The organism is Amycolatopsis sp. FBCC-B4732, assembly GCF_023008405.1.
In the GTDB taxonomy this organism is placed as follows: domain Bacteria; phylum Actinomycetota; class Actinomycetes; order Mycobacteriales; family Pseudonocardiaceae; genus Amycolatopsis; species Amycolatopsis pretoriensis_A.
Window position 1 is genome coordinate 9426548 of sequence record NZ_CP095376.1, and the last position, 112450, is coordinate 9538997.

A 112450-nucleotide genomic window follows, 5' to 3' on the forward strand; every position below is an offset into this window, starting at 1 on the left:
ACCTGGTGGTGCTCGGCTCTGCTGCCGCCCGCGGCATCCAGCCGCAGGTCGCCCGTCGGCTGACCGGACGCGTCCGCAATCTAGGCGCCGTCCTGCTGACCATCGGTACGTGGGCCGGAGCCGATGTGGAAACTGCGAGTCTCGAAGCGGCGGTGGCGCGGCGCTACGGACGACGGGTTCGGTCATCTGAAGTTCCGCGACGTCGTCGTGACGAGCCGTGGCCGCGGCGCCGCGGCACGGCACGGCCACAGACTCTCGCGCTGCAGCTGCCACCGCCTGGCGGCCCCGTTGCTGCCGGGCCGGCGCTTTCGGCGCGACGATTGACCGGCAGCTCGGGGACGTTGCGGTCGAGTCGGTCCGTGCCCGGGCCACCTCGGCCTGGCCGATGATCGGTGACCAGTCGGGCAGCAGCGTGCGGTCGGGCACCCGAGGCGAGTTCGGCAGGCTCATCCCGGTCCGGCCGGGTGCGGGCAAGCGAGCCATCTGCCTGCGTGGCCACCGGCTCGACCTCGACCTGTACGACAAGCTCGCGCCTACAGCCACCGTTACAAGCTGCACGGCACGCTGTGCGAAGTCTGCCGCGCGCAAGAAGGCCTCGAACCTTCTGAGCGTCGCCTCGCCGAATGGGCGCAGCTCGACGTCGCGACCCAGTACACCCCGGAGACAGCTCCCGGTGACAGGCTGGTCGTGGTTGTCTACCAGCCCGTCGCGGGGTCGCTCGGCGGTCGGGTCGAACTTCGGCTCGACGGGTGCGAGGTCGCCACCGCAGCCGTCTCGATCTGCGTTTCCTTCCGGACGGCGACCCTCTACTACGTTCATGTCGCTGCTGAGCACCGCCGCCTTGGCTATGGGCGCACGCTTGTGGCGGCCGCGGTTGCTCGCGCTCCGACCTACAGGTGGACGGCGCCACTGCCCAGCGGTCCAGCGGCTCAGTCGTTCCGCGCTCGCATCGCGATGCGCCGCACCGGGGCGCCGCGCGTCCACACCGGCGCCGCGGATCTCAGGCAGTGAGGGCCAGCGGAGCCGCCGGGAAGCGGCCGTCGAGCAGAACTAGCAGGAGGTCTGGCAGCTCGGCCGGCAGAAGCTTGTCGCGGCACTCCGAGACAACGGCGGCCGGCCACCAACGGCGCTCGATGAGACCTGCCCGCTCATTGGTCGAGTACCGGGTGGCGATCCGCGGTGCCGTGTCGTCGGTGCGGGCGAGGTAGACGTGATCGAGACGGTGGTGCTCGCGGCCGCGGTAGCTGAACCGGCTTTCGCGGGTCCAGAGCTTGCGACCGATCTTGTCGAGGACGAGCCCGGTCTCTTCGGCGATCTCGCGGCGGGCGGTGTCCTCGAGCTTCTCGCCGGGTTCCTGGCCGCCGCCAGGCAGCTCCCACCAGCGATGGGCTGGGGCGTCGGGGTCGCGGGCGTGAATGAGCAGGACTTCGTCGTCGCGGTTGAGCAGCAGGATGCGTGCGCCGACCCGCAGAGCCGGTTCGCTGGCGATGATCATCCTGTGGGTCCTCGTGCTCGGCGGCTCGGTGGCGGCCGGGCACGAGCAGCCAGGTTCAGAAGAGCGTTGCCTCGCGGTCCGCGGCCGGGTCGGACGTTATCAGCGGCGCGGTCGCGGTCAGCGTCAGCGCGACGGCGAGTCCCGAATGATCGGTGAGAGCCGGGTCGCCGGCGCGGGTGTCGTGGACGTACGAGCAGTCCTCCAGGTGCTCGACCAGCGGGGTCGAGGCGTGGGCGTGGTCGTAGCGGTAGCCGAGCTCGGCGCGGCGGGCCCAGCTGTGCTCGACCGCGGTCGGGTGCAGCGCGCGGAAAACGTCGGTGAGGCCGTGGCGCTGGGTCAGCTCGGTGTAGAACGCGGTCTCGAACGGCGCGAACTGCCCGCGATGCGGCGGCACGTGTCCAGGTTCGAGGACGTTGAGATCACCCAGAAGAAGGACAGGGGTGTCGTCGGCGGTGGCGTCGTAGGCGTGGTGGAAGGCGTCGATCCATTCTCGCTTGCGGGTGGTCTTCGCCTCGGTGGCGTCGCGGGAAGGGACGTAGGCGCCCAGGACGCGCACCGGGCCGCGATCGGTGTGCACGACGATGCCGGCCAGCCGGGCGGACAGGTAGGTCATCGCCGCGCCGATGGGGTCCACTGTGGACTCCGGTTTGGACAGCAGCATGACGCCGCGTTCCTTGTCGGCGTGTTCGGGGTAGGTGACCGACCAGCCGGCGTCGCGGTAGGACTCGGCGATGAGGTGGGTGCCGGGGCCGGAGCCGGTTTCGGTGAGTACGAAGACGTCCTCGGTGCGGTGGGCGAGCCAGTCGCGTTGGCGGCGGGCCCGTTCGAGGGCGGGGTTGCCGATGTTGAGGGTGAGGACGGTCAGGGGCATGCCGGGCTCTCCGTGAGGGTGCGGTGGATCAGATCGACGATCGTGCCAGCCGTTGTCTGCGGGTCGTCGGCGCAGTCGACAACCTGGACGGGCCAGCCCTGCTCGTGCAGGAACGTCGTGGCGGCCAGGTAGCCGTAGGTCTCCCGGAAGCTGCTGCCCGGTGCGCGCTCGAAACGGCTGTGCCCGCCGCGGGCCCGCAGGCGGCCTTCGATGTCGCCGGGGGCCGCGCTGAGGGCCACCACGAGGTCAGGTTGGTAGACGCCGTGGTTGAGCGCCCAGACGACGTCGAGTGGGATGTCGTCCATGCTTTGCAGGACCAGCGACGAGGCGACGTACCGGTCGCAGAGCACGATCTTGCCCTCGGCGAGGGCGGGGAGGATCTCGGTGGTCAGCTGGTGGTGGCGGTCGGCGGCGCAGAGGCAGGCCAGGGCCATGTCCTGGTAGGTGTCGGTGCCGTGGCGGGCCAGCTCACCCAGCGGCCCGCGCGATGGCTGGATGGCGGGGTGGACGTCGACGCCGTCGGCGGTGAGCAGGTCGGCGACCAGCGTGGCGATCGTGGTCTTCCCGACCCCGCCAGGGCCTTCGAAGGTCACCAGCTTGCCGGGCAGCCGCGCGCTCACGCGACGTCCAAAGGCAGGAGCCGGTGCTGGTCGTCGGCGGTGACGGGGCACTGCTCGGTGTCGATGTCGCCGATGCGTTTACCGTTGGCGACGACCGCGGCCGGGCAGCCCTTGCCGCAGGCGGGCTCGAGATCGCAATGGAAGCAGGTCGGGTTCGCACCGACCTTGAACCGGTCGTGGAAGCGGTAGGCGTCGAGGCGGGCGGCGAGGTCGCGGTCGGTGAAGATGTTGCCGACGATGAAGTCGGTGTCGGGGTGCCGCGAGATGGGGGTGCGTGCGGCGAAAACGAGGTAGGGGCAGACGGTGACCTCGCCCGGGGTGAAAACGTAGATGATCGTTCCGGCTTCGCACCCGGCGAGGGGTTTGCGGCCGGTGTTGGGGAAGCGGATGTGGGCGACGTCGAGGTCCGGGCCGTCGAACGGTGCGGTCAGCTCGAAGATCTCCTGCATGTGCATGGCCGTCTTGGCCAGCCTGCGTTGGGATGTCACGCCGCGGCCCATGCTGCCGAGCGGGTTGAGCAGGACGTAGCGGGCGCCGTTGTCGCGGGCGAACTCGCACAGCCGGACGTATTCGTCGTTGGCGGCTAGGGAGTTCGGGGTGCACAGCAGGCCCTGCAGCAGCCCGGCTGCCGCGAGCTTGCGGGTGTTGGCGACGGTGACGTCGAAGGAGCCGCGGTCGCCGCGGAAGCGGCCGTGGGACTCGGCGGCGAACCCGTCGAGCGAGACGTTGACGTGGACTCCGGCCGTGGCGAGCTGCCGGATGAGCGTGTCGTCGAGCTGGGTGGCGTTCGTGCAGATGCCGACGTCGATGCCGGCGTTGCGGAAGGCGTGCACGATGCCGAGGAAGTCCGGGTGGACGGTCGGCTCGCCGCCGGTCAGCGTCACTCGCCGGACGCGGGCGTCGGCCAGGCGGGGGACGACCTTCTTCGCGATCTCGGTCAGTGGCATGTCCTTGCCGTGCTTGGTCGCGGAGACGAAGCAGTGCGCGCAGCGCAGGTTGCACCGCTCGGTGATCTGGACGAGCGCCTTGCGGTAGGGGGTGTCGACGGTGGTGCGGAAGTAGCAGCTCGCGGCCTGCTCGTCGACGGCGATCGGGCGGACGGTCATCGTTTGGTCCTTTGGCGTTCGGTCGAGCGCAAGGTCTCGACGGCGGCAATCGATGTGTGGATCTGCTGGGCCTCCGGTCCGAACGCCCAGCACGGCACGGCGATGGCGGACATCACGCGATCTCCGTGGCGTTAGGCCTGAACCCGGCGGGGATTCGCCAGGCCGGATGCGGATCGACGAGGACGCGGTGCATCACCCGTCGGCCGGTGAACGCGGTCCGGCCGTGCAGCCACCGGCGGTTGTTGACCACGTAGCCGCAGCCGGTAGCGGCCGGGATGGTGATGGTGTGGCGGTCGATGACCTCGGCGAGTACGGCCAGCCGACGCCGGGTCTGCGGAGCGAATCGGGCAAGCTCGTCACGCCGGAGCCGCATGCCCACCAGCCCGCCGGCGCCGACCTCGAACACGTTCCCGACGACGCCTGCTGCGCCTCCGAAGTACGCGCCGCGCCGCGTTGAGAGGTCGGCCAGTGCGTCCGGTGCGGTCGCGGCGAGTTCGTCGTGGACGGCCTGACCGTCCACCAGGACGAAGTCGCCGCCGCGCCCGGCCGTGCGGGCGCAGCTCATGGTGACCACCAGGGGCGGGATCGGCCGATCGGAACAGTCGGTGTGCGGAGCCAGCGCGTGGCGGGTGAATCCGGCCAGGCCCGCACCCGGCCGGGGCGCTCCGCGGTCGGTCAGCACGGTGACGGCGGAGGCGTTGCTGTCCCGGTGCGGCATCAGCCGCCCAAGTCGAGCTGCCAGCTGCAGCAGGTGCGCCTCGTCGTGTATCCGGGTGAACAGCGCGACGCCGTGGTGCGCGAGCACCGCCGCCAGCTCGCCGACGCCGCCGGCTGCGCCGACGTCGACCTGACACTCCGACAAGGTGGTGGCGATCATCGCGGTGCCCTTTCGCGCCGATTGGTCCGTTCAGCAGATCGGTGCGGAGCCGGGCGCGTCCACTGACAGATCGTCAACCGCGGGCGGGGGCCGGGACGAGATCGCCCTGCTACGGTCAGTGACAGAGTTCGTGCGTGGGGAGGTCGGTCCAGGTGGCGGAACCCGGGTATCCGGTGTCGATCAAGGGCGTGCTCGTCCGTGCCGACCGGGTGCTGCTGGTGCACAACGAACGCGACGAATGGGAGCTGCCGGGCGGCCGCATCGAGCCAGGCGAAAAGCCGGAGGACTGCGTCGCCCGGGAGATCACCGAGGAAAGCGGGCTGCCCATCGAGACGGCCGAGATCATCGACGCGTGGGTCTACCACATCGAAGTGGCCCGCAAGGACGTGTTCATCGTGACCTACGGCTGCACCTCGACCTCGGATGCGGCGCCGGTACTCAGCCACGAACACAGCCGGATCGGCGAGTTCCGTGAGGACGAAGTCGCCGGCCTGCGGATGCCCGAGGGCTACAAGCGCTCGATCGCCTCCTGGTTCGAGCGGCTCCGCGCTCTCCACGCCACGCGGTAGACCGTCATGGCCGGCTGCGAGCGATGCGGTGCGAACCTCGGGCGCTTCGCCCACGACGCCGTGTGCCCGACCTGCCGCGCCGGCACCGCGCTGTCCCCACGCCCGGCGCGGCTGGCGCCCGCGGTCTGGATGTGGTCCGACCGCACCGCAGCTACCGCGCTCGCCTCGCGCGACCTGGCGACCATCCTGCGTGCCTACCGGGTCGCGAACGGCCTGAGCCAGGAGGCGCTGGCTGCGCTGCTCGCGTACGACAAGTCGTACGTCGCCATGATCGAGACACGCAAACGCACCCCCGGTGACGTCGCCGGGCGCCGGCACATCGCCCGCGCTCTGGGCCTGCCGTACCACTTTCTCGGTGTCACCGACCCTGACGACGCCGACTTCGCCACGCTGATCCAGTTCGGTGACAGCGTCGTCCGGCTGGCCGAGGTCGCTCGCCAGTCCGGCCGCGTCGTCGAGGCTGTCAACGAGCTGTGGCCACTCGTTGCCCGGCTTGAAGCGCGCGCCGCTGAAGGGCGTCTCGAGCGCGACACACTGCTGTTGCTCGCATCCGCACGTCTTTCGCTCGGCGTTTCCCTCGGAACCGTGCTGCCCGAAGAGCGGCTGACCGGCGCGGCCGCGTGGACCGGAAAAGCGCTCGTCCTGGCTCGCCACCTCGACGACGCGGAGTTTTTGGCCGGAACCCTGCGAATGCACGGCAACGAGCTGCGCAAAGCCGGTCGGCTGCAAGCCGCGGTGGCACGTCTGGAGAGCGCGGCAGCCGTCGCCGTCGACGACGGCGGGCGTGGAGCCGCCTTCGCGCTGCTGGCCCGCGCCGCAGGGGAGGCCGGCCTGCCCGACCGGTTCGCCACCGCGATCGACGAATGCCGCACCCGGATGGAAACCGCGTCGGGGCACGAGATACTTCTCAATCCCTTCACGCTGCGGGAAATTCACGCACGCGGGCTGCTTGCGCTCGGTCGCGTCAACGATGCGCTGGCGGTCCTCGATCGCACTGCCGGTGACCCGGCCGCGCCGCAGTGGCGCGTGATCGAACGCGTGACCACGGGCGAGATACTTGCCGCCGGTGGCGAACGCGTGGGTGCGGAGGAGGCGCTCATCGCGGCTATTGCGACCGCAGAGCGGCGTCGTCTTCCGCACCAGCTGCAACGGGCGATCCGAGCCGCCCGGAAAACCGGCTTGGAGTCGGCCCGGGCCAGCGGACGAGCTGCCTTGCAAAGGCTTCATTCCTTGCTTGCACCGGCAGCTTCGCGCGCTCAACATGCGTCGACCAACTCTCCGTAGTCAACGGTCCTTTTTTGTAGAGTCGCGAAGGTGGAACGATAGCGCCGCACTGTGTCCAAATCGGACAGGTAGACGGCTGCGTGCTCGTGTCGCAGGACGACAGTGAAGGTCTTGGCCGCGGTCTGGTAGACGACAAAGGGCGCGGTCGGTCCGGCCGGGCCCAGGTTTTCCCGGACCACGCCTGCCTTCACCAGGCCAAGGTCGGCGAGCGCGGTGATGTGCCGGAGCTGGGCGCGTTGTACCTCCGGCGGAACGAGTTCGTGATTCACCGCTGCCGCGCCCAGCAGGACGGTGTGCCGGTGTCGCGGATCTCGGTCGAGCTGCCGGACCTGCCGCGTCAGGATCTCCTGGTCGACGTCGTCCGCCGGAGCGACGCGTCCCAGGACCGCGTGGGCGTACTCGGCCGTCTGCAGAAGGTCCGGCACGACGTGCGGGGCCCATTGGAACGTGCGAAGCGCGTGCTGCTCGTACACTTCCTGCAGGCTGGGTGTGCCGGACGTCAGGCTCTCGATGTAACTTGTGCGCTCGGATTGCCGGTGAAGGTGCGTCAAGAGCTGGCGTTCGGCGGGCTCCACCTGCAGGTAGCCGAGAATCCAGCCGAGCTGCCCGGGTTCGATCGCCCGCTCTCCGGTTTCCCAGCCGGAGAGGGCGGACGGACTGAATCCCAGTTTGGCGGCCAACTGGCGGAGGCTCACGCCGCGGCTCGTGCGGCGCTCTCGAAGTGCGCTGCCCAGTACGTAGAAGCCGGGCCAATGTGAAGGTCCATCGGTCATGCTGAACGCCGTTCTGTGAAAAGGAACTGCCGCGGAGTCGGGATGACACCTGTTTTGACGTCGGTGGCGTGAGATTGGAGAAGGTCCAGCAGTTCTTCGACCTGGCCGGAGACTCGGTGCTCCTCGTCCGAAGTCGCGGTTCCGTCCTGCAGCTGAACGGCGAGAAGTCCGATCCGCCACTGTGTCGCCTTGATCGCGTCGATGAGCTTGGCGGTGTCGCGGGGCACAGAAGTGCCGGTCGAGGGACTGATTGTGTCTGAAAAGGACAGTCGGCGGAGTCCGTTCAGGACGCGGCAGAGGCGCACGTATTCGACATGCTCCGCGCATTGCAGGTATACGTCGGAAGGCCATCCGTTCTCTTCGCCCCGTTCAGTGCTGTCCATGTCCTACAGCGTGATCAACGGTTTGAGGGGAGGGAAGCGGGAAATGGGCCGGGGTGGGCCTGGGTGGGCACAACCGGGGCCCCTTCGAGGTCCCCCCGTTGCCTGCGGCGGACGAATCGTTCACACTGATCGATAGCCGTTGATGGGAGAATGGTGATGGAGAACTGGACAGCCCAGCGCGCGGCCGCATTATGCGCGGCCATGGGGTACACCCTCGCCGAGTTCGCGGAATACCTGGGGCTGTCCCGGTCTACAGTCGCCAAATGGAATCGTAAGACCAACCCGAGAAATCCGGGACGCGAGGCACAAGACTTGCTGGCGGTGGCGTTGACGAAAGCGTCGCCGGTCGTGCGAGCGCAGTTCCACCGGCGGCTGGGTGAAGTGCCGCAGACCAGGGCGGGTTCGTACGGGGAGACGGCGGGCGATCCGCGGATGCAGGTGGTCGATTCGGCTACGCAGGCCGAGCAGTTGGCCAACGATGTCGCCGCGCTGGGCTCGGATGCGGACTTGATCGACTATCAGCGTGCTGAGCTGGGTCGCCTGGCTGTCGAGTACGTTCATGCGCCGTTGCCCGGTGTATTCGCGGACTTGCGGCATGTTCAGAACACTTTGACGCAGGCGCTGCGGACGCCGCAGCGGCCCAGCCAGACACACGACTTGATGTTCCTCGCCGGGGTTACGTCGATTCTCCTTGCCCATGCGAGTCAGAACCTGGGCGACCACGGCGCTGCGCTGAAACATCTCCGAGCCGCAGCGACGTTGGCGACCGCGGTGGACAGTACCGCGCTGCGCGCATGGGCATGTGGTTCTTCAGCGCTGTTCCACGAATGGTCGCGGCAGCCGGGCGTTGCGGTGGCCGACGCTCTCAAGGGGCTGCAGTACAACGCCGGACCCCAGACGCGTCGCCGGCTGTTGGCGATCGCCGCGCGTTCTGCGGCACGCGCGCGGCGACCCGACGTGGCGCGTGAGCTGCTCGCCCGGCTCGACGAGCCCCCGGAGCGAGGATTCACCTCCGCGGACTCGGTGGAGGACTTCGGTGGGCTGCTGTCCTTCCCCATGAACAAAAAGGTCTACTACGTCGGCGGGACCTACGCACTGCTCGGTGATCACGACAACGCGGAGCGGTTCTCCGCGCAGGCGATCCGTTCCTACGAAGAGGGTCTGCCGGAGGAGCGCTCGTACGGAGACTTGGCCCTGGCGCGCCTGGACCACGCGCACGCGTGCCTTGGCCAGGACAACCTCGTGGGCGCGGCCGCGTCGGTCACGCAGATTCTCGGCCTGCCCTCGGCGGAGCGCATCAGCCAGCTCGACGAGGCGGTGACCTCGCTCCGTGATCGGGCAAGGAAGCTCGCCGGTCGGCAACACCGCGCCGCCGGCGAGCTGGCGGACAGCCTCACCGGCTATCTCGTCGGTAGCCCCCGCGCCCTACCATCGGGATGTGCCTGACCTCGTTCTCCAGAAAGTGCTCGACGTCGCCTGCGGTCGTGCGGGTCTTGACCTCGCCGGTGTGACGCCCCTGCGTAACCACGCCAATGACGTCTACCTGCTGCCGTCGGCCGGTGGCAACGGTGTCGTCGTCAAGGTCGCCCCGAAGGCGACGCGGGATCGCGCGGATCGAGCGGTTCAGCTGACCCTCTGGCTGATTGAGCACGGTTTTCCGTGCACGCGGCCGGCTGAGGTCGAGCAGCCTGTCGAGTTCGCCGACCACGTGGTCACGTTCTGGCGCTTCTACCCCCAGAGTGACCGTCGCGTTCCCGGCGCTGGGCACCTCGGCGGCCTGCTCCGTCGGCTGCATCACCTGCCCGCGCCGCCCATCGAACTGCCGCCCGCGGCGCCGCTGTCCTCGTTCTGGGACGTCGTCACGGCCGACACGACCCTGTCGGAAGACGACCGGCGGTGGCTCGTCGAGGAACGCGCCCGCCTGCTTGAGGACTTCGGTCGGCTGACCTTCCCGCTCGGAATCGGGCTGATCCACGGTGACGCCTACCCCGGAAACACCCTGTGGGATGGCGAGGACGTGGTGCTCGGTGACTGGGACGAGCCGGCTTGGGGTCCTCGCGAACTCGATCTCGCCAACACCGTCCAGGGCGGACTTCGATTCGGTCGCTCGACCGCTGAGCTGGATGCTTTCGCCGCGGCTTACGGCTACGACCTCCGTGGCTGGGACGGCATCGACACTTTGGTGGGAATCCGCGACCTGCACACGCTCGGCAGTTTCCTTCGACGCGCTGCACTCGGTGATGACGGCGCGGCGGCCGAGCTACAACGGCGCGTTGGATCCCTGCGGCAAGCAGACCGAGCGTCTTGGGTTGCAAGTTAGACCGGTGGTCGAACACATGTTCTAAGTCTCTGGTAGGTTCGCCACGTCGATGTCGGATCGTGAAGCCGGGAGGTGGTCGTTGTGGCGTGGTTGCTGAGGGAACGGGCGACTGGCCTCGAGTGGCGTTTCGGCCACAGCGACCTTGCGTGGGAGGCGGGCGGCTATGACTCCGCGCGCTTCGAACTCCACGTCCTCGACGAGGAGGTCAGCGGATCTCCCGACGGCTTGCCGGAGCTGTCTCGACTTGACTCATGAACGTGCCCGATATCTTGAGCGAGGCCGTTCGACAAGACGCGCGCCCGAGCACTGTTCGCGCGGTGAACCCCTTCCGTGGGGTGCGCGCGTTGTCGGGTATGGAGCACGGTTCGTTGAGGTCACGTTCTCGCGATCAACCTCGGCAGCTCGGCTAGAGAGTCGATGACCAGGGTCCGCGGCGGATCAGCGCGGTGCACAACCCGGCGATGTGGCCGGCGATGACGTCGTTGTCGCGATGGTCGCCGACGTACAGCAGTTCGCTCCGCGGCACGCCGGCCAGCTCGACGACACGCTGGAAGAATGCCGGATCCGGCTTCGCCACCTCCCAGTCGGCCGACGTCGCGACGGCGTCGACAGGGAGGTTTAGCCGGCGGATCTGGTCACCGGCTTTCGCGCTTTGGTTGCCGGCGAGACCGAGCCAGATTCCGCTCCTCTGAAGCTCGGCGAGCGCGGGGCGGGCGTCAGGGTAGAGGTCGGATTCGTCGATCTGCTCTCCGTGGCCGACTTCCTCACGAAGCAGGCGTTCAGCGGCGACGTCGAAGCCCGGTCTGAAGTACTGGAATGTTTCGGCGTTGTCCCGGCCCGTGGCGGTGACGGCGCCGAGCACAGTCGAGAAGGTGTGTCGGCTGACGCCGATCCAATCGGCCCAGGCGTGCCACTCACGCGTGTCGTCGAGCACGGTCTCTCCGATGTCGAGAACGACCGCCTTTACCGGCATGGTGTGCCTTTCCGTCGGAAGCAACCGCGCGAAGTCTTTCACCCGGTCGATGAGGCTCGAGTCAGTGTTCACGCAGGCCTTGCGAAAGCGCGAGGAGCTCCTTCAGGTCCGCGTCCATGCCAGGATCCGCCGGTCGGGCGACGATGTGTACGCCAGTCCGAGGCTCGCCTTCGTTGCTTCGGAGAAGGCCCTCATGTAGCCGTTCCGCGGACAACGTCGATGCGCCGTCACTGGCCTCGTCCGGTTCGAGATAGGGGCTCAGACAGACCAAGCCGTCCCTGCATTCGATCGCTCGCCGGTAGAAGTGCAACCGCATACGGCGCACGCGGAAAGCCTCGCGTGCTTGCGATGTCTTCGGCAGCAACGTGATGTCCGGAAAGGCCTGGGACAAGGCAGCCCACAACGGCCTGAGCTGGCGGTAGTGCTTGCGATCCACGACCCACAATCGAACCTTCACGATCCCTGCGCGAACACCGGGGTAGGCGACGCCGAAGAAGAAGATGGAGATGCCCAGAGCCAGGAAGGGAGAGGTCCAGATGTCAGTGCCTGGAACAACGTCCTGCCGAAGTACCAGTCGGCTGGCGGTCGAAGCGATCCGAGGTAGATGTGTTCCCAAGCAGCAGATGACAAGGCCCGCACTCGCGACGCGCAAACTGAGCCGTACTCGCGACTGGGCTTGGTCTCCGGCCCGCCAGGTCAGGGCAGCGCCGCGTGCCGTGGCGTAGGCCATGTAGGCGTTGCCGACCAGGTAGAAGAGCAGTTGCATCGTCGCCGAACCGGCCGCCTCGTAGCCGAAGCTGCCGGGGTTCTTGTCGGCGAGGACGAAAGTGGCTGCCAGTCCGCAGCTGGCGACCAATGCGATCGCCATCTCGATCAGGCCCCGCGACGCAACGTCACGAGAATCCACTATGGACTCCAGCAGGACGATCAGCAGGGAGAAGAAGAACGTCAGCACGACGTTCTGGAACAGCTTTGGCAGCTGGCCCGAGGATGCCGGCAGCGCGGAGCCGGGATCTGCCGCGAGCTGGGCGGTCAATGCGAGGAAGACCAGAAAGGTGCATGCGGTGATCACTTGAAGGCCGCGGTCGGCTGGAACGCGGACCAGCTGGGAGATCTTCCAGCTGGAAGCGCCCGCGGCCGCACCCCACATCGCGAGGTTGGGCAGGCTCATCACAGCCAGCCCTGGTGGTCGTCGAAGGCTCCGTGCAGTTGTCGGCCGGCCCTGCTCGTCTGGGCTGGCGAGAACTTCAGGGCCTCCAGCAAGGTCGCCCACTCCTTGATGACCGTGGCCACCATTTCGGCCTCGCGTTCCGCGACGAGGCTGTAGCCGTCGCGGCGCAGAGCGTCCCTGACGACTTCGGCCGGGATGTCGGGAAACAGGGCGGCGAGGTCGGTCGCGCCGCCCTCTGTGCTGTGACCACTGATCATGTGCCCGACCTCGTGCAGGATGATGTGGTCCTGGTGGGCGGTCGTGGTGTGCTGCTGGTACAGGATCCGGTCGGCGCCCGCGAAGGCGATCCATAGCCCGAACGCGCCTGGGGCCGGCAGCGGATACGGCACGAGCTCTATCGGCCGCCCGCGGTGGTCGGCGAGCTTCCGGCACAGGTCGCGGACGTCGAGCGGCGTGTCGACGTCCAGGTCGCGGAGAAGCTTCTTCACCCCTCGGCGCAGCTGCAGATCGTTGCGCCAAGCGCCCTCGCGAGGACTACGACGCGAGCGCAACTCGATCGAGGATTCTCGTGATCGCCGCCGCGGTCGCGGTCGGGTGGCTGACCAACCCGTTGTGGCCCCCGGGCAGCTCGGCGAACGGGACGCCCAGATCGCTTGCGAACTGCTCGGCGCAGCGGTACTCCCATTGGCCTCGTGAAAGATCGCCGCCGGTGAGAATGATGTTCGTCGACTTCGCCGAGTCGGCGAGGTCTTCGGCCACCAGGGCGGACCTCCGGACAGCGGGGAAGTCGCGTTCGAAGAAGTGCTGGAGGTTTGCCATCAGGTCACCCGCCGGTGGTGCGGGCCGAGCGCCGTCTTCCATCGAGTCGCGCGCGCCCGTCAGCGATCCCATCTGGCGGATCGCGGCTAGGACATCCTCTTGGGCCGTCGCCGCGACTTGGTCCAACGCGGCCTCTCGTACCGGATCGAGCACGACCGCGCTCATCGGCGGCTCGTGGGCCACCAGCGTCGCCACGCGATGTGGCTCCAAGGCGACCAGATGGAGCCCGATCAGCGCGCCAATGCTGGCGCCGACGACGTGCGTGGGCTCCGAGGTGGACGCCGCAAGTACCGCGCCGGCGTCGGCGGCGTGACGGGCCATCGTGACGGGATCCGATTCGGACGAGGTGGTACTCCGCGAAAGGCCTCGCCGGTCGTAGGAGATAACGCAGAAGCGGTCGGCCAAGGCGGTTGCGAGTTGCTCGGTTGCCCCGGCTTCGCTGATGCCGCCCTGGATGAGCAGGACGGGCGTGCCCTGTCCTCGGGATTCGACGTAGAGGAGTGCACCATCGCACTCGACTTCGAGTTGCTCTACCTGCATCGGCCATCCTCGATCTCGTCGGCGGGAGATTTTGCCATCCTGGCAGCGGTGGCCGCGCTGACGAGCGAAGCTGTCACGACGGTCCTCCCAGCCCGTTGGTGATCAACTGGCCCCGATGGTGGCAGATCGGCGCCGCGCGGCTTGACACCTCCAACGCATGTCACTCGGACGTGTGATCGTTGGCCGTCTCCCTGCTGGCCTGGAAGTCGATGAACGCGCGCACGTTGGAGAGGGCGTCGGGCGAAAGGGTGCTCGCCCGGAGTGCGACGTCGCGAACTCCGTGGGCCGACAGTTTGGCGAGGAGGGCGTACTGCTCCTGGAGCTCACGCGCCCGCCGGCTGTTGCCGAAGTACTCGAGGTCGACTCCGAAGTAGGCCGCAAGTTCCTGTACGAGTCGGAGCTTTGGTTCGTTCGCTCCGTTGATCAAGTTGTAGAGCTGGCTCTTGGAGATGCCGACGTCCTCGGCGACCTCGGCTACCGAGTAGGACCGGCCATTCGGGTGCTTCTTGACGTTGATCAGCCGTTCGAGCAGCTTGCCGAATGGCTCGGTCTCGGCCGGGTCCAGATCTTTGGCCTCGGACACCTCGCCCCCTTCGATCGAGATTCCAACTTATTGGAATTTTGATCTCGATGCGTCCGGAATATTTGACTACGCGTCCAGCTTTTCGTACTGTCCGTATTGATCATTCCAACATATCGGGCAGCATGGTCTTCGGGAACCGCTGGAGACTGCTGTCGCTCGATTGGGTCCCCGCCCAGGTAGACGCCCCAACCGGTGCGTCTGATGCGCGGGGAGGCGCCATGAGGAAGATCGACAGCTTCGCGGCAGCTGTGCATCGTCAGCGGCGGCAGTGCGGGCTTTCCCTCGGCGAGCTGGCTGCGAAAGCCGGGTATAGCGCGAGCTACCTCTCAAAGCTGCTTCATGGCCACCGCCCGCTGCTGCCGGCCGTCGTCCACGACCTCGACACGGCGCTGGCGGCCGATGGTGAGCTGGACAAGATCGCCGCCGAGCAGCGTGGTGACGCGCGTCCGGTCACGCGCCCGATCCTACTGCCGCCGGCCGCGGCCGAATTCGTCGGCCGCGACGAACAGTTGCAGGCGATGGACCACGCGTTGGTGACCCAGGGCCGCCCTGGTGCGACGGTCACGATCGTGATCGAAGGCGGGTTCTGGACCGGCAAGACCGCCCTCGCCGTGCATTGGGCGGCCCGCGTGCAGGCCCGCTTTCCAGGCGGATGCCTGTTCGCCGACCTTCGCGGCCTCGCACCCGGTGCCCCAGCCGATCCAGCGGAAGTCCTGGACGGATTTCTTCTGGCCCTCGGGGTGAACTCCGCTGAGCTCGGCACCACCACTTTGCAGGCCAGGATCGCGCGCTACCGATCCCTGCTCGCTGACCGGCCCGCGATCGTGATCCTCGACAACGTGGCCGATTACCGGCAGGCGGAATGGCTGCTCCCTGGCGCAGGCAGCGTCGTGCTGGCGACCAGCCGCGAACGCCAGGCCGGCCTGCTGGCGCGTACCGGCGGTACCGTCATCGACCTCTCGCCACTCGCTCCCGAGCAGGCACTCACCCTGCTCGGCCGCCGGGTCGGTGAGGCGCGCGTGCGAGCCGACGCGACGGCCGCCGAACTCGTGGTCGACCGCTGCGGCTGCTTGCCGATGACGGTCCTCATCGTCGCCGAGCACCTCCAGCGCCACCGTGACACGTCGCTCACCGGTCTGGCCGAGCGCCTCGACTCCGAAAAGACACGCCTCGACCTGTTCACGTCCAGCGACCCCGCGGTGAACATCCACGGCGTCGTCGATGTCTCGTACCTGACCTTGTCACCGATGGTGAGACGGGTGTTCCGCTACCTCGGCATCGGCCCGGCGAACAACGTCACGGTCGAGTCCGCGGCGGTGCTGGTCGATCTGGACGTCGGACGTACCGGTGATGCCCTTCGCCAGCTCGCTGAGGCGCATCTGCTGGAGCAACTGCCCGACTGCCGTTACCGGCTCAGCTCCCTGCTGCGGGCGTACGCCCACCAGCGTGCTTTGGTCGAAGAACCGCTTGCCGAGGTCGAGCGCGCTCACGACCGTGCACTGCGCTGGTACGCCGCGACGGCCTGGGAAGCGAACAACACGCTCATTCCGAGCTGGGCAGACAGCGTCATCGATCCGCAGAACGTCAACGGGATCGAACCGATGTCGTTTCGCGCCGGCGGCTTCGACGCGGCAATGGCTTGGTGCGAGCAAGAGGTCGCGACCGCGCTGCAGGTGGCGCGAAACTCCCGGACCTACGGAGCCAAGGACGTCTTGTGGCTGCTGCCCACCGCGTTTCTCCCGTACTTCGTGCTCACCCGCAGCTGGAACACCTGGCTGGTGGCCGCCCACGACGGGCTTGCCGCAGCACGGGCGGCCGGCAGCGACGCAGGCGTCGCCCGGAGCCTGGAAGCCCTCGGCTGGGTCGAACACGAACTGGGTCGTAGTGACGATGGCGTCGCACACCTCGAGGAGGCGCTTCACCGGCATGAACAGCTCGGTGACGATCGATCCCGAGCCTGGACCGCGTACGGCCTCGGACAGGCGCACTCGGCCTCCGGCCGGGTTGCCGAAGCGCGGCAACTGCACGAACTCGCGGACCGCCTGTTCGGAGCTTCGGGCGTCAAGATCGGGCTTGCGGTGAACCGGGCTGCGTTGGCCGAGATCTGTGACCTGGCAGGCGCGCCGGACAAGGCGATGGAGTACGCGCTCGACGCGCTGAATCGCGCGCAGATGTTCACGCCGAAAGCCGTTCTCGGCATCGCCCACCAACGGATCGGCACGCTGCTCGCTCGGCACGGCCACCATCGGATGGCGCTGAAGCACTTCGACGACGCGCTGGCCGTGCGCGGCCGGAGCTGGCAACGCTGGGGCTCCGCAGAGACGCTGATCTCGCGTGCCGATGTTCTCTGCGAACTCGGCGAGGTCGAGCAGGCGCGGGAGACGTTCGTCCGAAGTCTGAAAGTGCTCGAGGCCATCCGCGACGGGAGGGCATCGGAAGTACGAGCTCGGCTGGCTTCCATGGAGGCCGCGAGCGCAGGCTGGCTACGGGGGACGTCCGCCTCTGGCTGACACTCGCCCACAACCGCGGGATCGGCGTATTCTCGATCCTCGTGAGGCGTGCGAGGGTGGGAATTCTTGCGATGGCGTGCGTAGCGGGATTGGCCGCGTGCGCACCCGGAGATTCACAGACGGACAAGACCGCGCAGCGGGTCGCCGACGCGATCGATTCGCCACCGCAGACCTCGGCGGCGAACTACGCGCGGAAGGCGATCGAGGCCGCGCACGGCAGCTCGGACTTCGCCGTGGTCGAGATGCGCGACAGTCCCTCCGACGATCTGGACGCGGTGACAGCGCATCTCGTTTTCCGCGTGTACCACTCAGGAACGCAGGACGAACTCTTCCCTCAGGATCCGGTGACGGCCTGCTACAAGGTGGGCTTCAACTTCCGCGGCCTCGTCGAGTCGCCACGTCGAACGGACTGCCCTGCCAACGCGTCACCTCTGGATCCGCCGCCGATTCCGGTCTGGGAAGTGCCCGAAGGCTTCGATCGGGCGTTGCGGGCGGTCTTGACCGGTCTGCCGGCATCCGTGACCGACGAGCAGGCTTCGGGTGCTCTGGCGCGCTCAATGCCGCCTCTGCCGCTCGACCCGGAGACGCAAGCCCAGGGGCGTGCTCCCGTACAAGATGTTGCTGTGCACGGCAACGACGTTGGCGTCGCATACCGGGCGGGTGATCGGTCCACCGGTGGCATCGACTGCCTTTTGGGGTCGCGGATCGGCGGCTCGACGCTGGTTTGGCGTCCATCGTGGGCACAGGTTCAACCGGGCGAACTCACATGCACGGCGGAGACCGCGTTGGGCCGGCAAGGCGTCACCCCTCCGCATTGACGCATCCTTTGTTGGCAAAGATTGGCGTCTTGACTCGATCGGCACAAATTCGGCACTGAACGAGCACAACGCTGGGTTGATGGCGCAGTTCCATCGATGCGGCGCCGGGTCCACAGTGGATTCAACAGAGCCTCGCGAATCAGGCTGGCTCTCCTTGAATCCCTGGAGTAACTATGAGTTCTTGGGCCCTGCGCGCCAAAGCCGTTCGTGCCATCTGCGTCCCGTTCGCGGCGCTGACAGTGTGCGTCGTAGCCGCGAGTCCGGCCGGCGCAACGACCGAGAACCAGCTTCGCGAAGGCTGCGGCTACCTCGGCTGGGGCGACTACCGGCATTGTGACGGCGGTACCGGCTCGCGGGTCGACCTGGACGTCGAAGACGTCTGGGGCAACCTTTACCGCTACTGCGTCGGGCCTGGAACAACCAACCTCCAACCGGTGATCCGGTGGCGGATCACCGGCGCGTGGTGGAACGGTGGCGTCGGGTGCCATCCGGGCTTCGAAGGCCCGGCGTAGCTCGAGGACGGCTCCCGGTCCTCGGCCAGTCGACGCGGCGGGCGTTCGTGCCCTCCTTCGATAACGCCCGCCGCGTCGGCGAATCAGGAAGCGACTGCGAGCGTCACCGCCATCGCCACGAGGAGACACGGTCCGAACGGCACGGCACGGCTCGCCCTGAGGCGGGGGACGAGTAGGAGCGCCAGCGCGACGAGCGACGCCAGGACAACCGCGCCGGCCAGCTCGGCCCAGCCGACCCAGCCGGTCACCAGACCGACCACGGCCGCGAGGCCGACGTCTCCGGAACCAACACCGCCTTCGACGAGAACCGCAAGCAGCAGGTAGAAACTCGCTGCCGCGAGCATCGCCCACAGGGCACGGAGCCCGGGAGCCGGATCAGAACGCGCCACGCACAGGAGCGCGAGACCGAGTGCGGCGCCTACCAGCTGGGGCACGACGACGATTCGAGGTAACCGATGTTCGAGCCAGTCGATGATCGACAACGGAATTCCGAGCGTCAGCACGAAGGCGTAGACCGGCAACTCACCCCGCGCGCCGACGCGCCAGGCGAGGATCGTGAGCACCAGTGCGGTAGCGAACGCGCCAAACCACCACGACGACGCGATCCGCGACCGTCGGTCGGCGAGCTGTTTGGTGATCAGGCTTCCGGCGGCACCGAGACCGAACCCCGCGACCGCGCTGGTGATGGCCGGCCAGCCGTTCACAGCTTCACCGCCGGATTGTCACTGCTTGCTCTCCCCACAAGGCAATGCTGGCCAGCTCGTGGATCGATCGCACTGCTTGTCCTACCAACGAGTGAACTTCCACGGAGGTGGTCTCCGGCGCGGGACGGCCAGCTGATCATTCCAACGGGAGGGGAAGTCATGAATCTACGTCACGGTGCTGTCGGTGTCTCTCTGGTCCTGCTGCTCGGGGCTTGCAGTTCCGCCGAGCCCAGCGGACCGCCGGCGTCTTCGAGCACCGCGGCGACGAGGAGCGCGCTACCGCAGCCGGTCGACGAAGCGAAAGAGCGCGCGGTCGCGGCGTACCTCGGCATGTGGAGCGACATGGCCGACGCCGCTGTGACCTCGGACTGGCGATCGCCGAAGCTCGCGTCGAACGCCACGGCCGACGCCCTGTCGAGGATTTCCCGCGGCCTCTACGCCGACCACTACAACGGACTCGTCACCAAGGGGAGACCCGTCAACCATCCGACGGTCGAATCCGTCGAGCCCGCCGCCGCGCCGACGACGGTGAACGTCGCCGACTGCCGGGACGACAGCCAATGGCTCAAGTACCGCGCCGACACCGGCCAGCAGGCCGACGACGGACCGAGCGGGCGTCGGCACATCGAAGCAAAGGTCAAGAAGGCCGTGGACGGCTCCTGGAAGGTCGTCGACTTCGCGATCCAGGACGTGGGGACATGCTGACGCGCGCCCCGGCTGTCGGCGGAGTGATCGCCGCACTGCTACTGAGTTCGGCGGTTAGCGCGTCGGCGGGCGGCTGGGGATCCGTCGACTGTGCCCAAGAGTCGTCGCCCTACTGCGAACTCGGAGCCGGGAAGACCGGAAAGGCGCCCGGAGGCGGCGACCGAGTGCCCGACGCGCCGAGCCCGAAAGGGGGCGGTGGCAAGGCCACTCCGCCGCCCGGTGACCGGATCGTCGGCGGTAACTCGCCCGCGGCGAGCTGCTCGTACGTCCGGAGCAACTTCCAGCCTCCGGCGACCGGCGTCCAGACCGTGGTGTTCCGCGGTGCTGCGAGAGCTGTTCCGCCAGTCGTTCTCGCGTCCGTGCCGCTTTCGCGCGCACGCGGCCTCGGCGCGCAGCAGGGCGGGGCGTGGTACGTCTACCGGTGTACCAGCGCTGGTTTTCGCGATGGCCTGTACCGAGTTCCCATCTGGCTTCCCGATGGAGCAGCTCCTGCCGGAGCGCGCCTGCCATCTCCGCAGGAGCTGGCCGAGCAGGCTCGAACTCAGCTGCGCTTGCCCTCTCCCAGCATCGAGGCAAACCCGGCCGGCGACAAACTGGTGAGCCTGCCGACCTGGCTGTGGCTCGACCGCGGCAATTGGGGAACGCAGCAGGCGACGGCCGCCGTTCCCGGTGTCACGGTGACGGCGGTGGCGACGCCGAAGTCCGTCTCCTGGTTGACGGGCGACGGGGATACCGTGAACTGCTCCGGCCGCGGAACCCCGTTCACACCCGGCGGAGACGCCTCGGCAGCGTCCCCTGATTGCGGCCACACCTACCGCCGGTCGTCGGCGACCGCACCAGCACAGCTGTTTCCGGTCAGGGCAACGATCCACTGGACGATCACCTGGTCCGGCGCGGGACAGAGCGGCACGTTCCGCGATCTGACCACGTCGGCGTCAGCCGCATTCCGGGTCGCCGAAATCCAGGCGCTCGGTACTGGACACCGCTGATCGATCGAACAATCCCGCTTGAGCTGCGCACCAGCTGCCACGAGGTGCGCGGCGCTGTCGAACCATGCCTGGGAGGCACCTCGTGACCAGCATCCGTACCGGTGATCGCGACACGGGAACCGAGACCAGTTCCGTGTCGTGGCTGGGGAAGAATGGTCGGCTGGTCGCTGTACCGGCCGGTCGGCGGACGCGACGTCGCCTGCCGCACCTGCTCGTCGGCGTCTTGCTCGTCCTCGCGTGCGTCGGCGGTGCTCTGTGGTGGACCACCAGCGCGCAGAGCCGGGTTTCGGTGCTGGCAGTCGCCCGGCCGCTGAGCATCGGACACGTTCTCGAACGGACGGACGTCCGCGAGGTCGAGGTCTCGGTCGCTGACACGGTCGAAACCGTGCCGATGGAGCAGGCAACCGCCGTGCTCGGCCGGCCGATGGCGACGAGCCTCGGCCCGGGTGCCTTGCTCACCCCGGGCAGCGTCGGCCCAGCGTCGGTCCCCGGCGCCGGGCACGCCATCGTGGCCGTCGCGCTGAAGCCGGGGCAGTTCCCACTCGAGGTCGCGGCCGGGACGGCCACCCTCGTCGTGGTCACCGCGCCATCGTCGACCAGTTCGCCATCCCTACCGGAGACCGGGCAGACGTGGCCGGCCACCGTGACCGGGCTGGTCAAAGCGGAGTCCGACCAGACCACGGTGATCTCGCTGCAGCTCCTCGGCAACGCCGCGCTGGCGCTCGCCCGGGTGCCGGTCGGCCAGGTGTCGCTGGTCATGCTCGCGGGCGGTGAGCGTTGATGTTGATCGCTCTCGCCAGCGTGAAGGGCTCGCCGGGCGTCACCACCTTCGCCCTCGCTCTCGCCGCAAGCTGGCCTGCCGGCGTCCGTCGCGTCGTCGTCGAGTGCGATCCCGCCGGCGGTGACCTCGCGCAGCGATTCGGCCTGGCCGCGTCGCCCGGGCTGCTCAGCCTCGCGGCGGTGGCCCGCCAGCCGGTGGATCCCGACGTCGTCTGGAGCCATACGCAACCGCTCTCCGGCGGCCTGCAGGCCATGCCCGGCCCGCCCGGAGGCCAGCAGGCGCGGGCCGCGCTGAGCACCCTGGCCTCGCCTTCCTCACCGCTCTACGGCACCGCGCGCCAGCCGACGGTGGTGTTGTTCGCCGACTGCGGGCGCCTGGACCCGGGCTCGCCTGCCGAAGCGGTAATTCGTCACGCGGACGTCCTCCTGCTGCTCTCCGGCACCTACAGCGACGAGCTCGCGCACCTTGCCACCCGCGCCCACGAGCTGGGCCACACAGCCGCCCGGGCGTGCCTTGTGCTCGCCGGCCACGGCCATCCGACCCACACCGTGGAGCGTGAGCTGGGCATTCCGGTCATGGCGAGGATTCCGCACGACCCGAGCGCGGCCGCGCGCTACACCGGGCGAGCAGCCGCCGGCCGACGACGAACGGGTGGGCTCGTCCGGGTCGCGAGCGACGTCGCTCAAGCCCTGTTCGGTGATTTCCGCTGCGAACCGGCGCCGCCGATCCCGGACCTCGTCCAGCAAGTGCCTGGTGTACCTGCACAGCACACCGCGTCGTCGGGCGTTCGTGTTTTGTCACCAGACCTGCACAACGGCCGCCCCCAAAGCAGTTCTCCCGGAAAGGACGTCCGGTCATGACCGTGCTCGACGAGCATCGCCGGCCCGATCCGGCAACCGACTCCGGCCCCGCAGCACGTTTACGGGAGTTCCTCCGGCGCACGCTCGCCGACGAGCTGCCGAGCCGGGCCGGCGCTGCCACGCTGATGACTGCGGTGCGCCGTCGCGAGCTGGCTCGCGAGCTTCTTAGCGCCGCAGGCGCCGCGCACAGCGAGGCCGAGTTGCAGGCAGGCCGGGTCCTGCTGTCGCCGGATGCCGAGGCACTGGTCGTCGAGGCCGTCCTGGACGAGGTCTTCGGGCTGGGCGGCCTGCAGCCGCTGTTGGACGATCCCACGGTCGAGACGATCAACGTCAACAGCTACGACCGCGTGTTCGTGCAGTACGCCGACGGCACTCGCGCCGAGGTGGGTCCGGTGGCGGCCTCGAACGACGAGCTGACCGACCTGATCCGTACCCTCGCGGCGCGCGCCTCCTCGGAGGAACGCCGGTTCGACCGCGGCTCGCCCGCACTGAATCTCCAGCTCCCGGGAGGCGAGCGGCTGTTCGCCGTGCTCGGGCTCACCGTCGGCGGGGTCACGGCGTGCTCGATCCGCCGCCACGGCTACCTCACGACGACTCTCGCCCAGCTGCGCCGCCGCGGCACCCTCGACGCTGGTCTGGAGCGATTCCTGCGCGCGCTCGTGCGCGCTCGCAAGAACGTCCTGATCACCGGCGGTACCGGGATTGGCAAGACGACCCTGCTCCGCGCCATGGCGGCTGAGATGGATCCGCTCGAGCGCATCGTCACCATCGAAGACGCCTTCGAGCTCGGCCTCGGCATCGACCCCGGGCAGCACGCGGACGTCACGGCGTTGCAGGCACGCGAAGCCAACGTCGAGGGAGCCGGCGCGATCGGCCAGGCCGAGCTCGTCCGCTGGGGCTTGCGGATGTCTCCGGACCGCGTGATCGTCGGCGAGATCCGCGGGCCCGAGGTCATTCCGATGTGCAACGCGATGTCGCAGGGCAACGACGGCTCGATGGCGACCCTGCACGCGAGCAGCTCGAAGATCGCGTTCACCCGGCTGGCGTCCTACGCCGCGCAGGGCGCCGAACGGCTGTCGCTGGAGGCGACCGCCTTGCTCGTGGCGTCCAGCGTGCACTTCGTCGTCCACCTGGCCAAAGCCGGAGATCGCACGACGAGGGTGGTCTCCTCGATCCGCGAGGTCGTCGACGCCGACGGCGGCACCGTCGTGTCGAACGAGATCTACCGCCCCGGCTCCGATCTCCGCGCACGTCCGGTCGCCGGAGCGCTCCGCGCCGACACACTCGACGACCTTGTCGCGTCGGGGTTCGACCCTCAACTCCTCATCCAGCCGGACGGGTGGTGGCAGGCATGAACAGCACCGTGATCGGGTGCGTGATCGGGCTCGGGACCGCCGTCGGGCTGCTGCTCGTCCTCGTCGGCCTCCAGCTCGCGCGACCGGCGACCGGACGCTCGGCGGGCCGGGAGCTGCCATGGCGAGCCGATCGGCGCTGGGGTTTCCGCGTGGCGCTCGCGGCCGGCATCGGTCTGCTGGCCGCCGCGGCGACCGGCTGGCTCGTGGGCGGTGTTCTCGCCTTCGCCGCGGTCTGGTTCCTGCCGGCGCTGGTCGGCCCTGACCGCGTCCACGCTCGCCGGGTCGCTCGCATCGAGGCCGTGGCGTCGTGGACCGAGATGCTGCGCGACACGCTGTCGGCCGCGGCCGGTCTGGAGCAGGCGATCCTCGCCACGGCACCGCTGGCACCGGCAGCGATCCGTCGCGACGTCGCTGGCCTCGCCGCGCGGTTGCGGAGCGGACACCGGCTTGCACCGGCCTTGCGGCTGCTGGCGGACGAGATCGGCGACCCGATCGCGGACCTCGTCATCGCGTCCCTGGTTCTCGCCGCCGAGCACCAGGCCCGCCAGCTCGGAGAACTGCTCGGCTCCCTGGCCGAAACCGCGCGGGCGCAGGCGGCGATGCGGATGCGCGTCGAGACCGGCCGCGCTCGCACGCGCACCTCGGTCCGGGTCATCGTCGGCACCACCATCGCGTTCGCTGTCGGGGTCGTCGTACTGAATCGCGACTACCTCACGGCGTATGACAGCCCCCTGGGGCAGGCCGTCCTGCTCTGCATCGGTGCGCTGTTCGGCAGCGGATTCGCCTGGCTGGCCCGGATCGTGGCAGGCCGAACCGAGCCGCGCGCGCTCTCGATTCACCAGCACCCGGAGCCGGAACCGGTCACCGCGGCCGCGTGGGGAGGCGAGCGAGCATGATCGCCGTCATCGTGATGGGCATCGGAACCGGGCTCGGCTTGTGTTTGATCCTGACCTGGGCAATCCCTCCACAACAGACACTTCGAGAACGTCTTTCCGATCCAGGCGGGGGAGAGGCTTCGGTTGGCGAACCCGCCGAGGTGACGTGGGCTACCGCCTTGGCGCGTCCGCACCTGCCCGGTCTGCGTGCGCTCGGCTTGCCGGGGAGCGGCCTCGAACGCGACCTGCGCGTGCTCGGCCGGGGCGTCGACACCCACCTTGCCGTGAAGCTGGTACTGAGCTGTGCCGGACTCCTGATGCCGCTGCTACTGCAAGGCGTCCTGTCCCTCGGCGGCCTTCAGCTCGGTCTCGAGCTTCCGTTCGTCGTCGCGGTCATGCTGGCCGCTGCCGGGTTCCTCCTGCCCGACCTCGAGGTCCGGGCGAAGGCGGCACGTGCACGTGCAGAGTTCCGCGCTGCGTTATCGGCGTTCCTCGACCTCGTCTGGATCACCCTCGCCGGCGGCGCCGGAATCGAGTCCGCCTTACTCGCAGCCGCAGAGGTCGGCTGCGGCCCGGCCTTCACCCGGATCCGCCGCGCCCTCGCCGGCGCCCAGCTGACCCGCATCACGTCCTGGGTGACGTTGCGCCGGCTCGGCGAGGAGCTGGACATCACCGAGCTCGCCGAACTCGCCGCATCGATCTCCCTCGCCGGGACCGAGGGTGCCAAGGTCCGCGCCTCGCTCTCCGCCAAAGCCGGCGCTCTTCGAACACACCTCGTCGCCGACGCCGAGGCCGAGGCACAAGCTGCGACCGAACGCATGGCGCTGCCGGTCACCCTGCTGTTCCTCGGATTTCTCGGATTCATCGCCTTTCCAGCCGTCACGCAGGTCCTCAACGGCCTCTGACCGTCCACAGGAGACCCCATGCTGCTCTACGCTCGAATTCTCTGGAACCTAGTCACCGCTCGGATCCTGCGGGTCCTGGCCGATGACGACCGCGGCGAGATCACGACCACCGTCATCGTCACGGCGCTCATGGCGGTGCTGGCCATCGCCTTGATCGCGATCATCGCGGCGAAGCTGACCGCGAAGGCGAACAGCATCGACCTCGGCCTCGGAGTCTGACGTGCTCTCGCGCGTCCGGCGTGTGTTGGCTGGAGACCGGGGAGAAATGAGCGCCGAGCTGGTCATCGCGACGCCGCTGTTGCTGCTCGCGCTGCTGGCGATCGTCCAATTCGCACTGTGGTCGCACGCAGTCCACGTCGCTCAAGCAGCCGCTTCGCAGGCACTGTCCGCGGCTCGCACACAGGACGGTTCAGCTGCGGCCGGACGTGACGTGGGCAAGCGGTTGCTCGATGACCTGGTTCGCGGACCGCTGCGTTCGCCGCGCGTCGGGGTCGTTCGCACTCCGACCTCGGCATCGGTGAGCGTGGAAGGCGAGGTCGTCGCGGTCCTGCCCGGCGTGCACCTGCACGTGCACGCCGAAACTGCCGGCGCGGTCGAACGGTTCGTCCCGGACCTCTGAGCCAAGGAGAGAAGCCATGCCACTGCTGGAAAAACCGGGAGCGGTGACCGTCGGCGACTTCGCCGACGGATCGGACACCATGCTGTGGAATCCCGCTGTCACGGCGGAACGTTGGCACCGGCTGGTGAGTCGCGCCTTCCTCGAGCACCTCGTCTCGACTCGCTGTGCGGCAGGACTGCTGGTCCTGGCACTGGGTATCGCCGCTCCAGGAGCTCTTGCCGGAGCGATGACTGTCGGCGGCGGCATCGCGCTTCTGCTGAGCGGCGTCTGCAACGCGTTCGTCGCCGCGGCGTGCCTCGCGACCGATCACGAGCATCGGCAGGGACACCGATGTCGTCTGGAGCGCTCTCGCGGCGAGTTCTTCCTTCGAAGCGCCGACTTCACAGCGCTCGGCGAAGCGGCGACGTACCAGGCCGGGCTCCTGGTCGACCTCCTGAGTGAACTCCACGACTCCAGGGCACGCGACTGGCTCGACTCCGAGCTGTGCGACCGAGCCCACCAGGTCGTCTGGGCCGCGCTGGTCCGCCTGACTCGAACGGAGTCTGCTCGCCAGCACGCTGCGCGCCTTAAAGCGGCACCGGGCGAGACCGAGCTCGCGGCCACGACCGCGTCGGCGATCGCCGAGTTCGACACGCAGCTCGACGAGCTGATCTTCCACCTCCAGGGATGCGTCACGCTGGCCCGGGAATGGGAAGCCAAGCTGCGTCACGCCGAGATCGTCGAGCACACGGAGACCGTCCACGCCGGACTGCGAGCCGCGTCGATCCGTCCCTTCGTCGTGGTGGCCGAGGAGCTGCCGCAATCCGTCTTCGCCTACGTCACCGCGGCTCGGGACCTCACCGGAGCCGGGCGGTTTCCGTGGGAACCGCCGGCCACGGAGCCGATCCGGTGACCGGGGCGCGGCGCAGCCGGACGGCGGGGTGGTGGCGTGACCAACGTGGGTCGGTGACCGCCGAGGCGGTCCTGATCGCGCCGGTTCTGGTCATGCTGCTGGTATTCGTCGCCGTGGTCATTCATCGGGGCGTCGACGCGCGGCTGCGGCTCGATGACGCAGCTCACCAGGCCGCGCGCGCCGCGAGCCTGCAGCGTTCTCCGGCGGCCGCCAGCACCGCCGCGGACGCGACCGCGACCTCGGCACTGGCGCGCGCCGGTCTGGTCTGCCGCGACGCTGCGGTCACCACGACGACCTCGGCGAGCCCGGGTGGCAGCGCCGTCGTCAGCGTCCGTTGCACCGTCGACTTCGGTCAGGCTCTTGTCCTCGGCGTGCCCAGCAGCCGGACGCTCAGCGCCACAGCCTCCGAGGTCATCGACACCTACCGGTCCCAGCCCACCGCCGGAGGCACATGATGGACGCCCGCCGCGCAGCGTGGTGGCGAGCCGAAGAGGGTCGCGTCTCGGCCTTCGTCGTCGTGCTGACGGCCGGGCTGCTCGCCTTGGCCGGCCTCGGGCTGGACGGCGGCCTCGCGCTCGCCGCGAAGGTCCGAGCCACCGGCCAGGCCGAATCCGCCGCCCGGGCCGGCGCGCAAGCGATCGACCTCGCCGCCTACCGGGAGACCGGCGCGCTGCGGCTGATCCCCGCGGACGCCGACGCACTCGCCCGCACCTACCTCGCCGGTGTCGGCGCCACCGGCGAGGTGACCGCCACCGTCGACACCGTGAGCGTCACCGTCACGACCAGCCGGCGCACCCAGCTGCTGTCGCTCATCGGCATCCCGTCGATCGACGCCCACGGCAGCGGCGCCGCCCATCCTCAGCGCGGCGTCACCGCTCTCGAACCCTGAACACCGAAGAAGGAAGCCATGATCACGACCGACGAGATCGAACGACGCGTCGAGAAAGCCGACGCGGAGAAGAGCGCCCGGAGGATGGCCGCGGCACGCGAGGTCGGTGAGCTCGCACGCCGCCGAGCCGCGTTGGCCGAGGAGCTGGCGGAGGTCGAACGCACGCTCGGCACCGTGCTCGCCGCGGCGGCGGACGTCATCAGCGTCGACGAGCTGGCCGAATTCACAGACGTCACGGCCGCCGATCTCACCGGGTGGCTGACCGCCGGCAAGCCCCGCGCCCGGCGAGGCCGACCGCCCGGCAGCCGCCGGCCGAAACCGGACACCCCACTCACGACCGCGCCTGCACCACCGGAACTTCGGCCAAGCCCGACGACGCCGCAGCCGCCAGCCCTCCAGGGCCAGCGAAGCTGAGTCAGGGACGCTGTTGTGACTGCAGAACGGCTGATCGGAACCCAACCACGGCGAGCTCGCCGTGGGTTCGTGCGCGGTGCAGAGCGCCTGCTGCAGGCCGGCGCGGCGCTCGCGCTGCTCGCAGGGTTGGCTGCCGGGCTGCCGTGGGCGCTGGCCCGATTCATCGGCTGGCCCCTCCCAGACCACCTGCCCACCACGGCAGAGATCGGCACGGTGCTGGCGGCCCCGCTGTCGACAAGTCTGCTGCTCGACGCCCTTGCGTGCGGCGCCTGGCTGCTGTGGGGCGCATTCCTCGTCGAACTGGCCGGGTACGTGCGGGACCTCGTCCTCGCCGCCGGGCGACCGAACCTCAGCCAGCGAGGCGGGCCACTCCGCCGGGTCGCCGCAGTACTCATCACCGCCGTCGTGGTGTCGTTCATCAGCCGAACTGCCGTCGCTGCAACCGGCGGGAGCAGCCCGGTGGGCGCGCCGGTCGCGGCGACATCGGCCGCTGACGGCCGATCGGCAGACATCGAGCTGGCGCGCCCACCCCGCGACGGGATCCACGACTCGCTGTACCGGATCGCGCAGCGCCGCCTCGACGACGGCGACCGGTGGCCGGAGATCTGGCGCCTGAACGACGGGAGCGCCCAGCCCGGCGGTCGCACGCTGACCTCGCCCAGCCTGATTCACCCGGGTGATCGGATCCGCCTACCGCCGACGCCCCGGCCCGTCGATGCCAAACCGTCGCAGCAGCAGTCGCCGGCTGAACCCGCGGATGTTTCTCCGCCACCGAGCCCGGCATCACCCTCCGCCGTTGCGTCGAACCTCGGCTCGTCGTGGGAGCCCGGCGTGTACGTCGGCCTCGGGCTGGCGGGCGCCATCAGCACCGCGGTGCTGGTCGCCCGTCGACGGCACCGTGCCGGCTACCGGCCCGGCAGCGGCGAACGCGGCGACGACCTGCGCGTGGCACCGGTCGTCTACCAGCTGCGCCTGGCACACCAGCGCGCCGAAACCCAACCCGACGAGCTCGATGTCACCGACGCCGAAGCGGACGGCGACGTTCCCGAGCTGGGTGAATCCGCCGATGAGGCGGCCGTGGAACTGGCGTTGGACCTCGCTTCGACACACGGTCTCGGTCTCATCGGCCCCGGCAGCCACGCCGCCGCCCGCGCGCTCCTGCTCACGGCGATGACCTCCACCCGCGGCACACAGGTCGTCGCGCCGGCCGCGGACTTGCGTGGCTTGCTCGGCGTCCCGGAACACGGGGCTGAACTGCCGGCGTGCGTCCACGTTGTCGCCGACCTCGCAGACGCGCTCACTCGCCTTGAGAGCCGAGATCCGCTAAAGGGCATCCGCGAAATTCTGATGGCCCGCATGCCGACCGGCGACCCCGATCACGCTCGACTGCAACGCGTCTTGGCCGACGGCGGCCCGAGCACGACCGTGCTGCTGCTCGGCCAATGGCATCCCGGCGTCACCGCCTACGTGGACGCCACGGGCGTCATCACCGCAACCTCACCTGGTCCGGGGGAGACGCTGCGTGGCCGCCGAGCCTTCTCTCTCCCCGAATCGGCGACCCGCGAGCTGTTCGCCCTCTTCGACGCCGCGCGGGACGATCAGCCTCAACCGGCTCTCGAGCCGACCCACGGGCTGGAGATCGCAGCACCGCCGGTCCCCGAACACGCCGAAGCGGTACCCGAGCCGATTACCGTCGACAACCAGCACGCCGCGACTACACCGCTGGTGCTGTCGGTGTTCGGGCAGCCGACGTTGTCGTGGCGACCGGACCTCACCCACCCGGACCGGACGGTCGAAATCACCGGCAGCCTGTCGCGGCGGCTATGGGAACTGCTGCTCTACCTTGCCCTGCACCCGCACGGCGTTCCGCGGGCGGCGATCATCGACAGCGTCTGGGCCAGCCGTCCCGCGCAAGACCCGGCCGCGGTGCTGCGCACCGTCCTGTCCCGCCTCCGCAGCACCATCCACAAAGCCACCTCGCCCGGCATCGGCGACCTGGTGGTTGCCGAGCACGGCCGGTATCGCCTCGCGCCCACGGTCGTCGAGGTCGACTACTGGTCGTTCGCCGACGCAGTCGCTCGACGTCGCACCACGACCGATGACCGGCAACGCGTCGCCGCCAACACCGCGATCGTCGCCGGCTACGGAGGTGAGCTGGCGGCCGGCATCGAAACCGAATGGATCACCGCGCTGCGGGAAGGTGTTCGCCGCGACGCCCTCGACGCCGTCGCCGCCCTCGCTCGCGGCCAGGTCCAGAACGATCCTGAGTCCACACTGGAGTTGCTCGAATCGGCGCGAGACTTCGACCCGCACAACGAGCTGCTCTATCGCGACATCATGCGTCTCGAACACAACCTCGGCCGGCACGACGCGATACCCAGGACGCTCCGCCTGCTCGAAGCGCGCCTCGCAGAGATAGACGAAACACCGACACCGACAACAATCGAGCTCGCCGAGCACCTCGGAGAAATCTCGGTCAGCGCGGCTGAAATACCTCGACGCTGAAATAGCTGAGCGGGCCTGATGGATGTTAGTGTCGATGTGCTGAACGTCATTTCGCAGAGAATCCTCCCGGTGTACTCACTCAAAGTTGCTGTCGTTCGTTGCGTCGCCCTGCGCTGCTCTGCGGAGACGTTCACCGCGTTGCGCCGGCTTGCTGGACGACCCCTTGTCGCCGGGGCATCGAGCTGGGATACCGGTCCCTCGCCGTTTGACCGCCGCCAGGGGTTCCCTTGCACCCGCCGATCTCCCCGGCGCTCTGCGGACCGGCTAAGGCGGATCCTCCGTGGACGAGCGTATCCGCAGCTCAAGGCCCTTGTGTGGGGGTCCGCCGGTATCCCAGACTCGCTTGGCGGCAAGCAGGTAAGCACATCGGGCCCGGCAGGTCGGCCAGGCTGCTACATCCATGTCCCGGTTGTCCCGCTCTGGCGGTCGACTCACCTTGTCCCTGTGATCGCTATCTCTTCTTTTCTTGTATCGAAAGTAGCGCGAATTCGCCCAATTCTGCTGGAGCTGTTGCCGGCCACCTTGCGCTTGCTGGCCTGCGCAAACGTTGTCGCGGAGGTTTGTTGGTTCCTTTTCTGGTGGCGAAATTTGTCACCCTAACGGGGCGTGAATACCTATTGTGCACGGCCGGTTTATCGAGTTACTTTTGATGTGTCGCCAGGGGAAGCCGGAAATAAAACCCGGGGACTGTCCCGATATGGACACTATCAATGAAATGGGGAACACTATGTCGAACGACCCGGGAACTGATCCCATTGTCATCCGCAACCTTCGCGATATTTACGTAACGGCCTACCGGGTCACCGTCGACGACCGGAAAATCACCGTTCACGGCCCGGACGGTCCCCGGACCCGCACGTGCCGCCGCCGCAACGGCTACGCGCAGACCGCCATGCTGCGGGAAATGGGCTACGACGGTCTTTTCGCGCTGTGCCCCCACGGCACCGACGACTCGTTCTGCTACACGACCACGCTCCCGTTCTGACCGCCGCGACAGCTACCCGCACGACTGAAAGGGACACCCGCGATGACTACGCCCACTCCGCCCGCTGCGGGCCCGGCCACCCCGGCGGGTGCGACAGCGACCAGGCTCCGCAATGGTGAACTTCGTGCGATGGTAGCGAAAGTTCTCGCCGACGACCCCACGACCACCCACACCCCGGGCGGGATCGCGCACACCCTGAACCGCTCATCCGGCGCGGTCGGCAACGCCTGCAAAGTGCTGGCGGACAGGGGAGAAGCCGAACTCGCGAGGACCGCGCCACTGGGCTACCGGGCAACCGCGACGACAGCGGCCGCCGCCGCGTCCGTCATCACCCCCGCCCCGCCGTGTACACCCCGCACGCCACGGCGCAAGCCACTCGCCACGCCATCGACCACCTCCACCCCGTCCGGGTCCGGCAGTGCCGCCAGGCGACCGGCGCGCATGGTCACCGGCCCGGTGAAGCGTCCGAACGGGATGGACTACCACCCCCGGCTGCTGTCCGGGATGCCCGACGTCACCGCGCTGGAACGGCTGCGCGACGCCGGAGTCGCCGCCCTCCTGTACGGACCGCCCGGCACCGGAAAGACCTCGGTGGTGGAGGCGGCGTTCAACGACTGCCTCACCGTCCAAGGTGACGGCGACACCGTGGTCGCCGATCTGGTGGGCGACTACACCAAGACCCCCGGCGGCGACTTCGTGTTCGTCCACGGCCCGCTGGTCCGTGCGATGCGCGAGGGCGTCCCGCTGTTCATCGACGACGCAACGCTGATTCCGCCGACCGTGCTCGCCGTGGTGTACCCCGCGATGGACGGACGCCGCGAGATCGTGGTCAAGGCCAACGCCAGCGAAGTCGTCAAGGCTGCTCCAGGGTTCTACGTCGTTGCCGGACACAACCCCGGCGTGCACGGCGCCATCCTCACCGACGCGCTGTCGTCCCGGTTTTCCGTGCACATCCAGGTCTCCAGCGACTACGCCCTCGCCGAACAGCTCGGGGTCGACAAGAAAGCCGTGCGCGTGGCGCGCAACCTCGCCACCCGGCAGGAAAAGGGCGAAATCGGGTGGGCACCCCAATTGCGCGAGCTGCTGGCCTTCAAGAAGCTCGCCGACGCGTGGGACCTCGACGCCGCCGCCGGGAACCTGGTCGGCATCGCGCCCGAAGAGGACCGCGTCACCGTCGCCGCCGTGGTGCGCGACGTCTTCGGCAAGACCGTCACCCCGCTCGCCCTCGGAGCCCGCGTCACCACCAAACCCTGATCGTTCAACGGAATCCGCGAACCGTCGCGAAAGGACCCGCGTCATGAGCGCCCACTTCACCGCCACCGGTGCCGCCGTGTTTCCGGCCGGTCCGGAGTGGCTGACCCTGTCCGCCGCGTTCGCCGACGAAGTTCCCGTGATCGCCGACCGCGACGACCTCGTGGTCAGCGTCGCCCCCGGCGCTGGTGGCAATGCCCCCGCGTGCTTCTACCCGCACCGCGCACTGATCGAGATCGACGGCGACCACCTCGGCGTGGACCCCGCCACCGTGGACCCCGCCAACCTGTCCGACCGCGACCGCTACGCCCCGGCGTGGGGTGCCCTGACTCACGAGTGCGGACACGCCAAGCACTCCGCGTGGGATCCGCCGGACGACGCCCCGTCCGCCGTGGTCGCCGCCGCGATGCTGCTGGAAGAGCCGCGCATGGAAGCGGCGCACCTCCGCCGCCGCCCGGACGACCGGCACTGGCTGCGCGCGTGCGTCAAGGGCATCGTCGCCACCGACTTGCACCTCTACGCAGACCCCGCCACCGCTCCGAAGATGACCCGCGCAGACGCTGCCCGGTCAGCCGCGCTGCTGCTGGGAAGGGTCGATGCCGGGGTGCTCAGTCCGCCCGAAGTCGACCCCGTCGCCCGGGTGGTCGAGGACGTGCTCGGCGCCGACGTCCTCGGGAAGCTGCGGGCGGTGTGGCGGCAAGCGCTGCGGACCGCCGACGACGCGGGCGAGGAGATGCTCGAGCTCGGGCGGCAGTGGTGCGAGATCCTCGGCACCGACCCCGACAGCGCCGACTCGACCTCGTCGCCGGCCTCGCCCGGCACCTTGGACCCGACGGGCGGTTCGCCTGGACCCGGTGCTCCTACCGTCCCGTCTCCGCTCGCGGAGGCCATTGCTGCGGTGCTGGGCGGTGTGGCGGCGAGGGTCCGCGCTGAGCGGGCACCCGAAGACCCGGCCGCCGTCGCGGCCGCCGTGAAGGAAAGCGAAGCGGCCGCCGAGAAGAAGGCGGGCACAACGGCGCGGCGGGTGTTCAGCACCGGCGGCCCCCGCGGCGGCAAAACCGGGATGACGGGCACCCGCCCGCCTACACCCCAGGAATGCACGGCTGCGCGGGTGCTGGCGCGGGCACTGGACACCGCCGGAACCCGAGAGCGTGTCGTCGTGCGCTCCACTTCGGAGGTGCCGCCGGGACGGTTGCGGATGCGCGGTGTGCGCGCCGCCGAGGCCCAGCGTGCCGCCGGGGCCGTGGTGACCGCCGAGCCGTTCATGCGCACCACTCGCACGCCGGTCACGGTGCCGCCGCTTCGGGTCGGAATCGCGTGCGACGTGTCCGGCTCGATGGGCTGGGCGCGCGATCACGTGGCCTCGGCCGCCTGGATCCTGGCCAACGCCGCCCGCCACACTCGCGTGCCTGCCGACAGCGCGAGCGTCATCTTCGGGCACCACGTGCGCCCGCTGACCCACCCGGGTAAACCGCCCGCCGAGGTCACCGAGTTCGAGTGTGACGACAACTACGAGGACATCCCCCGCGCGCTCGACGCCCTAGACGGCGCCCTCGGCCTGTCCCGCCCCGGCGCGGCCCGGCTGGTGGTCATCGTGTCCGACGGCAACTTCCGCGCCGACCCCCGCCGCGACGGCCAGAAGAAGCTCGACCGGCTGCGTGCGTCCGGCTGCGCGGTGCTGTGGCTGACCACCAGCCCGGCCGACACCCCGCTCGACGGCGCCACGGTCCACGTGCTCAACGACCCCTCCACCGCCGCCCGCGCGATCGGCCACGCGGCCACCGCAGCACTCCGTGCCACCCGCCGCTAGACCCAACCCGAAAAGTCACCAACACCACCCCAGGAGAAACGATGACTGAAACAGCAGCTGCCGAAACCACTGCCATGGTGATGACCACCATCGCCGCTCAACGGATCATCGAACGCGCCGGAGAGCTCACCTTCGACCAGGTGAAGGCCGCCTTCACCGCCGCCGTTTCAATGCTGGACGGCGAAGCCGCCGAAGAAGTCGGCTCCGGCGGCTACTTCGACGGCCCCGCACTGTCCACCCTGAACGCGATGGCTGAAGCGGCCGGGCTCGCCCGCTTCAACCCCGAGGACTTCGCGAGCGAAGAAGACTTCTTCTTCGAGCCGCTATGAAATAGCCCGGCTGACGCCATACGGCCGGGTGGAAGCCCTGCCAGAAGCGGAACGACGGAATCTCATCAGGGAGGAATCCGTGCTCATCGAAGACAGCTGGAAGCCGGGCGTGTGGATCGACGGTGACCCATCTTCCAACGCGTCCAACGGCGACGCCATCGGTACGTACGCTCACCTCGTTCACGACGACCTGCTCGCCGCGCGTGCTACCGGACGTGTCGCCGCACACGTCGAGACCACGATCAGCGCCTCCATCATCAGGCCGCTGTGGGGAGACGAACTTCCCGTCTGGTTGGTGCACATCCGATTCACCGGACTCGCCGATTCCCTGAGCGCTCCCGCCCGCGCCGAGGTTACGACCGAAGCTCTCGCTAGCCTGGACAAGCATGGCTGTGAGCAGGTGCCGCTTGACATGGTCGACCGCTACGCCGGTCGGCTGTTCTTCGTTGACGGAAGCGGAAATCCGCAATATAGCCGCACACACCATCTCCGCGCGACGTGACCACCGGCGCCCGCTGCACCCACCATCAACCCGGTGCTCAAGTCCGGGACGCCGTCGAACGCTCACTCTGACCGACCACAAAGGACCAGTTCAGGGCCGCACTCGTCGCTGGGCTTGAGGGGACTCGATGACGAGGCGGTCGATCAGGTGTACTCCGGCCCTTGTGGGGTTGGCAACGAACTCGGTCCGGTCGCTGGGATGGCGACCGGACCGAGTTCGTCTGGGGCTGTAAGTCAGTTGATGGTAAAGCGTTTCGGTGCCTCGCACGTTTTCGTCGCCAGGCCGTTGGTGACGAGCTTCTCCAAGGCGTTGTTCACCGCACCGCTGGACCGGACCAGTTCCACGCCGATCTTGGCGGGGCCGAACTCCTCGCCGGGATGCGCCTGCAGGAATCCCAGTACCATGTCGTACAGCCCACCCTTCGGCAGTCGGTCCTTTTTCGGCGTGACTCCCGGCGTTGCTGGGTCGCAGGCGGCGACGTCGGGGTCGGGCACGGGTGAAGGGCCGGGTTCCTGTGCGTCAGGTTCAGCGGCCGGAACGTTCACGTGCTGATCTGCCGCGTCTTCGGTCGTCGCCACTTCGGCGGTGTCGTCGTTTTGTTCGTCGCGCAACGTCCACGTGACGGGCACCGACTGGTCCTTGCCTGCCGTCCGGGTCACCAGTCCTTCGGCTGCCAAGCGCGAGAGGACCTTGGTGGCTGCGGAGCGGCCGATTCCGGCCGCGCTGGCCAGTTTTGCCGCAGTCGCGCCTGGGGCTGCTGCCTCTAGGGCTCGGCGCACCTTGGTTTCTGCGGTTTCGGGCTTGGCGTCGTTCGTCGCGGTGTCCAGAGTTGAGGGCATGACGGGCTCCGTTCGGTGAAGAAGGTGGATGGTCATGCCCCGGCCGGGGCGTTCGCCCGCCGGTGCGCATCCGGTGGTCGGGCTACATGTCTATGGACGCTCCATCAACCGGTTCGTGTCAAGCCATCGTCCAAACAAGACATACGTATCGCCCAGAAGTGATTGTCCGACAGCGTCAGCGGGCTGCGGTCGGCCTGGTCGCACCGAGATAGTCGTCGCCGGGGTAGCGGTACGGCTCCACCTTCACAGCTCGCCCGAAATCCGGTGCATCGATCATGTTGCCGCTGCCGATGTACAAACCGACGTGGTGGACACGTCCGGCGATCGCGTAGAAGACGAGGTCGCCGGGTAAGAGTGCTGCGCCGGCCGGCACGTGCGGTCCGGCGGCGTACTGCTCGCGCGAGGTCCGCGGCAACGGGATGCCGGCGGCGCCGTAGGAGGCTCGGGTCAAGCCGCTGCAGTCGAATCCGGCGTCGCCGTCGTCCGGGCCGTTGCCGCCCCAGACGTAGGGCAGCCCGCGTTGCCCGCAGGCGTAGTTGATGGCGGTGAGCGCAGCGGGCGTCGGCGCGGTGATGCTCGCGCAATCTCCGCCGCCAGTGTGCTCGCAGGTCACTCCGGCGACCGCGGCGACGATGACCTCGGCGTCCGCCTGGTGCCGTCCGTAGGCGTTCGGTGTGCCGGACCGCTGGACGGCCTGGGCTGCGTCGTTGAGGCTCATCTGCTGCCACCCGGACACGGCCCGGAGGTGCCGGTAGAACTGCGTTGCCGCGTAGGTCGGGTCCATGACCTGCTCGGGCGTGCCCCAGCCTTGGGAAGGGCGTTGCTGGAAGAGGCCGAGGCTGTCGCGGTCGCCGTGGTCGAGGTTGCGCAGGGTGGATTCCTGGATGGCGACGGCGACCGCGATGACCCACCCGGGCTCGGGAACCTGCAGCTGGCGGCCGACCGAGGTGACGATCGCCGCGTTGGCCAGCTGTTCAGGTCCGTAGCCGGGCACCTCGCCGGCAGTTCTCCCGGCGGGCGTGCAGGTCGTGCTCCCGCTGCCGGTGAGCGACGTGACGACGGCCTGGGGCACGGCGCCGAGCAGCACGGGAAGCATCGCGAGCGCGACGGCGACACCGACCGCGATCTTCGAACCCATGACGCACTCCTCGCGTGATCAGCACCCGGGGCGGCGAGTTCGGCCGGGGGTGGCGTCCGGCGGGGTGGGAGAAGGCGGTGGCAACCGGAAGGCTGCGGGTTGGCCGGAATTCACGTCGTCGAGGTCGGAAGTCGCCGCGGGCGCGAGGGCCGGCCAGGCGCGGGCCAGTTCGCCGAGCGCGTGCCGCGGCGAAGCCTGTTGTGTGAGCCGAGTGCCGAGGGGGCGCCAGACCTCGTCGGCCGGACCGTAGGAAGGTGCGTCCGCGCCGAGGAGGTCGGCGGCTGCGGTGGCGACAGGGACGTCGGCAGTCCGGTCGAGGGCGGCGTGGATTCGTGCTAGCGCGGAACGCGCGCTGGCCTCGCGGCGGCTGGTCGGGAGCCAGAAGAGCACCGGGGTGGCGATGCCGGTGGAGTCCGCGAGGCGGGCGTAGGCGAGCAGCTTACGGGCGAGTTTGGTCAGTGACTCGCTGCCGGTGTCGTACTCAAGGAAGAACTCGAGCTCGCCGGTGGCACTTCGCCAGCGGCCGTAGGCGTCCGGGATGACGAGGTCGCCGAAGTGACGGGCGCATCGGGTCTCCGACCACCAGGCCGTAACCTCCTCACCGTTTCGAACAGGGTCACGGCGGCCGCGTGCGATGAGGGCGGTGAAGAAGTCGCCGACGCCGACGGTGTGGGCGAGGCGCTGGTTGTGGGCGATGGCCATCGCTCGGTCATGCCGGTAGCCGAGGTCCTTGACCTCCAAGCCGTGTTCGGCGGCCAGCACGGCGGCACCGGCGGGCCCGAGGACGTAGTGCATCGGTGCCGAGCCGAGCTGGCGGAACGGCTGGAACCGGCTGACGGCGCGCCAGAGATACAGCTCGCGCAGCCGCTGGCGAGTGGAGCGGTCGGAGGGGAACGCGGCGTCCTGGATCTGAGTGGAGGTCAGGACGCGGTGTTCGTAGAGCAGCGCCAGCAGCCACTTGTCCCGGGCGGTCAGGCGCGCAGCAAGTGCGGCTTGATGCTCGACCGAGCCGGCCGCGCGGGCTGTCGTCCGGCCGGGAAGGTGCTGGCGCAGCTGATGTTGGCGGGTGGTCGTGATGATCACGGCGTACCTCCGGGCGAAGCGTTGCGGCGTGAACGGCGGGGATCGATCTTGCGCCCGTGCGGCACCGATCGTGCGGGTGCCTGTGGAGAAGGAGTGCGACCGGCGGGCGCGGAGCTGGCGCTGCGGATGGCCGCGCGGATCTCCTTGGCGCGGCCGGGAACGGCTGGGCGCATCGGGGTAGTGGTCATCGTGAACGGTTCGGTCTCGGCGCCGTTGACGACGAGCCGGGCGCCAACGTGGTAGACGCCGAGGTGCGCGAGGTCGTGTTCGGACAGCCGCGGTGTGGTGTGGCGGGCGAGTTCGCGGGCGTCCTCAGGGGAGGCGTTGAAGAAGATCTTCGACCGGGCGTTGGTCGAGATGCCTTCCTTGAGCTCGCGGGGAAGCTGCCCGAGGTGCTGGTGGGCGAGCGTCATCGCCAGCCGGAAGCCGCGGGCTTCGGCGAGCATGTCCTCGATCGGGTAGGGCAGGTTCAGGAAGTTGTGGCACTCGTCGATGACCAGCGACGCGTCCGGACGTTCGCGCTGCGGAACTCGGGCGCGGCCAGTGGCGGCCTGCCAGGTCCGGGCGACGACCAGCGACCCGACGAGCCGGGTCGTGTCGTCCCCGAGCGAGCCTTTGGGGATCCGGACCAGGCAGATCCCGCCCTGGTCGAGGACGTGGTTCATGTCGACGGTGGAGCGGCCGCCGGCGATAGCGTCTTTGACGAACGGGCGCAGCAGGAAGGCGCGGAGCTTGTTCATCAGCGGGGAGATGACCTGGCTGCGGCTGGAGTCGGTGAGTTCGTCGTACCACTGCCAGAACCCGGCTAGCACCGGGTCGGTCAGCCCGCCGGTGATCCGCGCGCGGAAGGCCTCGCTAGTAAGCAGTTTGGGCAGATCGGCGAGGGTGGGCACGCCGTCCTGAGCGCGGAGGGTGAGGCAGGCGGCGCGCATGAGGTCGTCGGTCCGCGGGCCCCAGAACGCGGAGTATACGCGGCGGAAGACGGAGACGAGGTTGTCGACCTCCCGGTCGGTTTCCCCGCCTTCGAGCGGGTTGAGGCACGGCGGGCGTTGCCGGGAGTCGGCGTCGAAGAGCACGACCCGGTCCGCGGCTTCCCGCGGTAGGCGGGAGAGGACGTCGGTGACGAGGTCGCCCTTGGGGTCGATGAGCACGATGCCGCGGCCGGCGTCCGCGTCGTCGAGGATCAGGTTCCCGAGCAGCGTCGACTTCCCGGACCCGGTGGCGCCGAGGACGTGCAGGTGGTGGCGGGCGTCCGGCACGCGTAGCCCGATTGGACGGGCATGGCCGGAGTCGGCGACCCCGAGCGGCTTGACCTCGGGCCCGGGCATCGCGACGCCCGGCGGTGGCGCGACGGCCTTGGCGCCAGCGCGCTCGATGCCCGGGATCTCGGCGTCGACCGGCAGGTGGGCGAGCGCGGCCAGCTCCGGCACAGACAGCAGATCCCCGCCGTTAAGGCGCCGAGTATCGAGCGCGCGAGCCGGGTGATGAAGCCGGATGCGGCGGAAGTGGTTGTGCTCGGTGTAGGCGGCGAAGCTTGCGGCGAGGGCGTGTGCGCGTCCGCGGGCGGTGTCGCGGGTCCGCCGGATGTCAGCTTCGGCGGACCCATCGGCGAGGTGGGTGGAGACGGCGTAGCGGACGACAACCTCGTACTGGGAGCCGCGCTGCTTGCTGACGATCGCGCGGTTCTGCGCGGAGTACTCCAGCGACAGCTGCGGATCTCGGCTGATTCGCCGGGCATCGCGGACACGTCCGGAGCGCGTTGCCGTGGTGCCCGGCGTGACGAGGTCGAGCAGCCGGCCACCAGGCCGGCCGGACGCACCGGCGTGCACTCGCCGGGCCGCGCGTCGAGCTCGGCCGACCCGCCGGCCGGTGACCGGCCGGGCGAGGATCTGAACGCCGGCGTACTCGTCGCGGCCGAGCCCGACGGGCGCGCCGAGCAATGCACGGATCGGGTCGGCGTCGAAGGCCGAGCGGATCGGCAGCGCTTCGGGCCGTGCGAGTCGCAGCTGACCGCCGACGGTGACGGCGCGCAGTCCGGTCTTCGGCTCGGGCAGCGGCGGGTCGGCCACGACGGTGCGGGTGTGGGCGCCGGGCCAGGCAGCCTCGATCGCCCGCTCGGCCAAGCCCGGCGGGATCACGCCCGGAACCCACAGCCGCAGGGTGACGCCGTGCTCGGAGAACCGGTATTCCCACGCGAGGTGCGGCTGGCCGGTGAACCACCGCCGCCAGCTCGGCCGCAGCAGGCCGACGAGGTTGGACCAGAGCAGGACCCCGCCGGCGGGATCGACGGTGGGCGGCGCGAGCACGGTGACGCACCGCGCGTCAGCCAGCAGCGCGGTGTGGCAGCGGCCTCGCCACCAGCGTCGGCCGACGTCCAGGCCCGAAATGAGGATGGCGAGTGCCGGAACGGCGATCTGGCCCCAGCTCGTCGCCACGTCGATGATGCCAGCGAGCAGCTGGTGGACCGCGTTCCACGGATCGGTCAGGTAGCCGCCAACCCATCCCTCGTGGCGGGTCACGAGCCGACTTCTGCGTCTACGGGGCCGAGATCGACGACGCCGTCGACTGCAGGGTCGCCGAAGTCTTGGGCGATCTCGGCGAGCTCGGCTGGGTCGGTGGTGACCAGGACGTTCTCCGTCGGCGAGGCGAGCGCTTGGAAGGCGACCCATTCGGTGCCGGAGCCGAGCAGCCCTTGGCCCCGGTCGGCGGTGAGCAGGAACTGGCGCTGGCCCTCGGAGAGGTTGAAGGTCGCCGCGATCTGGTCGATGGCCTGCGGGGACTGGCGCAGCAGCACGGACGTGGCGGCGTTCGCCACGATCGCGCGGCCGAGCTCGCTGCACAGGAAGTCTTCGATGTCCTGGCTGGCAACGGTGAGCCCGGCCCAGTGCTTGCGGAACGTCTTCGCCATCCGGTGCAGGAACTTCGCACCTTCCGGGGACTGCATCAGCAGCCACGCCTCGTCGACGACCACCAGCCGCCGGCGCCGGTCGGCCGGATTGGACACCCGCCGCCAGACCGCGTCGAGGGTCAGCAGGGTGCCGATCGCCTTCAGCTCGTCGGGCAGGTCCCGCAGGGAAAATACGACGAGATGGCCGTCCGGTGTAGTGGTTGTGGGGCCGGAGAACAGGTCGGCGAAGGCGCCGTCGACGAACGGGTGCAGCCGGGCGGCGAGGTCCGCGCCGTCTTCGGCAGCCGCCAGGGTGTCGCGGAGGTCGCGCATCAACGGGGCCGGCCGTGTCCAGGTGCGTGGGTCGGTGGTGATGCCGGCGTTCGCGTAGGTCGCGATCAGCGCGGTGTCTAGGACGGCACGCTCGCCGGCGGTCAGCTCGGTGCCCAGGCAGACGGCGAGCACGGTGTGTAGGAATAGGGCGCGCCGATTCAGCGCGTCCTGCGGAGCCGTTCGGCGTCCGGCAGCAGTGGTGTGGATGGGCAGGTCGAAGGGGTTGAGCCGGACCCCGTCCGCGCCCAGGTGGACGTAGGCGCCGCCGACCTGCTCGGCGAGCCGGGCGTACTCGTCTTCGGGGTCGATGACGAACGCCTGGATGTCCCGGTACAAGCTGCGCAAGGTCTCGAGCTTGACCAGGTAGGACTTGCCCGAGCCGGAGCGGCCGAGGACGACGGAGTTGTGGTTGTCGCAGGCGAAGCGGTCCCAGTGCACCAGGCCTTGGGAGCCGACGTTGTAGCCGTAGAGCACGCCGCTGGGCGAGGTCGACGTCGGATCCGTCGCGGGCAGGTCCGGTGATGTGAAAGGAAACGCGGCGGACGCGGCGGCAGTGTCGAACGTCCTTTTCAGACCGAGGGAGTCCAGCCCGAGCGGCAGGGTGGTGACCCAGCCCTGCAGCGACCGGTAGGTGGCGGGTTTGGCGTCCAGCAGCAGCGACGCGCACAGCGACCGCAGCGCCGACACCTCCTCGGCCAGCGCCTGCTCGTCGGGTGCGTGGATGGTCAGATAGAGGCCGAACTTGAACAGCCGGCCTTCACCGCGCGCGATCCGGCGGGAGAGGTCGGCGGCGTCGTCGGCTGCGGCGTCGAGGTCGGGGTCGTCGAGCTGGTCGTGGCGGGCGTGGTGGCGGCGGGAGGACTCGAGCCGGGCCCGTTGCTTCTTCAGGCCGCTGGCCGCGGTGACGGGGTCGATCGCCTGGACGTGGACGGAGACGTCGAGCCGGGCGGGGTAGGTCAGCAGCGGGGCGAGCCAGCCGGGGTAGACCTCCTGCGGGTAGCCGGTGACGCCGAAGGAGGCGACCCATTCGTTGCCGACCTCGAGATGCCGCGCGCCGACCGAGAGCGAGTCCGGCGTGAACGCTTCCGCCGAGCGGGGTTGCTGGGTGCGGGACATCTCGGTCACCTGCCGTCGAAGTCGTCGTAGAGCTCGGCGGCGGTCACGACGTCGCCGGCACCGGCCAGTGCGGCCGAGGGCGGGAGGAAGGTGTCGGGGTTGCACGCCGCGGCGAGCATGCCGGTCGCGGTCGTGGCGTCCATCGCGGTGACGACGATTCCGGCCGCGGTGAGCAGTTCGACCGCCTCGTTGAGGCGCCGGGCGAGCCGTTGCTCGGCGGCCTGGCGCGCCGCCCCATCGACCGAGGGAGCTTGAGGTCGTCGTCGCATGCACCCCAGGGTCGAGCTGACGTTGTCGACGACGGCGGGACGTGTCGGTTCGCGCAGCACGAGCAGGACCTGGCGGCGCAGCAGGTCGGCGTGCTGGCTGAGCTGGGCGAGGTAGTCCGCGTGATCGAGCGCGGCGGCTTCGAGAGCGGGGTGGGGGAGGCCGCCGGCGCGGTCGCGCAGCTCGGTGATCTGCGGGGCGAGGTCGAGCCGCTCGGCGCGGACCAGGAACTGCACGGGCGCGGTCAGCGAATGCAGGTACCGCGCGAACGAGCTGACGAGCGCTTCCTGCTCGGCGGGCGTGCGCAGCGAGAAGTTGACCGTTGAGCACGCGGCGATCACCGCGAGCCCGTCGTCGCCGAGGTCGACGACGCCGGCGGTCGTCCCGTTGTCGACGCCGCGCGCGGGCAGTTCCAGCGGCGTCGGCGCCACGTCATCGCGCTCGCTAGCGAGCCAGGCCGGAACCGGTCGGACACCTTCCGGCGCCGAGACCTGGTGGCGCGGGGTGCGGCGCTGGCGAAGCGCGGCCAGCAGCAGCCGGTCGAGAGCGACGCCGTCGCGGCGGCCGAGCGCGACCACCGTGACCGCGAGCCCGAGCGGGACCGCGACGAGCAGGAACAGCGGTAGCGGCAGGACGCTGCGGGTGGCGCCGTAGAGGGCGTAGAGCAGGAGCCCGGTGATGCCGAGGATTGCCAGCTGCCGCGAGGTGAGGGGACCGAGCACGCGGTCGGGGCGGTCGACGTCGGCGGGAATGCGCACGGGACGGGACATGACTTCGCTACCTCACTTCGACTTGGGGCGGCGTCGCTGCGGCAGATCCAGCGGCAGCGGCAACTGCGTCTCGACGCGCTTGCGCGCCGGTGCGGGCGTCGGCGGCGGCTCGGGTTTCGGCTGGCGGCGGAGGCCGAGGGGGAGCGGGTACTGCCCGGACGCGAGCGGCCGGTTGCCGCTGAAGGCATCGGGCGCGGGACGGCGGTGAGCACGGGCCACGCGGTTGATCTGGCCTGAGGGCGTGATCAGGCCGGGGCCGGTCTGCGGCGCGCGGGTGGTCCGGCCGGGGTCGCCGAGCTCGTCGGCGAGGCTGCGGCGAGCGGGCCGCGGAGTTTGCGAGGGCAGGTGGACCGGCAGCATGCCGTCGCTCGGCGCGATCAGCGCGTTCGGCAGCTTTGCGGGCGGTCGTGCGTTGCGGTTGATCCGTCCGTCCGGGGTCAGGAGGCCGGGTTGCCGCGGCGGCCGAGCGGGTGGCGTCGGCGCGGCGAGGTCGTCGGCGAGCGTGCGACGCGGAGTGCGGTCGGGATCGCGTCGCACGGTCATTGGCAACCCGAGCTGGTCGGCGGGCAGCGCGTTCGCCAGATCCTTCGGCGGCAGCGCGCGCGGGTTGGCCCGGACCGTCGAGTCACCGGTACGCGTGAACAACGACAGCTGGCCCGGTCCGCGGGTTCCGGCGAACGCACCGTCTCGGGACAGCTCGTCCCAGCCTCGGCGCGCGGTCCGTGCCTGGCTGGTGCTGCGGCGCAGTTTCATCGGCAGCATGAACTGCCCGGACCGCGTCGCCGGTGGATCCGGCGGCACGCTCGGCGTGCCGGTTCGAGCTCGGGCAGTGCCGTGGCCGGCGGCTGCGCCGGCGAGCAGGCCCATCGTCTTGTAGGCGATGACGCCGCGCGCGATCCGCCCGAGCATCGAGGGTCGCCCGGAGCGCAGCGGGGCCAGGAACCAGAACGGGATTTTGATCAGCACGTACATCAGCGCGATGCACAGCAGCAGGTTCATCAGGGCCGAGATGGTCGGGCCGAAGAGCGTGAACCCGCCGGGAGCGAAGAAAACCTTCACGGTGACTACGAGCGTGAGTGACTGTCCGATCTGGATGGCCAGCACGCCGCCGCATCCTTTCCACCAGAGGTAGGCGATGCCTTCGGTGTGGGGGAGCGCGTGGAACATCAGCGCGATCGGCGCGGCGGCGATCAGCAGGATCGTCACCATGACCCGGACGACGAAGACGACGAGCAGGACCAGCAGCATCGCGACCAGGCCGAGTCCGAGGATGCCGAGGAAGATCCCGCCGCCGTGCAGCGAGCCCTGCACCATCGTGATCAAGCTGCGGGTCATCTGGGCGGGATCGGTGCCTTCGCCGAGCACGGCGGCCGAGAGCGCGTTGGCGACCTGGATGCCCTTGGTCACCAGGAAGAGCGAGAGCGTGCCGGCGAGGAACCCGATCGTGAGCCGGGGTGCGAGTTCCTTGACGGTGTAGCGGGCCTGCAGGGTCTGGTAGCTCATGATGATCAGCCCGGCCAGCAGCACGAGGATCACGTAGGCGGTGAGCAGGATGTGCCACGAGCCGGTCCACACCGCGCCGAGGCCGGGCAGCTGATCCGGCTCCGGCGTCGTCAGCAGCGTCTTACCGAGCAGGTCCAGCAGCGGGTTCAGCCCGGCAGCGACGACCGCGGCGAACATCGCGCTCGCGGCGACGACCATGCAGCCGGTGAGGTCGGTCAGCCCGCATTCCGCGGCGTCGCCGCCGGAGCCGTCTGGCACCTGGGCTGGTGGCGGGGTGCTCGGCACGAGCGTGGAGGGCTGCGGGATGCAGTTCGGTCCCCGACACGGCGTGCTGGTGGCGGGCGCGCAGCCGAGATCCAACGAGCCGGGGAAGCACGACGGCGGAGCGGGCAGCGCGGTGATCGGCGGCAGAGGCGTCGCCGGAATCGGCGGCGCCGCACTCGCGCTCGGAAGGTGGCATGCCGGTTCCGCAGAACCTGGCTCGCACCCCGGGTTGGAGGGCAGCGGCAACGGCGGCTGAGCCGGAGCAGGCTGGACAGCACTTGCCAGTCGCGGGCCGGTGGCAGCTGCGCTGGACGCGACGCCGCCGAGCACCGCCGCAAGCAACACCACCAGACCGGCGAGCCACATCGAGCGACGTCGCCGCGACGGCCGGACTGAACTCCCGGAGGTGACCATGCGGCGTGAAGCGCGGGCGGGCATCGCCTACACCCCGCCGACGATCGTCTTGAGAATTTCGACGACGAGCGGCGCGAGAGCGGCGAGACCGAACCCGATACCGGCGGCCTTGAACGCGCCCTTCGCCTTCTCGATTTCGCCGGGGTCGTTGGACGCCATCAGGTAGCGGAGCCCGCCGATGGTCAGAAACACGAGCGCGACGCCGGCGAGGATGCCCATGATCCACGAGCGGATGTTCGACAGGACCTGATCGACCGAGTGGGCGAGCGCGACGTACTGCACCGTCTCCCCGTGCGCCGCGGACCCACCGAGCAACAGCGCTGCAGCGGCCAGCGTGCAGCTGAGCACCATGACCGAGCGCCGACACGATCGTGCTCGGGAGGTCGGAGCTTTCGACACAGAACCGGGTCGACGGCAGCGCGTTGCGCGAGCCGCAATTCGAGCCGTCGCGCGGTGTTCGCGCCGGCTCGGCGGCCGGCGAACGAGTGTGCGGTGACCGGGGCAGTGCGAGATCAGTCGCATGAGGACGCCTCCTGAACGGCGCCCGGTTCCGAAGTGGACCGGGATGGGCGAGGACGCGCGGGCAGTCGCGTCCCGCGGTCACCAACTCCGGATTTCGGCGAACGGGGAGACACCGGGCGGCGCGTCTTCTCCGGCTCGCGGGCGACATTGCGCCGGGTCTTCCGGTGCGTCCCCAGGTCGCCGTCGCTGAGGTATTCGGTCAGCCTGCGCTCAGCGCGGTGTCGGGCTTGCTGCGTCGCCTTGTATGTCTGGCCGCGGGCCTGCGCCGCCTCGGCCAGCGACAGCTCGCCGAACCTCGTGTCGCCGATCAGCGCGGCTTCGGCGGCGGTCAGGACACCGCCCTCAACGGCGGCGAGCAGAACGAAATCGGGGTGGCCGCCGACGTACTCCGGCCCGGCCGCGCGAGCGCCGAGGTCGGCGACCGGGGCCGCGGCGTCGAGCGCCTCACGTAGAGCGCGGTGGCCGGCGCGGTAAGCGGCCCAGCGGAGCCGGACGAGGATGGCTGGCCGGGTGAGGTCGACGTCGGTGAGCGCTTCGAGGAAGCCGGTCAGCACCGCGGCGTGGACGTCGTGGACTTCGCCGCGGAACCGGTTGGTCAGCTTGGCCGCGACCGGCAGCAGCACCGGCAGCGCCAGCCCAACGCACACAACCGTCCACGTGCCGCGCTCAGCCCGTGACCGCGTCACGAGCGCCGTCCACACCGCGTCCCGTGTCTGCTGTGGACATCCTTTCGCGACGGTCAGCTGGCCGACTTCGTCCAGCGGTACGAGCCGCGGTGGCAGTCCGCGGACTCGGCGGCCGTCTAGCGCGACCGGGTGCGGTCCGGTGACCAGCCAGGCGAACGCGGTGCGAGCGGTATCGAAGACGCCGGGCTCGCCACGCGGACGTGCTGTCGGGCCGGCTGCGGGATGTTTCGGTGACGAGGGCTGGTCCATGGCGGCGCTCCTGAGCGAGCGGGAAGGTGACCTCGTCAGGAAGCCCTCTGGGGCGCCTCAAAACCGCTTCAAGCCCAGGTCAGAGGCGTGACGAAGCCGCTTCGAAGCCGTTTCACGCCTGCACGTCAGCCTCGAATCGCAGGGCGATCCGGTAGCCGACCTGTTCGGACTTCGCCACGGAGGTTCGGCCGCCGGACGGAAAACACGGATCCGACGTGACGGTGTCTCTTGCCGACCTCGTTCCCGGAGTTAGCCGGCGACCACGCAGAAGCCGCCAACTCGAACAGTCGATGGCCCCGCCCCGGAGGTTCCGCTCGTGACTCGACGCCCACCGTCTTCGGCCAACCGGCCCTCCAATCGAGACGACTCGACCCGGCCGCAGCCCGCTCGGCCTGCCAACGGCATCCCGTACCCGGGAGCTCCCGTTCCCGCCGACCTGAGCGCTCGCATTCGCCGCTCCCCGAAACGACCGGCCACTGGCCGCGAGCTCGCACCGATTCCGCCGACGGTGTGGACGGCCGGGCCCGATCCGATCGACCCGGCGGCCGCCTGGCCGGTGCCCATTATCGAGACCATCGTGACCAGCTTCTCGACCTCCGGCGCTCGGGTCCTGCTCGCGCCATGGCCGACTACTGAAGATGCTGCGAGCCGCACAGCGAGCGCCGTCGAACTGGACGCCGCGCTCGACGCCGTGCACGCGCTCGGTCGCCACCCCGCGATCACCAAGCTCGAACCGACCGCGGACGAGGTGCCCATGAGCGGCGAGGCACCGTCGGACTCGGTGGTGAGCGGTGAGGGAGTCGACTTGGTGATCACGTCACTACCGCCCGCACGTGGAGCCGACGGCTCGGTCGAGGCGGTGGCGATCGCGGCGGCGCGGACACTCGCGTTCGGTGGAATTCTCGCGGTCTACACCCACCGCGACTGGTCGAGCGGCCGGCTGACCGACCCGTCAGGCCCGATGATCGCGGCCGCGCAAAACGCCGACCTGCTCTACCTCCAGCACATCGTCACCCTCCACACCCCCATCCGGAACGGCCGCCTGCAGCCGCTCACCGTGACGGACCGACCCGAGGGGGCTCGCGATAGCCGAGAACTCGGCGCGCCGACGACGCACGCGCGGGCGCACGGCGACGTCCTCGTCTTCGCTCAGGCCCACGCCGACACCGCGCCCCCGGAAGACCTCCGATGACCAGCCGACCGAAAGGCCCAGGCACCGCCATGACCACCACACCGCCGAACACCCCGCCGTCCTCTTCGGCCGACGAGCCGACCATGCCGCTGTCGCGGGCGTTCATCAGCGCCCTCGACACCACCCCGCCCGCCGACGCGTCGACGGACTTCGGTGAGCTGCCGGTGTCGGTGTGGGCGACCGCGCAGACCTCGCCGGCCGCGCAGCGCAAGGGCCGGTACGTGCCGGAGTCGACCGCCCACCCGGCCAAGATGCTGCCCGCCGTCGCCGCGCACGCCATCGAGCACTACACGAAACCGGGCGAGGTGGTGCTGGACCCGATGTGCGGGATCGGCACCACTCTCGTCGAGGCGATCGACCTCGGCCGCCGAGCGGTCGGCGTCGAGTACGAGCCGCACTGGGCCGACATCGCCCGCGCCAACCTCCGCTTCGCCCACAAGCGCGGCCACGACCACGACGCCCAGGTCGTCCGCGGCGACGCCCGCCAGCTCCAGACCCTGCTGCCCGGCGAGTACGCCGGCCAGGTCGCGCTGGTCGTCACCTCGCCGCCGTACGGCCCGTCGGTGCACGGCCTCGTCAACACGAACCGGGAGGCCGGCGTCGACAAAGTCAGCAAACGCCACTACCGCTACGGCAGCGCGCTCGACCGCGGCAACCTCGCCAACATCGGCCACCACCGTCTGCTGGCCGGCTTCACCCGCATCCTCACCGCGTGCGCCAGCGTCCTGCGCCCGGGCGGCCACGTGGCGATCACGGTCCGGCCGTGGCGCGAGCACACCGAGCTGATCGACCTGCCCTCTCAGGTCGTCGCCTGCGGCATCGCGGCCGGGCTGGAGCCGGTGGAGCGGTGCGTCGCCCTGCTCGCCCGCGTGGCTGACACCGAGCTGGTCGCGCGCGGCAGCTTCTTCCAGCGCGACTTCATCCGCAAACAGCGCAAGGCAGGGCTGCCACTACACCTGATCGCTCATGAGGACGTCATTGTCTTGCGGGCGCTCGGCGGCCAGGAGAATGCACACTCCGTGATGCGTCCGGCCGCGATCCACGAGTATGGCGCGATCGGTCCTAGGCACTGGGCTGCGTGACCATGGGGGACGCCGGACCTCAAGACCGGTTCGAACGGAGCAGCGCCAGCGCCGCCGGTGCAACCAGATACGTCCAACACGCCGATTGGTTGAAGATAGCGCATTGAATCCTGGTTTCAAGGTACTCTCATCGTCGTGAGTGAACAGCAGGATGTTATCTCCGAACTCGGCGACGCTGGCGTGCTGGGGGCCGTGCGCTGGGCGTACCGCTCGGCCACGGCGCGGTCTCTGGAGAGCTACTCCGAGAGCGACGGTCACGACGCAGCTTGGCTCGGCAACACGAGGTTCACCCTGTTTCGGAATCGTCTGGACAGGGTGTTCCACTGCGAGCGTTACGCGATCAGCTCCGGTGACGGCGACGCTGACCTCGACCTGCTGTACGCCGAATTGTCTAAAACAGACATCCAGACCATGCCGAAGCTCGAGCCAGGTCTGGTCGTGCGTTCGAACCTCAACGGGAGTCCCGGCTGGGCGCTGGGCGAACGGCGGCTGCTGTTGGCGGCGTGTGCCTTCGGCAAGCTCGACAAGCTTCCGTGGCCTCAGAGGAGCCCGACGAAGCAGCGGGTTGCCCAGCAGCGCAACCCGGAACCACCGCAACCTTCGTTGTTCGAGATTTTCGCCGACGACGAAGTCGGCGGGTTGGAAGAGGCGCTGGCCGCCGACCGTGCGCTGGACATGACGACCTTCGTGGTCGCACACACATTGGACCCGCTCAGCCAGCAGATGGAACTCGTCCTCGGTCGAGCGCGGCTGAACACTGGCGGTGGCCCAGCGTGGCACTGGCGCCAGGACATCCTGGGCATCCCGCCCGCCGAGGGTGGCCGCCGCATTGACGGGACCCCGCAGCCCACCGGGCCCGACACTGTGCCTGACGCACCGGTTCGCTTGCGTCGCCCGGTTACGGAGGAGCGCCGCGAGCGTGCTAATGGTGAGCAGTGAGCCCTCGAACACCCACGACGATTCGCCCGGCGGACGTCGCCGCCACTTTTGATCCAGCCCGCCTGACGCTGGCTCGCCAGCTTGCAGGCTTGCGCAAGAGCGACTTGGCGACTTTGGTCGGCAAGAGTCCGACCGCGGTGACCGGTTGGGAGTCGGGTGCCAAGCGGCCATCACCAGCCACCGTGGCGCAGCTGGCCTTGAGCCTGTCGGTCGAGCCGGGATTCTTCGCGATCCGACAAGACGACGTCGCCGCGCTGAGCGCAACTCCACATTTCCGTTCGCTACGCTCGACCACTCAACTCGCTCGTGATCAAGCCTTCGCTTACGGACAGCTCGCGGTGGACATCGCTGCCAGTCTGGAGAAACACGTCGAGTTTCCCGACCCTGACGTACCGAGTTTTCCGGTATCTGTCGATGACCGCGCGGGCGATAGTCCCGAGCAAGCTGCTCGGCTGGTCCGCGAGCGGTGGGGCATCGAGGACGGCCCGGTCGGGCACCTCGTCCGATTGCTCGAGAACCACGGTGTCCTCGTCGTATTCAGCCCCGATCAAGCCGCCTCTGTGGACGCCTACTCCTTTGACAGCCATATCCGGCCTGTAGTGATCCTCAATCCGATTAAGCATGACTACTATCGGCAGCGCTTCGATGTCGCCCACGAACTCGGGCATCTGATCATGCACGCCGACGCGGAACCCGGCGGCCGGATAGTCGAAGACCAAGCCCACCGATTCGCTGCCGAACTACTTATGCCGGCCGCTCAGATCCGCGACATGCTGCCCTCCACCATGGGTGGCAGCGTTTGGCGTAACTTGGCCCGCTTGAAAGAACAATGGGGAGTCAGCATCCAGGCCCTGCTGTACCGAGCTCGCTGGTTGGGCAGGCTCAGCGACGTGTCCTACCGCAACGCAATGACAACCATCTCGACTCGTGGATGGCGTCGGCATGAACCTGGCCTAGTTGTCGCTATCGAGCAACCGTCACTGCTTGCGCGAGCTGTAGAGCTGCTCGCCGGGGAAGGGATTGCAGACGAACAGCTGATCGCACAGTGCCGGGTCCCCGCTGACCTGTTCCGGATCGTCACGTCACGGGTCCCCTCCGGTGACCGTCATTCGACCGCGTCGAACTCTTCAGAGGCGGAGCCTCCCAATATCGGAGTGGTATCGCTGTTCGAGCGCCGCAGACCGAGTGTGTAAGACCGAGTTCGGGGCGGGTCGGTAAAATCGAGCAGTACCTCGTGGCGCTTAGGGAGCGGATTTCGTGTATCTCAGCCGTCTGTCCGTTGAGGCTTTGCGCGCAAGCGCGAGTGAACGGCTCGAGATTACCTTGCCTGGGCGATTTGCTGTCCTGGTGGTGCGAACGGTGCACGCAAGACCACCGTCTCCGATGCGATCTACCTCGGTCACCGCGAGCATTTCCCTCAGCTGCCGCAGCCTTCCGCTGCCGCGCTCGGCAATGGTACGCGCACGCTGGAGGTCGAGTACTCATTCGAACGCGACGCCGCCGACGAAGGCCTGCTCGGACGTCAGCTTCAAGCCCAATCCAGCCGGAACTCACCGGGAACGGTCGCTACATCATGGACGAAGACACTCACTCGCCGGATGGGCCGGGTCGGTACCGAGAACCTCATCCGCAGTGACTATGAAAGCTTGATCCGCCTCGTTCACCTGCCCGCGTGGCGGAATCCGCTCGACGAACTTGCACGACGCGAAACTCGCATCCTCGTTGAGCTCTTACGAGCACAGCAGCAAAATCTCGGACGCGGGCGAAACCTTGCCGGACTGCGAGCCCGGGCCTCAAACCTGCTGGATGCGCTGGCAACCGACGACCTGCTCGTAGCGCTTGAGGAGCGGGTGGGCAGGCACCTTCATGCCCTCTCTGCGGGGGTTTCGCGACGCTGGCCGTACGTTGGTGGGCAAGTCGTTGACGACCGGTACCTCGCCCGAGTCCTTGAGCTGATGCTTGCAATCATCGAAGGCCGGTCAAATGCGCAACCCCTCGAAGTCTCCGGTCTAGGCTACGCGAACCTGCTGCATATCGCCGTCACACTCGCTGCCATCCCGGACCTTCGAGCACAGGCAGCCGCTAGCACAAGCGCAGGCGCGGACACCGACCGTCACGGTGGCCGCCACCGGCTACGCAAGGACGGGGCGATCGACACCCGGCGGTATCGATCCGTGCAAGCACGGCGGAAGCACTCGGAACCCGTCCAGGCGAAATAACTCGGCTCAGCGCGTGCTGGCACGTAGGCTCTGCGAACTTGGCACGCGAGCAGGAGCACCATGGAGAGGCGAAGCAAAAGTCGACGGCAGCATGTCCCAGCAGGCGCGAATCCCGTGTCGGCCCTCGTCGCACCGTTCGAGGCGCGATCGCTGCTGGCGGTATTGGAGGCCGCCAGCGCGTCCCCGACCGCGGCTCACCGGAACTTGTCGCTCGGACTTCTCGCAGATGCGGTCGTGGACCGCCGGAAGACGGATCGGCGAGGCGGCCGTCCCCCAGGCCGTGCTGCCTGCGCCGCTGACCTGACCATGTTGGTCAACGAAGTCGGCCGGCTCTTGCCCGAAATAGCCGACTTCGAGGATTTCACGCCGTTCGACAATCGCCCCGAGGTGCTGGTCCGGTGGGGTGCCGACCTGTTCCGTTTGATGGCGGGGGCGTTGGAGAGGCCCGTGGCAGTCGTCAACGGCCTGTCGTTGCTGGCCAGGGTGATCGACAGGGTCTTGGTTCCCGAACTCGGCTTCGGATTGGTTGATGCCGGCGAGCTGGTCCTTCGGCGCGTCGACCAGGTCGCGAACGCTTTGGCTGAGGTGTGGCCGGACGGGCCGGTAGCAGGCGTTCGGGATGATGCGCAGGTCACGCAGGCTGAGGTCGACGCTGTGGCAGCGTTGGGTCCGTTCACTGATCTGCCAGCGCTGTGCTCTTCCCCTGACCGCGCCCTCGCTGCTGCCAATCACTACATAGTCAACGCTCGAGACCTGGTGTGCGACCCCTTCGAGTCGACTTCGATCTTCGGTCAAGTGATCGCTGCCCGCGTCCGGGGTAAGACATTCGCGTTGCCTGCTGTCACCCAGCTCGAGGCCTTGCAGACGATCGGTGCGGACCTCGCTGGTGTCGCCGCGAGGACGAACCGACGTAGCGAACTCGCTTATGCGGAGGTGATCAACCGTCGAGTGACCGGCTTGCTTCGAGGGTCCGGGCACGCGATCGTCGGCCAGGTCCGCTTTGGCTCCGGTGAACAGCTGCACTCGGTCATCATTTACCAGGAACGGTTGGTCCTGGCGTTGAACGTTGTCGGCGGGCTTACTCCCGAGTCCATCCGTGCCTCGCTCGCCCGCGGCGACGCCGCGCTGTCGAAGCTACGGCCGGGCGCCGAGCTTCAGACGCCCACGGGCACGCTCCGTCTGCGAAGCGACGCCAAGATCGCCCGCGCCAGCGTGGTCGCCGGTCCGCTGAGCGGTGTACCGCTGGCGTGCCAGCACCCAATTCTGCCGCTTATGGACCTCGAGTGGATCCAGTCCGCAGTCCGAAAGACGCGCGAGGATCTGTGGTACTTCGTGCGAGACATCGACAAGCCGGCGGGCATAGGAGAGACGTTCGCCTCGGACCTCATCGACAAGTTCCAGGTGTGGCGTTCTCGGAAGAGCTTCTACCGGGGCGGGGTGCCCATCAGCTTCATGCACTTCACGCCGCACGAGTCGATCGCGGAGTGGGAGGAAGCCGCAAGTAACGCCGCTGCCGAACAGGCTCTATACTCCGTCGGGCTTCCGCCGTTGCGTGACTGGCCACTGCTAGAACCAGAACATCGCGGCGGGTTTGAAGTCGGGGACCTCGGGCTCGATCGGGTCTACCAGGTTGTGCCCTCGGCAGTGCCGGTCGCGGTCTCGCTGATCGACCATTCGGGCCACACGGGGGAAACGAAGCTGCTGTGGAACGTTGGGACCGACCTGGCGTGGAAGATCGGTCATACCGAGGCCACCTTCGTCGACGCGGCGCAGGCCAGCGCCAGGGCCTCTCTGCGGGTGTACTTCCACCACGACGCCGGTCTCGGTGACGTGCCGCTCGCCTTCCGCTCCCTCGACGGCGACGTCTTGTCGATCAACTGGGGGCCAGGACTGCAGGACGCATTGGCAGCCGACTCCTTCGCGGTGGAGCGGCTGCTCGGCGAAATCGTGTCCCGCAGCCTCGACGAGCAGACTCGCCCGGGCTTCATCGAAGCGTGGGCTGCTGCGCCGCCAGGTATTCGACTCGACGGCCAATACCTGCCGCAACGCGCGCAGTGGCTGCCGGACCCCCTCGAACCGCACGAGGCAGTACGCAGTACCTTTCTGCGCCGCCTCGGCGAGTACCTGGCGGTCGAAGGGGTCGAGCCGGGTACGCGTGAGAGCGATGACGCCCGCGAGTTCGAGAGTCGAACAGTCTTTCCTTGGCTCCTGCGGGCCTTCCACGAAACTATCGCACCCCTTTCCGGCCAGGACCTGCTCTCCTTCGCGCTTGCCCAGCTCGAACAAGCCACCCGCGCCCGCCAGACGCTCGAACAGCAGGTCCGCTGGCAACAGGGCTTCCCCGTGCGCGAGGAAGGACGAGTTGACGACAACTTGCAAGCCAGGTCCCGGATGATCCGCGTGCTGGCGTTCGTCGTCGAGGAGGTGTTGGCCCATCCTCCGACCGGACAGGATGCCACCGATGTTCTGTCCTGGGTGGAAGCTGTTACAGCTGCGGAATTGTGTCTGGACTCTTGCCTGCGCAGCGCCGCCCTGCACCACCAGCTCACCCGCACCACCCTGACAATCAGCGACACCTACGAAGTCGACACCGACGACTCCGGCGAGCCCACCGACGTCGACAACGTCGCCTACCAGCAGGTACGCGCACGCCTGACAAGGCCCGAAGGCATCCCGATCGACCCAGGCAACGCCCTCCCGCCTACCGACGACGCAGCACCACGAGCGTTCCTGGAGTCGATACCGGAACTCACCCCGGTAGACACAGCCATGCGCACAACCCTCGGCTTTGGTGTCGACGCCATGGTCGGCGTGCTCAACGTCGCTACCCAGTGGGAAGCCAGCAGCACCCAGCCTGCCCCTGCCGCCACGGCCGAGGAGGTCGTCGCCGAATGCGTGTCTCTTGTGGCAGGCGCCGAGTCGCACGAGTTCGCAGCGGCGATCGACTGGCTCACTCTGCGCGCAGAAGATCTCCAAAGCGACGTCATTCCCCACTGGGAGACCGAACGGCGTAGCAAGCGCATCGCCACCAGCCCCCTCGTCGCCACTGCCGAGGGGCTACGGGTCCTGCCCTGGTCATCCGGGTACACCTTGCGCATCCTCGCTGCCTACCTGTCCGACGGCCGGCTCCCGTGGCCGCAGAAGGCGCTTCCCTTTCCAGTCAACAAGGCGCTCGACGAATACCGGCAAAAGCAGAACCGTCAGGCGGAGAAGGACTGCGCGGTCAAGCTGACGGTCCCTGAGCTTATTGTGCGTCCCTCTCTGAAGCCGAATAAGGCAGCCAAGATCGGTATCGTCGCGCTTAAGGGTGAAATCGATGTGCTGTGCGTCGACCCGGGCCGGTCCCGAATCTGGGTCGTCGAAGTCAAGGACTCGTACACGCCCTACTCGCCTTACCAGGTTCGCAGGCTGATTGACACCTTCAATCAGAAGTACGTCGAAAAGCTTCTCGCCAACGTATCCACGGTCTCAGCTTGTGCCACTGCGCTCGCGGCAGCTCTGCAGATCGACTCTCCTGACAGGCCATGGAAAGTGCATGGTTTAATGGCCATTCAGCATCCCGAACCAGCCGCCTATGTCGTCGAAGCGCGGGTGCCGTTCTGCCTGGTGGACGATGTCCTGGTGATGGTGACCAGCGATGGAGACCCTGCGCCTGGCCCGCACTTCTCCCTGGTTTCGTCGATTCAGGAGCTATAACCGAAAACTGTGAATGAGTTTGACTAGATGTTCGGCGGTGGCGGCGCGGTCGGGTCTGCGCTTCGCGCGCAAGCGCGGTCACGACCACGATGGCTAGGTCGTCCGCGGCGACGCCCACCAGCTCCAGCTCTGCTGCCGACCGAGTACGTCGGCCAGGTCGCGTTGGTCGTCACCTCCTCGCCGTACGGGCCGTCGGTGCATGGCCTGGTCAGCACGGACCGGGAGGCCGGCGTCGACAAAGTCAGCAAGCGCAACTATCGCTACGGCAGCGCAGTCGACCGCGGCAACCTCGCCAACATCGGCCACCACCGCCTCCTGGCCGGCTTCACCCGCATCCTCACCGCTTGCGCTCGCGTCCTGCGTCTAGTACTGCAACGGCAGTTAGGTGAGTGGGTAGCCTCGTCGTTTGTAGTGGCTGAGGCGAGCTTGGTGTTGTCGTCGACGGCGGAAGCGGGACCAGGCCCAGATGTGGTCGGCGGCGTCGGCGACACGCAGCACCAGCTTGATAAGCAGACGCCTGATCTCCGGTAGCGTGAATCCGATCATGCCCGGCTCGGCGACGCCGGTTCCCCTTTTGCGACAAGGGATCGGGAGACCGCAAGCCAGGCGTGAGCGAGCATGGCCAGGGTGATGTGGGCATACCAAGCCCGCCAGGACCGGACCTGGTAGTGGTCGAGTCCGGCTTCGTTCTTGGCTTGCTGGAAACACTCCTCGATCCGCCAGCGAGTCCCGGCGATCCAGGCCAGGTTCAGCAGGCTCGAACGGCGAGGTCCGTAGCAGACGTAGTAGGCGATCTCGGTCGGGTCTGAGAGTGAGCGGCGGGCGAGCAGCCAGTGTCCACGTCCCGGCTGCCAGCCGATCCGGATCGGCACCCGCGCCCAGTCGTACTCGCGGGGCCCGTGCGCCCCGGCACCGACCGACAGCCGCCGCCACGACCGAGCGGGCAACTGCGCGATCAGTTCGTCGGCGCGGGCTTCGCGACCGCCGGTGGAGACCAGGGTGTCGTTGACCTTGGTGGCCAGCACGTGCGCGGCGTCGTGGGCTTCCAGCCACAACCGCAGGTACTTGACCTGCCCATAGGCCTCATCGGCGGTGATCCAGGTGAACGGCACCTTCGCGGCGAATGCCCGTGCCAGCATCGCCATGGCTTGGCGGGGTTTGGTCTCGAACTCGGTCCCGGCCGGAATCCCTGCTCGCCGGCACCGATCCTGGTCGGCAATCCACGGCTCGGGCAGATAGAGCTCCCGGTCGATCAGTGCATGTCCGCCGGCACCGGCATAGGCCAGGAAGGTGCCGATCTGGCAGTTCTCGATCCGTCCGGCGGTGCCGGAGTACTGCCGCTGCACGCCGGCCGACCGGGTGCCTTTCTTCAGGAACCCGGTGTCGTCGACGATCAGCACGCCACCGGGTTCGCCGAGATGCTCGATCACGTAGTCCCGAACGTCGTCGCGGACACCGTCGATGTCCCAGTCCGCCCAGCGCAGCAGCCGCTGCATCCCGTCCGGCGAGACCTCACCGGCCTGCTCGGCCAGCGTCCACCCGTTCTTCCGCTCCAGACCCGCGACCAGCCCAGACACATACTCCCGCGCCCGACCTCGAGGTTCCGACCGCGCGAACCGGCCCGCAATCCGCTCATGCACCCGGTCCAGCTGATCCATCACCACATCGACCACCACCAGGATGATCTACCACAACACCACTAACTGCCGTTGCAGTACTAGGGCGTGTCTGACAATGCCTTGGTCCAGGTGATCACGGCGTGGAGGACGACCGCAGATCGGTAGACGATAGCCAGCTTGTCGTAGCGAGTTGCCAGGCCACGCCACTGTTTGAGCAGGTTGAACCGTCGTTCGACAACGTTGCGGCCGCGGTAATCGACCGCGTCGAAGGCGGGTGGACGACCGCCGCGGGAACCGCGGCGTTTGCGGTGCCCGGCCTGGTCAGCAGGTTCTGGGATCACTGCGGTGATGCCGCGGTCGCGCAGATGCCCGCGGATCGCTCGTGAGGAGTAGGCCTTGTCGCCTCGGACGCGGACGGGCCGGGTGCGAGCCCGGCCGCGTCCGGCTCGGCGGATTCGCAGGTGTCGCATGAGATGCGGGAACATCGGTGCGTCCCCGGCCTGGCCGGGTCCGACCAGCGTGACCAGCGGGCGGCCGTTGCCGTCGACGAGGTGGTGCACTTTGGTGCTCCAGCCGCCGCGGGAGCGGCCGATCGCATGGTCAGGCGGCTCGGTGCGCAGATCCGTGTAGTTCGACCCAGCCCCCTGTGGGACGGGTGATGTTGGTGGCGTGCTGATGCGCTCGGGCGATCGTGGAATCCACCGACACCGACCAATCCACCAAGCCCGCTGCATCCGCTTCAGCGAGCAAGCGCTGCAGGACGGTGTCCCAGGTGCCGTCGCTGGCCATCCGGCGATGCCAGGTCCAGATCGTCTGCCACGGACCGAACACCGCCGGAACATCCCGCCAGGCAATCCCGCACCGATAGCGGTAGATGATCCCTTCGACCATCGCTCGCGCGTCGGAGAACGGGCGGCCCCGCTTGCCGGTGCGGACCGGCAGCAGGTCCTCGATCAAGGTCCATTGATCGTCGGAAAGCAACTGAAACCGCGACACGACCGACAGCATCCCAGCGACCCGCCGAAACTTTTGTCAGACACGCCCTAGTACTGCAACGGCAGTTAGGTGAGTGGGTAGCCTCGTCGTTTGTAGTGGCTGAGGCGAGCTTGGTGTTGTCGTCGACGGCGGAAGCGGGACCAGGCCCAGATGTGGTCGGCGGCGTCGGCGACACGCAGCACCAGCTTGATAAGCAGACGCCTGATCTCCGGTAGCGTGAATCCGATCATGCCCGGCTCGGCGACGCCGGTTCCCCTTTTGCGACAAGGGATCGGGAGACCGCAAGCCAGGCGTGAGCGAGCATGGCCAGGGTGATGTGGGCATACCAAGCCCGCCAGGACCGGACCTGGTAGTGGTCGAGTCCGGCTTCGTTCTTGGCTTGCTGGAAACACTCCTCGATCCGCCAGCGAGTCCCGGCGATCCAGGCCAGGTTCAGCAGGCTCGAACGGCGAGGTCCGTAGCAGACGTAGTAGGCGATCTCGGTCGGGTCTGAGAGTGAGCGGCGGGCGAGCAGCCAGTGTCCACGTCCCGGCTGCCAGCCGATCCGGATCGGCACCCGCGCCCAGTCGTACTCGCGGGGCCCGTGCGCCCCGGCACCGACCGACAGCCGCCGCCACGACCGAGCGGGCAACTGCGCGATCAGTTCGTCGGCGCGGGCTTCGCGACCGCCGGTGGAGACCAGGGTGTCGTTGACCTTGGTGGCCAGCACGTGCGCGGCGTCGTGGGCTTCCAGCCACAACCGCAGGTACTTGACCTGCCCATAGGCCTCATCGGCGGTGATCCAGGTGAACGGCACCTTCGCGGCGAATGCCCGTGCCAGCATCGCCATGGCTTGGCGGGGTTTGGTCTCGAACTCGGTCCCGGCCGGAATCCCTGCTCGCCGGCACCGATCCTGGTCGGCAATCCACGGCTCGGGCAGATAGAGCTCCCGGTCGATCAGTGCATGTCCGCCGGCACCGGCATAGGCCAGGAAGGTGCCGATCTGGCAGTTCTCGATCCGTCCGGCGGTGCCGGAGTACTGCCGCTGCACGCCGGCCGACCGGGTGCCTTTCTTCAGGAACCCGGTGTCGTCGACGATCAGCACGCCACCGGGTTCGCCGAGATGCTCGATCACGTAGTCCCGAACGTCGTCGCGGACACCGTCGATGTCCCAGTCCGCCCAGCGCAGCAGCCGCTGCATCCCGTCCGGCGAGACCTCACCGGCCTGCTCGGCCAGCGTCCACCCGTTCTTCCGCTCCAGACCCGCGACCAGCCCAGACACATACTCCCGCGCCCGACCTCGAGGTTCCGACCGCGCGAACCGGCCCGCAATCCGCTCATGCACCCGGTCCAGCTGATCCATCACCACATCGACCACCACCAGGATGATCTACCACAACACCACTAACTGCCGTTGCAGTACTAGGCGGCCATGGCGCGATCACGGTCCGGCCGTGGCGCGAGCACGCCGAGCTGATCGACCTCCCATCCCAGGTCATCGCCTGCGGTGCTGCGGCGGGGCTGGTGCCGGTCGAGCGTTGCGTCGCGCTGCTGGCTCGCGTCGCGGATGACGAGCTGGTCGTGCGCGGCAGCTTTTTCCAGCGCGACTTCATCCGCAAACAGCGCAACGCCGGTCTTCCTCTGCACCTGATCGCACACGAGGACGTCATCGTGTTCCGCAAAGCCGACCGACCCGTGGCCAACGACGCGTCCTCCAGTCCGGTTGAGATGCAGCACGCTGCACCGTTGAGCAGGCGAACGGCATGACGATGTCAGTCCCGATTGAACACCCCGGCGAGCCGCGGGGCGCACCACGCCGAGGCCGGCCAGCAGTCGCGCTCGGCCACGCCGGAGTCATCCTCGCGACGAATCTCGAAGCCACGTCGGGCGCGACGTTCAACCTGGAAGTACTCGCCGTTCCGCTCGGAGCCGGGTTCGCGGGCGCGGCACTCGGGTAGCGAGCACCTGCACGATGCTTCGGTCCGCGTGGAGTCGCCGCGGCGATCGGCTGCGGGACCGGTCTGTCGTGGCTGCTTGGGTTCCCCGGCGGTGGCGGCGGCCAGCGCGCTTGCCTTCGTTGTCTCGGAAACGATCGATGCGTTCATTTACGCGTGGCTGATGCGTCGGCGAAGCCGGGCACTGGCGATGATCGGCTCGAACGTCGCCGGTCTTGCGGTGGACAGCGTCGTGTTCGTGGCGGGGACGTTGAGCGCCGGCCTCGGCCTGATCCTCGTGGTGGCGGTGATGACCGCGGGGTAATTGCTCGTGACCGCGTTCGTGGCGCTCCGGCACACCGAGCCGGACGTCAAGGACTCCGACGAGATCACGACGATCGAAGGGCTGCCCGCCACCGTCGGCAAGGACCTGTACCCGATGCAGGAGGCGTGGCTGCAGCTGGACGTCGCCCGGTGCGGGTACTGCCAGCCGGGGCAGATCATGGCCGCGGTCGCGAAGGTCCGGCAGGTGCGGGCCGCGGGCCGGGAGATTTCCGACGCCGACCTCGACGAGATCCGCAACATCTGCCGCTGCGGCACGTACGCGCGGATCCGGGAGGCGATCAAGGCCGGGGCGGAGAACATGTGACCGGGTGCGGTCCCCGGGATCGCGCTTACCCAGCCGGCCGGGCTTCGACAGTCCGGGCGAGGATGCCGAGCGTGGCTCGCAGCGCCGCTTCGGGGATCACCGGGAAGATGTCCTTGTCGCGGTATCGCTGTTCGATCTGGCTCCAGTCGTAGTACGACGTCAGCAACGTTCCCGCGTCGTCGGGTTCGAGCCGGTAACCGTAGAGATGCCTGATCGGCGGCTGAATGGTTCCGGAGATCGTCCATTCGATCGCGGCGTCCGGCTCGAAGCGGGTGATGATCACCGTGACGTCGTACTTGCCCATCGGGTAGTCGTTGAGCGCTTCGCGGTCCATGTGGACGACGAAACGTTCGCCGACCGCGCGGACCGGATCCCCGTCGGCGGACTGGAGCATTCCCGAGCTGTCGATCGCCACGTGTCCCCGGGGATCGCACAGCAGGGCGAAGATCGTGGACGGCGGCGCGGCGATCCGGCGGTGCACTTCGAACCGTTCGGTTGTCATGATCTCCAGCTTGCCATCCCGAAGCCTCGCCGGGGTGTTCGGCGGTCGCCGGCACGCTCGTCAGCGGCTTCCTGCGGCCGGCGATGTCGCCCTGCTCGCGGTGTCCGGATCCCCGCCGGGGGCGCGTGACCGGGGCGCCGCACGAGCGGGCGGGGCACCGGTTTCCCAGTGCCCCGCCCGGTGTTGGCCGCGCCCGTCAGACGGTGTGCGGGGCGTGCGCGACGGTGTTCCAGCCGGTGGCGATGACGCCGGCGTCGCCGCCGTTGCCCGCCCAGCCGGAGTTGCCGCCGGTGGTGCTGCTGGTGTTGCCCGCGTCGCCGGTCGAGCCGGTGGCGCCGGTGTCACCCGAGTTGCCCGACGTCACCGTGGTGGCCGACTTCGTGCCTTCGTGCTTCCAGCCACCGTGGTGACGGCCCTGCTGCTCGTGCCCGCGGGTCGAGGTGACGGCGGTGTTGCCGCCGGTCGAGCCCGAGGTGCCCGAGTTGCCGGACGTGCCGCTCACGGCGTTGTTGTGGCTGGTGGCGTTCCCGGCGTCGCCGGAGTTGCCTCCGTTGCCGCCGGTGGCGGTGCCGGTGACCGAGCCCAGGACGCCCGTCTTGCCGCCCTGGTCGTGCCGGTTCCAGCCCCAGCTGTGCCCACCGTTGTTCATCGCGGAGTTCTGACCGGTGCTGACCACGGTGGCGTCGCCGCCGTTGCCCGCCCAGCCGGAGTTCCCGCCGGTGGTGGTGCTCCAGTTGCCCGCGTCGCCGGTCGAGCCGGTGGCGCCGGTGTCACCCGAGTTGCCCGAAGTCACCGTGGTGGCCGACTTCGTGCCTTCGTGCTTCCAGCTGCCGTGGTGGTTCCAGGTGCTGCCGTGGTTGCCACCGCAGTACTGGTGCCCACCGTGGCCGCGGCCCTTGTCCTGGCCGCCGAGCGTCCACACGATGGCGGAGTTGCCGCCGGTGGAACCGGAGTTGCCCGAGTCGCCGGAGTTCCCGGTCACCGCGTTGTTGTGGCTGGTGGCGTTTCCGGCGTCGCCGGAGTTGCCGCCGTTGCCACCCGTCGCGGAGCCGGTGACCCGGCCCAGGACGCCGGTCTGGCCGCCCTGGTCGTGCCGGTTCCAGCCCCAGCTGTGCCCACCGTTGTTCGTGGCGGAGTTGTGGCCTTCGCTGACGACGGTGGCGTCGCCGCCGTGGCTCGCGTTGCCGGAGTTGCCGCCGGTGGTGGTGCTGGTGTTGCTCGCGTCGCCGGTCGAGCCGGTGGCGCCGGTGTTCCCGGAGTCACCCGAGGTCACCGTGGTGGAGCACTGCGCCAGCAGGCAGAGGCCGTAGGCGCTGTTGCCGCCGGTCGACCCGGAGTTCCCGGAGTTGCCCGAGTTTCCCGACACCGCCGAGTTGGAGCTGGTGGCGTTTCCGGCGTCGCCGGAGTCGCCACCGTTGCCGCCCTTGGCCGTACCGGCCACGGAGTCCACGGCACCGAGGATCCCGCCACGCGAGGAGTGCCCACCGGCGGTGTTCTTGCCGGAGGACGCCGTGGTCCCGGAGCCGCCGTTGCCGGCGTTACCCGAGTTGCCACCCGTGGTGGTGCTGGTGTTCGAGGCGTTGCCGGTGGAGCCGGTCGCGCCCGTGTTCCCGGAGTTGCCCGAGGACACCGAGGTGCTGCACTTGGCCAGGACACAGACGCCGTAAGCGCTGTTGTGCCCGGTGGAGCCGGAGTTGCCCGAGTTGCCGGAGTTCCCGCTGACAGCGTTGTTGCTGCTGCTCGCGTTCCCGCCGGAGCCCGAGTCGCCGCCGTTGCCGCCGGAGGCGGTGCCGGAGACGACCGAGTGCAGCGTGGTGCCGAGCCCGCCGAGCGGGCCCGAGTTCCCGGTGTCCGCACTGGCCACCGCTGATCCCAGCAGGACGAACCCGCCGGAGATGAACGCGGCGGTCAGGCCGCGTCGCACGTACTTGTGCATGACTTCCCTTTCCTTACCATCTGTCCTTTATGGATTCGAGGGTGGAAAGGGTGCGTCAGCTCGGGTGGTCGTTGCCGTAGTACTCCAGCCAGTGCAACGACCACGCGCCCGCGGGCGGCGCTCGCCACGTGCGATCCGTACCCGGCATGACCGAACGGGACGCGGTCACGGCATATTCGCCACCGTGCTGCGCACCGGATCCGGCCGACATCGCCCCGCTCACGCCGGAGACGTCGACGGGCAGCCCGCCGCCACCGGATCCCGACATCGGAACGGCAACACCGATCCGCGAACCGGAATGTTCGGAAGCCGACCGGACAGCAGCGTGCACGACATGCGAACGCTGCGGGTCGGTCGGAGTGACCGAGACCGGAGCAGGCGCAGTCACGCTCGGCGAAGACACGATGTCTTCACGCGGCGCGGGCTTCGCCTGCCGGTCGCCGTCCTGGCGCCCGGTGACCACCGGGACCACGTCCCCGGCCCCGACCGCCCGCGCCACCGGTGCGGTCAGCGGTGCCGTGGCGCGCAGCACCGGCGAGGTCACCGGGGACACCGCGTGCAGCACGGGCTCGGTGACCTGACGCAGGGCCGACAGAGCAGGCTCCGCCGCGCGCAGCACCGGACGCGTGACCGGCGCGAGCACGGGCTCGAGCCCGTTCGTCACCGGCTTCGCGACCTGAGCCACTTGCGACGTCACCGCGTGCACCGGCTCGGTGACCGGCGTGAGCACCGGTTCGACCGGTTTGAGCACACCGTGAGCAGTGCTCCCGATGTGGTCGAGCAACCCGGGCCGATCCGGGGGCGGCCCCTCGGAAGCGTGCGCGGTCCCCGACACGGCCATGGCCAGCAGGGTGAAGCCGAACAACGCGCCGGCGACCACGAGCATCCGCAGCAAGAGCGGCTGCCCCGTCGGTGCGTCATCTGTCAGGGAAGTATCCATCCATCTCACCCCCCTTCGAGTGTGGACTTCACTGTCAGTCGTATTTCGGGGCGATGACCTTCACCGGATTGGGGATAGATCGAAGTTTTTTCTTTCACTCCAATAGGGTTTGCTACCGCTGAGTAGCGGGTAAACCCGCTGATTTTCTTGCCGTGAAGTGCGGAAACCGCTCCGCCGGTGACCCGTGACCACCCGGCTGGACACTCTCGGTCGCCGGCCCGGTTCGCCGCCTGCCACCCGCTTGGGGAATCAACCCATCCGCCCCGCGGACAGCCTCGAACGTGAACTGTCCACGAAGGATCCATCCCCCAGCGCCGGGAGGCTCGGCGGTGGGTGACGCCCGCCGCTCGCGCGCGGGCGGGGAGGAGTTCGTCCGTGTTTGGCAAGCGTTATGCCGCTTCGATGATCAACCGGAGCGCGGAGAACGACCAGGACCGGCGCCGTTTCCTGAAAGCGGCCGGCATGACCGGGCTCGGCGTCGTCGGCGCGGGTGCGCTCGGCGGCCTCGCCACCGGGACCGCGTCCGCCGCGACCGCCCGGCCCACCGCGGCGGCAGCCGCCGCGTCCGCCGAGGTCAGCGACGGCGCCGTCCTCAACTTCGCGCTCAACCTGGAGTACCTGGAAGCCGAGTTCTACCTGCACGCCGTCACCGGCAAGGGCCTCGCCGACTCGATGACGACCGGGACCGGCACCCGCGGCGGCGTCACCGGCGGCCGCGCGGTGAAGTTCAAGACGAAGGCCGCGCGCCAGTACGCCCAGGAGATCGCGGGCGACGAGAAGGCGCACGTCCAGTTCCTGCGCTCGGCGCTGGGCTCGGCCGCGGTCAGCCGGCCGGCGATCGACCTGCAGTCCAGCTTCACCGCCGCCGCCCAGGCCGCCGGTCTCGTGAAGCCCGGCCGCAGCTTCGACGCGTTCGCCTGCGAGGAGAACTTCCTGCTCGCCGCGTTCCTGTTCGAAGACGTCGGCGTGACCGCCTACAAGGGGGCCGCGCCGCTGATCAGCAACAAGACCTACCTCGAAGCCGCCGCCGGTATCCTCGCCGTCGAGGCGTACCACGCGGGCAACATCCGCAGCGCGCTCTACCAGCACACCGACGGCATCCTCGGCCTGGGTCTGCTCGGCCGTGACCTGCGGGAGGCCAGCGTGAAGCTGTCCAACGCCCGTGACAGCCTCGACGGTCCCACCGACGACGACCAGGGCGTGATCGACAGCCACGGCAACGCCAACATCGTGCCCACGGACGCCAACGGCATCGCCTACAGCCGCTCGCCGGGCCAGGTCCTCAACATCGTGTACCTGACGAACAAGGCCGCCAAGTCCGGCGGGTTCTTCCCCAAGGGCGTCAACGGCGAAGTGAACACCAGCGCCGCCAACTGACCCGACGGGGGTGCGGGACCGCCGTCGGGGCGGTCCCGCACCCCGTCACCGGAGGCACGATGCTCGGACTCAGCCCGGAACACCTGCTCGTCCTGCTGGTCGCGGCCCTGTTCATCCTCGGACCGGAACGCCTGCCCGGCGCGATCGCGACCGTGCGCAAGACAGCGCAGCAGGCCAAGGACGCACTCGCGAACGCCCACGAGCAGATCAGCAGCGAAATCGGCCCGGAGTTCGAACAGCTCCGCAAGCCGCTGGGCGAGCTCAACCGGCTCCGCGGCCTGGATCCCCACACCGCCTTGACGCGGTTCGTGCTCGACTCGCCGCCTGCCGAGCCGACGCCCACCCCACGGCCGGAGCCGTCCCCGCGAGTGGCCGGTGTGGACATGGAAGCCACCTGACGCACCACCGAAAGGACCTGCCCATGACCGTCGACCGAGGACTTCTCGCGACTCTCAAAGCCAAGCCCGGCAAGGGCGACGAACTCGCCGCGTTCCTCGAGCAGGGCCGCGAACTCGCGCTCGCCGAGACCGGGACCGTCACCTGGTACGCGTTCAAGATCGACGACACCACCTACGGCATCTTCGACACCTTCGAGACCGAAGAAGGCCGGCAAGCCCACCTGGGCGGGCAGATCCCGGTCGCGCTCGGCCAGGTCGCCGCGGACCTGCTTGCTGCCGACCCGGACATCCGCCCCGTGGACGTCATCGCGGTGACGTGACCTTCGCCTGCTTTTCGAGGTGATCGCCGCGATCAATAGGCATCTCCACCGGCTCGTGGAATCGGACACCGCGCGGCACAGCCGAAGGGACGACGATGAGCCAGCACCCAGAGGCTGCTTCGGTCGCGCATCGGGTGCTGCGGACGCGGGCACGACGACGGCGGCGGACTTCGACGGGAGTCGCGGTGGCCGTGGTCGTCTTGGCCGGCGGCGGCGCCGTGCTTGCGACGGTCCCGGGCGGCGAGGAGGCCCCGGCCCAGCCCGTGGCGGTGACCCAGTGGCCGGCTCGTGGCCCGCTGGCCGGGGACACCGCGCTGGTCGGCCGGGCGAAGCTGGCTTGGGCGAACGCCGGCCCGGCCGGGGCGCCTGGATCGGAAGCCGCAGTGCTCTACGCCGGTCCGCTCGGCGGGCAGAACGCGACGCTGGTCGTCCTGCGCCGCGACGACGCCGCCGGAAAGACGTCGCTGGGCTTCATGACCACGCCGTCGACCACCGGCACGCCGGACACCACGACGCTGATGGTGCGGGCCCAGGTGACCGTTTCCACGAGTGCGCCCGCCCCGGCGGCTTACGGCTTCGTCGTCTCCAGGCCGGCACCCGGGGACCAGGCCCGCGGCAGCTGGGCGGTCGCCCTCGTCGCGCCGGGCATGCCCGCCGCCCGGTTCAGCACGAGCGCCGTGGAGCACGAGATCGCCGACGCCGCTGGCTCGCCCCTCGACGGGGTGCTCACCGTGGACCTGCCGCCGCAGGCAGCCGCGTGGAACACCGAGCTCGCGTTCGGCGACCGCGGGCAACGGGGCATCGCCTCCTTGGCCGCGGCGGCAGACGATCCGGCCACTCGTACCGTCACCGCGACCCCGCGCCTCGACGGCACCTTCGCCGTCACCGGTGCGGCAGACGCGCAACCGGGCGACCTGCTCACGCTCCACGAGGGGCTGATCGGCGTCGTCACCGGCGGCGGCCCCACCGCTTCCGCCGGCACAGCCCTGACGTCGCTGCGGACATCCGGCTTGAACGCCCGGACCGCGACCACCGCTCGGCCGGTCGGCCTGGCCGGCGGCCCCGGTGAGCAGACCACGGTCACCGCCGGTCCCGGCGTGCTGCGTGAGGGCAACCGCATCGTCGCCGGCGGATTCCCGGGCACCGCCGCAGTCATCAACCTCGGCACCGTCCACGCGACCTCGGACGGCACCTGGATCCTGCGGCGGGACGCGTGGTTCCCGGTGACGCCCACGCAGGCCACCCTGATCCGGCACCCGTGAACCGGGGCCGATCGGGTGGACGCCCTCACCCACCAGCATGGCGATGCCGATCTCCGCACCTCGTCGACGCGAACGTCTTATGACAGCGCCGACGAGCAGTGGAGGTCGCAGTGCACACGTTTCGCGCCACAACCATGGTCGTCCACGACCTCCTGGCCGGATTGGCGGTACGGCACGGGCTGACTCTGCTGCGGATCAGCATGGGACTGGTGTTCCTGGGCTTCGGCGTGCTCAAGTTCTTTCCCGGCGTCAGTCCCGCCGAGAACCTGGTCGAGGCCACCATCCACGAGCTGACCGCGGGAGCGGTACCGACGCTGGTTCCCTATCCCGCCGCGCTCGCCGGGACGGCGGCGCTTGAATGCGTGATCGGGCTGTCGCTGGTGACCGGCCGGTGGTTCCACCGGGCCCGGTATCTGCTGGCGCTGGAGCTGGCCGGGATCCTCTCCCCGCTCGTGCTGCTGCCCGGCCGGCTGTTCAGCGGTCCCGGGCACGCACCGACCCTCGAGGGCCAGTACGTGCTCAAGGACATCGTCCTGCTCGCCGCGGCGATCGTGCTCGCCGCACGAGCGTCCACAGCAGACAGCTCCACCGTTCCCGCCGTTCCCGCGCAACGAGATCACCGGGCAGCCGCGGCGCCCGGACGGGCGACCGATCCGGTGGCGGCCGGGTTCCGAACCACCCGGAAACGGTAGAGGAGGAGCGTCATCCCCGGACTCACGATCACGATCGTCACCGGCGGGACCGCCGGGGTGGCGATGGGCTATGTGCTGCAACGAGCGCAGCTGTGCTTTCACGCGACCTTCGCGGGCGCCCTCACCGGACGTTTCCGGCTCGCCCGCAGCTGGCTGCTGGGCGTGGCGATCGCTGCGGCCGGTCTCTCGGTGCTGTTCCTGACTCCCCTTGCCGGTGGCCTGGACGAGGGGCTGCCGTTCACGCCGGTCGCCGATGTCGTCGGCGGGCTCGTGATCGGTGTGGGCATGGCGGTGGCAAGCACGTGTGTTTCCGGCCTGTTCTTCAAACTCGGCTCGGGCATGCTCGGCTGCTTGGCCGGCCTCGGCGGCTGGGCCGTCGGCGAGCTGTCCGCCCGAGAAGTCGTGCTCCCCGGGCCGACTCTGCTGCCACCGGGGCCCGCCGCGACCGTTCCCGCTCTGCTCGGAATCCCGCGGGTGGCGTTCGCCTTCGCGTTCCTCGCTGCCGTCGTCGCGGCACTGGGGTTGTGGCGCCACGCGGATCACCCACGGCGCGGGCAGTGGAACTGGCCGGTCGCCGGGGTGGCGCTCGGAGTGGTAACGATCGTGGGCTGGGTGCTGGCCGGTGCCGGCGGCGCGAGCTTCGGCCCCAGCACGGTCGGCGCGGTGACCGGGCTCGCCACCGGCGAGCCGAACTGGTGGCTGACGGCGTTCCTGCCGGGCATCGTCCTGGGTGGTGCGATCGCCGCCCGCGTGACCGGCGGTCTGCGCGTCCGCAGCGAGCGGCGGGTCCGCTACGTCCGGCTGGTCGTCGGTGGGTTCCTGCTCGGCGCGGGTGGCTGGCTGGCGGGCGGCTGCACCCTCGGGCACGGTCTCTCGGGTGTCGCTCAGCTCAACGTCTCGTCGTGGGTCGTCGTGGCCGCTGTCATCGGTGGGATTGCGCTCGCGCGGGGTGCACGCATCGTCTTGGCCGGGACGCCCGAACACCGGTAATCGTGCGGTAAGGATCATCGGGCGCGAATCGTGTGAGACTGGGGTGATCCGACGAGGAGGTCACCATGACCCGCAGTCACCCGTATCCGGCGTCGACCGGCGGTGCGACCTGGAACCGGTGGAGCCGCGCGGGAATCACGGTTGTCTTCGCGCTGATCGTGGCCGGTGGCGCGAAAGTCGCGTTCGACCTCAGCAGCACCATGATGACGCACCTCGCGGCGGTGGGTGCCTGGATGATCCTCGCGCTGGGCTTGGCTTACGCGGGCGTCCGGATCCGGCCCGGTCTCGGCGGCGCGCTCCTGACGGGCTTCGGAATCGGGGCCCTGCTGGTGGTTTTCTTCGGCGGTATGCAGATGCTCGCCTGACCGCCATCTCTGCCGCAGACCCGGCTCGGAGCCGGTGCTACTTGGCTGTGCCGGGAGTCAGCACCTTGTCGATCACGAAGACCGTGGCGTTCTTCGTGGGGATGTTGCCGCAGAGGATCTTCGCGCCGTTGACGGTCATGTTCTCGCCCGAGCCCTCGATCTTGAGCGGGCCGCCGGCGGTGTTCAGCGTGGCGGCCGAGCCGGCTGTGGCGAGGCCCTTGGCGTCGTAGCGCTTGCCGACGACGTGGTACTGCAGGATCGGCGCGAGTTCGGCGGGATTGCCGGCCAGCTCGGCGAACTTGGCGTCGCCCAGCGCGGCGAAAGCCGGGTCGGCGGGCGCGAACACCGTGATCGCGTCCTGACTGTCGAGGGTGTCGACCAGGTTGGTGGCCCGCACCGCGGCGACGAGCTTGGTCAGCAGCGGGTTCGTCGACGCCGCCGAGGCGACCGGCTGCGGACCCATGGAGTCGAGCGAGCCGGGCGCGGAAGCCTGCGGCAGCCGGCTGCACGCGGGGCCGAACACGTCGGCGTTGGTCGTCACGCCGTCCGGGGATCCCGTCATGCCCGCGGCGCTCGCCGTCATCGACGTCAACGGGGCCATCGAACTGCTGGCGCTCGAGGCGGAGCTGCCGCTGCCGCACGCGGTCAGGGACAGCGCGGCGGCCGCGGTCAGACCGATTCCGGCGGTACGAAGCTTGTTCACGAAAGATCACTCCGAATCAAGCGACCACCGCTGTCCACCGTGGACTCACGATGTCGCCGCCTGGTGTTGGTCGTTCGGCGTCGACGCCGAACCGGGCTCGGGGGCTTCACGGATGCGTTCGCTGCCGTCGCGGGTACGGATGGCCGAGTGTTCCTCGGTTGGCCCGATCGAGTGAGGACGGCCAACTCGAGGCAACACCGAACCGGTCGCCGGCTTTCCGGCCGGGCCATGCCTGGACCACCGGGGCGTCACCCACAGGGTTGGTCCGAGGACCTTGGCCCTGTCCGCCGCACCCGGTCGCCTCGAATGGTCCGTGATCCCGCCGGGATCGGGTCCGATGTTCGGTCGAGGAGAAGGAGATCCACCGTGAGCACACTCCGCCGTCGCATTCTGGCGACCGCCGCGCTGCCCGCCGCGGCACTCGGCTTCCTGCTGGCCGCCCCCGCCGCGGCTTCGGCCGCCACCACGGCTCCGCAGGCAACCGCCTCGGTCGCCGACCACGAACCTGGCCACCACCACTCCTACGGCCTGCACCTGAGCATCCTGCTCGGCCTGCACATCACCGGCGGCCACCACGACGACGAGGGCGACTGCTACGACGGCCTCCTCGGCGGTGGCTTGCTCGATCTCGGCTGACCGCCCCCGCGGCTGCAGCAGACGCACCACGGCATCGCACTCCCGAAGCCCGAAGATCTGCCGGACACCCGGCCGACCGACCAGCGCACCACCCGCGAGACCTACCTCAGCTACGGCGAACTCCCCAAGACCTGCGCGCCGGGTGGCACCCCGCTGACGCTGGACCAGCAGGCGACCTACCGGTTCCCGGTCACCGTCCCCGACGGCAAGTTGGCCTTCGAGGGGAGTGGACCGTCGATTACGAGAAGGCGACCGCGGGCCCGGGCGCGCAGGTGCGGCTCGGGTACACGGCCAAGAGCACGAACCTGGTCCTGGCCGGAACCGGCACGGTCACCGTCTCGACCGACGACGGGCGGCCCCCTCGAACGATCACCGTCAGCGGCACGCCGAACCTCTACCGCCTCAGCCAGACGCCGGACCTGCACACCGGGCAGCTCACCTTGACGATCACCCCTGGCGTCCAAGCCTACCCCTTCACGTTCGACTGAACCGGTGAATCCGGATCCCGGCACCAATCCGGATGGCGAACCGGCCCGAACACCGAACCGGGACAGGCGTCGAGGGAAAGCCGGGTTTCAGCAATGGATTTCGACCAGGAGTTGGCGCGACTCACCGATCGGCTCGCCGCGGCGGCCGAAACGACAGTCGCGCTCAGCGATCGGCCGGATCTCCGCCGGGTCCGGTCCGTGGTCGCCGAGGCCCTCACCTTCGGGGCGTGCCCGGACGATCGGTACGGCGGCGTCCTGCTCGTGATCGACGAACTGGTCGGCAACGCCTACCAGCACACCACCGCGGTCCACGAGCTGCGGGTCACCCGCACCGCCGAGAACCTGCTGGTCGAAGTGAGCGACGCGGACCCGGACGTCACGCCGGTGCACGCCTGCGGGCCTGGATCCGGCCGATTCGGGCTGCGGCTCGTGGGCCAGCTGACCCTGGACTGGGGCGTGCGCGCCGACAGCGTGGGCAAGGTGGTGTGGGCGCTGGTACCGCTCAAGGTCTTTCCCGCTGTTCCCTGATCGGGTGAATCAGGTCGGTCGAGATCACACTGCCGGCCGGGTCAGCCGTGTCTGCTGCGTCGTCAAGAACGACAGCCGGACTGTCCGCCGGGCGGCCGGTGAAGGGCAGGCAGGAAAGGGGATTTCGATGAGCGTGCGTACATCTCTGGTGGCCGTGGCCGTCATGATCGGCGGCGGGCTGGCGGTCACCACGGGGGTTGCCGCGGCGGGCACCACATCCGATTGCACGTACAACACCAGCGCGAGCGGGGTGAACTTCCACGTGAAGTGCTCCCGGCTTCCCGCCGGGTACGGCCAGTACCGCGCGTACGCGCAGTGCGAGAACGGCGCGATCAGCTACGGAATCTGGACGACCGTGGCGGACAGCAAGTACATCGGCTCGGTGGCCGACTGCAGCGGCCGGGGAAACGTTGCCGGTGGCGGTATTCAGCTGCGCTGAGCGCAAAGAAGTCACACCCGGCCCGGGTAGGGCCGGCCGCCGTCAGCGCCCTGGAGTGACCCAGCGGTGACGACGACCGGCAGGACGCCGCCGCTTCGGCGTCCCCCGGCGGCGGATCTCCTGCAATCCGCCGCCAGACCAGAAGGACGGCCGCCCCGGCTCCAGGAGGTAGTGGAGCCGAGACGGCCGTACGGTGTCGGGTCACCCGTCGGCGACCGGACATCTGTGTTTACTTGTTGGTGCCCGGGGTCATGACCTTGTCGATCACGAAGACGGTGGCGTTCTTGGTGGGGATGTTGCCGCACAGGATCTTCGCGCCGTTGACGGTCATGTTCTCGCCCGTGCCCTCGATCTTCAGCGGCCCGCCGGCGGCGTTCAGCGTGTCGAGCGTGCCCGCGCCTTCGAGGCCCTTGGCGTTGTAGCGCTTGCCGACGACGTGGTACTGCAGGATCGGCGCCAGCTCGGCCGGCTTGCCCGCCAGCTCGTTGAACTTCGCGTCGCCCAGCGCGGCGAACGCCGGGTCGGCCGGGGCGAACACCGTGATGGCCGGGGCGCTGTTGAGGGTGTCGACCAGGTTGGTGGCCTTGACCGCGGCGACGAGCTTGGTCAGCAGCGGGTTGGTCGAGGCTGCGGAGGCGACCGGCTGCGGGCCCATCGAGTCCAGCGAACCGGGCGCGGAGCCCTGCGGCAGCTGGGAGCAGGCGGGGCCGAAGACGTCGGCGTTGGTGGTCATGCCGTCGCCGGCACCTGCGTCGGCGCTGGAGGACGGGGCGGCCGCGGACGAGGAGGGCGCGGGCGCACTGCTGGACGAGGAGGAAGCGGAGTCGCTGCCGCTGCACGCGGTGAGGGTGAGCGCGGCGGCCGCGGTCAGACCAATACCGGCGATACGAAGATTACGCACGGGAATTCACTCCAATTGATTACGCGGCTGAGGCTGCCTAGTCGGCGAGAACCTCTTGTTGCTGGTGATTCGGCGCCCGACGGGAGCCGGATTGGTCGATCGGGAAGAAATTCTCAGGCTGCGGTGAACGTGACGTTGTGCCACCCTGTAGCGCCGTTCGGGACAGTTCCCGCCCGCTGATCGGTCTGGGTGTAGCCGGACTTGTCGGTGGCCCGGCAAAACACCTGGTGCACGCCCGCGGGGATGTCGAGCTCGGTCCACCACATCCGCCACGTGTTGAGGTTGACCTCCTGCGACAGTGTGGTTTCCTGCCACGGCCCCTGGTCGATGCGGACTTCGACCTTCTCGATCCCGGTGTGCTGCGCCCAGGCGACCCCGGCGACACGTACCTTTCCCGTGGAGACGTTGGCGAACCCGCGGTGCGAGTCGATGCGGGATTCGGTCTTGATCGGTGCTTCCTGGCTCCAGCTTCGTTTGAGCCAGTAGGCCTGGCGGGCTGCCCAGGTGGTGACCTCGATGTCGACGACCCATTTCGTCGCCGAGACGTACCCGTACAGGCCGGGCGTGACGAGCCGCGCGGGGAATCCGTGTTCCAGCGGCAACGGCTCGCCGTTCATCCCGATCGCGAGCATCGCGCCCCGGCCGCGGTCCTGCGCCGCCGCCACCGGCGTCCCCGACGTCCAGCCGTCGACACTGGTGCAGAACAGCTGCTCGGCCCCGGGCTTCACGCCGGCTTCGGCGAGCAGGTCGGCCAGGTCGACGCCGATGAAGTTCGATGTCGACACGTAGTCCCCGCCCACCTCGTTGGACACGCACGTCATCGTGACCGTCCGCTCCACCAATGGCCGGTTCCGGATGTCGTTGTAGCTGAAGCGAACCTCCCGGTCGACCATGCCGTGCAGCCGCAGGCTCCAGTCTTCGGCGCGCAGCTGCGGCACCGACAACGCGGTGTCGACGCGGTAGAACTTGTTGTTCGGGGTGAGGAACGGCGGCGTGCCCAGCTTGGCGAAGTCGGCGTCGGCCGGGATCATCGGCGCGGTTCGCGCGGGCACCAGCTTGCCGATCGCCTCCCTCGACGCCGTCGCGTCCCGCGTCGAGCTGATCAGCTGACCGCCGAGCCCGGCCGCGCCGGCCCCGACCACGACCCCGGCCCCGCCGAGCAGGAACGATCGCCGCGACGTCCCGGTCTTCTCCTCCGAACCGGTTTCCCGCCACACCCGGGGCGCGATCCGGTGCAGGAGAACGAAAACGACGACACCTACGGCGAGGCTGGCGATCGGTGCCAGCAGCGCGATCAGGGTGAGGTCCGGACGCTGCGACACCGCGAACGCGCCGACGAGCCCGAACACGGCGATGAGCGCGATTCCCGGCACCGGCGACCGTCGCGACAGGACACCCGCCAGCGCGGCGACCCCCACCATGACCACGGCCATGCTGCCCAGCAGCACCAGCTTGTCGTAGGTGCCGAACGTGCGGACGGCGAAGTCCTTCAACTCCACCGGCGTCAGGTCGATCGCGCCGTTGCCCACTGCGAGGTAGGGGGAGGCGTTGATGCTGATGAACCCGGCCACCAGGTGCCCGGCCGCGAGCGCGGCGGCCAGCGCCAGGATGCCGGTGAACGCGGCGGCGAAGAATCGCAGCCGCGCACGCGACGGTGCTGACGGAGCTTCCGGGGTATCGAGCTCGGTGGCGGTCATGCCGGTAATTCGAGACGGCGCGGTCGCGGTATTGGTCCGCGGTGTTTTCGTCTCACTGGATCGGGTGAAAGCTCCGAGTTCACGGGCAGCTGATGACCTGCCCGGCGTAAGTCAGCCCGGCGCCGAACCCGAACAGCAGCACCGGTGCGCCGGCCGCGATTTCCCTGCGCTCGATGAGCTTCGACAGCGCCAGCGGGATGCTGGCGGCCGAGGTGTTGCCGGATTCCGTCACGTCCGTCGCGATTACCGCGCCGGTCGCCCCGATCTTGCGGGCCAGCGCTTCGATGATGCGGACGTTGGCCTGGTGGGTCACGACACCGCCGAGATCGGCCGGGTCGACGCCGGCGCGGCGGCACGCTTCCCGGGCGATCGGGGCGAGTGCAGTGGTGGCCCAGCGGAACACCGCCTGCCCTTCCTGCCGGAACACCGCGGGCAGCGCGCCGGGCCCGGCGGCCTCGAGCGTGATGCAGTGCCCCTTCGCCGGGTCCGAACCCCACACCACCGGCCCGATCCCGGCCGGGGCGCGCTCGACGACGGCCGCCCCCGCGGCGTCGCCGAAGATCACGCACGTCGACCGGTCCGTCCAGTCGAGGAAGTCGCTCATCTTGTCGACGCCGACCACGATGGCCCGGGTGGCCGCGTCCGCGCGGATGGCGTGGTCGGCCGCGGCGAGCGCGTAGGAGAAGCCCGAGCACGCGGCGTTGAGGTCGAACGCGCCGGGCGCGGCGATTCCCAGCCGTTCGGCGACGCGGCAGGCGACGCCGGGCATCCGGTCGAACGCGGTGCACGTGGCGACGATCACGAGGTCGACGTCGCCGGCGTTGTACCCGGATCGCCGCAACGCGGCTTCCGCGGCGGCCGTTGCCATGTCGGCGACCGACTCGCTGGGGGCCGCGACCCGGCGGCTGCGCACGCCCACCCGTTCACGGATCCACGCGTCCGACGTTCCCAGCCGGTCCGCCAGTTCGTCGTTCGTGACCGTCCGGCCCGGCTGGTAGTGCCCGAACGAGACCACTGTCGAGCCTGGCATCGCATTCTCCTCATCGAGTTCACCTCCCGTTCGGACCGGCCGGCGCCGCGGCTTGCCTGATCCACTGTGGACAGCTCCGGCTCACTCCTCCGTGTGGGTGACCGGCTGGGTTTCTCGTCACAGCACCAATCCGGACGAGTCGGCCGGGACGAACCCCTCGTGACACGCCGCCGACCGCGGCGAGTGACTCGGCGCCCGCCGGGAAGGACAGGTGCCATGACCGCCCGCGCAGTCGCGCTCCGCTCCGCGCCCGGCGCGGGGCCGGAGCCGGAGAACACGCCGGAACAGCTGCTCGCCCGAACCGCGCTCGGGGACGAGCATGCCTTCGCCGCGCTCTACGATCAGCTGGCCGGGCCGATCTTCGGCACCGTGCTCCAGGTACTGCGATCCCGCGCCCACGCCGAAGAGGTCACGCAGGAGGTCCTGCTTGAGATCTGGCGAAAAGCGGCGACGTTCGACGCCGGGCGCGGGCGCGTGCAGACCTGGGCGCTGACCATCGCCCACCGGCGCGCGATCGACCGCGTCCGGTCCGAGCAGGCGGGCGTCAACCGGGAGGAACGAGCCGACCGGCTGGACCTGCGCCGCCCGTACGACGACGTCACCGAGACCATGCTCGATCGGCACGACCGGGCGCAGGTTCGTGCGGCGTTGACGGTTCTGACCGATCTCCAGCGGGAGTCGATCCTGCTCGCCTACTTTCAGGGTTACACCTGCCGGGAGGTTTCCGAAAAGCTCGGTGTCGCGGTCGGCACCGTCAAGACCCGCATGCGGGACGGGCTGGTCCGCTTGCGCGACGCTCTGGGAGTGCACCGATGACCACCGCCGACGTCCACATCCTCGCCGGCGCGTACACCCTCGACGCGGTCGGCGACCTCGAACGCGCGGCCTTCACCCGGCACATGGGCGAGTGCCCGGTCTGCGCCGAGGAGGTCGCCGGGTTCCGGGAGACCGCCGCCCTGCTGGGCACCGCCGCTGCTTTTGCCCCGGGCGGGAGCTTCCGCCGGCGCGTGTTGGCCGAGATCTCCCAGACCCGGCAGCTGCCACCCTGCGTCCCGGCCGAGCCCGCCGTTCCGGCGCGGCGGCGCCCGTGGCGCAAGCGCGCGCTGATCGGGATCGCGTCCGTCGCAGCGGCGGCGGCGGTCCTCGTTGGCGGGATCAGCATCGGGTTGGACCAGTCGGTTCCCGGCAGCCCGGTGCCGGTGGCCGATGGCGGTGCGGTGACGTCCGCGTCCGACGCGACCACCGTGCGCGCGGCCGTGGCGGGCGGCGGCTCGGTCTCGGCGACGGTCTCGCGGCAGCTGGGCAAGGTCCTGGTCGCCGCGCGGGCCCTGCCGTCGCTGGACGCCGGCCATGCCTACGAGGTGTGGCTGACCGGGCCGGGTGCGCCGCGGTCGGCGGGACTGGTCGGGCCCGGTGGCTCTGTCGAGGCCGCTCTGCCCGCTGGCGTCGACGGTGTTTCGGTGACCGTCGAGCCCGCGACCGGATCGCTGCAGCCGACCACACCGTCGGTTGCGGACCTTGCGGTCAGCTGACCTGCTGGTCAACTGAAGTGACGGGGTGCACAAATATTCACGTTTGACCTTCACGTCACAGGGGTAACGGTTGAGGGTTAGCCGGGCGAAGGGATGTGTGGGTGACCGCAGAAGGTCAGGTCTTCCCGCAGGATCTGCTGCGCGTGACCTCGCACCGTCCCGACGACGGCTCTTCGGCGTGCGTTCTGGAAGTCACCGGAGAGCTCGATCTGCTCACCGCGCCACTGCTGGAGGAGGCGGTCGCGACGGCGTTCGTGAGCACTGTGGACCTGCTCGTGATCGACCTGGCCGGGGTGTCCTTCATGGCGTCCGTGGGCATGACGATCTTGCTCAGAGCACAGCACACCGCCGACCCGGTCGCGAAGGTCCGCGTTGTCGCTCCTGACGGCAGCGTCGTGGCGCGCACCTTGCAGCTGACCGGCCTGCTCGAAGCATTGGCCGTCGTTCCCACCGTCTCCGCCGCGCTCTCCCGGTGATCTTCCGCAGTGCCCGAGCCCGCTCCCGACCGCTGCCTACCCGCAGATGACGCCACGATCGAGGATCTGCGGTGCGTCGCCGTGCCTGCGGTGCCCGGCCGGCTCGTTCAGCTGCGGGAACAGCTTGACCGGTGGGCCATCCGCGCGGGGTTGGATCTGGAGGCACGGCAGGCGGTGCTGCTGGCGGCCTACGAAGCGATGGCCAACGTCGTCGTACACGCTTACCGAGGCGGCGACGGCGTCCTCGACCTGCACGCGTCGAGCCGCGGCGATGTCGTGGTCGTCACCGTCGCCGACCACGGCCGGTGGCAATCGGAAGCCCGGCCTGGTCCGCTGCACGGCCGCGGGCTCCCGCTGATCCGCTCCCTTTCCGCGGCCGCGGTCGTCGACAAGACCGCCGCCGGCACCACGGTGACCATGACCTTCGCTCGCTGACCGCGCGAGGGCACATCAGCGCGCCGAACGGCGTCAGCACTGGAAGACTCGTCGGTATGGGCGATGCGGGTAGGCAGCCGGACTGGATGATCACCATTCCGTCCGCGAGAACCGATTCCGGCGTGGTGGAAGTGCGGGTGTCCGGAGCTCTCGGCCCGGTGGCGTATCCCCAGCTGCGCGAGAGCTTGCGCGCTGCGCGCGCGTACGCCGCAGCGAGTTCAGCCCGCGCGCTCACCATCGCGCTGTCCGCGGTGACTTACTGCGACGAGGGCCTGCCGCAGGAACTTCGCGAACTCGCCCTCACTTGCACCCGCGATAAGATCCAGCTGCGCATCGACATCCCGCCGGCTCTCCTGCCATAGCTCAGGGAACTCCTGCCCTACCTGCACCTCACGGATGCCACGACCGCGCGCACGTCCCCGGTCACGGTCGTCCCGACGTGGGTCGACCAGGCAACGCTGGTGATCGCCGTGACTGGCGAACTGGACATGGTGAGCACCCCGCACATGCGCGACGATCTCGCGATCATCTTGGCGGGCCGGCCGCAGCGGCTCGTACTCGACCTGGCCGAGGTCAGCTTCCTGGCTTCGACGGGCGCCAACGAGATCGTCCGTCTCGCTCACGCCACGGCCGACGACGCGGTGGCGCTGCACATCGCGGCCGGAGTGCACAACCGGCAGACCTTCGAACTGCTGGGTCTGGCAGGCACCCTGCTGAGCGTGTTCGACACCCGCGCCGACGCCCTCGCCGCCTTCACCAGCTGAACGACGTCAGGCGGCCGCCGGGGGCGCCTTGTGTCGCAAGGGTTTTCAAGCCGGCGCGCAGCAGGGTGTGCACCTGACCGCGAGTCCATCCCGTCTGCGCGGCGATGTCGGTGACCGACCAGTGCCCGGTCACGGCCGAGCGCACCACGAACCGCTGCCGAGGGGGCAGTGACAGCATCGCGTCGAGCAGCAGCGCTTCGTCGACCGCCGCGTCGAACCTGACCGATCGCCCTTTGCGACCCAGCCTGAGGCGCAGAGCCGCGAAGTCTTCCGGCCGGATCCGCCGGCCAGCAGGGCGGTCTTCGGCGGACAAGCCGGGCAACGCCTTTCGGCAGGTCCGGCGGCAAGCTCGCGCGCGCAGCCCGGAGCGGCGGAGCACGAGGTAGGTCGTGGCCAGCAGGCGGTCGGCGATCGGTATGGAGATCGGTCTTACCCATTCGGGTGACGGTGTCGAGGCCGCGGCGCTCACCGTGCATCTGCCGGAAGCTCGGCGTGCGCGATTCCGGCGCTGGTCAGCGCGAACGCGACCTCAGGTTCGTTGACCAGCACCCTGACCCGGCAGCGAGTCCGCTCTGCTCGTAGTGCGGCGTCGCCGATCAGCGCGACGAGCAGTTCGCCGTCGACGGCGCACCGCGTCACGTCGACGAGGACCGTCCCGCAGCACAGCCCGCAGGCTTCGGCGAGTTCGTCGACGACAGATGTGACGTCGTTGTCCGTGCGTATATCGCCGGCGATGCGGAGTGAAATCGCGCCGTCGGCGACTTGGACGTGGCATACCGCCGACGAAGCCGGGCGTAGCGGCTGAACATGCACTGCAGTCATCGGCCCGCCCCGTTCGCTTCACTCGCCCTTGACATCTTCACTTACCCCCGCTCGGCGTGTTCAAACGCCGGTCATCACCTGTTCGTGGCCGTACGTCGGCAAAGTGCCGGTAGTGGCCCTGCCGCACCGCGCACACCCGGAAACCGATAGCCTCCGCCAGTTCTCGCAACGCGTGCAGGTCGAGGACGGCCCAGGGGAACCAGCCACCGGTACCGCCGCGCCGATCGCGTAGCCGCGCCTCGCCGCGCCAGAGCCCAGCGGCGTCCGGGGCGGTCTCGACCAACAGCCGCCCGTCCGGGTGCAGCAGCTCGCGAACCCGGTGCAGCAGCCGCAGTGGGTCACCGCCGATGCCGATGTTCCCGTCGGCCAGCACCGTCGTGCGCCAGGTTCCTTCGCCGGGCAGCGCCTGGAAGACATCGCCCTGGACAGCGGGAATCCCGCGTTCCCGGCACCGGCCGATCGCGGTCGCCGAGCTGTCGGCGCCCAGCGCGGGAATCCCGCGGGCGACGAGGTGCGCGACCAATCGGCCGGGTCCGCATCCGAGGTCGAGGGTGCTGCCCTCGCAGCGGTCGAGCAGCCAGCGGTCGCCGCGCCCCGCCGGCCGCCGCCACCGCCGTGTCCGCAGCGGAAGCACGCGATCGTCGTCCAACTGCAACGTCCTCGCGGTGCCGCGCAACGCGGGATCGAATTCCTGACCGGGCAGCTGCCGGTCGAGCGGCGTGGTCACTGGACCACCTCCACCGCCGCCGCGAATCGCGAACCAGGCAGGGCGCCGACCGCAAGCAGGCAGGTGCGGACCTCGGCCCCGCAGCCGCGACGACGCTCGCTCACCACCCGGGCGCCGCCGCACGCCCGGGCGATGCCGGTGGTGTCGTCAGCCAGCATCGCGGACGACGCGTCAGCTTCGTCCAGACAGAGCAGAATCACCTCGCACTCCATGCGCAGTATTCGAGTCCGTGCGGGGGCGCGGATGGGCGTGAAAGTACGATTTCCTCTTCGAAGACGGCGAGCTGTTCGAGGCTTATTTCTGCTCGAATCGGGAAAGGGACGGACTTTCTTACTGATCGCTTACAGGTCGGCCTGGGACGGATTTCAGGGATTACCGTGTGTGGCGACCTGATCGGGGGCTTCATGCGACGAATCCGAGTCCTGCTCGGCAGCACCCTCCTGGTGACCGCCTGCAGTACACCGGCACCGCCGCAGCTTCCACCGGCCGCCGAACCAGCCGTCTCCCCGCCGGTCGGCCGCGCTCCGGCGGGGCGCACGGTGCGTGTCGGCGACCTGCCCGAGGGCATCGTCGCCGACGGGGTGACTCACCGCGTCGTCGTAGGCGTGCGCAATCCGGATCGGCTGGTGCTCCTCGACGCCGGGACCGGCGCGGTCGTGGCGTCGACGACGTTGCCGGGACACCTGCGGCACCTGCAGCTGGCCGCGCCCGGCGGGCCGGTACTCGTGCCGGACGAGACGTCCGATCGGCTGCTCACCGTCTCCCTTCCAGAAGGGACGGTCACCGGCAACACCCCGGCCGGCTCCTCGCCGCACGACGCGACGCGGGCCGCCGACGGCCGGATCTTCGCGGCCAACGAAAACGGCCGCAGCGTCGTCGTCGTGGAGAACTGCCGTGTCATCCACACCTTCACCGACGTCACCCAGCCCGCGGTACTGGCACCCGTGGGCAACCTCGTCTCACTCGTCGACGTGCGGCAGAACGACCTGAGCGTCTACGACGCCACGACGCTGACCCGGGTCGCGCGGCTGCCCGCCGGAGCCGGACCCACCCACGTCGTCGCCGACCGCCACGGCCACCTCGCGGTCATCGACACCCGCGGTGACGCCGTCCTGACCTACGACCCGGCTACACCGGCCCACACCCTGAGCTGGCTCGCGTTGCCGGGCACGCCCTACGGCGTCACCTACGACCCGACCCGCGACCGGCTGTGGGTGACGCTGACCGCCCGCAACGAGGTCGTCGGGGTGGACCTGTCCGGCACTTCGCCACGGGAGATCGTCCGGCTGCCGACCGTGCGGCAGCCGAACACGGTCGCCGTGGAACCCGGAACCGGCACGTTGTTCGTCACCGGGACGACCGGAGGCGTCGTCGAAATCATCCCGGCTCCCTGAGCGCACTATCGCTCTTGACCGAGCAGCACGGCCGACTTCTCCGCCTCCCTTGCCCGTTCGATAACGGCTGGGCGTTCAATGCGAGGCCAGCCCGCCAGAGCACCGGCGGCCAGGGCGCTAAGCGGCCGGATCGAACTTCGCCTCGACGGTCGCGAGGTCGCCACGACGACCGCCTCCATCTGCGTCCCTTGCCGCACGGCGACCCTCGACTACATTTGCGTCTCCGCCGAGCATCGCGCTTTTGGGGAAGTTCGGCCCGCTAAGTCTGTTTCCGGGCAGGCCGACGGTAACCGTTCTCGACACATGCAGATGATCAGATGGACCGCTCACGGCGGGCGACGGAGAGAGCTACTGTGGTGGATATCCGCAGGTCGGCGGGGGCGTCCCGACGTGCGGATGTTGTCCGAGCCGGGTCGGGGGCACCACGCAGACCATCATCACCCTGATCGGCCTCGGCTGACCGGCACGCTGGTCATCGAGGGCACGTACGACCTCCCGTCGATGCGCGGGAGGTCGTGATGGGCTCCTCGGACGGCGTGACCAGGTTCGTGACCACGATGATGGGCATCGTCATCGGGCTGACCTTCCTCTTCGGTTTCGGCAACGTCCTGGCCCTGGCGCTGCGGATCGGTGTTCCGGCGTACGTCGCTCCGCTCGTGGCCCCGGCGCTGGATCTGACCGTGCTCGGCCTGCTCGTAGGTACTAGGCATCTGGCGATGCACGGCGCTCCGGAAACGGTGCTGCGGCCAGCCCGGCGCCTCCTGCTGGCAGCCAGCACCGCGACGCTGGCTTGAACGTTGCCGACCCCATCTGTGCAGGTCAGTGGGGCAAGGCTGGCTTTGATGCAGTTGGGCCGCTGCTGCTGATTGGCTGGGCCGAGGTCGGTCCCGCATTGCTCCGAAGCCTGCAGATCGTCGACATCGCGCAAGATCAGCGAGAGGATCACGACGGCTCAGCGTCCGACCCGGTGGCGGAGCCGGAGCGCGCAGTCCTGGTCGTCCAGGGGCCGACGATCGAGACGACAGCTGCAGATACCGAAGCGAAGTCGGAACGTGCGAGGAGTCTCAACCGCGAGCATTTGGATCGCTACCAACGTCCCATTTCAGCGGAAAATCTGCGACGCGAGCTCGGGGTCGGAGCTGCGACTTCGAGGAAGCTGTGCGCGGTCGTGCGATCCGAAATGCAGACGGCGATGGCTGCTGCTCCTCCAGGCTGACCCGAGGTGCCGCGAAGCGAATTCATCCGACCCGTCCCCGGTTCCCCGGCGGCATGATGCCGCGGGTCCGAGCGGTGTAGACCCACTTGTGGACGGTCCGCGGTGAAACGGCCGCCAGCTCGGCGATCGTCGGCGCGGGCGGCAAGCCCCGTCTCAGGCAAAGCGCGTAAGCGCTGCGGACCCGGACCAGAAAGTCGTCGGTGATCCGGCTGCCCTGTGGCGGGTCGAGCACCGGGAAGTCGTCGGCCTCGGCAGCGGGAGGCTCAAATGCTTGAGGCATGGAAGCCTGGCGCACGCCTGACTCTGCGAATTGCGCGAACCAGCTTTCCGCGACCCAATTGCTCAAAGATTTTTCGGGGCCGTCGTGCGCTCTGCCCCGGACCGGACCACCGCACCTGCTGCAGTGCCGGCCGCTGTACGTGCCTGATCCCCAGGTCGTTGCGTAATGCGCCGCCAGTCGGTGAAGGTCTGGCCCGGCAACCGCCCGCGCGACTCGGTCCACCGTGAAGTCCGGAACGCAGGTCGGCAGCGCCCACTCGATCGGGCTACCCGGTGCGCCCGTACTTACCCCGCACAGCCGGGTGCTCCGGCAGCCAGCTCGCCGTCCCGAGCCGCCGTTGTGCGTTGTGCCGGCGACCCATCGATGGGGTGAAGGTCGCGTCGGCGAGGGTGAAGTAGGAGACGTCCGAGTGGCATCATGGACGCGCTCAGCGTCGAGTGCACTGTTCCGAATGGACATCCCGAGAGGCTTCCGCCGAGTGATCAAGATTTGCCAAGGCCGTGACGGAAACGGCGCGAAGCGCCTCGTCTTCAACTTGCCCACCGACGAGCCTCCCGGTCGCGTCAGCGTCGTGGGATCGTTCAACGGCTGGACTCCCGGCCGGCACCACTTGCAACCCCACACCACCGGCCGCCGCACCGCCACCGTCGAAGTCGCCCCCGACGCCGCCGTCCAGTTCCGCTACCTCGGGGAGAACGGCTATTGGTTCGACGACCCCGACAATCCGGACGCCCTCGATCGGGTCGACAACACATCGGCGTAGGAAGGGCAAGCTACAGCCACAACAGCGCAAATTCTCGGACTGGGAGCCTGTCCGACGTCGCTCGCGGTTGGCGAGAGTCCGCCGCGTCGGCGCGCTGTTCACTGCCGCCGCGGCCAGCGCGACGGCAACCGTTCTCGACACATGAAGATGATCAAATGGGCCGCTCACGGCGCAGGTCGGCAAGTGCGTCCCGACGTGCAGATGGTGGCCGAGCCGGGTCAGGGCCACCATTCACGCTGGTCAGGGCTCTGGTTTGGGGCGTTGGTCGACCAATCGCCGCGCTTGCACTACCCCGCGGTCGACCGGTGTTCCGCCCTCCCGATCCCCAAGATGGTCAGTCGAGTGTGAAACATTCAGCCCGCCTCAGCGATATTGAACAGCACTGAGATCGCTGAGGTCGGAGGCACATCGATGGGGCGGCGCCGAGGGTTCTTCGCCGAAATGCAGTACCAGGCTGCCAAGGCGCAGAAGGAGCGAGCGCGTCAAGCCGCTACTGCCGAGCGCGAGCGTGTGCGCCTGGAGAGGGAGATGCACCGCACTGCCGCGGCTGCGGCAGCTGCGCGAGAGCGGATGACGCGCGCTGACGCGCAGGCGGCCGTCCAGGCGGAACGGGAGGCCAAGCGGCTCCACGTCGAGGCCCAGCAGATGCGAGTCGAGTCGCTCAACGCGGATTTGCGGGAAGAGCTGGCGGCCATCGACGGTGTCCTCGAGTCGACCTTGGCCGTCGACGACTACGTCGACCTGGAAAAACTTCGCCGTGTCGCTCAGCACCCGCCGTTCCAGTCGGCGTACCTGGTGCCAGTGCCCCCGCCGGTGCCGGTCGTGGCTCCTCCCGAGCCGGTCTTCCGGCCTCCGGTGCCGCCTACCGGCATTTCGGCGGTCTTCGCCAAGAAGAAACACGCGGCGACCACGGCGGTTGCCCAGGGGCAATTCGAGCAGGCGCACGCGATGTGGCGGGCGTTCGTAGCGCAGATTCCCCAGCAGCAACGGGCCGCAGCCGAACAACACCAGGCTGCGGAGGGCGAGCGGTTGCGGAGGCTGGCCGGTGACCGAAAGCGGTACGACGCCGAGTGCGCTGAACGCCAGCGGGTGGTCGACGAGGAGAACCGGCGCCTCGACGACCTGATCGGCAGGCTTGCGGCGGGTGAAGCCGAGGCAGTGGAGGAGTACGTCGGCATCGTCTTCGGCAACTCGATCTACCCGGACGTCATCGCCGCCCACAGCGACATCGACTTCTCGTTCAGCCCGGAATTCCGCGAACTGTCGATCACACTCGTGTTCCCGCCGCCCGAAAAGATCCCGACCACCAAGTCCTTCCGATACGTGCGCGCGAGCGACGAGATCGCGGAGACCAAGCTGGCACAGCGGGATTCCACGATCAGGTACACCGACTTGATCAACAACATGACGTTGCGCACCGTCCACGAGGTCTGGGAATCGGACCGCAGCGGCAAGATCGACAGCATTTCGCTGGTCGGCGGCGTCAACCACGTCGATCCGGCTGTCGGCAAGGACGTGTTCGTCCGGCTGATCGCCTTGGCGGTCGACCGCGCGGACTTCCTGGAGATCGACCTGGCGCGGATCACGCCATCCGAGACTTTGAAACACCTTCGTGCCGTGGTGTCCAAGGCGCCCCACCGCTTGACGCCGATCGACGACAAGAAGGGCGTTCGTGGATGACGTCCTTCGACACGGGGAAGGTCCGGTGAACGGGCTCCGATTCGCTCCGCCGCCGGGGTGGCCGCCGCCGGAGCCGGGCTGGGTGCCGCCGCCGGGCTGGCAGCCGCACCCGTCTTGGCCGCCCGCACCGCCGGGCTGGCAGTACTGGGTTGCCGAAGTGCAGCAGGAAGAACCAACGGCTTCGGGTTCTGCTTGGGAAGAACTGGCACCCGCGACGGGAACGCTTGCGCCCGATGTCCCCGACGCAACGCCCGGCGGCGATGAGTCAGACGAACTCCGGTTCGTGGCCGAGCGGGAATTGCAGGCCCTTCGCGAGCAAATCGACCAGGCGAGGAGTGAGCTGGTCGAGCTCGACGATGCGGCTTTGTTGCAGCAGGTCGGCATCTACGAGTACCACCACCCACTCGAGAACGCCGTGCAGTACAAGGAGGCGCTGACCGCGATCCGTCAGCAGGTGAAGGACTTCGTCAAGAACGGCAGCGCCATCCTCGCCGCTGAACGGTTCGCCTACAACAACTCGCTGGCGCAAGGGCGGAAGATGACCGCCGACTTCTCGAAGTTGATGCTCCGGGCGTACAACGCCGAGGCCGACAACTGCGTGCGGTCGGTGCGCGCCGGTACGGTGGCTTCGGCGAAACAGCGACTCGAGAGGTCGGTCGAATCGATCGCGAAGCTCGGCAAAATGATGGAGATGCGAGTCTCGCCGGAGTACCACGAGCTTCGCCTGCGTGAGATAGAGCTGACGGGGGACTACCAGTTCAAGCTGCAGGAGGAACGCGAAGCGGCTCGGGCCGAACGCGAACTTCTGCGTGAGGAGAAGCGCGCTGAAGCCGAGTTGCAGGCTGAACGTGAGCGCTTGGAGAAAGAACGCGACCACTACAGCAACGCACTCGCGAGACTCGCGGAGCAAGGCAAGCACGACGAGGCCGGCGAGCTGCGTGAACGGCTGTCCGCCATCGAGTCGGCTATCACGCAGAACGACTACCGCATCGCCAACATCCGGGCCGGCTATGTGTACGTCATCAGCAACATCGGTGCTTTCGGCGAGAACGTGGTGAAGATCGGGATGACCCGACGTCGCGAGCCGAACGACCGCATCCACGAACTGGGTGACGCGTCGGTTCCCTTTCCCTTCGACACCCACCTGTTGTACTTCTCGAAGGATGCCGTCGCGCTCGAGAACGAACTGCACACCATGTTCGCCGACCGGCGGCTGAACCGGGTCAACCTGCGCCGCGAGTTCTTCTTCATCACACCGCAGGAAGTTCGTGCCGCGCTGGCGGAGAAGCTGGGGAACGTCCTCGAGTTCAACGACAACCCGGAGGCCTCGCAGTACTTCCAAAGCCGCTCAGGGTGGCCTGAAGCCAGCCAGCGCCGGCGCGACACCGAAGGGATCAGCCGGCGTTCACCGTCACCGGGAACTTCGCCGGCCCCCGCAGGTTGATCCGTCCGTTCCACTCCAGCTGCCCCGCGAACCCCAGGTCCGGGAACCGCTGCACCAGGCGGCTGATCGCCACCTGACCTTCCAGCCGGGCCAAAGCCGCACCCAGGCAGTGGTGGGGCCCGGCGCCGAACGAAACCTGGTGGCGGGCCTCCGGGCGGTCCAACCGCAACTCGTCCGCGTCCGGCCCGAAGAACCGCTCGTCCCGGTTAGCCGAGGCCAAGCAAGCCAGCACGAAAGTCCCCGCCGGGATTTCCTTTCCCGCCACCGAATACGGCGAAGTCGTGATCCGCCGCGTCTGCTGCACCGGCGAGTCGTACCGCAGGAACTCCTCCACCGCGTTCGACGCCAACTCCGGCCGAGAGCGCAGCAAAGCCAGCTGATCCGGGTTCCGCAGCAACGCGTTCACCCCGTTGGCGATCAGGTTGACCGTCGTCTCGTGGCCGGCCACGTACAGCAGCACCACCTGGGCCACCAGCTCGTCGCCGTCCAGGACCTGGCCGTCGTGTTCCGCTGCGATCAACGCCGTCAGCAGGTCGTCCGCCGGGTGGTTGCGCTTCCACTCGATCACCGAACGGGTGATCGCCGACAGCTCGGCGTCCGCCGACGCGATCGCCCGGGCTGTTTCCTCGTCCGCCACGATCTCCAGCGAGCGCACCAGGGTTCCGCTCAGCTCGCGGATGCGCGCGTGGTCCGTCGGCGGCATGCCGAGCATCGTCGAGATCACCGCGAACGGCAGCGGGAACGCCAGCTCCTCGACCAGGTCCGACGTGCCCTTCTCGGCCATCCGGTCCAACGAGGCGTCGACGAGCGAGACGATCTGCGGTTCCAACGCCGCCACGGCCCGGCGGGTGAACACCTTCGTCACCAGGGACCGGAGGCGGGTGTGGTCGGGCGGGTCGCGGTCGAGCATCGACAGGTTCAGCGCGCCGGGGTTCGCGTCCGGGGTCAGTGCGGCCTGCTGGTCGAGGAACGGGCCCGCGGCCAGGTTCTCGATCTCCACCGACAGTCCGGCGCGCAGCAGCGCCGAGACGTCTTCGTAGCGCGAGACGAACCAGAAGCCCAGCGGGTGGCTCTGCACCGGGTCCTCGTCGCGCAGCAGCCGGTACTGCGCGTACGGGTCTTCGAAGAACCCCGGTGCGAACGGGTTGAACAGCAGCTCGTCGGTGTTCGTCATCAGCAAACCCCCAGAGAGACCTACGCCGTGTCGGTGACATACGCAGTGTATGTCGTATGCTCTGCGCATGTCGACCGTCAAGAGCCGGCGGGAGCAGTACTCCGAGGCCACCCGGGCCGCCCTGCTGGTGGCGGCCACCCGCCGGTTCGGCGAGCACGGCTTCAGCGGCACCGCGCTGGAGGACATCGCCGCCGACATCCAGGCGACGCGCGGCGCGATCTACCACCACTTCGCGAACAAGACGGCGCTCTTCGAGGCCGTGTTCGAGCGGCTGGAAACCGAGGCGATGGAACTGTCCGCGAGCGCAGCCGCCCGCGCTGCGGACCCGTGGGCGGCGGCCTTCGCGGCGCTCGACGCGTTCCTCGACCGCTGCTGCGACCCGGTGTACGGCCGGCTCGTCTGGCAGGAAGCGCCGATCGCCCTCGGCTGGGTGCGCTGGCAGGCGGCCGAAGCGCAGTTCGCCTACGGCCTCGTCGAGCAGCTGATCAAGGCGCTGGTGGACGGCGGCGACTTCGACGAGCAGCCGCTGGAGACGACGACCCGGCTGGTGTTCGGCATGCTCGGCACAGCCGGGATGGCGCTGGCCGAGGCGTCCGATGTGGACAAACCACAGCTGAAGGCGGAGTACACGTCCGTCATCGGGAGGATGGCTTCCGGGTTGCGCAGACCGGCTTGACAGCGCCCCGGCGATGATTCGCCGGGGGCGACGCCGCCTCGTCCGGAAAGAACAGTGCCGTGCGCCTTTTTCAAGAGGATTTCTGCGGCTGTTCGGACACATTCGTGTTTAAGGGGGCACCCTGCGTAGCACTTGTGGTGTCTGTGTAAGCTCCGGATTCGCTTGACCGGGTGATCACTCACCCGAATCGGTGGCCGCCGCGATCGACGCTGCTCATCTGCGCGGTCCCCACGTCGTGGTTCGGGCTCGGATAGGAGATTTATGCAGGTCAGGTCCACTCTCGTGCGTGGCGGGATCGCGGTTCTCGCCGCGGCCGCCGCGGTCATGGTCGGCGCCCCGTCGGCCCTCGCGGACGACGGCGCGGCGCGCGGCCGGGTCAGCGAAAACGCCGGCACCGTCGGCTACCGCCTGAACCTCGACGGCGGTGGTGACTACATCACCAAGCTGTTCTCGCTGAAGCTGACCGACGGCAGCACGCTGAAGCTCTACTGCGTGCAGATCACCGTCGGCATGCGCACCGACGTCGACATGGTCGAGCGCCCGTGGAACAAGTACCCCGCCGCGAACTCGCCCTTCGAGAAGAACAGCGCGAAGATCAACTGGGTGCTGCACCACGGCTACCCGGGTGTCGCGCTCGACGCGCTGGGCAGCGCGCTGGCGAAGTCCGGCGTCAAGGTCAACGACGGCATCTCCGAGCGCGAGGCCATCGCCGCGACGCAGGCCGCCGTGTGGCACTTCAGCGACGGCGTGAACCTGAACCTCACGAAGCCGCTGGCCGAGAACAACCCGGCCGAGGCCAACGCCGACGTCGCGTCGCTGTACAGCTACCTGACCGGTGACGAGAACAAGGGCATCGGCGAGCAGCCGAAGCCGGCGCTGAACATCGCGTCGCCGAAGACCGAGGGCAAGGCGGGCACCAAGATCGGCCCGTTCGAGGTCGCCACGTCCGGTGACATCACGTCGCTCACCACCGAGCTGCCCGAGGGCGTCAAGGTCACCGACGCCGACGGCAAGGAGCTGAAGACCGCGGACGTCAAGGACGGCAGCAAGCTGTTCGTCGACGTCCCGGCCGACGCGAAGCCGGGCAACGGCTCGTTCTCGCTCAAGGTCACCGGCGAGCTGGACACCGGCCGCCTGTTCGTCGCCGACAACTACGCCAAGAAGCCGGCGCAGTCGCTGATCGTCGCCGACTCGGAGAAGACCCAGGTGACCGCGAAGGCGGCCGCGACCTGGACCGAGGCGGGCGCCCCGGCCACCAGCACCGCGCCGACCACCACCCCGGGTGGCGCGCAGTCCGGTGGCGGCGACCTGGCCAACACCGGTGTCGACGCCGCGGTTCCGTTCGGCGTGGGCGGCCTGCTGCTGGGCGGCGGCGCGCTGATGCTGCTGGTGAACCGGCGTCGCAGCCGCGCGTAAGCAAGACCCGTGAACGGGGCCGGTCCACTGTGGACCGGCCCCGTTTTCGTGTCCGGACTACGACGTTCGGATTGCGATCATCGGGGCACAACCGGACGAAACGCCCGGTAATTGGTCTAGACTTTTCCGCCATGCGCGGTACCACCGTTCCGCCGGGGACGCCCTGCCCGCCGCCGCGGGCCGGCGAACTGCCGATGCACCGGCTGGAGGTGCCGGCCCCGAACGCGCCGCCGATCGCCGTCGGCACGTTCGATTCGATCGGGCCGCTGGCGCGTGCGGATTTCCCGCACCGGCACACCTTCCACGAGCTCGTCCACGTCACCGGCGGCACCGGGACGCACGTCGTCGAGCTGGCGCGCTGGCCGCTGCGGCCGCCGCACCTCGGCTTCATCGCCCCGGGGCAGGTGCACCAGTGGGCGGACGTCCGCGGCCTGACCGGCCACGTCGTCGTGTTCACCGACGACTTCCTCCTCGACTACCCGGCCGACCGCGAGCTGCTGCGACGCCTCAGCGCACGGCCGTGGCTGGGGCTGGACGCCCGCGCGAACGCCGGCGTCACGCGGCTCATCGCCGATCTGGAGGACGAATACCGCCGCGGTGGCGACGACGCCGAGTCGGTGCTGCGGGCGCTGCTGCACGTCCTCGTCGTGCGCGCGGGACGGCTGCCGGGGACGCCGGAAGCGCCGCCCGCGCCCGCCGGGGCGGTGGCCGCGGAGTTCGCCCGGCTCGCCGCCCGCACCGAGCTCGGGCTGTGGTCGGTGACCGCGCACGCCGAACGCATCGGCGTCACCCCCGGTCACCTCACCGAAGCGGTGAAGGCGGCGACCGGCCGCACCGCCGCGCAGCTGCTGCGCGAGGCCCGGACGCGGGAGGCCCAGCGGTTCCTGCTCCGGACGGACCTGACCGTCCGGCAGGTCGCGAGCCGCGTCGGGTTCGCCGACCCGGCCTACTTCTGCCGGTTCTTCCGCCGCGAGACCGGGCTCAGCCCCGGCGACTTCCGCCGCGTCGGGGAGATTCACCACGACTGACCGGTCCAGTCCATCGTCGCCCACCCGGTGCGCTGCCTACGTTCGAGGGGATCCCCCGACGCCCCCACGAGGAGCAAGGCATGGACGAAGAGAACAAGCTCAGCCGCAAGACGGTGCTCAAGGCCGCGCTCGCGGCGGGTGTCGCCGCGCCGGTCGCGCTGATCGGCGGCCCCGCGCTCGCCCGCACCACCGTTGCCACCGGCACCGCCCCGGCGCTGACCCCCGAGTGCCACGACGGCGACGAGCCGACGATCGAGCAGACCGAAGGTCCCTACTTCAAGCCGAACTCACCCGAGCGGACCAACCTCGTCACGCCCGGCACCCAGGGCACCCGGCTCACCGTCACCGGGTACGTCTTCGGCCTCGCGTGCCAGCCGGTGAACCGCGCGCTGCTGGACTTCTGGCAGGCCGACGTCAACGGCGCCTACGACAACACCGGCTACACGTTCCGCGGCCACCAGTACACCAACGCCCAGGGCGCGTTCACGCTGTCCACGATCGTGCCCGGCCTCTACCCGGGCCGGACGCGGCACATCCACGTCAAGGTGCAGGCCCCCGGCCGGCCGATCCTGACCACGCAGCTCTACTTCCCCAACGAGCCGCGCAACAACACCGACACGATCTTCGACGCGCGGCTGCTGATGACCGTGCGCGACAACGGCTCCGCGAAGGAGGCCGCGTTCGACTTCGTGCTGAACGTGCCGCAGACCGGCACCCCGACCCGGCCGACGTCCACGACGACGCCGACGAGCGGGCCGACCACCTCCACGCCGCCCGGGGGCACCTCCTGGGCGGTGGGCACCACCTACGCGGCGGGTGCCCGGGTCACCTACGGCGGCGGGGGATACGTGTGCCTGCAGGGGCACACGGCCCAGCCAGGCTGGGAACCCCCGAACGTCCCCGCCCTGTGGCGGGCCGGGTGACATCCCCGCCGAGGCGCTCCTGAGGAGGGAGGGAAGAACCGGCGGGTCCCGGTCCGCACACCGGGGCCCGCCGACCCCAGAATCCGCCCGTTAGGGGTCGACGCGGGGCGGGGCGCCTGCCAGATTGGCGAGCATGAGCATTTCCCTCGAGGCCGCGGAGTGGATCCGGCGCTTCCACCCGGCGCCGACCGCGCCGGCGCGGCTGGTGTGCTTCCCGCACGCCGGGGGCTCGGCGAGCTACTTCCACCCCGTGTCGGCCGCGCTGGCGCCGTCGGTGGAGGTGCTGGCCGTGCAGTACCCCGGCCGCCAGGACCGCTACGCCGAACCGCCGGTGGACGACCTGTTCGTGCTCGCCGACCAGCTGGTGGACGTGCTCGCCCCGGAGCTCACCGGGCCGGTCGCGTTCTTCGGCCACAGCATGGGCGCGAGCCTGGCGTTCGAGGTGGCGCGGCGGCTCGAGGAGCGCGGCACGCGGCTGCTCGCGCTGTTCGTCTCCGGGCGGCGCGCGCCTTCGGCGTTCCGCGACGAGCGCGTGCACGAGAAGGCCGACGACGAACTGCTGGCCGAGGTCAAACGGCTCAGCGGCACCGATTCGCGGGTGCTGGAGGACGACGAGATCCTCCGCATGGTGCTGCCCGCGCTGCGCAGCGACTACAAGGCCGCGGAGCTCTACCGCTACCGCCCGGGCCCGGACGTGGGCTGCCCGGTCGTCGCCCTGATCGGCGACCGCGACCCGAAGGTCACCGAGGCCGAGGCGCGGCAGTGGGCGGAGCGCACGTCCGGCGGGTTCGAGCTGCACTCGTACCCGGGCGGGCACTTCTACCTCAACGACCACGCCGCGGCGGTCATCCGGCTGATCGGCGAACGGCTCGCCCGCTGAGCGAGCGAGCCGTCCGCGTCCCGGATCAGCAGTAGAGGTTCGCGCCGGGGTCGACGCCGAGGACCGAAGCGATCTGGCGGTACTTCGAGACCCGGCTCTCGACCTGGGCGGGGTTGCCGCCGTTGCACTCGATCGAGCCGTTGATGCTGCGGATGGTCTCGCCGAAGCCGCGGCCGTTGACCATCGCGTTGTGCGGGGTCATCGTGCCGGGGCCGCTCTGGGTGTTCCAGTACCAGAGGCCGGTCTTCCAGGCGACGGCCGAGTTCTGCTCGACCTGCCAGGGGTTGCCGAGCAGGTCGATGCCGAGCGCGTCACCCGCGGCCTTGTAGTTGAAGTTCCAGCTCAGCTGGATCGGGCCGCGCCCGTAGTACGCCGCCTGGCCCGCGGGGCAGCCGTAGGGCTGGCTCGCGTCGCAGTAGTGCGGGTAGTTGGCGGTGTTCTGCTCGACGATGTAGACGAGGCCGCCGGTCTCGTGGTTGACGTTCGCGAGGAACGCGGCCGCTTCCTGCTTCTTCACGGTGTCGCTGCCCGTGTTCGCGAAGCCGGGGTAGGCCGACAGGGCCGCGGTCAGGCCGCTGTAGCTGTAGAAGCTGTTGCGGCCGGGGAAGATCTGGTTGAACTGGGCCTCGCTGACGACGAACGAGCCGGGGTTGCCGGGGTTCGTGCCGCCACCGCAGTCGTACGGTTCCCAGTACCAGGTGCTGATGACGGGGTCGTAGCCCGGGTTGGCGTTCTTGGCGCGGTAGTAGCCGCCGTTGGTGTACTTGACGACCGCGCCGACGTCGTACCACTGGCCGGCGACCCAGTTGGGCGCGGTGCAGGTCGTGCCGCCGCCCCCGCCGTCACAGCTGTAGGGCTCCCAGTACCAGGTGCTGATGATCGGGTCGTAGCCCGGATTCGCGTTCTTGGCGCGGTAGTAGCTGCCGTTGGTGTACTTGACGACCGCGCCCACGTCGTACCACTGGCCCGCGACCCAGTTGGGCCCGCTGCAGGCGGCGGCCGCGGCCCGCGGGGCCTGGCCGGTGGCGGCGGGCACGCCGAGCACGAGTGCGGCGGCGGCGGCGAATGCTGACAGGACCGCGACAAGACGTCTTCTCAAGACTGGCTCACTCCTTCGGCCACGACGGAGTCCGGACGCGGGGGCGCCCGGTGTCGGAGGGGGTTGTGCTCATCCGGCCGAGACGAGGGTGACACCGGTCACTAGAGCAGATTGGTCTAGTCCAGTCAAGAAACCCGGCGATCCGGGCAACGGGTCTGCGCGAACGTCCGCCGGGACGCGGCCCTGGATCCGGTCGGCGAGGCGGTACTTCACCGCGGGATCACGCGGTTTCGAGGTCGTGGCCGTGCGTGGGTTCGAGCGCGGGAGTGGCCGGGACGGTGCCCGGCCGTCCCTCGTCACCGCGCTTGCGGGATCCGCACCCGTGCGGCCGGCGCGAACTGCAGGATGCGCTGCAGCCGGGCGCGGCCCAGCCGGTGGAGCATCTCCCCGAGCTCCTCCGGCGCGATGCTCCCTTCGAGGTCGACCCGCGTCACCTTGACGACGCGGTCGATCTCCGAGGCGGGGAGCCGCCCCGCGAACTCCCCGGCCAGCCACACCCCGACCTCGTCCACGACGTCGTCCGCCCGGTGGCTCCGTACGGTCATCGCTCTCCTCGTTTCGGATCGCCCTGCTTCTCCAGGTCGAAGCCGGAAAATCCCGGTCCGACGCAGGTCGGACGACGCAGCCGGGGACCCATGACGCGGAATCGCCGAAGTTCCGCGCACAAATGCTTTCCGTGTCGTGACCGGTGGGTACCGTGACCGCTTTTGTCACTCACACGGACCGTCCGCCGCCGGTAGTTGTCCGCCGATCGGGTGGAAAACGAGGGAACCTCGCCGATGGCGCGTCCCGGCCAGGACCCTGGAGACGTCCGGTAGTGCGGGTGTTCCTTCGCGGGACGCGGAAACGGAGACGCGATCGATGGGCCGGTACGACCGGACCGACCTCGGGGCCTACAGCCTGGGGTTGCTCGAGACCGCCGAGGCGGCGCGCGTGGAGCGGCACCTGGCGGCGTGCCAGGACTGCCGCCAGGAGGTCCGCGAGTTCGAGGCCGTCCGCAGCATGCTCGACCACCTCGCCGAGGTGAAGTCCACTTAGGACGGTCGCCGGAAACTGTCGGTGCCCGCCGGTACGGTCCGCGGCGTGACCGACGACCAGTTCCTCGACCCCACCCGGGCCACGTACGCGATCGTGGCCGAGAGTTACGACAGCTTCGTGCCCCCGCTCGCCGAAGACGTCCAGGACCGCGCGCTGTTCACGGCGTTCGCCGACCTCGTCCGCGGCGGCCCGGTCGCCGATCTCGGCTGCGGCACCGGCCGCGTGACGGCGTTCCTGGCCGAAGCCGGCCTGGACGTCGCCGGTGTCGACTTGTCGCCGGAGATGCTCGCCGTCGCCCGTCGTGAACACCCTGACCTGCGGTTTTCCGAGGGATCGCTGCTCGCGCTGGACCTGCCGGACGGCGGTCTCGCCGGCGCGGTGGCGTGGTATTCGATCATCCACACCCCGCCGTCGCGGCTGCCTGCGGTGTACGCCGAGCTGTTCCGGGTGCTGCGCCCGGGCGGCTACCTGCAGCTGGGCTTCCACGTCGGCGACCGGCGGCACCACCGCAGCGACGGCTACGGCCACGACGGGTTTTCGCTCGACATCTACTGGCTGCCGGTGGAGCGGGTCTGCGGGCTGGTGACCGACGCCGGGTTCGAGGTCGTCACGCAGGTGCTGCGCGATCCGGCGGCGCGGGTGCCGCAGGGGAGGGTGCTGGCGCGGAAACCGGAGTGAACTTCAGCGGGACGCGGCGGCCTTGATCGTCCGCAGCACGGGCGCGGTCTCCAGCGTCCGGATCGCGTCGAGCGCGCCCAGCCGGTGGGTCAGGTAGTGGTGCAACGCGGCCGCGTCCGGGCAGAGGGCGAGCGCGACCAGGTCGGCCGGGCCGGTCGTCGCGGCGACGAGGGCGAGTTCCGGGTGCGTCGCCAGCGTCTTCGCGACGTCGTCGAGGTGTGCCGGCGCGACGCCCATCCAGAGCAGCGCCTGCGTCGTCGCGCCCAGCAGGGCGGGGTCGAACTCGAGGTCGAAGAACACGGTGCCGCCGGCCCGGAGATCGGCCAGCCGCCGGGCGACGGTCGCCGCCGACCAGCCGGTGGCCGTGGCCAGTTCGGCGAGGCTCGCGCGCCCGTCGCGCTGGAGCGCGGCCAGCAACGCGGCGTCGTCGCCGGTCAGCGGCTTGCCTTCGCCCGGCGACGGCGGTGTCAGCGCCACGACCTGCGCCGCGTCGAGCGCGATCGCCCGGCCGAGCCACGCGGTCGGGCCGCCGAAGTAGCGGTGCAGGAGCTGGTGCGCCGACACAGCCGTGACGCTCGCCGTGCGCGGGATGTCCCGCAGCAGCAGCGAATGGTCGCTCGCGGCGGGCGTCTGGACGTTCACGCAGATTTCGGTGCCGCCGGACATGAGCTTGATCCACGCGGTATCGGCGCGGCGCGCGAGCGCGCGGGCGAGGTCCTGCGCGGCGTGCGGTGTCGCGGTCAGCCGGACCATCCACTCGGCTTGCCCGGCGCGTTGCGGATCCGGCAAGCCGACGACGCGAAGTCCCGCTTCGGCCCGAAGCCGCCGGTAGCGCCGCGCGACGGTCTGCGTGGAGACACCGAGGACGTCACCGACCTTCGTGAACGGCGCCCGGCCGTCGACGTGCAGCGCGCGGTCGAGCACGGCGGCGTTCGATCCAGAGTGGCGGCCGACGAAAGGGGGTACCTCGTGCCGACCACCACGCGTCACCGCTGGGCCGCGAACCTGCTCGACGCCACGATCGTCCAGTTCGCGGGCCCGGGATCCACACGGCGCTCCCGGGCCCGGCCGCCGACATCCCGTGGTTCAGCGCGGCGTACACGCTGCCGTTCGCGGCGTTCCTGATCACGGGCGGCCGCCTCGGCGACGTCCTGGGGCGCGCCAAGGTGTTCAAGATCGGCGCGGCGGGCTTCGTGCTCGCGTCGCTGGCGTGCGCGATCGCCCCGGACGCGGGCGTGCTGATCGGCGCACGGGCAGTGCAGGGCGCGGCAGCGGCGCTGGTGATCCCGCAGACGATCGGCTTGATCCGCGCCCTTTTCGAGGGCCACGAGCTGGCGAAGGCACTGGGCACGATCGGCCCGGTGATGGGCCTGTCGGCGGTGACCGGGCCGCTGCTGGGCGGACTCCTCACACAGGCGGCGTCGTGGCGGGCGGTGTTCTTGGTGAACGTCCCGCTCGGCCTCGCGGTGTTCCTGGCCGCCCGGCTGCTGCGCGAGGATCGGGCCACCACCCGCCCGCTCAACCCAGTCGGCGCCGCGCTCGCCGACACGGAGTCGCAGGCAGATCGACCCGCCACCGGATCGCGGCTTGATCTGGTCGGCACCGCAGGTCTGGGTGAAGATCGGGCGGCCGCCCGCCCGCGGCTCAACCCACCCGGCGCGGGGCTGCGTGAGGAACAGCCCATTACCCGCCCACAGCTCGACCCGGCCGACGTGGCGAGGCCGCGCAAAGACCGAGCCACCCCGCGGCTCGACTTGGTCGGCACCGCGCTCGTCGCCGCCGGCGTAGGACTGCTCGTGTTCCCGCTGATCGACCCCACCGGGCCTGACTGGCGCCTGCTCGTCGCCGGTGCGGGGTTGCTCGTCGGGTTCGGGTTCCACCAGCGCCGGTCGGCCGCCCCACTGGTCGAGCCGAGCCTCTTCGCCCACCGCGGGTTTCCGGCCGCGCTCGTCGGCTCGCTGCTGTTCTTCGCGGCGATGACCGGGCTGATGCAGGTCGTGCCGATGCAGCTCCAGCTCGGCCTCGGCGCCGACGTCCGCACCGCGGGTCTCACGCTGCTGCCGCTCTCGGCCGGGCTCGCCGTGTCGTCGTGGTTCGCCGGGGCGAAGCTGGTACCTCGGTTCGGCGCGCGCGTGATGTTCGGCGGGCTGGCGCTGCTACTGATTGGGATCCTCGCCGCGATCGCCGTCGACGCCTCGGTGCGCGGCTACCCGTGGCCGCTGCCGGTCGCGCTCGCGCTGTGCGGGCTCGGGATGGGCACGTTCACGGTGCCGTTCTTCACCGCGGCGCTGGCCCGCGTCCGACCGCACGAGACGGGCTCGGCGGCCGGGGTACTCAACGCCGTGCAGCAGCTGGGCGGCACCCTCGGCGTCGCCCTCCTCGGCGGGCTCTACCTGGGCAGCGGCACGGCGGCGGCACCGCTCGGCCTCGGGGCCGGGCTGGTGGCCGCCGCCGCTGCCGCCGTCGTTCCGCTCAGTAGTCGTCGCGGCCGGTGAACTGCTGCTCCAGCAGCTCCGCCGCGCCGGCGACGAGCTCGAGGGGGTCGGTGAACTCGTTGATGTCGAGGTTGATCAGCGGGAGCGAGTGGCGCAGCACGAGGTGGTCGCCCATCACGGCGATCCCGCCCACCACGATCGCCTCGCCGACCTCGGTCAGCACGGCGAGGAGGTCGACCTCGTCGTGCCGGGCGAACGGCGTCGCGATCTGCACCCAGTCCTCGCGCTGGTCGAGGATCTCGCGGGCGATCACGACGATCTGGGCGCGCTGTTCGGTGTCGGGATCGTCGCCGAAGATCAGGCGGATGCGGATCTCGTCGGGCTCGTCGCGCACCACCCGGTACGACTCCCTGATGTAAGCGACCAGATCGTCCCACTGCGCCACGCTTTTCTCCGTTCTCGTGCCGGTGTGCGCGCTCAGCGTAGCGATCAGGGGGCGCCGATCCGGTCGAGATCGGCGAGAACGTCGGCGGGCAGTTCGAGCTCGGCGGCGGCGAGGTTCTCCCGCAGGTGCTCCGGCGACGACGTCCCCGGGATCAGCAGCATCGACGGCGACCGCTGCAGCAGCCAGGCGAGCGCGACCTGCATCGGCGTGGCCCCGACCCGCGCGGCGCAGTCGTCGAGTGCGCCGGACTGCAGCGGGCTGAACCCGCCGAGCGGGAAGTACGGCACGAAGGCGATCCCCTCGGCGGCGCACTTGTCGACGAGGTCGTCGTTCTCGCGGTGCGCGAGGTTGTACTGGTTCTGCACGCACACGACGGGCGCGATGGCCTTGGCCTCGTCGAGCTGCTCGGCGGTGACGTGGCTGACGCCGAGGTGCCGGATCAGCCCCTGCCGCCGCAGGTCCGCGAGCACCCCGAACGGCTCGGCGAGCGACATCGGCACGGGGTAGTCCCCGGCGGCGTTGCTCAGCCTGAGGTTGACGACGTCGAGCGCGTCGACCCCGAGGTTCCGCAGGTTGTCGTGCACGGCCTGGGTGAGCTCATCGGCCGACAGCGCGGCCGGCCAAGCCTTGTCCTCGCTGCGCTTCGCGCCGACTTTCGTGACGATGCACAGGTTTTCGGGGTACGGGTGGAGCGCTTCCTTGATGACCGCGTTCACGGTGTGCGGCCCGTAGTAGTCACTGGTGTCGAGGTGGGTGACCCCGGCCCCGACGGCTTCCTTCAGCACGGCGACGGCGGTGTCGTGATCCCGCGGCGGCCCCCACACGCCGGGGCCGGCCAGCTGCATGGCGCCGTATCCCATGCGGGTGACCGGGATTTCGCCGCCGAGGGGGTAGGTGCCGCCCAGGTTCGCCATGCCGCTCCTTTGCTTCGAGTGCGTCTCGTGAGGAGTCTAGGCGAGGTCCTCACGCGACCGATTTTGTCGGTGGTGCGCGGTAGGATTGAACTGGGGGCTGCTCACGACGATTTCCGTTGTGGGGCAAGGGAAATCATTGGTCGGGTTTCACCCGATCCAGCGATGATCTTTCGCACGCTTGTTCGGTAGCGTTGGTGGTGTGGCCGGGAGAGTCGACCTGCGAAAGGAGATCGTCATGAAGGCCTGAGACAGCTCGACCTAGGAGGAATGGCATTGCGAAGAACCACCCTGGTTCCGGTCCGGGACAATCTTCCGGTGGATGCGAAGACGTACGTCGACAACACCATCGATGCGGGCCGGGACATCGGAACGGTCGTGCAGGCAGGCACCATCGGAACTGTCAACCTGGCCGCCTCTCCGGCCGGCACCGCCGTGGCCGTGGTGCTGCCGGTGCGAAGTGACGTCGGAGCGTACGCCGAGGTCTTTGTGGGCCGCGAGGACGAAGTCGAGCGCCTGTCGTCGCAGCTGCAGCCCGGTTCCGGGGCTTCGGTCTCGTACGTCGCCGGGATGGGCGGTGTGGGCAAGACGGCGTTGGCGTTGCACTGCGCGCGGGCTGTGGGCGAAGCCGGTTGGTTCCCCGGTGGCGTCTTCTCAGCGGACATGCAGGGTTACCGAACTGACGGCGGCGTTCCCGCACGAGCGATGCTGCGACCGTTGATGCGGCTCCTGGGGGCCGACCCCCACGAGATCCCCGTGGACGTGGGCGAGCAACTGGCCGCCTACCAGCAGGTGCTCGACCAGTTGGACCGGTCGGGTAATGCGGTCCTGCTGGTTCTCGACAACGTCTCCAGCGCGGAACAGATCCAGGGGTTGCTTCCCGCCGGCGGTGTTCACCGGGTGGTGGTCACGACCCGCGAGACCCTGAGTCTTCCCGGGGCTCGCGGTTTCTCCCTCGATGTGCTGACGAACGAGAACGCGAGCGTTCTGCTCGACAGGGCCATCTGCGATCTGACTCCGGACGAGCGGCGGCTGTCCGCGGATCCGATCGGGACGCGGGAATTGATCCGTACCTGCGGGCGGCTCCCGCTGGCTCTGCGGATCGTCGCGGCCCTGCTCGTGGACGAACCTGCGTTGACACCTGCCCGGCTGGCCGCCGAACTGACCGAGGCCGGGATCGTGGGCTTCGCGCACGGTGAGCGAGCGTTGGCGGCGGTGCTCGACCTTTCCTGGCACCGCTTGCTCCGCCGCAACCGGGCCGCGGCCCGGCTGTTGCGGCTGCTCTGCCTGACCGTGGGGCCGGATTGCCCCACGGAAGTCGCCGCCGTCCTCAACGGCTCGTCCGACGCTCGCACTGTGCCACTGCTCCGCACGCTGCGTCAGGCACATCTGCTCGCCCATGCCGACCAGCGCTGGCGGATGCACGACCTCGTTCGTGCCCATGCGGAAACCTGCGACGCCGGTCTCAGCGCGTCCGATCTTCAGGCGGCTGACACGCGCCTGGTCGACCACTACGTCTTCACCGCACAAGACGCCGTGTTTCGCATTTCCGACCTTGCGAAAAGACCGGGTCACCACCGTTTCGACCGCACCGAAGATGCCGACCGCTGGCTGGTCACCGAATACCCCACGCTGCTCGCGGTCGCGCACAAGACCGCTGAAGCAGGGAACCACCGCTACGCCATGGTGCTGTGCAGTCACTTGTTCGCGTACCAGAACAGGCACGGCTACCTGACCGATCTGCTCATGACCTCCCGACTCGGTTATGCCGGCGCGTGCCTTTCCGGCGAGATCGCGGCCCGCGCGGACGCGGCGAGCAACCTCGGCATCGCGCTGAACAAAGTCGGACTGATCGCCGAGGCGATCGACTTGTTCCGGGTCGCCATCGACCTGCACACCGAGAACGGCAGCACCCACGATGCCGCCAAGGCCTGGAACAACCTGGGAAACACGCTCGGCGCGGCGGGGCGGCGCGACGAGGCGGTGCACGCTTGCCGCACCGCCGTCGACGCTTACCGGAGAGCCGGCAACGTTCGAAAAGAGGCGGCCGCGTGGATCAACCTGGGTAGCGCACTGGCAGCTGATGAGCAGCCGGAGAACGCGGTCCTCGCCTTTGAGAAAGCCGCCGAGATGTGCCGGGAGACCGGCGACGTGGGGACCGAGGTGACGGCCTGGTCCAGTGCGGCGGGCGCGCTGCTGGACGCGGGCCAGTCCGAGGACGCCGTCCGGGCGGGCAACACCGCCGTCGCGGTCGGCCAGGCGAACCGGAACGTCGGGGCCGAGGCTGCCGCGTGGGCGAGTCTCGGCTTCCTCTACCAGCGCCTCGGCCGCTCCCGGGAAGCCGATGACGCTTGCCGGCGGAGCATCGCGATGGAGGGCCGGGAAGAGCCGACGGGGACGGTCGCGTTGCGGTGGACCCAGTTGGGCCACGCGAGATCCGAAGAAGGGGACCACACCGGAGCCGCAGCGGCGCACCGGGAAGCTGTTCGCGCTTATCGCCGCATCGGCGACTGGCACGGCGAGGCGATGACATCGAACAACCTCGGGCACGTTCTGGCGGAGTCGGGCGATCTCCGAGGAGCGGCGGCCGCGCACCAGACCGCGCTGGGTCTCACCCGGGCCCACGACGACCTTTTCGGGCAGGCCATGACGCTGGCGAACATCGGTGCCCTGAACAACAGGACGGGGGAGGCAGCCGCGGCCGGTGCGGCCTTCAGCGAAGCGACTGCCCTGTTCCGCCGCATCGGAGATGCCAAACGAGAAGCCGACGCGTGGCTTCACCTCGGTATCTGCCTGCACGACCACACTCGGGCGGAAGCGATCGCCGCCTACAAAAACGCGTTGTCCATCTATACGGAGGCGAACAACAAAGAGGGCATCTCGTCGGCAACCCGATGGCTGGTGAGTTTGCTGGTCCCCCGATGACGAACGAATCCGGGAGCGAATGACCGCTACCCGAGCTGGTCGCGGCGACGGCTCAACGACGCCGTTTCCGCGGTGTTCCCCGCCAGCTCGATGGCCCGGTCGTACGCCTCCCGTGACTCCGCGCTCCGGCCCAGCCGGCGCAGCAGGTCGGCGCGGACGGCATGGAACGAGTGGTACGCGGCCAACTTCGGCTCGAGCCGGTCGACCGCCGCCAGTGCCACCTCCGGGCCGTCGAGTTCGGCGACCGCGATGGCCCGGTTGAGGGCGACGATCGGTGACGGGTCGACGCGGACGAGCTGGTTGTACAGGGCCAGGACCTGCGACCAGTCCGTGTCGCGCATGTCGCGGGCGGACGTGTGCACGGCGTTGATCGCCGCGAGGATCTGGTAGCGGCCCGGCGCCACTCCGGCGGCGAGGCGTTCGCGGACCAGCTGGTGGCCCTCGGCGATCAGGGACGTGTCCCAGGCTCCGCGATCCTGCTCGTCGAGGGCGACCAGTTCGCCGCCGGCGGAGAGGCGGGCGGGGCGGCGGGCCTCGGTGAGGAGCATCAGGGCCAGCAGGCCCGTCACCTCGCCGTCGGACGGGAGGAGGGCGCGGATCAGGCGGGTGAGGCGGATCGCCTCGGCGGTCAGGTCCTGGCGGACGGGGTCGGTGTCCGGACCCGTCGCGAGGTAGCCCTCGTTGAAGACCAGGAAAAGCACAGCCAGCACACCGGACACGCGAGAAGGGAGGTCCTCGGCGGAGGGCACACGATACGGAATGCGCGCGGCTTTGATCTTGGCCTTCGCGCGGGTGATCCGCTGGCCCATCGTGGTCTCGGCGACCAGGAAGGCGCGGGCGATCTCGGGCACCGTCAGGCCACCGACCATGCGCAACGTCAGCGCCAGGCGGGCGTCCGTCGCCAGCGCCGGGTGGCAGCAGGTGAAGATCAGCCTGAGCCGGTCGTCGTCGATGGCGCCGAGGGGCTCGGGTGGGTCGTCGTCGTACACCATCAGAGCCTCCTTCTGCTTGTCGTCGCGCTTGCTCTCGCGGCGGATGCGGTCGATCGCCTTGCGGTTGGCGGTCGTGGTCAGCCACGCGCCGGGGTTGGGCGGGACGCCGTCGGACGGCCAGCGCTCGACGGCCGTCGCGAACGCCTCGGCCGCCGACTCCTCGGCGATGTCGAGGTCACCGAAGCGTCTGGTCAGCGCGGCCACCACCCGGGCCCACTCCTCGCGGTGGGCCCGGGTCACCGCCTCCTCGACGTCGCTCACTGGAACGGCCGGACCTCGATCTTGCGGTCGCAGACCCGGGACGCCTCGGTGGCGAGCTTGAGCGCGACGTCCAGATCGGGGGCCTCCCATACCCAGATCCCGGCGAGGTACTCCTTGGACTCGAGAAAGGGCCCGTCGGTGAGCACCGCCTGCTCGCCGCGGCTGTCGACGACCGTGGCCGCGTCGGTGTCCGCGAGGCCGCCCGCGAAAACCCAGTAGCCCTCCTCGATCAGGCGGTCGTTGAACGCGCTGATGGCGGGCTGCCGGTCCGTGCTGCCGGGGTTGTCCTTGTCGTCGATGACGGAAACCAGGTAGCGCATCGGGAAATCAACTCCTGTCGTTCGAGGGATGAGGACTTCACGCCGCCGGCGCGTACCGCGGGCGACCGGCCGGCCGGAAGACCTGGGTCGTGACGCCCTTCGAGTCAACCCGCGACTCGACGAGGTCGAGCGCGAGATCGGGGCCGCTGGCCGGGAACAGTCGCGTGCCCTGGCCGACAACGACCGGGATCACCAGCAGGATCATCTCGTCGACCAGGTCGTTCGCCAGCAGCCACCGGGTCAGCGTGCCACTGCCGTGCACCTGCAGCTCGCCGCCCGGCTTGGCCTTCAGCTCGCGGACGGCCGCCGCGAGGTCGCCGGGCAGCACCGTCGTGCCCGGCCACCGCGGGTCGGTGAGCGTGGCCGAGGCGACGTACTTCGGGGTCTCGGCCAGTGCCACGCCGATGGGGCTGGTGCGCAGCTGCTCGATCGTTCCCCAGGAGCCGGCGAACAGGTCGTAGGTGCGCCGGCCGAACAGGAACGCGTCCGCGCGCTGGTAGGTCCGCGCGATGAACGCCCGGGTCTCGTCGTCGCCCTTGCCGAGGGCCCAGCCGCCGCGGTCGAACCCGTTGCGGCGGTCCTCGGCGGACGCGCCGCCGTTGCCCTGCACGACTCCGTCGACGGTCAGCTGGGTCACGGTCGTCAGCTTCATGATCGGGGCTCCTCGGCCTCGGTGCCGCCCCCGCGGGCGGCCTCACCCCTGCTACGAACACCCCCGCGCCGATCCGACACCGTCGCCGGAATTATTTTCGGAGACCCGCGGCGGACGCCACGAGGGCCATCGGCCAGCGCGCCGACGGCGGCCACGGCCCGGCCACGGCGGCCAGCTGTTCGGCGGGGAGCCGGCCGCCGGTGGCGAGGCAGCAGCGGACGAGGGCGCGGACCTCGTCGACCGCTGGGCCCGGCTCGAGGTCCGGCGCCGGGCCGGTGGCGGCCGGGCCGGCCAGGATCGGCGCGTCCTGCCCGCCTGGCCCGAGGTCGACCGCTGGGCCCGGCTCGACGTCTCGTGCCGGGCTCGGCCCGAGGTCTCGTGCCGTGCCCAGCTCGAGGTCTCGTGCCGGGCCTGGCTCGAGGTCCCACAGCTTCAGCGCGTGCACGGCCGCTCGTCGTGACAACTCCGGCGTCGACGCGTGCCAGTGACCGCTCATCCGGCTCCGCGGCGGATCACCGGGTGCCGGCGGCCGCCGGCCGAGCCGCTTCTCGTGCACGCGCGACGCCACGTACGTCGTGACCTCCGCGCGCCACACCGCGCGGCTGGCCTCCAGCGCCTCCAACGCGCGCAGCAAAGCTCGCTCGTGCCGCTGGTACGGCCCGGTCAGCTCGGCGAGGAAGCTCAGCGTCGCCCGGTGCCCGATCGGGTGGTAGAGACCCACGCACGAACACAAGGCCGCGACCCGCCGGTCGTGCGCCATGCGACCGTCCCGCACCCGGCGTGCCCGCTCTCCGAACCCCATCGGGCGACACTACCGATCTCTCGGCGGCGCATCGAGCGGGAAAACTCAGGCGCAGAGGCCCTTGCCCCGCAGCACGCGCGTCACCGACTCCTGCACCCGCGCCGCCGGCAGCTCGCCGGACTGGACCGCCTTCACGAGCCGGTCCAGCACCTCGTCGACGCGGCCGCCGGAGGACCACAACGCCTGGTCCGCGCCGGCCTGCAAGGCCTTCAGCACCGCTTCCGGCAGCGAATACTGCGCCGTGATCGCCTTCATCGCGCCGAGGTCGTCGGTGAGCACCGGGCCGGTGAAGCCGAACTCGCCGCGCAGCAGCTGGTAGGCGGGCGGGGAAAGGGACGCCGGGACCCCGCCGGTCAGGTCGGGGACGTCGAGGTGGCCGACCATCACCGCGACCGGGCCGTAGTCGGCGAGGTCGCGGTAGGGGACCAGGTCGACCGCGCGCAGCTGCGCGAGCGGGGGCGTCACCACCGTGCCCTTGTGGGAGTCGCCCGAGCCGTGGCCGTGGCCGGGGAAGTGCTTCAGCACCGGCTGGATGCCCGCGTCGCGCAGGCCCTCCGCGAACGCCTTCGCGTACGTCTTCACGCGCGCCGGGTCCGGGCTGAAGGACCGGTCGCCGATCACGTCGTCGTCCTCGGCGCCGGTGACGTCGGTGTCCGGGGCGAAGTCGACCGTCACGCCGCGGGCGCGCAACTGGCGGCCGCGGTCGGCGGCCAGGGCGCGGACCTGCGCCGGGGACTTCGTCGCGGCCATCGTCCGGGCCGACGGGATGTCGCCGTCGAGGTCGTCGATGCGCTGGACGCGCCCGCCCTCCTCGTCGACCGACACCGCGACCGGGACCTTGGCCACCGCCTGGACCGCGGCCAGGGCGCGGTCTTTCAACAACGCTGTTGCGTTACCCCCGATGAAGATGCCGCCGACCTGGTGTTCGCGCACCAGGGAGACCGTGGCCGCGGGATTGTCGCCGGTGACCCCGACGACGACCAGCTGCGCGACCTGGGCTCGGACGCCGAGGAGGCCGGCCTGCGACGCGCAGTCGCCCGGACGGGCCAGGCGTGACGTCGGCGCGGGCGCCGCGGGCGGAACAGCCGCGCTGAAGGAAGAAGGAGCGGGGGAGGCCAGGGGCAGCGCCAGCCCGGACACGGTCCGCGGTTGCAGGCCCACGACCAGCAGACACCCGGCCACGATGGAGAACGCCACCCCGAAGGCGGCAAGACGTCGGCGGTTCATCGGTCCCTTCACTCGTCGGCGTGCCCCACGACCGTAGTCGACTTCACGGCGTGAAGAACGGCTCCATCGCGGTTAGAGAATTCGTGAAGGCGCCATCAGCAGAGTGAGGTTGTCGGAAAATGGCTGAGGAGGGCTCGATGGAGCAGGTGCGAGTGGCGGCGTGGGCGTCGGACCCGATCGCCCTGACCGGGCTGATCAACCACCTGAAGACGCGCCCGGAGCTGCTGGTCGTGCCGCGGGCCCGCCGGGGCGAGGCGGCGGTGCTGGTGTTCGCCGTCGGCCAGGTCGACCGGGAGGTCGTCGCCGCGCTGCGGGCCGCCTCCGCCGAGTCGCCGGCCGCGATCGTGCTGGTCGCCGGGCACGTCGACCCGGCGCACCTGAGCGTGCTCGCCGACTGCCACGTCTCGGCCGTGCTGCCGCGGACGGCGCTCGACCGGCTCACCGAGAGCGTGCTCGCGGCCGCACGCGGGCGCACGACGTCGTTGCGGGACCAGGTCGAGGCGCTGGCGCAGGAAGGCAGCGGCGCCGCGTTGACGCCGCGCGAGGTGGATGTGCTTCGCCTGATGGCCGAAGGCTGGGACACTGCCGAGATCGCGGGCAAGCTCTGCTACTCGGAGCGGACCGTGAAGAACGTCATCTACGCCATGACCAACCGGCTCAACCTGCGCAATCGGCCGCACGCGGTCGCGTACGCCGTACGGGCCGGGGTGATCTGAGGGAGCCCGTGCCCACGACCGTCCGCCGGACCGCCGCCGCGGTCGCCGCGTTGACCCTGCTCGCCGCCTGCGGCCCCGCCGACTCCGGTGGCCCGACGAAGCTCACGATCGCCACCTTCGGCGAGTTCGGCTACGCGCCGCTGATCGCGGAGTACCAGAAACTGCACCCGGACATCACGGTGCAGAACCGCGTCACCGACTTCGACACCCACCACAAGGGCCTTGCGACGCAGCTCGCCACCGGCCGCGGAGCCGCCGACGTCGTCGCGATCGAAGAGCAGTACATCCCGCAGTACCGGAAGGCGAAGGACAAGTTCGCCGACCTCGCCTCCTTCGGCGCCCGCGACCTCCAGCGGCAGTGGGCGCCCTGGAAGTGGGCGCAGGGCACCGACGGCGACTTCGTGCTCGGCCTCGGCACCGACATGGGCAGCCTCGCCCTCTGCTACCGGCGTGACCTCTTCCAGGCCGCCGGCCTGCCGACCGACCGCGACGAGGTCGCGAAGCTGATCCCCGACTGGCCCGCCTACGCCGCCGCGGCCGACCGCTTCACGCAGAAGACGCCGGGCGTGAAGTTCGCGGACTCGGCGGGCACCGTCTACACGGCGATGCTCAACCAGTCGCCGGAGAACTACTTCTCCCAGCGGGACGACTCCTTCATCGCCGACACCAATCCCAGCGTGCGCACCGCTTTCGACCTCTCCGGCGGGATCGCCGCGAAGGGGCAGACGGCGGCGGCGACCACGTTCACGCAGGCGTGGAACGTCGCGATCAAGCAGGGTTCGTTCGCCACCGTCGCGTGCCCGGCGTGGATGCTCAGCCAGATCAAGGAAGCCGGCGGGGACGCCAACAAGGGCAAGTGGGACGTCACGACCGTGCCCGGCAAGAGCGGCAACCAGGGCGGCTCGTTCCTGACCGTGCCCAAGCAGGGCGCGCACCAGAAGGAGGCCTACGAGCTCGCCCGCTGGCTGACCGCGCCGGAGCAGCAGAAGAAGCTCTTCCTCTCCGACGGCATCCTGCCCAGCGAACCGGCCGTCTACGAAGACCCGCAGGTCGTCGCGCACACCGATCCGTACTTCGGGGACGCGCCGATCGGCCGGATCTTCGCGGCGTCGGCCGAACAGCTGCGGCCGAACTACCGGGGCCTGCACGACGCCGACGTCCGGCCGGAGTTCGGCCGCGCGCTCGGGCGGATCGAGGACAGGACGCAGACCGTCGACCAGGCCTGGGCGCAAGCCGTCCAGCAAGCCCGAGCGCTGCTGAAGTAGTGCGCCACCGGCTCGCCCGCTTCGACCGCGAAGTCACCCCGCTGCTGTTCGTCGCGCCGTTCTTCGGGCTGTTCGCGGTCTTCGGCGCGTACCCGCTGCTCTACACGGCGTGGGTTTCGCTGCACGACTGGAACCTGCTCGAAGGCGGCCAGGGCCGGCTCGGCCTCGCCAACTACGGCGAGCTGCTCGCCGACCCGCACTTCTACAACGCGCTCGCCAACACGGTGAGCATCTTCCTGCTGGCCGCGGTCCCGGAATTCCTGCTGGCACTGGGCATCGCGGCGCTGCTCGACCGGCCGTTGCGCGCCGCGACCTGGTGGCGCACCGGGATCCTGCTGCCGAACGTCGTTTCCGTCGTCGCGATCGGGCTGGTGTTCGGGCAGCTGTTCAGCCGCGACTACGGCGTCGTCAACGAAGTGCTCGGCTGGGCCGGCATCGCGCCGGTCAACTGGCAGGCGACGACGTGGACGTCGCACCTCGCCGTGGCGAGCATGGTGCTCTGGCGCTGGACCGGCTACAACGCGCTGATCTACCTGGCCGCGATGCAGGCCGTCCCGAACGACCTCTACGAAGCCGCGGAACTCGACGGCGCCTCGCGGTGGCGGACGTTCTGGTCGATCACCGTGCCGGGCATCCGGCCCGCGATCGCGTTCACCGCGGTCGCCGGCACGGTCAACGGCCTCCAGCTCTTCGCCGAGCCGCAGCTGTTCGACGCCGGTGGGTCCGGCGCCACCGGGGGCAACGACCGCCAGTTCCAGACCCTCGTCATGTACCTGTACGAGAAGGGCTTCACGCAGTTCAACGCCGGGTACGCGGCGGCGCTGACGTGGGTGATGTTCGTGGTCTGCGCGTTGTTCGCGCTGGTCAACTACCGGCTGGTGCGCCGGTTCGTGAGGGCGGCGTGACCGCGCGGCGCCGCCCGGGCGGCTGGGTGTACGCGGTGCTGACCGGCGTGCTCGGCGCGTCCGTGTTCCCGCTGTACTGGTCGTTCGTGGTGGCCACGCGCGACAACTCGGCGATCGGGGAGGCGGCGCCGGTGCTGGTACCGGGCGGGCACCTCGTCGAGAACGTGCGCCGCGTCTTCGACACCGTCGACTTCTGGCTCGCCATCGGGAACTCGCTGATCGTCGCGACCACCGTCATGGCGGCCAACGTCGTGCTGGCGAGCCTCGCCGGGTTCGCCTTCGCGCGCCTGCGCTTCCGCGGCCGGAACACGCTGTTCCTGCTGGTCGTCGGCTCGGCGATGGTGCCGGCGCAGCTCGGCGTCATCCCGCTGTACCTCGTCGTCGGCGACCTCGGCTGGTACGGGCGGCTGGAAGCGGTGATCGTGCCGGCGCTGGTCAGCGCCTTCAGCGTGTTCTGGATGCGCCAGGCCTGCGAGAACGCGATCAGCGCCGACCTCGTCGACGCCGCCACCGTCGACGGCTGCTCGATCCTGCGCACCTACTGGCACGTCGCCGTGCCCGCGCTGCGCGCGCCGGCCGCGGTGCTCGCGATGCTCACCTTCATGGCCACGTGGAACGACTACTTCTGGCCGCTCGTGGTACTCGACCCCAACGAAACACCGACCGTGCAGGTGGCCCTTTCGCGGCTGGCGAGCGGCTACTACACCGACTACGCGCTGATGCTCACCGGCGCGACCGTCGGCGTCGTGCCCGTCATCGCGTTGTTCCTGCTGCTGGGGCGCTACCTCGTCAAGGGAATCCTGAAAGGGGCACCAGTGTGACCGGACCCGAATTCCCGCCGGGGTTCCTGTGGGGCGCGGCGACCGCGTCGTACCAGGTGGAAGGCGGCGTCGGCGAAGGCGGCCGCGGACCGTCCATTTGGGACACGTTCGCGGCCGCCGACGGCAAGGTGCTCGGCGGCGCGACCGGCGAAGT

General features: G+C 69.5%; 119 protein-coding genes and 3 pseudogenes (1 of these 122 only partly in view). 73 read left to right on the top strand and 49 right to left on the bottom strand.

Annotation, left to right across the window (positions count from 1 at the left end):
• Positions 1–687: 687 nt before the first annotated feature.
• Entirely contained in the window at positions 688–1011 is a 324-nt protein-coding gene (locus MUY14_RS42975) for a GNAT family N-acetyltransferase (protein WP_247018416.1), read from the top strand.
• Here MUY14_RS42975 and MUY14_RS42980 read toward each other — a convergent pair.
• From MUY14_RS42980 to MUY14_RS43000, 5 genes are all read right to left on the bottom strand, one after another.
• Complete coding sequence (locus MUY14_RS42980) at positions 1001–1495, bottom strand: NUDIX domain-containing protein (RefSeq protein ID WP_247018419.1); 495 nt, start codon at positions 1493–1495, stop codon at positions 1001–1003. The two genes, MUY14_RS42975 and MUY14_RS42980, sit on opposite strands and share 11 nt — an antisense overlap.
• Positions 1496–1550: 55 nt before the next feature.
• Positions 1551–2366 (bottom strand): endonuclease/exonuclease/phosphatase family protein, encoded by an 816-nt coding sequence (locus tag MUY14_RS47055; RefSeq protein WP_281506223.1) that lies wholly within the window; start codon positions 2364–2366, stop codon positions 1551–1553.
• Positions 2357–2986: a dTMP kinase gene (gene tmk / locus MUY14_RS42990; protein WP_247018421.1), complete on the bottom strand. Its 630-nt coding sequence runs from the start codon at positions 2984–2986 to the stop codon at positions 2357–2359. The genes MUY14_RS47055 and tmk overlap by 10 nt, the downstream gene beginning before the upstream one ends.
• A complete protein-coding gene (locus tag MUY14_RS42995) occupies positions 2983–4092 on the bottom strand; it encodes a radical SAM protein (RefSeq protein WP_247018423.1) in 1110 nt (369 codons plus the stop codon). Before MUY14_RS42995 ends, tmk begins: the two co-directional genes overlap by 4 nt.
• A gap of 112 nt (positions 4093–4204) precedes the next feature.
• Positions 4205–4969, bottom strand: coding sequence for a TauD/TfdA family dioxygenase (locus MUY14_RS43000; protein WP_247018425.1), 765 nt, complete (start codon positions 4967–4969; stop codon positions 4205–4207).
• A 134-nt stretch (positions 4970–5103) separates the two neighbouring features.
• Here MUY14_RS43000 and MUY14_RS43005 point away from each other — a divergent pair, with 134 nt between their 5' ends.
• Together MUY14_RS43005 and MUY14_RS43010 are read left to right on the top strand one after the other, a co-directional pair.
• Positions 5104–5538 (top strand): NUDIX domain-containing protein, encoded by a 435-nt coding sequence (locus MUY14_RS43005; RefSeq protein WP_247018426.1) that lies wholly within the window; start codon positions 5104–5106, stop codon positions 5536–5538.
• 6 nt (positions 5539–5544) lie between these two features.
• The gene (locus MUY14_RS43010; protein ID WP_247018427.1) at positions 5545–6822 is read left to right on the top strand and encodes a helix-turn-helix transcriptional regulator; all 1278 of its coding nucleotides are present in this window, start codon (positions 5545–5547) and stop codon (positions 6820–6822) included.
• Here MUY14_RS43010 and MUY14_RS43015 read toward each other — a convergent pair.
• Both MUY14_RS43015 and MUY14_RS43020 read right to left on the bottom strand, forming a co-directional pair.
• Complete coding sequence (locus tag MUY14_RS43015; protein ID WP_281506224.1) at positions 6795–7595, bottom strand: helix-turn-helix transcriptional regulator; 801 nt, start codon at positions 7593–7595, stop codon at positions 6795–6797. The two genes, MUY14_RS43010 and MUY14_RS43015, sit on opposite strands and share 28 nt — an antisense overlap.
• Positions 7592–7978, bottom strand: coding sequence for a hypothetical protein (locus tag MUY14_RS43020; protein ID WP_247018429.1), 387 nt, complete (start codon positions 7976–7978; stop codon positions 7592–7594). Before MUY14_RS43020 ends, MUY14_RS43015 begins: the two co-directional genes overlap by 4 nt.
• A 156-nt stretch (positions 7979–8134) precedes the next feature.
• On the opposite strand from MUY14_RS43020, the gene MUY14_RS43025 reads away from it, so the two are divergent.
• Together MUY14_RS43025 and MUY14_RS43030 are read left to right on the top strand one after the other, a co-directional pair.
• Complete coding sequence (locus MUY14_RS43025; protein ID WP_247018431.1) at positions 8135–9424, top strand: helix-turn-helix transcriptional regulator; 1290 nt, start codon at positions 8135–8137, stop codon at positions 9422–9424.
• Entirely contained in the window at positions 9417–10298 is an 882-nt protein-coding gene (locus tag MUY14_RS43030) for a phosphotransferase enzyme family protein (RefSeq protein WP_247018432.1), read from the top strand. Before MUY14_RS43025 ends, MUY14_RS43030 begins: the two co-directional genes overlap by 8 nt.
• Before the next feature lie 406 nt (positions 10299–10704).
• On the opposite strand, the gene MUY14_RS43035 is transcribed toward MUY14_RS43030, so the two are convergent.
• From MUY14_RS43035 to MUY14_RS43055, 5 genes are all read right to left on the bottom strand, one after another.
• Positions 10705–11271 (bottom strand): HAD family hydrolase, encoded by a 567-nt coding sequence (locus MUY14_RS43035; RefSeq protein WP_247025511.1) that lies wholly within the window; start codon positions 11269–11271, stop codon positions 10705–10707.
• Positions 11272–11332: 61 nt separating this feature from the next.
• Complete coding sequence (locus MUY14_RS43040) at positions 11333–12442, bottom strand: MAB_1171c family putative transporter (RefSeq protein ID WP_247018433.1); 1110 nt, start codon at positions 12440–12442, stop codon at positions 11333–11335.
• Positions 12442–12930 carry a hypothetical protein gene (locus tag MUY14_RS43045; RefSeq protein ID WP_247018436.1) on the bottom strand — a complete coding sequence of 163 codons (489 nt, stop codon included), beginning with the start codon at positions 12928–12930 and terminating at the stop codon, positions 12442–12444. Before MUY14_RS43045 ends, MUY14_RS43040 begins: the two co-directional genes overlap by 1 nt.
• A gap of 46 nt (positions 12931–12976) precedes the next feature.
• A complete protein-coding gene (locus tag MUY14_RS43050) occupies positions 12977–13801 on the bottom strand; it encodes an alpha/beta fold hydrolase (protein WP_247018438.1) in 825 nt (274 codons plus the stop codon).
• Positions 13802–13961: 160 nt separating this feature from the next.
• Positions 13962–14384 (bottom strand): helix-turn-helix transcriptional regulator, encoded by a 423-nt coding sequence (locus MUY14_RS43055; RefSeq protein ID WP_247018440.1) that lies wholly within the window; start codon positions 14382–14384, stop codon positions 13962–13964.
• Positions 14385–14602: 218 nt separating this feature from the next.
• Here MUY14_RS43055 and MUY14_RS43060 point away from each other — a divergent pair, with 218 nt between their 5' ends.
• The 3 genes from MUY14_RS43060 (at position 14603) to MUY14_RS43070 (ending at position 18224) form a co-directional block, all read left to right on the top strand.
• Entirely contained in the window at positions 14603–16894 is a 2292-nt protein-coding gene (locus MUY14_RS43060; RefSeq protein ID WP_247018443.1) for an XRE family transcriptional regulator, read from the top strand.
• Between the two features lie 71 nt (positions 16895–16965).
• Entirely contained in the window at positions 16966–17712 is a 747-nt protein-coding gene (locus MUY14_RS43065) for a hypothetical protein (RefSeq protein WP_247018445.1), read from the top strand.
• 173 nt (positions 17713–17885) lie between these two features.
• Positions 17886–18224, top strand: a complete 339-nt coding sequence (locus MUY14_RS43070) for a DUF6355 family natural product biosynthesis protein (protein ID WP_247018447.1) — start codon at positions 17886–17888, stop codon at positions 18222–18224.
• Positions 18225–18307: 83 nt separating this feature from the next.
• Here the strand turns inward: MUY14_RS43070 and MUY14_RS43075 are convergent, their stop codons facing one another.
• Positions 18308–18928 carry a prepilin peptidase gene (locus MUY14_RS43075; protein ID WP_247018449.1) on the bottom strand — a complete coding sequence of 207 codons (621 nt, stop codon included), beginning with the start codon at positions 18926–18928 and terminating at the stop codon, positions 18308–18310.
• A gap of 342 nt (positions 18929–19270) precedes the next feature.
• On the opposite strand from MUY14_RS43075, the gene MUY14_RS43080 reads away from it, so the two are divergent.
• The 19 genes from MUY14_RS43080 (at position 19271) to MUY14_RS43170 (ending at position 35594) form a co-directional block, all read left to right on the top strand.
• Positions 19271–19633 (top strand): hypothetical protein, encoded by a 363-nt coding sequence (locus tag MUY14_RS43080; RefSeq protein WP_247018450.1) that lies wholly within the window; start codon positions 19271–19273, stop codon positions 19631–19633.
• The gene (locus tag MUY14_RS43085) at positions 19627–20622 is read left to right on the top strand and encodes a hypothetical protein (RefSeq protein ID WP_247018451.1); all 996 of its coding nucleotides are present in this window, start codon (positions 19627–19629) and stop codon (positions 20620–20622) included. Before MUY14_RS43080 ends, MUY14_RS43085 begins: the two co-directional genes overlap by 7 nt.
• 82 nt (positions 20623–20704) lie before the next feature.
• Positions 20705–21403 (top strand): hypothetical protein, encoded by a 699-nt coding sequence (locus tag MUY14_RS43090; RefSeq protein ID WP_247018452.1) that lies wholly within the window; start codon positions 20705–20707, stop codon positions 21401–21403.
• Positions 21403–22263, top strand: a complete 861-nt coding sequence (locus MUY14_RS43095) for a carbon monoxide dehydrogenase maturation protein (RefSeq protein ID WP_247018453.1) — start codon at positions 21403–21405, stop codon at positions 22261–22263. Before MUY14_RS43090 ends, MUY14_RS43095 begins: the two co-directional genes overlap by 1 nt.
• On the top strand, positions 22260–23618 hold the full coding sequence (locus MUY14_RS43100; protein WP_247018454.1) for a CpaF family protein: 1359 nt from the start codon (positions 22260–22262) through the stop codon (positions 23616–23618). The genes MUY14_RS43095 and MUY14_RS43100 overlap by 4 nt, the downstream gene beginning before the upstream one ends.
• Complete coding sequence (locus MUY14_RS43105) at positions 23615–24514, top strand: type II secretion system F family protein (protein WP_247018455.1); 900 nt, start codon at positions 23615–23617, stop codon at positions 24512–24514. The genes MUY14_RS43100 and MUY14_RS43105 overlap by 4 nt, the downstream gene beginning before the upstream one ends.
• Positions 24511–25398, top strand: coding sequence for a type II secretion system F family protein (locus MUY14_RS43110; RefSeq protein WP_247018456.1), 888 nt, complete (start codon positions 24511–24513; stop codon positions 25396–25398). Before MUY14_RS43105 ends, MUY14_RS43110 begins: the two co-directional genes overlap by 4 nt.
• An 18-nt stretch (positions 25399–25416) precedes the next feature.
• On the top strand, positions 25417–25617 hold the full coding sequence (locus tag MUY14_RS43115; protein ID WP_247018458.1) for a hypothetical protein: 201 nt from the start codon (positions 25417–25419) through the stop codon (positions 25615–25617).
• Positions 25618–25663: 46 nt separating this feature from the next.
• Complete coding sequence (locus MUY14_RS43120; RefSeq protein ID WP_247018460.1) at positions 25664–26017, top strand: TadE/TadG family type IV pilus assembly protein; 354 nt, start codon at positions 25664–25666, stop codon at positions 26015–26017.
• Between the two features lie 43 nt (positions 26018–26060).
• Positions 26061–26909 (top strand): hypothetical protein, encoded by an 849-nt coding sequence (locus MUY14_RS43125; RefSeq protein ID WP_247018462.1) that lies wholly within the window; start codon positions 26061–26063, stop codon positions 26907–26909.
• Between the two features lie 53 nt (positions 26910–26962).
• A complete protein-coding gene (locus tag MUY14_RS43130; protein ID WP_247018464.1) occupies positions 26963–27364 on the top strand; it encodes a TadE/TadG family type IV pilus assembly protein in 402 nt (133 codons plus the stop codon).
• Entirely contained in the window at positions 27364–27798 is a 435-nt protein-coding gene (locus MUY14_RS43135; protein WP_247025512.1) for a pilus assembly protein TadG-related protein, read from the top strand. The genes MUY14_RS43130 and MUY14_RS43135 overlap by 1 nt, the downstream gene beginning before the upstream one ends.
• 18 nt (positions 27799–27816) lie before the next feature.
• Complete coding sequence (locus MUY14_RS43140) at positions 27817–28212, top strand: hypothetical protein (protein WP_247018466.1); 396 nt, start codon at positions 27817–27819, stop codon at positions 28210–28212.
• A 15-nt stretch (positions 28213–28227) separates the two neighbouring features.
• Positions 28228–30717, top strand: a complete 2490-nt coding sequence (locus tag MUY14_RS43145) for a BTAD domain-containing putative transcriptional regulator (protein WP_247018468.1) — start codon at positions 28228–28230, stop codon at positions 30715–30717.
• A gap of 715 nt (positions 30718–31432) precedes the next feature.
• Positions 31433–31702, top strand: coding sequence for a hypothetical protein (locus MUY14_RS43150; protein WP_247018470.1), 270 nt, complete (start codon positions 31433–31435; stop codon positions 31700–31702).
• A gap of 456 nt (positions 31703–32158) precedes the next feature.
• Entirely contained in the window at positions 32159–32956 is a 798-nt protein-coding gene (locus tag MUY14_RS43155; protein ID WP_315863244.1) for an AAA family ATPase, read from the top strand.
• A 43-nt stretch (positions 32957–32999) separates the two neighbouring features.
• On the top strand, positions 33000–34763 hold the full coding sequence (locus tag MUY14_RS43160) for a vWA domain-containing protein (protein WP_247018474.1): 1764 nt from the start codon (positions 33000–33002) through the stop codon (positions 34761–34763).
• Positions 34764–34804: 41 nt separating this feature from the next.
• Entirely contained in the window at positions 34805–35092 is a 288-nt protein-coding gene (locus MUY14_RS43165) for a hypothetical protein (protein ID WP_247018476.1), read from the top strand.
• Positions 35093–35171: 79 nt separating this feature from the next.
• Positions 35172–35594 carry a hypothetical protein gene (locus MUY14_RS43170; RefSeq protein WP_247018478.1) on the top strand — a complete coding sequence of 141 codons (423 nt, stop codon included), beginning with the start codon at positions 35172–35174 and terminating at the stop codon, positions 35592–35594.
• 233 nt (positions 35595–35827) lie between these two features.
• Here MUY14_RS43170 and MUY14_RS43175 read toward each other — a convergent pair whose 3' ends face one another.
• The 9 genes from MUY14_RS43175 to MUY14_RS43215 form a co-directional block, all read right to left on the bottom strand.
• Positions 35828–36433 carry a hypothetical protein gene (locus tag MUY14_RS43175; RefSeq protein WP_247018480.1) on the bottom strand — a complete coding sequence of 202 codons (606 nt, stop codon included), beginning with the start codon at positions 36431–36433 and terminating at the stop codon, positions 35828–35830.
• Between the two features lie 175 nt (positions 36434–36608).
• Positions 36609–37571 carry a C40 family peptidase gene (locus MUY14_RS43180; RefSeq protein WP_247018482.1) on the bottom strand — a complete coding sequence of 321 codons (963 nt, stop codon included), beginning with the start codon at positions 37569–37571 and terminating at the stop codon, positions 36609–36611.
• Between the two features lie 18 nt (positions 37572–37589).
• The gene (locus MUY14_RS43185; RefSeq protein ID WP_247018484.1) at positions 37590–38654 is read right to left on the bottom strand and encodes a replication-relaxation family protein; all 1065 of its coding nucleotides are present in this window, start codon (positions 38652–38654) and stop codon (positions 37590–37592) included.
• On the bottom strand, positions 38651–41173 hold the full coding sequence (locus MUY14_RS43190; protein WP_247018486.1) for a type IV secretory system conjugative DNA transfer family protein: 2523 nt from the start codon (positions 41171–41173) through the stop codon (positions 38651–38653). Before MUY14_RS43190 ends, MUY14_RS43185 begins: the two co-directional genes overlap by 4 nt.
• Complete coding sequence (locus MUY14_RS43195) at positions 41170–42990, bottom strand: VirB4 family type IV secretion system protein (RefSeq protein ID WP_247018488.1); 1821 nt, start codon at positions 42988–42990, stop codon at positions 41170–41172. The genes MUY14_RS43190 and MUY14_RS43195 overlap by 4 nt, the downstream gene beginning before the upstream one ends.
• A 5-nt stretch (positions 42991–42995) precedes the next feature.
• Positions 42996–44027, bottom strand: a complete 1032-nt coding sequence (locus MUY14_RS43200; RefSeq protein WP_247018490.1) for a PrgI family protein — start codon at positions 44025–44027, stop codon at positions 42996–42998.
• 12 nt (positions 44028–44039) lie between these two features.
• On the bottom strand, positions 44040–45788 hold the full coding sequence (locus MUY14_RS43205; protein ID WP_247018492.1) for a hypothetical protein: 1749 nt from the start codon (positions 45786–45788) through the stop codon (positions 44040–44042).
• A gap of 447 nt (positions 45789–46235) precedes the next feature.
• Complete coding sequence (locus tag MUY14_RS43210) at positions 46236–46559, bottom strand: pilin (protein WP_247018494.1); 324 nt, start codon at positions 46557–46559, stop codon at positions 46236–46238.
• Between the two features lie 161 nt (positions 46560–46720).
• Positions 46721–47377, bottom strand: coding sequence for a sigma-70 family RNA polymerase sigma factor (locus tag MUY14_RS43215; RefSeq protein WP_247018495.1), 657 nt, complete (start codon positions 47375–47377; stop codon positions 46721–46723).
• A 796-nt stretch (positions 47378–48173) separates the two neighbouring features.
• Between MUY14_RS43215 and MUY14_RS43220 the strand changes: the two genes are divergently transcribed.
• From MUY14_RS43220 to MUY14_RS47425, 6 genes are all read left to right on the top strand, one after another.
• On the top strand, positions 48174–48857 hold the full coding sequence (locus MUY14_RS43220) for a hypothetical protein (RefSeq protein WP_247018496.1): 684 nt from the start codon (positions 48174–48176) through the stop codon (positions 48855–48857).
• 29 nt (positions 48858–48886) lie between these two features.
• Positions 48887–49939, top strand: coding sequence for a TRM11 family methyltransferase (locus MUY14_RS43225; RefSeq protein ID WP_247018497.1), 1053 nt, complete (start codon positions 48887–48889; stop codon positions 49937–49939).
• A gap of 135 nt (positions 49940–50074) precedes the next feature.
• A complete protein-coding gene (locus MUY14_RS43230; protein WP_247018498.1) occupies positions 50075–50878 on the top strand; it encodes a hypothetical protein in 804 nt (267 codons plus the stop codon).
• A complete protein-coding gene (locus MUY14_RS43235; RefSeq protein WP_281506225.1) occupies positions 50875–52071 on the top strand; it encodes an ImmA/IrrE family metallo-endopeptidase in 1197 nt (398 codons plus the stop codon). Before MUY14_RS43230 ends, MUY14_RS43235 begins: the two co-directional genes overlap by 4 nt.
• 1140 nt (positions 52072–53211) lie before the next feature.
• On the top strand, positions 53212–56793 hold the full coding sequence (locus tag MUY14_RS43240) for a hypothetical protein (protein ID WP_247018501.1): 3582 nt from the start codon (positions 53212–53214) through the stop codon (positions 56791–56793).
• A 195-nt stretch (positions 56794–56988) separates the two neighbouring features.
• Positions 56989–57324 carry a hypothetical protein gene (locus MUY14_RS47425; protein WP_396126632.1) on the top strand — a complete coding sequence of 112 codons (336 nt, stop codon included), beginning with the start codon at positions 56989–56991 and terminating at the stop codon, positions 57322–57324.
• Positions 57325–57335: 11 nt separating this feature from the next.
• On the opposite strand, the gene MUY14_RS43250 is transcribed toward MUY14_RS47425, so the two are convergent.
• The 4 genes from MUY14_RS43250 to MUY14_RS43260 form a co-directional block, all read right to left on the bottom strand.
• Positions 57336–58469 carry an IS701 family transposase gene (locus MUY14_RS43250; protein ID WP_247013887.1) on the bottom strand — a complete coding sequence of 378 codons (1134 nt, stop codon included), beginning with the start codon at positions 58467–58469 and terminating at the stop codon, positions 57336–57338.
• A 41-nt stretch (positions 58470–58510) separates the two neighbouring features.
• Positions 58511–58972 (bottom strand): transposase, encoded by a 462-nt coding sequence (locus MUY14_RS47430; protein ID WP_396126633.1) that lies wholly within the window; start codon positions 58970–58972, stop codon positions 58511–58513.
• Positions 58973–59012: 40 nt separating this feature from the next.
• Positions 59013–59420, bottom strand: a complete 408-nt coding sequence (locus MUY14_RS47435) for a transposase (RefSeq protein ID WP_396126634.1) — start codon at positions 59418–59420, stop codon at positions 59013–59015.
• A gap of 214 nt (positions 59421–59634) precedes the next feature.
• Entirely contained in the window at positions 59635–60768 is a 1134-nt protein-coding gene (locus MUY14_RS43260) for an IS701 family transposase (protein ID WP_247013887.1), read from the bottom strand.
• 29 nt (positions 60769–60797) lie between these two features.
• On the opposite strand from MUY14_RS43260, the pseudogene MUY14_RS43265 reads away from it, so the two are divergent.
• The 3 genes and pseudogenes from MUY14_RS43265 to MUY14_RS43275 all read left to right on the top strand — a co-directional run.
• A pseudogene (locus MUY14_RS43265) lies at positions 60798–61154 on the top strand (site-specific DNA-methyltransferase); the annotation flags it as partial.
• 282 nt (positions 61155–61436) lie between these two features.
• Complete coding sequence (locus MUY14_RS43270; RefSeq protein WP_247018503.1) at positions 61437–61646, top strand: VUT family protein; 210 nt, start codon at positions 61437–61439, stop codon at positions 61644–61646.
• A 45-nt stretch (positions 61647–61691) separates the two neighbouring features.
• A pseudogene (locus MUY14_RS43275) lies at positions 61692–61970 on the top strand ((2Fe-2S)-binding protein); the annotation flags it as partial.
• A gap of 25 nt (positions 61971–61995) precedes the next feature.
• On the opposite strand, the gene MUY14_RS43280 reads toward MUY14_RS43275, so the two are convergent.
• The 3 genes from MUY14_RS43280 to MUY14_RS43290 all read right to left on the bottom strand — a co-directional run bounded on the left by MUY14_RS43280 (position 61996) and on the right by MUY14_RS43290 (position 65348).
• Positions 61996–62472: an SRPBCC family protein gene (locus MUY14_RS43280; protein ID WP_247018505.1), complete on the bottom strand. Its 477-nt coding sequence runs from the start codon at positions 62470–62472 to the stop codon at positions 61996–61998.
• Between the two features lie 196 nt (positions 62473–62668).
• On the bottom strand, positions 62669–64408 hold the full coding sequence (locus MUY14_RS43285; RefSeq protein ID WP_247018507.1) for a hypothetical protein: 1740 nt from the start codon (positions 64406–64408) through the stop codon (positions 62669–62671).
• 55 nt (positions 64409–64463) lie between these two features.
• Positions 64464–65348, bottom strand: a complete 885-nt coding sequence (locus tag MUY14_RS43290; protein ID WP_247018509.1) for a hypothetical protein — start codon at positions 65346–65348, stop codon at positions 64464–64466.
• A 375-nt stretch (positions 65349–65723) separates the two neighbouring features.
• Here MUY14_RS43290 and MUY14_RS43295 point away from each other — a divergent pair, with 375 nt between their 5' ends.
• From MUY14_RS43295 to MUY14_RS43325, 7 genes are all read left to right on the top strand, one after another.
• A complete protein-coding gene (locus MUY14_RS43295) occupies positions 65724–66725 on the top strand; it encodes a ferritin-like domain-containing protein (protein WP_247018511.1) in 1002 nt (333 codons plus the stop codon).
• Positions 66726–66784: 59 nt separating this feature from the next.
• Positions 66785–67123 (top strand): Sec-independent protein translocase TatB, encoded by a 339-nt coding sequence (locus MUY14_RS43300; RefSeq protein WP_247018513.1) that lies wholly within the window; start codon positions 66785–66787, stop codon positions 67121–67123.
• Between the two features lie 23 nt (positions 67124–67146).
• Positions 67147–67443 carry a putative quinol monooxygenase gene (locus MUY14_RS43305; protein ID WP_247018515.1) on the top strand — a complete coding sequence of 99 codons (297 nt, stop codon included), beginning with the start codon at positions 67147–67149 and terminating at the stop codon, positions 67441–67443.
• 95 nt (positions 67444–67538) lie between these two features.
• Entirely contained in the window at positions 67539–68705 is a 1167-nt protein-coding gene (locus MUY14_RS43310) for a hypothetical protein (RefSeq protein ID WP_247018516.1), read from the top strand.
• 110 nt (positions 68706–68815) lie between these two features.
• Positions 68816–69397 carry a hypothetical protein gene (locus tag MUY14_RS43315; RefSeq protein WP_247018517.1) on the top strand — a complete coding sequence of 194 codons (582 nt, stop codon included), beginning with the start codon at positions 68816–68818 and terminating at the stop codon, positions 69395–69397.
• Positions 69398–69460: 63 nt separating this feature from the next.
• The gene (locus tag MUY14_RS43320) at positions 69461–70387 is read left to right on the top strand and encodes a YeeE/YedE thiosulfate transporter family protein (RefSeq protein ID WP_247025514.1); all 927 of its coding nucleotides are present in this window, start codon (positions 69461–69463) and stop codon (positions 70385–70387) included.
• A gap of 65 nt (positions 70388–70452) precedes the next feature.
• Positions 70453–70752 (top strand): hypothetical protein, encoded by a 300-nt coding sequence (locus MUY14_RS43325; protein WP_247018518.1) that lies wholly within the window; start codon positions 70453–70455, stop codon positions 70750–70752.
• 37 nt (positions 70753–70789) lie between these two features.
• Here MUY14_RS43325 and MUY14_RS43330 read toward each other — a convergent pair whose 3' ends face one another.
• The gene (locus MUY14_RS43330; protein WP_247018519.1) at positions 70790–71455 is read right to left on the bottom strand and encodes a fasciclin domain-containing protein; all 666 of its coding nucleotides are present in this window, start codon (positions 71453–71455) and stop codon (positions 70790–70792) included.
• Between the two features lie 366 nt (positions 71456–71821).
• On the opposite strand from MUY14_RS43330, the gene MUY14_RS43335 reads away from it, so the two are divergent.
• The 4 genes from MUY14_RS43335 (at position 71822) to MUY14_RS43350 (ending at position 73546) form a co-directional block, all read left to right on the top strand.
• Positions 71822–72091 carry a hypothetical protein gene (locus tag MUY14_RS43335; protein ID WP_247018520.1) on the top strand — a complete coding sequence of 90 codons (270 nt, stop codon included), beginning with the start codon at positions 71822–71824 and terminating at the stop codon, positions 72089–72091.
• A 131-nt stretch (positions 72092–72222) separates the two neighbouring features.
• A complete protein-coding gene (locus MUY14_RS43340) occupies positions 72223–72579 on the top strand; it encodes a hypothetical protein (RefSeq protein WP_247025515.1) in 357 nt (118 codons plus the stop codon).
• Positions 72580–72672: 93 nt separating this feature from the next.
• Positions 72673–73107, top strand: a complete 435-nt coding sequence (locus tag MUY14_RS43345; protein ID WP_247018521.1) for an ATP-binding protein — start codon at positions 72673–72675, stop codon at positions 73105–73107.
• Between the two features lie 4 nt (positions 73108–73111).
• Positions 73112–73546: a hypothetical protein gene (locus MUY14_RS43350; RefSeq protein ID WP_247018522.1), complete on the top strand. Its 435-nt coding sequence runs from the start codon at positions 73112–73114 to the stop codon at positions 73544–73546.
• A 229-nt stretch (positions 73547–73775) separates the two neighbouring features.
• Here the strand turns inward: MUY14_RS43350 and MUY14_RS43355 are convergent, their stop codons facing one another.
• The 3 genes from MUY14_RS43355 to MUY14_RS43365 form a co-directional block, all read right to left on the bottom strand.
• Positions 73776–74447 (bottom strand): fasciclin domain-containing protein, encoded by a 672-nt coding sequence (locus MUY14_RS43355; protein WP_247018523.1) that lies wholly within the window; start codon positions 74445–74447, stop codon positions 73776–73778.
• 113 nt (positions 74448–74560) lie between these two features.
• Entirely contained in the window at positions 74561–76144 is a 1584-nt protein-coding gene (locus MUY14_RS43360) for a molybdopterin-dependent oxidoreductase (protein ID WP_247018524.1), read from the bottom strand.
• A 79-nt stretch (positions 76145–76223) separates the two neighbouring features.
• On the bottom strand, positions 76224–77174 hold the full coding sequence (locus MUY14_RS43365) for a beta-ketoacyl-ACP synthase III (RefSeq protein ID WP_247018525.1): 951 nt from the start codon (positions 77172–77174) through the stop codon (positions 76224–76226).
• Between the two features lie 216 nt (positions 77175–77390).
• Between MUY14_RS43365 and sigK the strand changes: the two genes are divergently transcribed.
• The 6 genes from sigK to MUY14_RS43395 all read left to right on the top strand — a co-directional run bounded on the left by sigK (position 77391) and on the right by MUY14_RS43395 (position 80381).
• Positions 77391–77990 carry an ECF RNA polymerase sigma factor SigK gene (gene sigK, locus MUY14_RS43370; RefSeq protein ID WP_247018526.1) on the top strand — a complete coding sequence of 200 codons (600 nt, stop codon included), beginning with the start codon at positions 77391–77393 and terminating at the stop codon, positions 77988–77990.
• The gene (locus MUY14_RS43375) at positions 77987–78706 is read left to right on the top strand and encodes an anti-sigma factor domain-containing protein (protein ID WP_247018529.1); all 720 of its coding nucleotides are present in this window, start codon (positions 77987–77989) and stop codon (positions 78704–78706) included. The genes sigK and MUY14_RS43375 overlap by 4 nt, the downstream gene beginning before the upstream one ends.
• A gap of 101 nt (positions 78707–78807) precedes the next feature.
• Positions 78808–79182 (top strand): STAS domain-containing protein, encoded by a 375-nt coding sequence (locus MUY14_RS43380; protein ID WP_247018531.1) that lies wholly within the window; start codon positions 78808–78810, stop codon positions 79180–79182.
• A 90-nt stretch (positions 79183–79272) separates the two neighbouring features.
• The gene (locus MUY14_RS43385; RefSeq protein WP_247025516.1) at positions 79273–79617 is read left to right on the top strand and encodes an ATP-binding protein; all 345 of its coding nucleotides are present in this window, start codon (positions 79273–79275) and stop codon (positions 79615–79617) included.
• Positions 79618–79703: 86 nt separating this feature from the next.
• Positions 79704–79979, top strand: coding sequence for a hypothetical protein (locus tag MUY14_RS43390; protein ID WP_247018533.1), 276 nt, complete (start codon positions 79704–79706; stop codon positions 79977–79979).
• Between the two features lie 99 nt (positions 79980–80078).
• Positions 80079–80381, top strand: coding sequence for an STAS domain-containing protein (locus MUY14_RS43395; RefSeq protein WP_281506226.1), 303 nt, complete (start codon positions 80079–80081; stop codon positions 80379–80381).
• Here the strand turns inward: MUY14_RS43395 and MUY14_RS43400 are convergent.
• Genes MUY14_RS43400 through MUY14_RS43415 form a run of 4 tightly spaced genes read right to left on the bottom strand, consistent with a single transcriptional unit; the run spans position 80371 to position 82142 of the window.
• Entirely contained in the window at positions 80371–80850 is a 480-nt protein-coding gene (locus MUY14_RS43400; protein WP_247018536.1) for an RNA polymerase sigma factor, read from the bottom strand. The genes MUY14_RS43395 and MUY14_RS43400 overlap by 11 nt on opposite strands.
• Positions 80847–81203 (bottom strand): hypothetical protein, encoded by a 357-nt coding sequence (locus MUY14_RS43405; protein ID WP_247018538.1) that lies wholly within the window; start codon positions 81201–81203, stop codon positions 80847–80849. Before MUY14_RS43405 ends, MUY14_RS43400 begins: the two co-directional genes overlap by 4 nt.
• Before the next feature lie 37 nt (positions 81204–81240).
• Entirely contained in the window at positions 81241–81930 is a 690-nt protein-coding gene (locus MUY14_RS43410) for a methyltransferase domain-containing protein (RefSeq protein WP_247018540.1), read from the bottom strand.
• Positions 81927–82142 (bottom strand): hypothetical protein, encoded by a 216-nt coding sequence (locus MUY14_RS43415; protein WP_247018542.1) that lies wholly within the window; start codon positions 82140–82142, stop codon positions 81927–81929. The genes MUY14_RS43410 and MUY14_RS43415 overlap by 4 nt, the downstream gene beginning before the upstream one ends.
• A 192-nt stretch (positions 82143–82334) precedes the next feature.
• Between MUY14_RS43415 and MUY14_RS43420 the strand changes: the two genes are divergently transcribed.
• The 3 genes from MUY14_RS43420 (at position 82335) to MUY14_RS43430 (ending at position 84540) form a co-directional block, all read left to right on the top strand.
• Positions 82335–83324 (top strand): YncE family protein, encoded by a 990-nt coding sequence (locus tag MUY14_RS43420; RefSeq protein WP_247018544.1) that lies wholly within the window; start codon positions 82335–82337, stop codon positions 83322–83324.
• Between the two features lie 518 nt (positions 83325–83842).
• On the top strand, positions 83843–84118 hold the full coding sequence (locus MUY14_RS43425) for a hypothetical protein (RefSeq protein ID WP_247018546.1): 276 nt from the start codon (positions 83843–83845) through the stop codon (positions 84116–84118).
• Positions 84115–84540 (top strand): hypothetical protein, encoded by a 426-nt coding sequence (locus tag MUY14_RS43430; protein WP_247018548.1) that lies wholly within the window; start codon positions 84115–84117, stop codon positions 84538–84540. The genes MUY14_RS43425 and MUY14_RS43430 overlap by 4 nt, the downstream gene beginning before the upstream one ends.
• 22 nt (positions 84541–84562) lie before the next feature.
• Here MUY14_RS43430 and MUY14_RS43435 read toward each other — a convergent pair whose 3' ends face one another.
• Complete coding sequence (locus MUY14_RS43435; protein WP_247018550.1) at positions 84563–84886, bottom strand: hypothetical protein; 324 nt, start codon at positions 84884–84886, stop codon at positions 84563–84565.
• A gap of 385 nt (positions 84887–85271) precedes the next feature.
• Between MUY14_RS43435 and MUY14_RS43440 the strand changes: the two genes are divergently transcribed.
• From MUY14_RS43440 to MUY14_RS43450, 3 genes are all read left to right on the top strand, one after another.
• Positions 85272–85583 carry an isoamylase gene (locus MUY14_RS43440; RefSeq protein ID WP_396126638.1) on the top strand — a complete coding sequence of 104 codons (312 nt, stop codon included), beginning with the start codon at positions 85272–85274 and terminating at the stop codon, positions 85581–85583.
• A 441-nt stretch (positions 85584–86024) separates the two neighbouring features.
• A complete protein-coding gene (locus MUY14_RS43445) occupies positions 86025–87263 on the top strand; it encodes a hypothetical protein (protein ID WP_247018551.1) in 1239 nt (412 codons plus the stop codon).
• Positions 87256–88707: a DUF4041 domain-containing protein gene (locus MUY14_RS43450; RefSeq protein WP_247018553.1), complete on the top strand. Its 1452-nt coding sequence runs from the start codon at positions 87256–87258 to the stop codon at positions 88705–88707. The genes MUY14_RS43445 and MUY14_RS43450 overlap by 8 nt, the downstream gene beginning before the upstream one ends.
• Here MUY14_RS43450 and MUY14_RS43455 read toward each other — a convergent pair.
• Entirely contained in the window at positions 88658–89881 is a 1224-nt protein-coding gene (locus MUY14_RS43455; RefSeq protein WP_247018555.1) for a cytochrome P450, read from the bottom strand. The two genes, MUY14_RS43450 and MUY14_RS43455, sit on opposite strands and share 50 nt — an antisense overlap.
• Before the next feature lie 67 nt (positions 89882–89948).
• Between MUY14_RS43455 and MUY14_RS43460 the strand changes: the two genes are divergently transcribed.
• From MUY14_RS43460 to MUY14_RS43480, 5 genes are all read left to right on the top strand, one after another.
• Positions 89949–90557, top strand: a complete 609-nt coding sequence (locus tag MUY14_RS43460; RefSeq protein WP_247018557.1) for a TetR/AcrR family transcriptional regulator — start codon at positions 89949–89951, stop codon at positions 90555–90557.
• A gap of 282 nt (positions 90558–90839) precedes the next feature.
• On the top strand, positions 90840–91973 hold the full coding sequence (locus MUY14_RS43465; RefSeq protein WP_247018558.1) for a thioester domain-containing protein: 1134 nt from the start codon (positions 90840–90842) through the stop codon (positions 91971–91973).
• Between the two features lie 131 nt (positions 91974–92104).
• Positions 92105–93001 carry an AraC family transcriptional regulator gene (locus tag MUY14_RS43470; RefSeq protein WP_247018560.1) on the top strand — a complete coding sequence of 299 codons (897 nt, stop codon included), beginning with the start codon at positions 92105–92107 and terminating at the stop codon, positions 92999–93001.
• Between the two features lie 80 nt (positions 93002–93081).
• Positions 93082–93924 carry a carbohydrate-binding protein gene (locus tag MUY14_RS43475; RefSeq protein ID WP_247018563.1) on the top strand — a complete coding sequence of 281 codons (843 nt, stop codon included), beginning with the start codon at positions 93082–93084 and terminating at the stop codon, positions 93922–93924.
• 133 nt (positions 93925–94057) lie between these two features.
• The gene (locus MUY14_RS43480; RefSeq protein ID WP_247018565.1) at positions 94058–94804 is read left to right on the top strand and encodes a thioesterase II family protein; all 747 of its coding nucleotides are present in this window, start codon (positions 94058–94060) and stop codon (positions 94802–94804) included.
• Positions 94805–94829: 25 nt separating this feature from the next.
• Here MUY14_RS43480 and MUY14_RS43485 read toward each other — a convergent pair whose 3' ends face one another.
• A complete protein-coding gene (locus MUY14_RS43485; protein WP_247025518.1) occupies positions 94830–95849 on the bottom strand; it encodes a chitinase in 1020 nt (339 codons plus the stop codon).
• Positions 95850–96199: 350 nt separating this feature from the next.
• Positions 96200–96448, bottom strand: a complete 249-nt coding sequence (locus MUY14_RS43490) for a hypothetical protein (RefSeq protein ID WP_247018567.1) — start codon at positions 96446–96448, stop codon at positions 96200–96202.
• A 316-nt stretch (positions 96449–96764) separates the two neighbouring features.
• Between MUY14_RS43490 and MUY14_RS43495 the strand changes: the two genes are divergently transcribed.
• Entirely contained in the window at positions 96765–96941 is a 177-nt protein-coding gene (locus tag MUY14_RS43495; protein ID WP_247018569.1) for a zf-HC2 domain-containing protein, read from the top strand.
• Positions 96942–96986: 45 nt separating this feature from the next.
• Entirely contained in the window at positions 96987–97619 is a 633-nt protein-coding gene (locus MUY14_RS43500; protein ID WP_247018571.1) for a class I SAM-dependent methyltransferase, read from the top strand.
• A 3-nt stretch (positions 97620–97622) separates the two neighbouring features.
• On the opposite strand, the gene MUY14_RS43505 is transcribed toward MUY14_RS43500, so the two are convergent.
• Positions 97623–98543, bottom strand: a complete 921-nt coding sequence (locus tag MUY14_RS43505) for an Lrp/AsnC family transcriptional regulator (RefSeq protein WP_247018573.1) — start codon at positions 98541–98543, stop codon at positions 97623–97625.
• Between the two features lie 45 nt (positions 98544–98588).
• On the opposite strand from MUY14_RS43505, the pseudogene MUY14_RS43510 reads away from it, so the two are divergent.
• A pseudogene (locus MUY14_RS43510) lies at positions 98589–100114 on the top strand (MFS transporter).
• On the opposite strand, the gene MUY14_RS43515 reads toward MUY14_RS43510, so the two are convergent.
• Both MUY14_RS43515 and MUY14_RS43520 read right to left on the bottom strand, forming a co-directional pair.
• On the bottom strand, positions 100092–100499 hold the full coding sequence (locus tag MUY14_RS43515; RefSeq protein ID WP_247018575.1) for a hypothetical protein: 408 nt from the start codon (positions 100497–100499) through the stop codon (positions 100092–100094). The pseudogene MUY14_RS43510 and the gene MUY14_RS43515 overlap by 23 nt on opposite strands.
• Before the next feature lie 44 nt (positions 100500–100543).
• On the bottom strand, positions 100544–101413 hold the full coding sequence (locus tag MUY14_RS43520) for an oxidoreductase (RefSeq protein WP_247018577.1): 870 nt from the start codon (positions 101411–101413) through the stop codon (positions 100544–100546).
• Positions 101414–101728: 315 nt separating this feature from the next.
• Between MUY14_RS43520 and MUY14_RS43525 the strand changes: the two genes are divergently transcribed.
• The gene (locus MUY14_RS43525) at positions 101729–104335 is read left to right on the top strand and encodes a tetratricopeptide repeat protein (RefSeq protein ID WP_247018579.1); all 2607 of its coding nucleotides are present in this window, start codon (positions 101729–101731) and stop codon (positions 104333–104335) included.
• Positions 104336–104361: 26 nt separating this feature from the next.
• Here MUY14_RS43525 and MUY14_RS43530 read toward each other — a convergent pair whose 3' ends face one another.
• The 5 genes from MUY14_RS43530 to MUY14_RS43550 form a co-directional block, all read right to left on the bottom strand.
• Positions 104362–105588, bottom strand: a complete 1227-nt coding sequence (locus MUY14_RS43530) for an RNA polymerase sigma factor (protein ID WP_247018581.1) — start codon at positions 105586–105588, stop codon at positions 104362–104364.
• Positions 105585–105908, bottom strand: coding sequence for a YciI family protein (locus tag MUY14_RS43535; protein WP_247018583.1), 324 nt, complete (start codon positions 105906–105908; stop codon positions 105585–105587). The genes MUY14_RS43530 and MUY14_RS43535 overlap by 4 nt, the downstream gene beginning before the upstream one ends.
• A gap of 37 nt (positions 105909–105945) precedes the next feature.
• Positions 105946–106560, bottom strand: coding sequence for a dihydrofolate reductase family protein (locus tag MUY14_RS43540; protein WP_247018584.1), 615 nt, complete (start codon positions 106558–106560; stop codon positions 105946–105948).
• A gap of 91 nt (positions 106561–106651) precedes the next feature.
• Positions 106652–107362, bottom strand: coding sequence for a hypothetical protein (locus tag MUY14_RS43545; protein ID WP_247018585.1), 711 nt, complete (start codon positions 107360–107362; stop codon positions 106652–106654).
• Between the two features lie 45 nt (positions 107363–107407).
• Complete coding sequence (locus MUY14_RS43550) at positions 107408–108589, bottom strand: glycoside hydrolase family 3 N-terminal domain-containing protein (protein WP_247018586.1); 1182 nt, start codon at positions 108587–108589, stop codon at positions 107408–107410.
• 137 nt (positions 108590–108726) lie between these two features.
• On the opposite strand from MUY14_RS43550, the gene MUY14_RS43555 reads away from it, so the two are divergent.
• The 5 genes in view from MUY14_RS43555 to MUY14_RS43575 are tightly spaced (at most 8 nt apart) and all read left to right on the top strand, a layout consistent with a single transcriptional unit that may run on beyond the window.
• Entirely contained in the window at positions 108727–109305 is a 579-nt protein-coding gene (locus tag MUY14_RS43555) for a response regulator transcription factor (RefSeq protein WP_247018587.1), read from the top strand.
• An 8-nt stretch (positions 109306–109313) separates the two neighbouring features.
• Positions 109314–110570 (top strand): ABC transporter substrate-binding protein, encoded by a 1257-nt coding sequence (locus MUY14_RS43560; RefSeq protein ID WP_247018588.1) that lies wholly within the window; start codon positions 109314–109316, stop codon positions 110568–110570.
• Positions 110570–111475: a carbohydrate ABC transporter permease gene (locus MUY14_RS43565; RefSeq protein ID WP_247018589.1), complete on the top strand. Its 906-nt coding sequence runs from the start codon at positions 110570–110572 to the stop codon at positions 111473–111475. The genes MUY14_RS43560 and MUY14_RS43565 overlap by 1 nt, the downstream gene beginning before the upstream one ends.
• On the top strand, positions 111472–112296 hold the full coding sequence (locus MUY14_RS43570) for a carbohydrate ABC transporter permease (RefSeq protein WP_247018591.1): 825 nt from the start codon (positions 111472–111474) through the stop codon (positions 112294–112296). Before MUY14_RS43565 ends, MUY14_RS43570 begins: the two co-directional genes overlap by 4 nt.
• Positions 112293–112450, top strand: the start of a protein-coding gene (locus MUY14_RS43575) for a GH1 family beta-glucosidase (RefSeq protein WP_247018592.1). Its footprint extends 1249 nt past the window's final position; the window shows 158 of its 1407 coding nt (coding positions 1–158); its start codon is at positions 112293–112295; its stop codon lies beyond the right edge, outside the window. Before MUY14_RS43570 ends, MUY14_RS43575 begins: the two co-directional genes overlap by 4 nt.

Bases quoted from the DNA above. Each gene is read 5' to 3' on its own strand.
- MUY14_RS42980 (WP_247018419.1), bottom strand. From the start codon at position 1,495: ATGATCATCGCCAGCGAACCGGCTCTGCGGGTCGGCGCACGCATCCTG.
- MUY14_RS47055 (WP_281506223.1), bottom strand. From the start codon at position 2,366: ATGCCCCTGACCGTCCTCACCCTCAACATCGGCAACCCCGCCCTCGAA.
- MUY14_RS42995 (WP_247018423.1), bottom strand. From the start codon at position 4,092: ATGACCGTCCGCCCGATCGCCGTCGACGAGCAGGCCGCGAGCTGCTAC.
- MUY14_RS43000 (WP_247018425.1), bottom strand. From the start codon at position 4,969: ATGATCGCCACCACCTTGTCGGAGTGTCAGGTCGACGTCGGCGCAGCC.
- MUY14_RS43010 (WP_247018427.1), top strand. From the start codon at position 5,545: ATGGCCGGCTGCGAGCGATGCGGTGCGAACCTCGGGCGCTTCGCCCAC.
- MUY14_RS43015 (WP_281506224.1), bottom strand. From the start codon at position 7,595: ATGACCGATGGACCTTCACATTGGCCCGGCTTCTACGTACTGGGCAGC.
- MUY14_RS43020 (WP_247018429.1), bottom strand. From the start codon at position 7,978: ATGGACAGCACTGAACGGGGCGAAGAGAACGGATGGCCTTCCGACGTA.
- MUY14_RS43025 (WP_247018431.1), top strand. From the start codon at position 8,135: ATGGAGAACTGGACAGCCCAGCGCGCGGCCGCATTATGCGCGGCCATG.
- MUY14_RS43035 (WP_247025511.1), bottom strand. From the start codon at position 11,271: ATGCCGGTAAAGGCGGTCGTTCTCGACATCGGAGAGACCGTGCTCGAC.
- MUY14_RS43040 (WP_247018433.1), bottom strand. From the start codon at position 12,442: ATGAGCCTGCCCAACCTCGCGATGTGGGGTGCGGCCGCGGGCGCTTCC.
- MUY14_RS43050 (WP_247018438.1), bottom strand. From the start codon at position 13,801: ATGCAGGTAGAGCAACTCGAAGTCGAGTGCGATGGTGCACTCCTCTAC.
- MUY14_RS43060 (WP_247018443.1), top strand. From the start codon at position 14,603: ATGAGGAAGATCGACAGCTTCGCGGCAGCTGTGCATCGTCAGCGGCGG.
- MUY14_RS43065 (WP_247018445.1), top strand. From the start codon at position 16,966: ATGGCGTGCGTAGCGGGATTGGCCGCGTGCGCACCCGGAGATTCACAG.
- MUY14_RS43070 (WP_247018447.1), top strand. From the start codon at position 17,886: ATGAGTTCTTGGGCCCTGCGCGCCAAAGCCGTTCGTGCCATCTGCGTC.
- MUY14_RS43080 (WP_247018450.1), top strand. From the start codon at position 19,271: ATGGCCGACGCCGCTGTGACCTCGGACTGGCGATCGCCGAAGCTCGCG.
- MUY14_RS43085 (WP_247018451.1), top strand. From the start codon at position 19,627: ATGCTGACGCGCGCCCCGGCTGTCGGCGGAGTGATCGCCGCACTGCTA.
- MUY14_RS43095 (WP_247018453.1), top strand. From the start codon at position 21,403: ATGTTGATCGCTCTCGCCAGCGTGAAGGGCTCGCCGGGCGTCACCACC.
- MUY14_RS43100 (WP_247018454.1), top strand. From the start codon at position 22,260: ATGACCGTGCTCGACGAGCATCGCCGGCCCGATCCGGCAACCGACTCC.
- MUY14_RS43105 (WP_247018455.1), top strand. From the start codon at position 23,615: ATGAACAGCACCGTGATCGGGTGCGTGATCGGGCTCGGGACCGCCGTC.
- MUY14_RS43110 (WP_247018456.1), top strand. From the start codon at position 24,511: ATGATCGCCGTCATCGTGATGGGCATCGGAACCGGGCTCGGCTTGTGT.
- MUY14_RS43115 (WP_247018458.1), top strand. From the start codon at position 25,417: ATGCTGCTCTACGCTCGAATTCTCTGGAACCTAGTCACCGCTCGGATC.
- MUY14_RS43120 (WP_247018460.1), top strand. From the start codon at position 25,664: ATGAGCGCCGAGCTGGTCATCGCGACGCCGCTGTTGCTGCTCGCGCTG.
- MUY14_RS43135 (WP_247025512.1), top strand. From the start codon at position 27,364: ATGGACGCCCGCCGCGCAGCGTGGTGGCGAGCCGAAGAGGGTCGCGTC.
- MUY14_RS43140 (WP_247018466.1), top strand. From the start codon at position 27,817: ATGATCACGACCGACGAGATCGAACGACGCGTCGAGAAAGCCGACGCG.
- MUY14_RS43150 (WP_247018470.1), top strand. From the start codon at position 31,433: ATGGGGAACACTATGTCGAACGACCCGGGAACTGATCCCATTGTCATC.
- MUY14_RS43160 (WP_247018474.1), top strand. From the start codon at position 33,000: ATGAGCGCCCACTTCACCGCCACCGGTGCCGCCGTGTTTCCGGCCGGT.
- MUY14_RS43165 (WP_247018476.1), top strand. From the start codon at position 34,805: ATGACTGAAACAGCAGCTGCCGAAACCACTGCCATGGTGATGACCACC.
- MUY14_RS43175 (WP_247018480.1), bottom strand. From the start codon at position 36,433: ATGCCCTCAACTCTGGACACCGCGACGAACGACGCCAAGCCCGAAACC.
- MUY14_RS43180 (WP_247018482.1), bottom strand. From the start codon at position 37,571: ATGGGTTCGAAGATCGCGGTCGGTGTCGCCGTCGCGCTCGCGATGCTT.
- MUY14_RS43195 (WP_247018488.1), bottom strand. From the start codon at position 42,990: ATGTCCCGCACCCAGCAACCCCGCTCGGCGGAAGCGTTCACGCCGGAC.
- MUY14_RS43200 (WP_247018490.1), bottom strand. From the start codon at position 44,027: ATGTCCCGTCCCGTGCGCATTCCCGCCGACGTCGACCGCCCCGACCGC.
- MUY14_RS43210 (WP_247018494.1), bottom strand. From the start codon at position 46,559: ATGGTGCTCAGCTGCACGCTGGCCGCTGCAGCGCTGTTGCTCGGTGGG.
- MUY14_RS43225 (WP_247018497.1), top strand. From the start codon at position 48,887: ATGACCACCACACCGCCGAACACCCCGCCGTCCTCTTCGGCCGACGAG.
- MUY14_RS47435 (WP_396126634.1), bottom strand. From the start codon at position 59,420: ATGCTGTCGGTCGTGTCGCGGTTTCAGTTGCTTTCCGACGATCAATGG.
- MUY14_RS43280 (WP_247018505.1), bottom strand. From the start codon at position 62,472: ATGACAACCGAACGGTTCGAAGTGCACCGCCGGATCGCCGCGCCGCCG.
- MUY14_RS43285 (WP_247018507.1), bottom strand. From the start codon at position 64,408: ATGCACAAGTACGTGCGACGCGGCCTGACCGCCGCGTTCATCTCCGGC.
- MUY14_RS43290 (WP_247018509.1), bottom strand. From the start codon at position 65,348: ATGGATACTTCCCTGACAGATGACGCACCGACGGGGCAGCCGCTCTTG.
- MUY14_RS43300 (WP_247018513.1), top strand. From the start codon at position 66,785: ATGCTCGGACTCAGCCCGGAACACCTGCTCGTCCTGCTGGTCGCGGCC.
- MUY14_RS43305 (WP_247018515.1), top strand. From the start codon at position 67,147: ATGACCGTCGACCGAGGACTTCTCGCGACTCTCAAAGCCAAGCCCGGC.
- MUY14_RS43310 (WP_247018516.1), top strand. From the start codon at position 67,539: ATGAGCCAGCACCCAGAGGCTGCTTCGGTCGCGCATCGGGTGCTGCGG.
- MUY14_RS43320 (WP_247025514.1), top strand. From the start codon at position 69,461: ATGGGCTATGTGCTGCAACGAGCGCAGCTGTGCTTTCACGCGACCTTC.
- MUY14_RS43325 (WP_247018518.1), top strand. From the start codon at position 70,453: ATGACCCGCAGTCACCCGTATCCGGCGTCGACCGGCGGTGCGACCTGG.
- MUY14_RS43345 (WP_247018521.1), top strand. From the start codon at position 72,673: ATGGATTTCGACCAGGAGTTGGCGCGACTCACCGATCGGCTCGCCGCG.
- MUY14_RS43360 (WP_247018524.1), bottom strand. From the start codon at position 76,144: ATGACCGCCACCGAGCTCGATACCCCGGAAGCTCCGTCAGCACCGTCG.
- MUY14_RS43365 (WP_247018525.1), bottom strand. From the start codon at position 77,174: ATGCCAGGCTCGACAGTGGTCTCGTTCGGGCACTACCAGCCGGGCCGG.
- sigK (WP_247018526.1), top strand. From the start codon at position 77,391: ATGACCGCCCGCGCAGTCGCGCTCCGCTCCGCGCCCGGCGCGGGGCCG.
- MUY14_RS43375 (WP_247018529.1), top strand. From the start codon at position 77,987: ATGACCACCGCCGACGTCCACATCCTCGCCGGCGCGTACACCCTCGAC.
- MUY14_RS43390 (WP_247018533.1), top strand. From the start codon at position 79,704: ATGATCACCATTCCGTCCGCGAGAACCGATTCCGGCGTGGTGGAAGTG.
- MUY14_RS43405 (WP_247018538.1), bottom strand. From the start codon at position 81,203: ATGACTGCAGTGCATGTTCAGCCGCTACGCCCGGCTTCGTCGGCGGTA.
- MUY14_RS43415 (WP_247018542.1), bottom strand. From the start codon at position 82,142: ATGGAGTGCGAGGTGATTCTGCTCTGTCTGGACGAAGCTGACGCGTCG.
- MUY14_RS43420 (WP_247018544.1), top strand. From the start codon at position 82,335: ATGCGACGAATCCGAGTCCTGCTCGGCAGCACCCTCCTGGTGACCGCC.
- MUY14_RS43425 (WP_247018546.1), top strand. From the start codon at position 83,843: ATGGGCTCCTCGGACGGCGTGACCAGGTTCGTGACCACGATGATGGGC.
- MUY14_RS43440 (WP_396126638.1), top strand. From the start codon at position 85,272: ATGGACATCCCGAGAGGCTTCCGCCGAGTGATCAAGATTTGCCAAGGC.
- MUY14_RS43445 (WP_247018551.1), top strand. From the start codon at position 86,025: ATGCAGTACCAGGCTGCCAAGGCGCAGAAGGAGCGAGCGCGTCAAGCC.
- MUY14_RS43455 (WP_247018555.1), bottom strand. From the start codon at position 89,881: ATGACGAACACCGACGAGCTGCTGTTCAACCCGTTCGCACCGGGGTTC.
- MUY14_RS43460 (WP_247018557.1), top strand. From the start codon at position 89,949: ATGTCGACCGTCAAGAGCCGGCGGGAGCAGTACTCCGAGGCCACCCGG.
- MUY14_RS43470 (WP_247018560.1), top strand. From the start codon at position 92,105: ATGCGCGGTACCACCGTTCCGCCGGGGACGCCCTGCCCGCCGCCGCGG.
- MUY14_RS43475 (WP_247018563.1), top strand. From the start codon at position 93,082: ATGGACGAAGAGAACAAGCTCAGCCGCAAGACGGTGCTCAAGGCCGCG.
- MUY14_RS43480 (WP_247018565.1), top strand. From the start codon at position 94,058: ATGAGCATTTCCCTCGAGGCCGCGGAGTGGATCCGGCGCTTCCACCCG.
- MUY14_RS43490 (WP_247018567.1), bottom strand. From the start codon at position 96,448: ATGACCGTACGGAGCCACCGGGCGGACGACGTCGTGGACGAGGTCGGG.
- MUY14_RS43495 (WP_247018569.1), top strand. From the start codon at position 96,765: ATGGGCCGGTACGACCGGACCGACCTCGGGGCCTACAGCCTGGGGTTG.
- MUY14_RS43520 (WP_247018577.1), bottom strand. From the start codon at position 101,413: ATGGCGAACCTGGGCGGCACCTACCCCCTCGGCGGCGAAATCCCGGTC.
- MUY14_RS43535 (WP_247018583.1), bottom strand. From the start codon at position 105,908: ATGCGCTACCTGGTTTCCGTCATCGACGACAAGGACAACCCCGGCAGC.
- MUY14_RS43540 (WP_247018584.1), bottom strand. From the start codon at position 106,560: ATGAAGCTGACGACCGTGACCCAGCTGACCGTCGACGGAGTCGTGCAG.
- MUY14_RS43545 (WP_247018585.1), bottom strand. From the start codon at position 107,362: ATGGGGTTCGGAGAGCGGGCACGCCGGGTGCGGGACGGTCGCATGGCG.
- MUY14_RS43550 (WP_247018586.1), bottom strand. From the start codon at position 108,589: ATGAACCGCCGACGTCTTGCCGCCTTCGGGGTGGCGTTCTCCATCGTG.
- MUY14_RS43555 (WP_247018587.1), top strand. From the start codon at position 108,727: ATGGAGCAGGTGCGAGTGGCGGCGTGGGCGTCGGACCCGATCGCCCTG.